General features: G+C 64.6%; 114 protein-coding genes and 14 pseudogenes (1 of these 128 only partly in view). 67 read left to right on the forward strand and 61 right to left on the reverse strand.

Annotated elements, in window-relative coordinates:
• The coding region (locus AB6806_RS19505) for an autotransporter-associated beta strand repeat-containing protein (protein ID WP_370955246.1) at nucleotides 1–1227 on the reverse strand (1227 nt) is incomplete at its 3' end.
• Nucleotides 1228–1679: 452 nt separating this feature from the next.
• Here AB6806_RS19505 and AB6806_RS19510 point away from each other — a divergent pair.
• Nucleotides 1680–1991: pseudogene (locus AB6806_RS19510) on the forward strand (transposase); the annotation flags it as partial.
• 296 nt (nucleotides 1992–2287) lie between these two features.
• On the opposite strand, the gene AB6806_RS19515 reads toward AB6806_RS19510, so the two are convergent.
• A complete protein-coding gene (locus AB6806_RS19515) occupies nucleotides 2288–2449 on the reverse strand; it encodes a hypothetical protein (protein WP_370955247.1) in 162 nt (53 codons plus the stop codon).
• A gap of 473 nt (nucleotides 2450–2922) precedes the next feature.
• Between AB6806_RS19515 and AB6806_RS19520 the strand changes: the two are divergent.
• Nucleotides 2923–3099 (forward strand): annotated as a pseudogene (locus tag AB6806_RS19520) (helix-turn-helix domain-containing protein); the annotation flags it as partial.
• Between the two features lie 48 nt (nucleotides 3100–3147).
• Complete coding sequence (locus tag AB6806_RS19525; protein ID WP_370955517.1) at nucleotides 3148–3849, forward strand: LysR substrate-binding domain-containing protein; 702 nt, start codon at nucleotides 3148–3150, stop codon at nucleotides 3847–3849.
• Between the two features lie 17 nt (nucleotides 3850–3866).
• Here AB6806_RS19525 and AB6806_RS19530 read toward each other — a convergent pair whose 3' ends face one another.
• The 8 genes from AB6806_RS19530 to AB6806_RS19565 all read right to left on the reverse strand — a co-directional run bounded on the left by AB6806_RS19530 (nucleotide 3867) and on the right by AB6806_RS19565 (nucleotide 11976).
• Nucleotides 3867–4847, reverse strand: a complete 981-nt coding sequence (locus AB6806_RS19530; RefSeq protein WP_370955248.1) for a Bug family tripartite tricarboxylate transporter substrate binding protein — start codon at nucleotides 4845–4847, stop codon at nucleotides 3867–3869.
• A gap of 71 nt (nucleotides 4848–4918) precedes the next feature.
• Complete coding sequence (locus tag AB6806_RS19535; protein ID WP_370955249.1) at nucleotides 4919–5767, reverse strand: fumarylacetoacetate hydrolase family protein; 849 nt, start codon at nucleotides 5765–5767, stop codon at nucleotides 4919–4921.
• A gap of 47 nt (nucleotides 5768–5814) precedes the next feature.
• Entirely contained in the window at nucleotides 5815–7467 is a 1653-nt protein-coding gene (locus AB6806_RS19540) for a bifunctional 3-(3-hydroxy-phenyl)propionate/3-hydroxycinnamic acid hydroxylase (RefSeq protein ID WP_370955250.1), read from the reverse strand.
• Between the two features lie 10 nt (nucleotides 7468–7477).
• The gene (locus AB6806_RS19545; protein WP_370955251.1) at nucleotides 7478–8194 is read right to left on the reverse strand and encodes a cupin domain-containing protein; all 717 of its coding nucleotides are present in this window, start codon (nucleotides 8192–8194) and stop codon (nucleotides 7478–7480) included.
• Between the two features lie 65 nt (nucleotides 8195–8259).
• Nucleotides 8260–9753 carry an MFS transporter gene (locus tag AB6806_RS19550; RefSeq protein WP_370955252.1) on the reverse strand — a complete coding sequence of 498 codons (1494 nt, stop codon included), beginning with the start codon at nucleotides 9751–9753 and terminating at the stop codon, nucleotides 8260–8262.
• Nucleotides 9663–10583 carry a VOC family protein gene (locus tag AB6806_RS19555; protein ID WP_370955253.1) on the reverse strand — a complete coding sequence of 307 codons (921 nt, stop codon included), beginning with the start codon at nucleotides 10581–10583 and terminating at the stop codon, nucleotides 9663–9665. The genes AB6806_RS19550 and AB6806_RS19555 overlap by 91 nt, the downstream gene beginning before the upstream one ends.
• Before the next feature lie 16 nt (nucleotides 10584–10599).
• Entirely contained in the window at nucleotides 10600–10986 is a 387-nt protein-coding gene (locus AB6806_RS19560; protein ID WP_370955254.1) for a cupin domain-containing protein, read from the reverse strand.
• Nucleotides 10987–11007: 21 nt separating this feature from the next.
• Nucleotides 11008–11976, reverse strand: a complete 969-nt coding sequence (locus AB6806_RS19565; protein WP_370955255.1) for a hypothetical protein — start codon at nucleotides 11974–11976, stop codon at nucleotides 11008–11010.
• A gap of 347 nt (nucleotides 11977–12323) precedes the next feature.
• Between AB6806_RS19565 and AB6806_RS19570 the strand changes: the two are divergent.
• Nucleotides 12324–13338: pseudogene (locus tag AB6806_RS19570) on the forward strand (IS110 family RNA-guided transposase).
• A 570-nt stretch (nucleotides 13339–13908) separates the two neighbouring features.
• Here the strand turns inward: AB6806_RS19570 and AB6806_RS19575 are convergent.
• Nucleotides 13909–14547: an IS110 family RNA-guided transposase gene (locus AB6806_RS19575; RefSeq protein ID WP_370955256.1), complete on the reverse strand. Its 639-nt coding sequence runs from the start codon at nucleotides 14545–14547 to the stop codon at nucleotides 13909–13911.
• On the opposite strand from AB6806_RS19575, the gene AB6806_RS19580 reads away from it, so the two are divergent.
• A complete protein-coding gene (locus AB6806_RS19580) occupies nucleotides 14528–15541 on the forward strand; it encodes an autotransporter outer membrane beta-barrel domain-containing protein (protein ID WP_370955257.1) in 1014 nt (337 codons plus the stop codon). The two genes, AB6806_RS19575 and AB6806_RS19580, sit on opposite strands and share 20 nt — an antisense overlap.
• 152 nt (nucleotides 15542–15693) lie before the next feature.
• Here AB6806_RS19580 and AB6806_RS19585 read toward each other — a convergent pair.
• The 6 genes and pseudogenes from AB6806_RS19585 to AB6806_RS19610 all read right to left on the reverse strand — a co-directional run.
• Nucleotides 15694–15863 (reverse strand): annotated as a pseudogene (locus AB6806_RS19585) (IS630 family transposase); the annotation flags it as partial.
• 15 nt (nucleotides 15864–15878) lie between these two features.
• On the reverse strand, nucleotides 15879–16589 hold the full coding sequence (locus tag AB6806_RS19590; protein WP_370955258.1) for an LON peptidase substrate-binding domain-containing protein: 711 nt from the start codon (nucleotides 16587–16589) through the stop codon (nucleotides 15879–15881).
• 59 nt (nucleotides 16590–16648) lie between these two features.
• On the reverse strand, nucleotides 16649–17299 hold the full coding sequence (locus tag AB6806_RS19595; RefSeq protein ID WP_370955259.1) for a glutathione S-transferase family protein: 651 nt from the start codon (nucleotides 17297–17299) through the stop codon (nucleotides 16649–16651).
• Between the two features lie 96 nt (nucleotides 17300–17395).
• The gene (locus tag AB6806_RS19600) at nucleotides 17396–17761 is read right to left on the reverse strand and encodes a hypothetical protein (RefSeq protein WP_370955260.1); all 366 of its coding nucleotides are present in this window, start codon (nucleotides 17759–17761) and stop codon (nucleotides 17396–17398) included.
• Nucleotides 17758–19026 carry a flavin-dependent oxidoreductase gene (locus AB6806_RS19605; protein WP_370955261.1) on the reverse strand — a complete coding sequence of 423 codons (1269 nt, stop codon included), beginning with the start codon at nucleotides 19024–19026 and terminating at the stop codon, nucleotides 17758–17760. The genes AB6806_RS19600 and AB6806_RS19605 overlap by 4 nt, the downstream gene beginning before the upstream one ends.
• Nucleotides 19023–20168: a DJ-1/PfpI family protein gene (locus AB6806_RS19610; RefSeq protein ID WP_370955262.1), complete on the reverse strand. Its 1146-nt coding sequence runs from the start codon at nucleotides 20166–20168 to the stop codon at nucleotides 19023–19025. The genes AB6806_RS19605 and AB6806_RS19610 overlap by 4 nt, the downstream gene beginning before the upstream one ends.
• Nucleotides 20169–20256: 88 nt before the next feature.
• On the opposite strand from AB6806_RS19610, the gene AB6806_RS19615 reads away from it, so the two are divergent.
• A complete protein-coding gene (locus tag AB6806_RS19615) occupies nucleotides 20257–21228 on the forward strand; it encodes a GlxA family transcriptional regulator (RefSeq protein ID WP_370955263.1) in 972 nt (323 codons plus the stop codon).
• Between the two features lie 16 nt (nucleotides 21229–21244).
• The gene (locus AB6806_RS19620; protein WP_370955264.1) at nucleotides 21245–21784 is read left to right on the forward strand and encodes an imm11 family protein; all 540 of its coding nucleotides are present in this window, start codon (nucleotides 21245–21247) and stop codon (nucleotides 21782–21784) included.
• 52 nt (nucleotides 21785–21836) lie between these two features.
• Here the strand turns inward: AB6806_RS19620 and AB6806_RS19625 are convergent, their stop codons facing one another.
• From AB6806_RS19625 to AB6806_RS19655, 7 genes are all read right to left on the reverse strand, one after another.
• Entirely contained in the window at nucleotides 21837–22169 is a 333-nt protein-coding gene (locus AB6806_RS19625) for a YciI family protein (RefSeq protein ID WP_370955265.1), read from the reverse strand.
• Between the two features lie 51 nt (nucleotides 22170–22220).
• Nucleotides 22221–22781: a dihydrofolate reductase family protein gene (locus tag AB6806_RS19630; protein ID WP_370955266.1), complete on the reverse strand. Its 561-nt coding sequence runs from the start codon at nucleotides 22779–22781 to the stop codon at nucleotides 22221–22223.
• Nucleotides 22782–22818: 37 nt separating this feature from the next.
• On the reverse strand, nucleotides 22819–23346 hold the full coding sequence (locus tag AB6806_RS19635) for a hypothetical protein (RefSeq protein WP_370955267.1): 528 nt from the start codon (nucleotides 23344–23346) through the stop codon (nucleotides 22819–22821).
• Nucleotides 23347–23377: 31 nt separating this feature from the next.
• On the reverse strand, nucleotides 23378–23770 hold the full coding sequence (locus AB6806_RS19640; RefSeq protein ID WP_370955268.1) for a hypothetical protein: 393 nt from the start codon (nucleotides 23768–23770) through the stop codon (nucleotides 23378–23380).
• Between the two features lie 205 nt (nucleotides 23771–23975).
• On the reverse strand, nucleotides 23976–24311 hold the full coding sequence (locus AB6806_RS19645) for an antibiotic biosynthesis monooxygenase family protein (protein WP_370955269.1): 336 nt from the start codon (nucleotides 24309–24311) through the stop codon (nucleotides 23976–23978).
• Nucleotides 24312–24346: 35 nt separating this feature from the next.
• Complete coding sequence (locus AB6806_RS19650; RefSeq protein ID WP_370955270.1) at nucleotides 24347–25225, reverse strand: alpha/beta fold hydrolase; 879 nt, start codon at nucleotides 25223–25225, stop codon at nucleotides 24347–24349.
• 200 nt (nucleotides 25226–25425) lie between these two features.
• Nucleotides 25426–25647: a hypothetical protein gene (locus AB6806_RS19655; RefSeq protein WP_370955271.1), complete on the reverse strand. Its 222-nt coding sequence runs from the start codon at nucleotides 25645–25647 to the stop codon at nucleotides 25426–25428.
• Between the two features lie 248 nt (nucleotides 25648–25895).
• Here AB6806_RS19655 and AB6806_RS19660 point away from each other — a divergent pair, with 248 nt between their 5' ends.
• From AB6806_RS19660 to AB6806_RS19725, 14 genes are all read left to right on the forward strand, one after another.
• Entirely contained in the window at nucleotides 25896–26948 is a 1053-nt protein-coding gene (locus AB6806_RS19660; protein WP_370955272.1) for an IS110 family RNA-guided transposase, read from the forward strand.
• 207 nt (nucleotides 26949–27155) lie between these two features.
• The gene (locus AB6806_RS19665) at nucleotides 27156–27872 is read left to right on the forward strand and encodes an IclR family transcriptional regulator (RefSeq protein WP_370955273.1); all 717 of its coding nucleotides are present in this window, start codon (nucleotides 27156–27158) and stop codon (nucleotides 27870–27872) included.
• A 1-nt stretch (nucleotide 27873) separates the two neighbouring features.
• On the forward strand, nucleotides 27874–29604 hold the full coding sequence (locus AB6806_RS19670) for a hypothetical protein (protein ID WP_370955274.1): 1731 nt from the start codon (nucleotides 27874–27876) through the stop codon (nucleotides 29602–29604).
• A complete protein-coding gene (locus AB6806_RS19675; protein ID WP_370955275.1) occupies nucleotides 29601–30296 on the forward strand; it encodes a hypothetical protein in 696 nt (231 codons plus the stop codon). Before AB6806_RS19670 ends, AB6806_RS19675 begins: the two co-directional genes overlap by 4 nt.
• Before the next feature lie 12 nt (nucleotides 30297–30308).
• Nucleotides 30309–31274 carry a dipeptidase gene (locus AB6806_RS19680; RefSeq protein ID WP_370955276.1) on the forward strand — a complete coding sequence of 322 codons (966 nt, stop codon included), beginning with the start codon at nucleotides 30309–30311 and terminating at the stop codon, nucleotides 31272–31274.
• 12 nt (nucleotides 31275–31286) lie between these two features.
• Entirely contained in the window at nucleotides 31287–32348 is a 1062-nt protein-coding gene (locus AB6806_RS19685; RefSeq protein WP_370955277.1) for an ABC transporter substrate-binding protein, read from the forward strand.
• Entirely contained in the window at nucleotides 32333–33223 is an 891-nt protein-coding gene (locus AB6806_RS19690; protein WP_370955278.1) for an ABC transporter permease, read from the forward strand. The genes AB6806_RS19685 and AB6806_RS19690 overlap by 16 nt, the downstream gene beginning before the upstream one ends.
• 1 nt (nucleotide 33224) lies before the next feature.
• The gene (locus tag AB6806_RS19695; RefSeq protein WP_370955279.1) at nucleotides 33225–34013 is read left to right on the forward strand and encodes an ABC transporter permease; all 789 of its coding nucleotides are present in this window, start codon (nucleotides 33225–33227) and stop codon (nucleotides 34011–34013) included.
• 8 nt (nucleotides 34014–34021) lie between these two features.
• Entirely contained in the window at nucleotides 34022–35083 is a 1062-nt protein-coding gene (locus tag AB6806_RS19700) for an ABC transporter ATP-binding protein (RefSeq protein ID WP_370955280.1), read from the forward strand.
• Nucleotides 35084–35155: 72 nt separating this feature from the next.
• On the forward strand, nucleotides 35156–35449 hold the full coding sequence (locus AB6806_RS19705) for a YihY/virulence factor BrkB family protein (protein WP_370955281.1): 294 nt from the start codon (nucleotides 35156–35158) through the stop codon (nucleotides 35447–35449).
• 78 nt (nucleotides 35450–35527) lie between these two features.
• Nucleotides 35528–35785, forward strand: a complete 258-nt coding sequence (locus AB6806_RS19710; protein WP_370955282.1) for a hypothetical protein — start codon at nucleotides 35528–35530, stop codon at nucleotides 35783–35785.
• A gap of 15 nt (nucleotides 35786–35800) precedes the next feature.
• Nucleotides 35801–36262 carry a hypothetical protein gene (locus tag AB6806_RS19715; RefSeq protein WP_370955283.1) on the forward strand — a complete coding sequence of 154 codons (462 nt, stop codon included), beginning with the start codon at nucleotides 35801–35803 and terminating at the stop codon, nucleotides 36260–36262.
• Between the two features lie 37 nt (nucleotides 36263–36299).
• Complete coding sequence (locus tag AB6806_RS19720; RefSeq protein ID WP_370955284.1) at nucleotides 36300–37595, forward strand: SDR family oxidoreductase; 1296 nt, start codon at nucleotides 36300–36302, stop codon at nucleotides 37593–37595.
• Nucleotides 37595–38074, forward strand: coding sequence for a DUF2269 family protein (locus AB6806_RS19725; protein WP_370955285.1), 480 nt, complete (start codon nucleotides 37595–37597; stop codon nucleotides 38072–38074). Before AB6806_RS19720 ends, AB6806_RS19725 begins: the two co-directional genes overlap by 1 nt.
• 2 nt (nucleotides 38075–38076) lie before the next feature.
• Here AB6806_RS19725 and AB6806_RS19730 read toward each other — a convergent pair whose 3' ends face one another.
• The 11 genes and pseudogenes from AB6806_RS19730 to AB6806_RS19780 all read right to left on the reverse strand — a co-directional run bounded on the left by AB6806_RS19730 (nucleotide 38077) and on the right by AB6806_RS19780 (nucleotide 47414).
• Complete coding sequence (locus tag AB6806_RS19730; RefSeq protein WP_370955286.1) at nucleotides 38077–38367, reverse strand: hypothetical protein; 291 nt, start codon at nucleotides 38365–38367, stop codon at nucleotides 38077–38079.
• The gene (locus AB6806_RS19735; RefSeq protein ID WP_370955287.1) at nucleotides 38364–38906 is read right to left on the reverse strand and encodes a hypothetical protein; all 543 of its coding nucleotides are present in this window, start codon (nucleotides 38904–38906) and stop codon (nucleotides 38364–38366) included. The genes AB6806_RS19730 and AB6806_RS19735 overlap by 4 nt, the downstream gene beginning before the upstream one ends.
• Nucleotides 38867–39319, reverse strand: a complete 453-nt coding sequence (locus tag AB6806_RS19740) for a hypothetical protein (RefSeq protein ID WP_370955288.1) — start codon at nucleotides 39317–39319, stop codon at nucleotides 38867–38869. The genes AB6806_RS19735 and AB6806_RS19740 overlap by 40 nt, the downstream gene beginning before the upstream one ends.
• A gap of 16 nt (nucleotides 39320–39335) precedes the next feature.
• A complete protein-coding gene (locus AB6806_RS19745; RefSeq protein ID WP_112764440.1) occupies nucleotides 39336–39713 on the reverse strand; it encodes a VOC family protein in 378 nt (125 codons plus the stop codon).
• Nucleotides 39710–41239 (reverse strand): FAD-dependent oxidoreductase, encoded by a 1530-nt coding sequence (locus AB6806_RS19750; RefSeq protein WP_370955289.1) that lies wholly within the window; start codon nucleotides 41237–41239, stop codon nucleotides 39710–39712. Before AB6806_RS19750 ends, AB6806_RS19745 begins: the two co-directional genes overlap by 4 nt.
• 1150 nt (nucleotides 41240–42389) lie before the next feature.
• Nucleotides 42390–42674, reverse strand: coding sequence for a hypothetical protein (locus AB6806_RS19755; RefSeq protein WP_370955290.1), 285 nt, complete (start codon nucleotides 42672–42674; stop codon nucleotides 42390–42392).
• Between the two features lie 95 nt (nucleotides 42675–42769).
• The gene (locus tag AB6806_RS19760; protein WP_370955291.1) at nucleotides 42770–43663 is read right to left on the reverse strand and encodes a DUF6328 family protein; all 894 of its coding nucleotides are present in this window, start codon (nucleotides 43661–43663) and stop codon (nucleotides 42770–42772) included.
• A gap of 5 nt (nucleotides 43664–43668) precedes the next feature.
• Nucleotides 43669–44223, reverse strand: a complete 555-nt coding sequence (locus tag AB6806_RS19765; protein WP_370955292.1) for a phosphatase PAP2 family protein — start codon at nucleotides 44221–44223, stop codon at nucleotides 43669–43671.
• Between the two features lie 181 nt (nucleotides 44224–44404).
• Nucleotides 44405–44833, reverse strand: coding sequence for a cysteine hydrolase family protein (locus AB6806_RS19770; RefSeq protein ID WP_370955293.1), 429 nt, complete (start codon nucleotides 44831–44833; stop codon nucleotides 44405–44407).
• Nucleotides 44834–45620: 787 nt separating this feature from the next.
• A pseudogene (locus AB6806_RS19775) lies at nucleotides 45621–46114 on the reverse strand (YciE/YciF ferroxidase family protein).
• Between the two features lie 433 nt (nucleotides 46115–46547).
• A complete protein-coding gene (locus tag AB6806_RS19780) occupies nucleotides 46548–47414 on the reverse strand; it encodes an aldo/keto reductase family oxidoreductase (RefSeq protein ID WP_370955294.1) in 867 nt (288 codons plus the stop codon).
• 96 nt (nucleotides 47415–47510) lie between these two features.
• Here AB6806_RS19780 and AB6806_RS19785 point away from each other — a divergent pair, with 96 nt between their 5' ends.
• Nucleotides 47511–48419: a LysR family transcriptional regulator gene (locus tag AB6806_RS19785; protein ID WP_370955295.1), complete on the forward strand. Its 909-nt coding sequence runs from the start codon at nucleotides 47511–47513 to the stop codon at nucleotides 48417–48419.
• A gap of 27 nt (nucleotides 48420–48446) precedes the next feature.
• On the opposite strand, the pseudogene AB6806_RS19790 reads toward AB6806_RS19785, so the two are convergent.
• A pseudogene (locus AB6806_RS19790) lies at nucleotides 48447–49070 on the reverse strand (transposase); the annotation flags it as partial.
• 81 nt (nucleotides 49071–49151) lie between these two features.
• On the opposite strand from AB6806_RS19790, the pseudogene AB6806_RS19795 reads away from it, so the two are divergent.
• The 3 genes and pseudogenes from AB6806_RS19795 to AB6806_RS19805 form a co-directional block, all read left to right on the forward strand.
• Nucleotides 49152–49559, forward strand: a pseudogene (locus AB6806_RS19795) (IS110 family transposase); the annotation flags it as partial.
• Between the two features lie 733 nt (nucleotides 49560–50292).
• Nucleotides 50293–50577, forward strand: a complete 285-nt coding sequence (locus AB6806_RS19800) for a peptidoglycan-binding domain-containing protein (RefSeq protein WP_370955296.1) — start codon at nucleotides 50293–50295, stop codon at nucleotides 50575–50577.
• A gap of 289 nt (nucleotides 50578–50866) precedes the next feature.
• Nucleotides 50867–51103 carry a hypothetical protein gene (locus AB6806_RS19805; RefSeq protein WP_370955297.1) on the forward strand — a complete coding sequence of 79 codons (237 nt, stop codon included), beginning with the start codon at nucleotides 50867–50869 and terminating at the stop codon, nucleotides 51101–51103.
• Nucleotides 51104–51148: 45 nt separating this feature from the next.
• On the opposite strand, the gene AB6806_RS19810 is transcribed toward AB6806_RS19805, so the two are convergent.
• Entirely contained in the window at nucleotides 51149–51505 is a 357-nt protein-coding gene (locus tag AB6806_RS19810) for a hypothetical protein (RefSeq protein WP_370955298.1), read from the reverse strand.
• Between AB6806_RS19810 and AB6806_RS19815 the strand changes: the two genes are divergently transcribed.
• The 8 genes from AB6806_RS19815 to AB6806_RS19850 all read left to right on the forward strand — a co-directional run bounded on the left by AB6806_RS19815 (nucleotide 51504) and on the right by AB6806_RS19850 (nucleotide 55274).
• The gene (locus AB6806_RS19815; RefSeq protein ID WP_370955299.1) at nucleotides 51504–51773 is read left to right on the forward strand and encodes a hypothetical protein; all 270 of its coding nucleotides are present in this window, start codon (nucleotides 51504–51506) and stop codon (nucleotides 51771–51773) included. The two genes, AB6806_RS19810 and AB6806_RS19815, sit on opposite strands and share 2 nt — an antisense overlap.
• Before the next feature lie 308 nt (nucleotides 51774–52081).
• Entirely contained in the window at nucleotides 52082–52426 is a 345-nt protein-coding gene (locus tag AB6806_RS19820; protein WP_370955300.1) for a DUF2267 domain-containing protein, read from the forward strand.
• A 17-nt stretch (nucleotides 52427–52443) separates the two neighbouring features.
• Nucleotides 52444–52881 (forward strand): CBS domain-containing protein, encoded by a 438-nt coding sequence (locus AB6806_RS19825; protein WP_370955301.1) that lies wholly within the window; start codon nucleotides 52444–52446, stop codon nucleotides 52879–52881.
• A gap of 68 nt (nucleotides 52882–52949) precedes the next feature.
• A complete protein-coding gene (locus AB6806_RS19830; RefSeq protein ID WP_370955302.1) occupies nucleotides 52950–53216 on the forward strand; it encodes a hypothetical protein in 267 nt (88 codons plus the stop codon).
• Between the two features lie 23 nt (nucleotides 53217–53239).
• Nucleotides 53240–53458 (forward strand): hypothetical protein, encoded by a 219-nt coding sequence (locus AB6806_RS19835; protein ID WP_370955303.1) that lies wholly within the window; start codon nucleotides 53240–53242, stop codon nucleotides 53456–53458.
• A 312-nt stretch (nucleotides 53459–53770) separates the two neighbouring features.
• The gene (locus tag AB6806_RS19840) at nucleotides 53771–53935 is read left to right on the forward strand and encodes a hypothetical protein (RefSeq protein WP_370955304.1); all 165 of its coding nucleotides are present in this window, start codon (nucleotides 53771–53773) and stop codon (nucleotides 53933–53935) included.
• Nucleotides 53936–53943: 8 nt separating this feature from the next.
• The gene (locus AB6806_RS19845; protein WP_370955305.1) at nucleotides 53944–54153 is read left to right on the forward strand and encodes a DUF4167 domain-containing protein; all 210 of its coding nucleotides are present in this window, start codon (nucleotides 53944–53946) and stop codon (nucleotides 54151–54153) included.
• 866 nt (nucleotides 54154–55019) lie between these two features.
• Nucleotides 55020–55274, forward strand: a complete 255-nt coding sequence (locus tag AB6806_RS19850) for a hypothetical protein (RefSeq protein ID WP_370955306.1) — start codon at nucleotides 55020–55022, stop codon at nucleotides 55272–55274.
• A 299-nt stretch (nucleotides 55275–55573) separates the two neighbouring features.
• Here AB6806_RS19850 and AB6806_RS19855 read toward each other — a convergent pair whose 3' ends face one another.
• Together AB6806_RS19855 and AB6806_RS19860 are read right to left on the reverse strand one after the other, a co-directional pair.
• Complete coding sequence (locus tag AB6806_RS19855) at nucleotides 55574–55798, reverse strand: hypothetical protein (protein WP_370955307.1); 225 nt, start codon at nucleotides 55796–55798, stop codon at nucleotides 55574–55576.
• Between the two features lie 183 nt (nucleotides 55799–55981).
• Nucleotides 55982–56533 (reverse strand): hypothetical protein, encoded by a 552-nt coding sequence (locus tag AB6806_RS19860; RefSeq protein WP_370955308.1) that lies wholly within the window; start codon nucleotides 56531–56533, stop codon nucleotides 55982–55984.
• A gap of 123 nt (nucleotides 56534–56656) precedes the next feature.
• Here AB6806_RS19860 and AB6806_RS19865 point away from each other — a divergent pair, with 123 nt between their 5' ends.
• The 12 genes and pseudogenes from AB6806_RS19865 to AB6806_RS19920 all read left to right on the forward strand — a co-directional run.
• On the forward strand, nucleotides 56657–56890 hold the full coding sequence (locus AB6806_RS19865) for a hypothetical protein (RefSeq protein WP_370955309.1): 234 nt from the start codon (nucleotides 56657–56659) through the stop codon (nucleotides 56888–56890).
• 32 nt (nucleotides 56891–56922) lie between these two features.
• Nucleotides 56923–57858, forward strand: a complete 936-nt coding sequence (locus tag AB6806_RS19870) for an NADP-dependent oxidoreductase (protein ID WP_370955310.1) — start codon at nucleotides 56923–56925, stop codon at nucleotides 57856–57858.
• 290 nt (nucleotides 57859–58148) lie between these two features.
• A complete protein-coding gene (locus AB6806_RS19875) occupies nucleotides 58149–60143 on the forward strand; it encodes an erythromycin esterase family protein (protein ID WP_370955311.1) in 1995 nt (664 codons plus the stop codon).
• Between the two features lie 27 nt (nucleotides 60144–60170).
• Entirely contained in the window at nucleotides 60171–60347 is a 177-nt protein-coding gene (locus AB6806_RS19880) for a hypothetical protein (RefSeq protein WP_370955312.1), read from the forward strand.
• A gap of 34 nt (nucleotides 60348–60381) precedes the next feature.
• Nucleotides 60382–60765, forward strand: a complete 384-nt coding sequence (locus AB6806_RS19885; RefSeq protein ID WP_370955313.1) for a Pam3-gp28 family putative phage holin — start codon at nucleotides 60382–60384, stop codon at nucleotides 60763–60765.
• Between the two features lie 26 nt (nucleotides 60766–60791).
• Nucleotides 60792–61136 carry a hypothetical protein gene (locus tag AB6806_RS19890; RefSeq protein ID WP_370955314.1) on the forward strand — a complete coding sequence of 115 codons (345 nt, stop codon included), beginning with the start codon at nucleotides 60792–60794 and terminating at the stop codon, nucleotides 61134–61136.
• Nucleotides 61137–61265: 129 nt separating this feature from the next.
• A complete protein-coding gene (locus AB6806_RS19895) occupies nucleotides 61266–61511 on the forward strand; it encodes a hypothetical protein (RefSeq protein WP_370955315.1) in 246 nt (81 codons plus the stop codon).
• 627 nt (nucleotides 61512–62138) lie between these two features.
• On the forward strand, nucleotides 62139–63206 hold the full coding sequence (gene ligD / locus AB6806_RS19900; protein ID WP_370955316.1) for a non-homologous end-joining DNA ligase: 1068 nt from the start codon (nucleotides 62139–62141) through the stop codon (nucleotides 63204–63206).
• Nucleotides 63207–63404: 198 nt separating this feature from the next.
• Nucleotides 63405–63743 (forward strand): hypothetical protein, encoded by a 339-nt coding sequence (locus AB6806_RS19905; protein WP_370955317.1) that lies wholly within the window; start codon nucleotides 63405–63407, stop codon nucleotides 63741–63743.
• Between the two features lies 1 nt (nucleotide 63744).
• Nucleotides 63745–64098 (forward strand): hypothetical protein, encoded by a 354-nt coding sequence (locus tag AB6806_RS19910; protein ID WP_370955318.1) that lies wholly within the window; start codon nucleotides 63745–63747, stop codon nucleotides 64096–64098.
• 37 nt (nucleotides 64099–64135) lie between these two features.
• On the forward strand, nucleotides 64136–64363 hold the full coding sequence (locus AB6806_RS19915; RefSeq protein ID WP_370955537.1) for a hypothetical protein: 228 nt from the start codon (nucleotides 64136–64138) through the stop codon (nucleotides 64361–64363).
• A 19-nt stretch (nucleotides 64364–64382) separates the two neighbouring features.
• Nucleotides 64383–64733, forward strand: a pseudogene (locus AB6806_RS19920) (SOS response-associated peptidase family protein); the annotation flags it as partial.
• Between the two features lie 721 nt (nucleotides 64734–65454).
• Here AB6806_RS19920 and AB6806_RS19925 read toward each other — a convergent pair.
• The 7 genes from AB6806_RS19925 to AB6806_RS19955 all read right to left on the reverse strand — a co-directional run bounded on the left by AB6806_RS19925 (nucleotide 65455) and on the right by AB6806_RS19955 (nucleotide 77635).
• On the reverse strand, nucleotides 65455–67578 hold the full coding sequence (locus AB6806_RS19925) for a tetratricopeptide repeat protein (RefSeq protein ID WP_370955319.1): 2124 nt from the start codon (nucleotides 67576–67578) through the stop codon (nucleotides 65455–65457).
• Nucleotides 67569–68588: a family 8 glycosyl hydrolase gene (locus AB6806_RS19930; RefSeq protein ID WP_370955320.1), complete on the reverse strand. Its 1020-nt coding sequence runs from the start codon at nucleotides 68586–68588 to the stop codon at nucleotides 67569–67571. The genes AB6806_RS19925 and AB6806_RS19930 overlap by 10 nt, the downstream gene beginning before the upstream one ends.
• Nucleotides 68585–71023, reverse strand: a complete 2439-nt coding sequence (locus tag AB6806_RS19935) for a cellulose biosynthesis cyclic di-GMP-binding regulatory protein BcsB (protein ID WP_370955321.1) — start codon at nucleotides 71021–71023, stop codon at nucleotides 68585–68587. Before AB6806_RS19935 ends, AB6806_RS19930 begins: the two co-directional genes overlap by 4 nt.
• Nucleotides 71020–73206, reverse strand: a complete 2187-nt coding sequence (gene bcsA / locus AB6806_RS19940) for a UDP-forming cellulose synthase catalytic subunit (protein ID WP_370955322.1) — start codon at nucleotides 73204–73206, stop codon at nucleotides 71020–71022. The genes AB6806_RS19935 and bcsA overlap by 4 nt, the downstream gene beginning before the upstream one ends.
• 28 nt (nucleotides 73207–73234) lie before the next feature.
• Entirely contained in the window at nucleotides 73235–74158 is a 924-nt protein-coding gene (gene bcsN / locus AB6806_RS19945) for a cellulose biosynthesis protein BcsN (RefSeq protein ID WP_370955323.1), read from the reverse strand.
• 325 nt (nucleotides 74159–74483) lie between these two features.
• Nucleotides 74484–76406: a diguanylate cyclase domain-containing protein gene (locus tag AB6806_RS19950; protein ID WP_370955324.1), complete on the reverse strand. Its 1923-nt coding sequence runs from the start codon at nucleotides 76404–76406 to the stop codon at nucleotides 74484–74486.
• Nucleotides 76407–77077: 671 nt separating this feature from the next.
• Complete coding sequence (locus tag AB6806_RS19955) at nucleotides 77078–77635, reverse strand: TetR/AcrR family transcriptional regulator (protein ID WP_370955325.1); 558 nt, start codon at nucleotides 77633–77635, stop codon at nucleotides 77078–77080.
• A 46-nt stretch (nucleotides 77636–77681) separates the two neighbouring features.
• On the opposite strand from AB6806_RS19955, the gene AB6806_RS19960 reads away from it, so the two are divergent.
• Nucleotides 77682–78206: a dihydrofolate reductase family protein gene (locus tag AB6806_RS19960; RefSeq protein WP_370955326.1), complete on the forward strand. Its 525-nt coding sequence runs from the start codon at nucleotides 77682–77684 to the stop codon at nucleotides 78204–78206.
• Between the two features lie 204 nt (nucleotides 78207–78410).
• Here AB6806_RS19960 and AB6806_RS19965 read toward each other — a convergent pair whose 3' ends face one another.
• Entirely contained in the window at nucleotides 78411–79112 is a 702-nt protein-coding gene (locus AB6806_RS19965) for a response regulator transcription factor (RefSeq protein ID WP_370955327.1), read from the reverse strand.
• Here AB6806_RS19965 and AB6806_RS19970 point away from each other — a divergent pair.
• The 10 genes and pseudogenes from AB6806_RS19970 to AB6806_RS20015 form a co-directional block, all read left to right on the forward strand.
• Complete coding sequence (locus AB6806_RS19970) at nucleotides 79098–81329, forward strand: sensor histidine kinase (protein ID WP_370955328.1); 2232 nt, start codon at nucleotides 79098–79100, stop codon at nucleotides 81327–81329. The two genes, AB6806_RS19965 and AB6806_RS19970, sit on opposite strands and share 15 nt — an antisense overlap.
• A 586-nt stretch (nucleotides 81330–81915) precedes the next feature.
• Nucleotides 81916–82185 (forward strand): hypothetical protein, encoded by a 270-nt coding sequence (locus tag AB6806_RS19975; RefSeq protein ID WP_370955329.1) that lies wholly within the window; start codon nucleotides 81916–81918, stop codon nucleotides 82183–82185.
• Nucleotides 82186–82235: 50 nt separating this feature from the next.
• On the forward strand, nucleotides 82236–83486 hold the full coding sequence (locus AB6806_RS19980) for an NHLP bacteriocin system secretion protein (protein WP_370955330.1): 1251 nt from the start codon (nucleotides 82236–82238) through the stop codon (nucleotides 83484–83486).
• On the forward strand, nucleotides 83483–85663 hold the full coding sequence (locus AB6806_RS19985) for an NHLP family bacteriocin export ABC transporter peptidase/permease/ATPase subunit (RefSeq protein ID WP_370955331.1): 2181 nt from the start codon (nucleotides 83483–83485) through the stop codon (nucleotides 85661–85663). Before AB6806_RS19980 ends, AB6806_RS19985 begins: the two co-directional genes overlap by 4 nt.
• The gene (locus tag AB6806_RS19990) at nucleotides 85653–88526 is read left to right on the forward strand and encodes an NHLP bacteriocin export ABC transporter permease/ATPase subunit (protein ID WP_370955332.1); all 2874 of its coding nucleotides are present in this window, start codon (nucleotides 85653–85655) and stop codon (nucleotides 88524–88526) included. Before AB6806_RS19985 ends, AB6806_RS19990 begins: the two co-directional genes overlap by 11 nt.
• Before the next feature lie 49 nt (nucleotides 88527–88575).
• The gene (locus AB6806_RS19995) at nucleotides 88576–88821 is read left to right on the forward strand and encodes a hypothetical protein (protein ID WP_370955333.1); all 246 of its coding nucleotides are present in this window, start codon (nucleotides 88576–88578) and stop codon (nucleotides 88819–88821) included.
• 33 nt (nucleotides 88822–88854) lie between these two features.
• Nucleotides 88855–89055: a hypothetical protein gene (locus AB6806_RS20000; RefSeq protein ID WP_370955334.1), complete on the forward strand. Its 201-nt coding sequence runs from the start codon at nucleotides 88855–88857 to the stop codon at nucleotides 89053–89055.
• On the forward strand, nucleotides 89048–89530 hold the full coding sequence (locus tag AB6806_RS20005; RefSeq protein WP_370955335.1) for a hypothetical protein: 483 nt from the start codon (nucleotides 89048–89050) through the stop codon (nucleotides 89528–89530). The genes AB6806_RS20000 and AB6806_RS20005 overlap by 8 nt, the downstream gene beginning before the upstream one ends.
• Before the next feature lie 160 nt (nucleotides 89531–89690).
• Complete coding sequence (locus AB6806_RS20010; RefSeq protein ID WP_370955336.1) at nucleotides 89691–90179, forward strand: hypothetical protein; 489 nt, start codon at nucleotides 89691–89693, stop codon at nucleotides 90177–90179.
• Nucleotides 90180–90386: 207 nt separating this feature from the next.
• Nucleotides 90387–90803, forward strand: a pseudogene (locus AB6806_RS20015) (transposase); the annotation flags it as partial.
• Nucleotides 90804–90893: 90 nt separating this feature from the next.
• On the opposite strand, the pseudogene AB6806_RS20020 reads toward AB6806_RS20015, so the two are convergent.
• Both AB6806_RS20020 and AB6806_RS20025 read right to left on the reverse strand, forming a co-directional pair.
• A pseudogene (locus tag AB6806_RS20020) lies at nucleotides 90894–91275 on the reverse strand (sensor histidine kinase); the annotation flags it as partial.
• Nucleotides 91276–91438: 163 nt separating this feature from the next.
• Nucleotides 91439–92806, reverse strand: a complete 1368-nt coding sequence (locus tag AB6806_RS20025; protein WP_370955337.1) for a cytochrome P450 — start codon at nucleotides 92804–92806, stop codon at nucleotides 91439–91441.
• A gap of 97 nt (nucleotides 92807–92903) precedes the next feature.
• Between AB6806_RS20025 and AB6806_RS20030 the strand changes: the two genes are divergently transcribed.
• From AB6806_RS20030 to AB6806_RS20040, 3 genes and pseudogenes are all read left to right on the forward strand, one after another.
• A complete protein-coding gene (locus tag AB6806_RS20030) occupies nucleotides 92904–93590 on the forward strand; it encodes a TetR/AcrR family transcriptional regulator (RefSeq protein WP_370955338.1) in 687 nt (228 codons plus the stop codon).
• 589 nt (nucleotides 93591–94179) lie between these two features.
• Nucleotides 94180–95133, forward strand: a complete 954-nt coding sequence (locus AB6806_RS20035; RefSeq protein WP_370955339.1) for a DUF3991 domain-containing protein — start codon at nucleotides 94180–94182, stop codon at nucleotides 95131–95133.
• A gap of 149 nt (nucleotides 95134–95282) precedes the next feature.
• Nucleotides 95283–95402, forward strand: a pseudogene (locus AB6806_RS20040) (DUF1419 domain-containing protein); the annotation flags it as partial.
• 236 nt (nucleotides 95403–95638) lie between these two features.
• On the opposite strand, the gene AB6806_RS20045 reads toward AB6806_RS20040, so the two are convergent.
• From AB6806_RS20045 to AB6806_RS20060, 4 genes and pseudogenes are all read right to left on the reverse strand, one after another.
• Nucleotides 95639–95929: a HigA family addiction module antitoxin gene (locus AB6806_RS20045; RefSeq protein ID WP_370955340.1), complete on the reverse strand. Its 291-nt coding sequence runs from the start codon at nucleotides 95927–95929 to the stop codon at nucleotides 95639–95641.
• 17 nt (nucleotides 95930–95946) lie between these two features.
• Nucleotides 95947–96144 (reverse strand): annotated as a pseudogene (locus AB6806_RS20050) (type II toxin-antitoxin system RelE/ParE family toxin); the annotation flags it as partial.
• A 166-nt stretch (nucleotides 96145–96310) separates the two neighbouring features.
• On the reverse strand, nucleotides 96311–96535 hold the full coding sequence (locus tag AB6806_RS20055) for a hypothetical protein (protein ID WP_370955341.1): 225 nt from the start codon (nucleotides 96533–96535) through the stop codon (nucleotides 96311–96313).
• A 651-nt stretch (nucleotides 96536–97186) separates the two neighbouring features.
• Nucleotides 97187–97354: pseudogene (locus tag AB6806_RS20060) on the reverse strand (transposase domain-containing protein); the annotation flags it as partial.
• Nucleotides 97355–97501: 147 nt separating this feature from the next.
• On the opposite strand from AB6806_RS20060, the gene AB6806_RS20065 reads away from it, so the two are divergent.
• Nucleotides 97502–98200 carry a DUF3053 family protein gene (locus AB6806_RS20065; protein ID WP_370955342.1) on the forward strand — a complete coding sequence of 233 codons (699 nt, stop codon included), beginning with the start codon at nucleotides 97502–97504 and terminating at the stop codon, nucleotides 98198–98200.
• A 429-nt stretch (nucleotides 98201–98629) separates the two neighbouring features.
• On the opposite strand, the pseudogene AB6806_RS20070 reads toward AB6806_RS20065, so the two are convergent.
• The 3 genes and pseudogenes from AB6806_RS20070 to AB6806_RS20080 all read right to left on the reverse strand — a co-directional run.
• Nucleotides 98630–98956, reverse strand: a pseudogene (locus AB6806_RS20070) (amylo-alpha-1,6-glucosidase); the annotation flags it as partial.
• A 209-nt stretch (nucleotides 98957–99165) separates the two neighbouring features.
• Nucleotides 99166–99669, reverse strand: coding sequence for an RES family NAD+ phosphorylase (locus tag AB6806_RS20075; RefSeq protein WP_370955343.1), 504 nt, complete (start codon nucleotides 99667–99669; stop codon nucleotides 99166–99168).
• 8 nt (nucleotides 99670–99677) lie between these two features.
• Nucleotides 99678–100028, reverse strand: a complete 351-nt coding sequence (locus tag AB6806_RS20080; protein WP_038366564.1) for an antitoxin Xre/MbcA/ParS toxin-binding domain-containing protein — start codon at nucleotides 100026–100028, stop codon at nucleotides 99678–99680.
• 338 nt (nucleotides 100029–100366) lie between these two features.
• Between AB6806_RS20080 and AB6806_RS20085 the strand changes: the two genes are divergently transcribed.
• From AB6806_RS20085 to AB6806_RS20105, 5 genes are all read left to right on the forward strand, one after another.
• Nucleotides 100367–101947 (forward strand): ParB N-terminal domain-containing protein, encoded by a 1581-nt coding sequence (locus tag AB6806_RS20085; RefSeq protein WP_370955344.1) that lies wholly within the window; start codon nucleotides 100367–100369, stop codon nucleotides 101945–101947.
• 296 nt (nucleotides 101948–102243) lie between these two features.
• Nucleotides 102244–103137 (forward strand): DNA-processing protein DprA, encoded by an 894-nt coding sequence (locus AB6806_RS20090; RefSeq protein ID WP_370955345.1) that lies wholly within the window; start codon nucleotides 102244–102246, stop codon nucleotides 103135–103137.
• Entirely contained in the window at nucleotides 103130–103525 is a 396-nt protein-coding gene (locus AB6806_RS20095) for a hypothetical protein (protein WP_370955346.1), read from the forward strand. The genes AB6806_RS20090 and AB6806_RS20095 overlap by 8 nt, the downstream gene beginning before the upstream one ends.
• A 250-nt stretch (nucleotides 103526–103775) precedes the next feature.
• A complete protein-coding gene (locus AB6806_RS20100) occupies nucleotides 103776–104357 on the forward strand; it encodes a hypothetical protein (protein ID WP_370955347.1) in 582 nt (193 codons plus the stop codon).
• Between the two features lie 327 nt (nucleotides 104358–104684).
• Nucleotides 104685–105608, forward strand: coding sequence for an ArdC family protein (locus AB6806_RS20105; RefSeq protein ID WP_370955348.1), 924 nt, complete (start codon nucleotides 104685–104687; stop codon nucleotides 105606–105608).
• 34 nt (nucleotides 105609–105642) lie between these two features.
• Here AB6806_RS20105 and AB6806_RS20110 read toward each other — a convergent pair whose 3' ends face one another.
• Entirely contained in the window at nucleotides 105643–106842 is a 1200-nt protein-coding gene (locus tag AB6806_RS20110) for a DUF1173 domain-containing protein (RefSeq protein WP_370955349.1), read from the reverse strand.
• Nucleotides 106843–107600: 758 nt separating this feature from the next.
• Here AB6806_RS20110 and AB6806_RS20115 point away from each other — a divergent pair.
• Together AB6806_RS20115 and AB6806_RS20120 are read left to right on the forward strand one after the other, a co-directional pair.
• A complete protein-coding gene (locus AB6806_RS20115) occupies nucleotides 107601–107912 on the forward strand; it encodes a DUF736 domain-containing protein (protein ID WP_112764973.1) in 312 nt (103 codons plus the stop codon).
• Nucleotides 107913–108311: 399 nt separating this feature from the next.
• A complete protein-coding gene (locus AB6806_RS20120) occupies nucleotides 108312–108476 on the forward strand; it encodes a hypothetical protein (RefSeq protein WP_370955350.1) in 165 nt (54 codons plus the stop codon).
• A gap of 33 nt (nucleotides 108477–108509) precedes the next feature.
• Here the strand turns inward: AB6806_RS20120 and AB6806_RS20125 are convergent, their stop codons facing one another.
• The 4 genes from AB6806_RS20125 to AB6806_RS20140 form a co-directional block, all read right to left on the reverse strand.
• Entirely contained in the window at nucleotides 108510–108788 is a 279-nt protein-coding gene (locus AB6806_RS20125) for an HU family DNA-binding protein (protein WP_370955351.1), read from the reverse strand.
• 440 nt (nucleotides 108789–109228) lie between these two features.
• Complete coding sequence (locus tag AB6806_RS20130) at nucleotides 109229–109597, reverse strand: helix-turn-helix domain-containing protein (RefSeq protein ID WP_038366341.1); 369 nt, start codon at nucleotides 109595–109597, stop codon at nucleotides 109229–109231.
• 177 nt (nucleotides 109598–109774) lie between these two features.
• Entirely contained in the window at nucleotides 109775–110191 is a 417-nt protein-coding gene (locus tag AB6806_RS20135; RefSeq protein ID WP_133565039.1) for a hypothetical protein, read from the reverse strand.
• Nucleotide 110192: 1 nt separating this feature from the next.
• A protein-coding gene (locus AB6806_RS20140; RefSeq protein WP_370955352.1) for a ParA family protein crosses the window boundary here: on the reverse strand, nucleotides 110193–110334 show its end. 560 nt of this gene lie beyond the right edge of the window; the window shows 142 of its 702 coding nt (coding positions 561–702); its start codon lies off the right edge, out of view — the gene reads right to left on this strand; it ends in the stop codon at nucleotides 110193–110195.

Genomic DNA, 110334 nt, shown 5'->3' on the forward strand with positions numbered 1-110334 from the left:
GAAGGTCGCGGTCGTATCCAGCACACGGATCGCGCTGGAGCCGGTCAGCGAGATGTTGTTGCCGATCGCGCGCACACCCGTGGTCGCCAGCGTGCCGCCATTCAGCATGACCAAGCCGGTGCCAAAGGCGGAATCGTTACCAGCGATGATTGAGCCGGCATTGATCGTCGTGCCGCCGGTGTAAAGATTGGCGCCCGACAGCGTGAACGTGCCCGTGCCGCTCTTGGTGACAGTCCCCGAGCCGGAGATGACGCCGACGATCTTGCCGTTTCCAGCGCCTTCGAGGCTGAGCGCATTGCCGCCCGCAGCGATCGCGCCGCTGAAGGTCGCGGTCGTATCCAGCACACGGATCGCGCTGGAGCCGGTCAGCGAGATGTTGTTGCCGATCGCGCGCACACCGGTGGTCGCCAGCGCGCCGCCATTCAGCATGACCAAGCCAATGCCAAAGGCGGAATCGTTACCAGCGATGATTGAGCCGGCATTGATCGTCGTGCCGCCGGTGTAAAGATTGGCGCCTGACAGAGTGAGCGCACCAGTGCCGAGCTTGGTGAGGGCGACTGAGTCCCGAATCTCGCCTGCATAGGTGGTGCTCGCATTCAGACCGCCAACCGACAGAGTTTGGGTCCCCCCGAGGGCTCGTATTACCCCGGTGCCTTCGATCGAACCGATCGACAGCGTGTCACCGGCGCCCATGGTCAAACTCAACAGCCCGCCCTGGCCGATAAACCGCGAGCCCGCAGCCGAGCCCCCCGTGCCGAACTGGATCGAGCCGGAGCCTGGCCCACCAATAAGCGCCATCGCTCCGGTAATCGTGCCAGAGATTGCGAACCCGCCCGTCGCCCCGGCAAACAGCGTCTGCTCGAACGCCGAATTATTGGTGATGTTGTTGATGAACAGTGCCATGCTGGGGGCGGTCGACAGCGTGTAGGCGGGCGCGTTGTTGTTATACTCCAGCAGCGTGAGCGTACCGCCGGACGTGACGACGACATTTCGCTGTGCCGTCGGGCTGTTCGTGAAGGACGCCGTGTCCGTTGGCACGGCGCCGCCAGCCCAGTTCGAACCGAGATTGAAGTCCCCGCTGCTGCCCAGCCAGTCCGCTGCATGCGCAGCGCCGCGGGCGGTCACAGACGCGGCAGCGACGGTGAGCGCCAGACCGCTCACCATGGTTGTTTCGACCAGCGCACCCCGCCACCGCGATAGCGTGTTGGCGCCGACGCCACGGCTCATCGAGCGCATCTTTTTATGCCGCAGTCCCCCTGCGACGACGCCGGTTGCGAGCACAGAAGGCGCAGTGAAGGATGTCGTCTCGCGCAGGGCACACTTTAGGCTAGAGATCATAGGCCCTCACGCTAGGCATAGCCGTCGCCGTTGGCCCGCGACGCAGCCTGCGCAGTTTAGCGAGTTAGGATCCAGACGCACGTGCTTTCTGCCTTGCGGCTTCGTCGCGCCCTGCCGCGTTTCAGCAACGAGGACGACCAAACACTCTGCCATCCCCCTTCCCAAACAGCAGCCATTTCCGAAACCACGCGTCGAGTCGTCCGCGCAGCCATACGAGTGTGTGAGCACGCTTGGAAGCAGCCACGGCCAAGTCGCCGTTGAGCTCGAGCTGACGTCCCCACCCAGAGCCGGGCGTCCGCTTCCGGGCAGCGTGGCAATGTCTGGTTATGGCGCTGGCCGGCTGCGGCGCCTGTTCCCTGAAGCCGCAGTGCTGTCCGAAAGATCCTGCTCACAAGATCCTGCGCTCCATCCACGAAGGCGCCCGCGACATGACGCGCGACATCGCCGCCACCGATGCCTACGTCACCTCGCGGCGCGAGAGGAAGAAGGTCGAGATGCTGTTTGCGCACCTGAAGCGCATCCTCAAACTCGATCGCCTGCGCCTGCGAAGACCATCCGGCGCCCGCGACGAGTTCCTCCTCGCAGCCACCGCCCAGAACCTCAGGAAAATGGCGAAGCTGATGTTGATGAGAACGCCACCTCTGGCGGCATGAGGGCGAACGCCCTCTCAGCGATCCGTTCAGTCTCGCTCGACAGCCGACCCAAAGCCGACTTCTTCAACACAATCGGCCCATTGCGGCCCTTGGGAACGTCCGCTCTCGGGCGGACTGATTGCGCCTGCACGAACTGGCGCGGCGATGTCCCATGTCCGACTTTGAAAGGGCCACTGCCGGGATTTCTGACGAGCGGGGGCTGACGGGAGCGCTATGCTTGCGGCCCCGCTTTGTCTCGGGCGACGATGATGTCAACGCATCCGGCAGTCTGCGCTGATACATATAGGGAAAGCGCTTCAGGGATAGGTCGGATGCGCGGTGTAAGCGTTGATGACGTCGCAGATGCGCTGCAGAAGCGGATCAAACCCGTCGAACGCGATAGTCGCCTTATTCGGCCGGATCACGCTTTCCGCAAAGATCGCACCGAGAACCCCCGACGAGATGCGTGCCCTGGTCAAGCTGTGAAGCCGGTGATGAACTCAAGCCCGGCCTACTACAACGCGTTGCTCGACGCCCGGCCCTTCCTGCAACTTCAAACCCTGGTGGCCATGTGTGCGATTAGCGTGCCTAATCAGGGAGGGATCGAGGAAGAGGAAGGCGGTCCCGCGATGAGCCGGCCACAGCAGCCCCTCCGACCAGCTCCGCGATCGACATAGACGATGCCGAGCGATTGCCGCGTCGTAGGGGGCACGCAAACTCGTCCTTCCTAACGACGCCATGACCGCACGCTGAGGGATAGGAGCCTTGTCCTTAGATATTGCCGATCCGAACTGCTTGCACCGTGGTCGCGCTTTCCTGGGATTGCGCCTCCCGCCGCATATGGTTTTGCTGCTCGCCCTATTGCATGCTCGCGAGGCTCGGCCACGATTAATCGGCCGGAGTTCGCTTCTTCCATCAACGACCCGTCAGCAGAAATCTGGATTTTAGCAGAATGGACATCTCGCCACGTCAGCTCGCACATCTGCTGGCGATCCATCGCTCCGGCTCACTCCTGCGTGCCTCGGAGGGTCTCGGCGTTGCACAGCCATCGCTCTCGGTCAGCGTCGCCCGGCTCGAGGATGTGACAGGCCACCGGCTCGTTGAGCGCGGGAGGCACGGTGCCAAGCTCACCGCGGCCGGGCTGGCTCTTCTGAGGCATGCGGAGAGCCTCGAAGCCGTGCTGCAGACGGCAGGCGAGGAAATGCGGAATCTCCGGGTCGGCGTTGCGGGGCCGCTAATTGTGGGCGGCACGCCGCTCTCGGCGAGCAGCATCATCCCCGACATCCTGTCGAGCCTCTACCGCGAGCAGCCCGCCATGGCCTGCAGCGTAATCGAGGGCTCGGACGACGACCTGCTCGCCGGCCTCCTGACTCACCGCATAGATGTCGTCATCAGCACGATCAGCGGCCATGGCTCGAGCGGCCGCGAACGTGAGGACATCGCGAACGAGCCCTTGTTCGGAGCCGGCGTCGCCGCGCTCGTCCGGGCCGGTCATTCTCTCGCGGGAGAAAGGGAACTGTCCCTGACCGAGCACCGGGAGGCTCTTTGGGTCATGCCGCCCGAAGGCAGCACCTTCACCACGCTAGTGGAGGCGCTGTTCACGACGGCGGGCCTGGCTTTTCCCGAGCGCATCATCCGCGCAGCGCCCTTCGGCGTGCTGAAGGAGATCGTGCGCCGCACCGACGGTATCACGATCCTATCGCACCAGATCGTCCGCAGCGAACTGGAGGATGGCTCTCTCGTCGCGCTGCCGCTAAGGCAGCAGCCTGCGAAGCGCATCTTCGGCCTGCGCACCCTCAAGCAGCATCCGATGAGCGCGCTCGCCAGGCGATTCATCGAGATCGCGCGGGAGAAGGCAGTTGATTACGACCACGCCTGAACGGCCCGGGCGGCCTATCACTGTGGCTCGATGCCCAAGGTCGGGATGAGCTTCGCGGCGCTGTCGTATTGACTTCGCAGGAAGGCCGCGGCGCTCGCCGGCGTGGTGGCGTCCGCCTCGAACTCGAAGCCCAGCTTCGCCGCTGCGCGCTGCAATTCGGGGTCGGCCGTGGCCTGCGACACGGCCTTCGCCAGCTGCTCTGCGATCGCGGCAGGCAGCCCGGCCGGCGCCATCATCATGAACCAAGCCTGAAGGTCGGCGGAGGGGAGGATTTCGGTGATCGCCGGCAGGTCCGGCATCGATGCGATGCGCCGCGTCCCCGCGGCGGCGATGGGACGCAGGGCCTTCTCCTCGATATGCGCCTCCGCGACCGAAACCGACAGGATCGCCACCTCGGTCCGGCCGGTGACGGTGTCCTGAACCGCGCTGGAGATCGTGTTGTAGGGCACGAGCACGAAGCGGGTGCCCGCCGCCTTGTTGATCGCCTGCCCCAGAATGCCGGACAGGTTGCGCGGCCCGTCGACGGCGATCGACAGCGAGCCCGGTTTCTCCTTCTCCAGCGCGATCAGCTCGGCGAGCGACGTCGCCTTCACTGACGGGTTGACCACGATGACCTGGTTGCTCCTGGCGATGAATGCGACGGCCGAGAGGTCGCGCAGCGGATCATAGGAGAGCTTCTTGAAGGTGAAGGGATTGGTGACCAGGCCGGCCGAGGTGGTGAACAGCAGCGCATAGCCGTCGGGCGCCGCCCGCACCACAGCTTGCGTCCCGACGACATTGGCGGCGCCGGGCTTGTTCTCCACCACCAATTGCTGGCCGAGGCTGCGCGCCATGCGCTCGGCGATCATACGGCAGAGAATGTCGGGGCTGCTTCCTGCCGATTGCGGAACGACCACGGTGATCGGCTTTTGCGGCCAACTCTGCGCACGGGCGGCCGTGCCGACCAGGAGGCTGCCTGCCAGGCAGGACAGCAATGCGCGTCTATCGAGGGTCTTCATGATATCCTCCCTGAATTTGGGCCGCTCCTATCGACGTGGAGCGGTCCCGATACGGCTTCGGCCGGCCGTCGTCAGATTTCGTCGCGAACGCCGTTGCTCAATGTGCCGAGGCGATCGATCTCGACCTCGACGAGATCGCCGGGCTTGAGCCAGAGCGGCGGATTACGCTTGGCGCCGACGCCGCCCGGTGTCCCTGTCGCGATCACGTCGCCGGGCTCGAGCCGCGTGAAGCGTGAGCAATAGGCGATCTGGGTGGGGATATCGAAGATCATCTGGCTGAAGCGGGCGTCCTGAACGACCTGGCCGTTGACCCTGGTCTGCAGCCTCAGCCCTGAGAGATCGCCCAGTTCGTCGGGCGTCGCCATCCAGGGGCCGAAGGCACCGGTGCCGGGAAAATTCTTGCCCGGTGTGAACTGGTGCGTATGGCGCTGGAAATCTCGCAGGCTGCCGTCATTGTAACAGGCGTAGCCGGCGATATGGTCCCCGGCGTCGGCATTCTCGATGTAGCGCCCCGCCTTGCCGATGATCACGGCGAGTTCGCCCTCGTAGTCGAGATCGGTCGAGACTTTCGGCCTGATAATATCGGCGAGATGCCCGATCTGGCTGTTGGCGTAGCGGGCGAAGACGGTCGGGTTTTCGACCTCCGAGCGTCCGGTCTCCTGGCGGTGCATCTCGTAGTTCAGGCCGATGCAGAGAATCTTGTCCGGGTTCGGGATGACTGGCAGCCACGTGATCCGCGCCAGCGGGATGCTGTCCGCCTTTGCTGCTGCGGCGGGGATGGCCGCCAGCGCATCGGCCGCGAGCACGGCTTTCAGGTCTGCGAAGCGATCGCGAAGGACCGCGCCGACATCGGCGATCGCCTCGCCCGAGACCACGCCCCAGCTCTGTCGGCCGTCGATGGTGAATGAAGCCAATTTCATGGTGTCGCTTTCTTCTGCGAGATGGCGGAGTGAGGTGCCATCGGCTCTCAGGCCGCGGCGGTGGTTCGGCCGGGGATCGACCCGGCATAGGCATGCAGCGCAAGCCGGAGCTCGGCGAGTAAGGCGAGGCAGGCGGCGGCCGCGTCCGCCGTCCCGAAGACGTAGTGATCTGGACGGATCAGCGCCGCGCCGGCGTCCTGTTCCGCCAGCCATCCGGCCAGCACGCCGTCCCGCTCGCGGAACGCCTCGACGGCAGGCGGCACGGCCACCGTGCCGTCCGACAAAGCAAGGACGGTCACGCCGAGGTCTTGGGCGGCATCGGACAGGGCCGATAGCTGCTCGGGCCGCCAGCCCGGAGCTCGCGTATCGATGACCATACGCCAGCCCGTGCCGAAGACGGCGTCGAGCAGACCCTCGCGGCCGGCAGCCATCGCGTAGGGCTGTGGGAAAAGGCGTCCGGTGCCGGGGCGACGCGATGAGGACAGTAGGCCAGCCCGAAGCGGCGGGATCACCGACTGTCGGGTGATCGTCGCTGGAACGCCGCCGCTTTCGGCCAGAAGCCGCGCGTCGCGTCGCCTCGCCGCCTCGGGATCGCGCTCGCACAGGACGGCTCCGATCCCCTTGATCTGCTCGATCAGCTCGCGCACATGCGGGCTGCGCTCCTCGCCATAGGTGTCCAGGAGCGAGGGGTCGGCCTGCCCCGCAAGGACGGCCTGCAGCTTCCAGACGATGTTCGTAACGTCGCGCATGCCCTGGCACATGCCCTGTCCCAGGATCGGCGGCTGCTGATGCGCCGCGTCGCCGGCGAAGAAAACGCGGCCGCGACGCCAGTCCCGCAGGACGAGGGCGTGAAAGCGGTAGCTGGCGGCACGCCAGAGCGTGGCGTCCTGCGGCCCGATCCAACGGTTCAGGAGGTGCCAGACGCGCTCAGGCCGCTCCATCTCGCGCGGGTCCTCGCCGTCGAGCAGCATGATCTCCCAGCGCCGGTGATTGCCGGGTCCGACGATGTAGACGGACGGGCGGTCGGGCTCGCAGTAATGCGCCGAGTTGGCGGGAAGCGTATCAAGCTTGTCGGGGTCGACCTTGAGATCGATTACCACCCAGGGCTCGTCGAATTCCAGATCGTCCAGCGTCGCGCCGACCATGCCGCGCAGGCTGCTCGAAGCGCCATCGCAGGCGATGACGTAATCGGCGGTAACGCGCCCGCTGCCTCCGGCTGCATCGCAAAGTTGCAGCATGACACCACTTTCGTGCTGCATGAGCCCGGTCACCTGCGTGCCCAGGCGCAGCTCGACACCGGACCAATGCCTGGCGTGGTCCCGCAGCGCCGCTTCCAGCGGCGGCTGCGTAAAGACCATGGTGGGCGTGTAGCCAAGCGGATAAGGCGTGCCGACCATGCCGATCCGCCGCAGCAGCTCTCCCTGGCTCCCGAAATGCTCGGACAGGTCGAACGGCGCGATATAGGGCGCCACCGCCTCGGCGACACCGAGATTGTCGAGAACGCGCAGGATCTCGTGGTCGAGAGCGATCGCGCGAGGCTTGTCGTAAACCTCGCTGGTCCGGTCGACGCACAGCGTGTGAATGCCCGCCTGGCCGAGGAGGTTCGCAGCGAGGGCTCCAGCCGGGCCGAAACCGACGACGGCGACCTGAACGTCGTTTGGTAGACCGGGTGGATGAGAGGTCGAAAGCTCGGGCTGCATCGGTTTCGTCTCAGCGCAGGGGCTCGGAAAGGGTCACGTCGAAAACACTCGGCGTGCCGGCGGATGCTTCAGGGGCATTGATGGTGATCTGGAGCGCAGGTGTCGCCGACGCGTTGCGGTTGCGATGCACCATGCCGGCCGGAAAGATCGCGAGCTGTCCGGCCGCAGCGCTCCCGCCTTCCAGCCCGATCTGCAGATCGAGCTCACCCTCCAGCATGAAATAGAACTGATCGAAGGGATGAACGTGCAGGCCCATTCCGCTGCCCGGCTGCACGGCAGCCACGAAGGCCCTGAGCCGCTCCGAGCCACGCTTGCGATCGAGCAGCGGCTGGGTCTCGAAGGCGCGCCCTTCCGCGGCGTGGCCCTGATGAGAGCTCAAGGCATCGGATGAGACGCGACCTGCCAGCTCCGCGAGCGGCGTGCCGAGGGCTGGCGCTTCCTTTGACGTCGTGGGCACCGCTGACCGGATGTCGAGGAGAACGGCCTCGCCACCTGCCACCGTGCGCAAGGCGTGGACCCTGCTCCGGGGCAGAAACAGGAAATGGCCCTTCTCCAGTGTCACGCGTTCCTCGCCGGAGGTCGCCTCGACGGCGCCCGCCAATACGTAGATCAGTCGCTCCTCCGAGGAGGTCGGTCCGGCATCGTCGCTGCAGCCTTCGCCAAGTGTCAGAAGGCCGATCTCGCAGCTCTCGATGCCCTGGGCCGCGCCGGCTAGGACATGGCGCATCGCGCTGGCGCCGGCAGAACTGAAGGCAGGAGCGGAGGTAACGTGGCGCATGGCGGGTCGACCCATCACACCGCGGCGACGGCAGCATCGGCGGCCGGCAGGCGCCTGCGGCTCATCTTTCCGATCGCGATGACGGCAAAGGCGATGACGAAAGCGGGCGCGATCGGCAGTTCCAGCACGTCCTTCGCCGTCCATCCGCCCGCAAGCAGCAGACCGATCAGCGAGGGGCTGAACGCGGAGCCCAGGCGTCCCACGCCGCTCGCCCAACCGATCCCTGTCGCGCGAACCGCCGTGGGGTAGCTTTCGGCGGCCAGCGCATTGACCAAGCCGAGACCTCCCATCACCGTCCAGCCCGCCGCGAACGCGCTCGCGAGGAGCAGCGTCGGACTCCCGGAGGAATGCGCGATCGCGAAAACGAACGGCGCGATCAGGAGGAAGTTGACCGTGGCAACGCGGTAGGTGCCCCAGCGGATGGCCATGGGGCCGAGAAGCACGGAACCCAGCATTCCGCCGAGGTTGAAGATCGTCGCGGCGAAGACCGCCTGCTGCTGTGTGAATCCGAAATCGCGGGCCAGAGTCGGCAGCCACTGGAACAGCAGATACATCACCGCCAGAATGGTCGCGTAGCTGACCCAGAGCAGCACCGTCGTGCCGGCCAGACCCTGGCCGAACAGACGGCCGAGCGAGACGCGCCCGGTCTGATCCGCCATGGTGAAGCGTGTGCCCTCGGGCAGCGCCGCCTGCGGCGCGATGCGGCGCAGAAGCGTGATGACACGAACGTCGTCGCCGCGCCGCGCGAGCAGGAAGCGCGCGGATTCCGGCAGAGCCACGCACGTCGCGATCAGTGCGAGAAGCGTCGCCCCACCCGCAACGAAGAACAGGGCTCGCCAGCCGAATGGGGGCTCCACCGCGGCGCTCAGGACGCCGCCGAGCATTGCACCGGCGGCGATGCCGCCACTGACGACGAGAACACCCGTCTGACGGTGCCGGGCCGGCGCGAATTCGGCGACGAGCGCGCAGATATTCGGCAGCAGCCCGCCAATGCCGACACCCGCGAGCGCCCGGAAGACGATGAGGTGATTGATGTCTTGCGCAAAAGGAACGGCGAGGGTGAACGCGCCGAACAATGCGACGCAGGCAATCGTGCAAGGCCGCCGGCCCCAGCGATCCCCGGCATAACCGAGCGCGAAGGCACCGATGGTCAACCCGACCAGGGTCGCGGTGAAGACCGAGGCGAGCTCGGACCGCGCGATTCCGAGTTCGGCCGAGAGTGCGGGGGCGGCGAGACCGAGCGTGACGTTGTCGATCCCGTCCAGCATCGCGAGGACGATGGCGAGACCGAAGATCCCGGCCCTGTAGCCGCCGATGGCCTTGTTATCGATCAGGGTATCGATCGATAGGCGTGGTGAAGTTTCCATGGGTTTCCTCATTTTGTTTTTGTCCGTCGGATCTAGCGCCCGACAGGTGATCAGCCGCGCAGGCGATAGTCGCCGCTGCGGAATGCGAAGAGGCTCTGAACGCGTTTCCAGCGTTTGGTGTGAGGAGGCGTCACGCCCCATTGATCGAGACGACCCGTGGGCCAGGCCCAGTACTCAGGGCCGTTATAGGGATAGCTGTCGTCGATCTGCAGGACGTCGGAGGTATACTCGAGCGGGATTTCCTCCGGCCCCGCGAAATAAGCGAAGACGTTGTCGGCGCAACCATGCCGACCCACGCCCCATTCGATGGGATAGCCCGCATCGCTCATCCGCCCGGCGCCGCGCATGACGGAGTCTAGATCGGCCATCTCGAAGGAGAGATGGTTGAGCGTGTTCGCATCGGCCTGACAGATCACGATCGAACTGTGGTCCGGCGAATCCGCGTTAAGGAACGCCTGGCGCCCCGCCCGGTCGACGAGCTTCATGCCGAGGCCATCGACATAGAATGCCGTCAGGCGAGCCGCGTCGGGGTCGTTGAAGTTGACATGCGCGATCTTGTGGGGCCGGTCCGGCTGCGGCTCGTCGTCGTCGTGGCACGCCGCGCCTGCGACGACCGCCAGACACCGTCCACTCGGATCGGCGAGTCCGAAACCGTAGCCGCCCTCGATCCTGTCGAGCGAACCGGGAGTCTCGACCGGGGTCTCGATGGCCGCCAGGCGAGCATGGATGGCATCGACGATGTCGCGCGTCCTGGCCTCATAGACCACCCGCCCGATCCGGGCTGGGCCATGGCTCGGGCGCAGAGCGAGGATATGATGAAATTCCGCCGTGCCGCGCAGGTAAATCGTATCGCCGGCGCGCGCGACTTCGCTGAGGTGCCAGACATCCGTGTAGAACCGCGCGGACCGCTCGGGGTCCGCCAATTCAAGCTCGACGCTTCTTACACCGGTGATCGTCGATCTCGTCGCCATTGTCATAGCGGCGGCTTCAGCGCGAGAACTCGTCGCCCTGATAGGCGACGATGGGCAGGTAGTCCTCGCGCACAGGGCCGAAGATATCGACATTGATCGCCGTGCCGTCTTCCGGCGCCGGCGGCTCGACATAGTGGACGTGATGCGCCGGGATGCGGATCACGGTTCCCGCCGGGCAGTCGAAGAGCTGATCCTCGACATGGAGCTTCACCCGCCCCTGGACGATCATGAAAATCTGATCGAACGGGTGGCTATGGGGCGAGCCTTGGCAGCCGGGCTCGAGGTAATTGTACGTCACCAGAACGCCATCGCTGCGAAAGCCGCGCTGGACGATGCCGGGCTTAAGCTCGCGCGAGGGAATCTCGTCCCAGTGATAGGCCTTGACGGCCTTCTTTTCTGTCATGTCGTCCTCCCGAATTCTGATCTAGGCAGCTATGTCGCGTGCGACGTGGGCATGGAGCTGCAGGAACGGCCCGATCGCTTCCGGCGGCCGGGCTGCGAAGCCGCTGCGCGCCGCGACCGCGAAATCAGGCACATGCGGCCGGGCAAGGTCGATACGGCGCAGGGCACCGTCCCGCCCATCTGAGAGATGGATCAAGCCGAGACAGAGCGTCGTCTCGGGCGGCGACTGAAGCGGTGCCAGGCCCCGAAAGAATTCATCCGTCTCGTGACGCAGCGGTATGGGAATATGAAGCAGATCGATCGGCCGGGACGCACGGGCGAGCAGATCCTGCGCGATCCCTGCCATGGCTACGGCATCGGCGGGTGTCATGGCGAAGCGCGCGCCGTCGCGGCAATCGAGATGAAGGGCGAGGCGGGCATGAGCGGGTACCTGGTCGATCACGCGCAGCGCCTCCTCCACGAAAGTTGCTCGCGCATCCTCCGCCAGGTCTTCTGTTGTTTCACGGACGGTTTCACTGAGATCGGCGTAAGGCAGCTCGAGCTGAATCGCCGCTTCATCGGCTTGCATCTCCGCAACGAGGCCGGCGACGTGGGCGCAGAGCGCATTTGCATAATCGTCCCGGTCTCGGCGGAGCCGCCCAAGCCCGTGGGCATACTGGATAGCCACCGGAAGGCTGGTCTGCAGCCTCGCATTCTTCGGAATCAGGCCTCGCCGTTTGAGATCGGCGAACGCGGCGAGCGAGGCGCAGCGCCACGGAGCATAACCCCCGTCTTCCGCCGCAGGTGATCGATCGCCGGGGACCGCGATGCCGGCGGGGTCGCGTACGCGACCATCGGAGAAGATCGTCAACAGCCCAGCAAGGTTTGCCGCCTGCATCGCCAGTGCGGTGCGGGAATCCATCCCCGGAAAGGCGCCGATGAGGTGCAGGCGCTCTCCGGCGCTAACCGTTTCGGTCAACTGAACCGATCGATGTGCCTGCCGCTCCTGCATGCCTCACTACAGCTCCGTATCTTGACCAATGCGGCGAGACGGTGCCAAGAGCGAGGATCGTTGGATAATAATGATTTATCGATTTGATATAGACTCAATCTATATAATCTCGACAGGCTGCGCCTGCGCGGCCAACCGCAGCGGCACAGAACCTCAGGAAGTTCGCCAAGCTCATGTCGAACGGGCCGCAGCTCAGGACCGCGTGGAAGGTCGAGCCTCAATGGGTCGAATTCAGCTTAGCCAAGAGGCGCTCTCAAGGCCGAATTTTTTCAACATGGGGTAACGGTCTGGTTGCTCTTCTTCGGAGGCCGATAGGATTGTCTCCGCTGCAGAAGAGGAGATCGATCATGGAGTATTTTGCGGGCCTGGACGTCTCGATGGAGGAGACGCACATCTGCGTCGTCGATCGCGACGGGGCGGTTGTGCACGAGGTCAAAGCCATCTCGTCCGCGGTGGCGATAGCGGCAACACTGGAGCAAGCACCCCGCTGCACGCGGGTGGTGTTCGAGACCGGCCGGATGGCGCCGATGCTCTACCATGGCTTAGCCGAGCTTGGCATTCTGGTCGTGTGCATCGAGAGCCGACAGGCCTATCAGGCACTCAAGACCCTGGCGACGCACAAGACCGACCGCAACGATGCGCGCGGGCTGGCGCAGCTGGCGAGGACCGGCTTCTACAAGGCCGTGCATGTGAAGTCGCTGCCGGCCCATGCGATCCGCGCGCTGATCGTCGCCCGCAAGAAGCTGGTCGGGCAACGCGTCACGCTGAAGAACCAGATCCGCGGACTGGCGGTGGTGTTCGGCGTCCGCCTGCCGCGCGGGCTCAGCCCGGCCTTCGTCGACGAGGTCGTGCGGATGAGCGACGGCATCACCGGCCTGGCCGGCGCCATGCGCGGTCTCGTCGCGGCCCGGGACGCGGTGCTTGGCGCGGTCGCTGCCATCGACGCGGATATGAAGCGCCTCGTCCGCGCCTCCGACGCCCGCCGTCGGTTGATGACCATTCCCGGCGTCGGGCAACTCACCGCACTGGCCTTCACGGCTGCCGTCGATGATCCTGCACGGCTTCCGGCGCTCGCGCGACCTTGGTGCCTATCTCGGCCTTGTGCCGCGTCGCTATCAGTCCGGCGAGATCGACTATGTCGGCAGCATCTCCAAGGTGGGCGACCAGCGCATGCGGAGCCTGCTCTATGAGGCGGCCAACGTCATGCTCTCCCGCTACAAGGGCGCGCTGAAGTTGAAGGACTGGGCGCTCGCCATCGCCAGGCGCTCGACGATGCGCAAGGCGCGGATCGCGCTCGCCCGCCGCCTCGCCATCATCATGCATGCCATGCTTCGGCACGGCACCGAGTTCCGGCTCACCTGACAATCCGAGCCAGGCAGAAGCAGACGAGACAGGAGGCTGCAACGAGCTCCCGAGCGGGAGCGACGCCCGAGGGAGGGAGCAGATGATGGCGCCGATTCCGTAGCATGCTGCCGACCAGGTCGGCCGACTGCGCTTTCAACCAAGCCACCTTGCACCCCGCTGACCCCATCAAGTGCCGACGAGCACGCAGAGAACGCAGGCACCCAACGGCATCAACCGCTCAGGAGCAAGCTGTCAGACCTTGACCCGTTAGAGAACGACATCGGCCAAAAGCAGAGCTCGCCTGGCAATGTCTGCGTCCGGGCAAGCATTGAATGGCTGCTTCTCTAATCGGGCAGTTGGGTCAAGCTCGGATTGCACCTCCGTGCCGGGGCTCGTTCACGCGGGTCACGCTTCTCTTCGCAGTCTGGTGGCTTCTATCGAGCGAAGCCGCTGCACGCATGCATCGGATTGGGTCTGGAGAGCCTCGCTAATGGACGCGCTTTGAAGCGCAGCAGACGTTTTCGGCTTCATCCATCCCGTCGTCCGCGTGGGACGATCCGGCCAGGATCGGTGAGAGCTGTGGTCAGGTCATGCCGCAGCCTCCGATCCCAGTCGGAAGTCGGTACCATCGGCCCACATACGATGGAGCACGACGGCAATCTTGCGCGCGACCGCCACGATGGCGCGTCGGCGGCCCTTCGTCTTCATCAGCCGCACACCCCATGCCTTGAGACTCGACCAGGCGATTGAGCGCATCAACATGGCGTTCGCGGCCGCGTAGAGCGCAGCGCGAACGTCGGCGTCACCGGCATGGGAGATCCGACCTGGATTGTCCGTCTCGCCGGACTGGAAGCGCCTCGGCGTCAGTCCGAAGTGGGCTCCGACTGTTCGGGAACTCTTGAAGCGGGCAGGATCGTCTACGGCAGCCTTAAAGCTGAGGGCGGTGATCTCTCCGACGCCCGGCACGGTCATGAAGCGCCGACAGATCGCATCCTCGCGCGCGGCCCGCTTCGCTCGCCGATCGAGCTCGGTGAAGGTCTCGAAGAGCATCGTCCGTGCCTCCAGCATTGGCAGGAGCGCATGGCTGAGCGCAGGATCGGTCTCGATCGTCTCGCGCACAGCGGCATCGAAAGCGCCTCGGGACAATCGGAGAGGCAGGACGACGCCGAAAATCCGCAACAGGCCGCGGATCTCGTTCTCGAGGTCGATGCACTTGCGCTGTATCACCTTGATCGACGAGAGCTGGCTTCTGCGCGCGGCCGTCAACGACCGGCTGCGCGCGGCCTTCGGAGGCGTCGGCGCGGCACCGATGGCGACGCTGAACTACGGCTTCACCGCCGATCTCGCCCCGAGCGTGAAAGGGCCGATGCCGACGCTGAACTCAGACCGCTTCGCCGTCTGGGGCCAAGGCTATGGCTCCTGGGGTCGTACCAGCAGCGACGGCAACGCCGCCAGGCTGACGCGCTCGACCGGCGGCTTCCTGCTCGGCGCCGATGCCGCCGTGTTCGACACGATGCGCTTTGGCGCGGTCGCCGGCTACAGCCGCAGCGAGTTCGACGTGAACAGCCGGTTCTCATCGGGCGAGAGCGACAACTTCCATCTCGGCCTCTATGGCGGCGGGCAATGGGGGGCGCTCAGCTTGCGCACGGGCGCGAGCTACACCTGGCACGACATCGAGACCCGCCGCACCGTCGTCTCCTCGGCCTTCGGCAGCAATCTGCGCGCCGGTTACGACGCCGGCACGGCGCAGGTCTTCGGCGAGCTCGGCTACCGGATCGAGCTCGGCCAGGATCTCGGCAAGCTGGCACTCGAGCCCTTTGCGGGCCTGGCCTATGTCAACCTGCACACGGACGGCTTCAGCGAGACCGGCGGGTCGGCGGCCCTGACCGCTCGCGGCGACGACACCAGCCTCGGCTATTCCACGCTGGGCCTGCGCGCCTCGACCAGCTTCGCCTTGCAGGGCATGGATCTGACGCTGCGGGGCGGGCTCGCCTGGCGCCATGCTTTCGGCGATGTCGATCCAACCACGACGCTCGCCTTTGCCGGCTCGGGCGCCTTCAGCATCGCCGGCATCCCGATCGCGCGGGACGCCGCCGCCGTCGAGGCCGGACTCGACCTCGCCATCGGCAAAAGCGCCACGCTGGGTGTGTCCTATACCGGCCAGCTCGCGCAGGATACGCAGGACCATGCCTTCAAGGGCGTGCTCGCGGTCAGGTTCTGAAGGCGGTATCAAACGTGGGCGGGGCCCGGACAGCCATAACCCAACTTGCCGTAAGCAGACCTTCCGAACTTCTGAGAAGGGTCGATTCTGCCCCTTCGACCTGGGTCGGGCAGCTGACGTTCGATGAGGCGGCAGCACACGATAGGCCGTACCTAGCGGATTAAGTCCTGGGCTTGGTGCCCGCGCCTGACGGTGGCGATGACCTTGTTCGGATCAGCGGTCCAGGTGAAGGGTTGGGCGCATCGTTCGTCTCGACAAGGAAGCGATTGATGGCAGCCTGCAGGTCAACGATGGAGCGGAAAACGCCCCGCTCCAACCGGCGCAGGTTCGCCCACCGTTAACTCAATTGCGCAGCATCCGCTGCTCGCCAGATGAATGGTGCCATATCGGCAGCAAGCGAGGCCGGCGGTATCGCGCTGTCCAATAGTTCGATCAAGAGCTGAAGGCGATCAGGCAAGGAAGATGTCTCAAGCAGGGCTTGTCTCTGCGCGATAGGTATCCAATGCGGGGGAGAGTCTTGACCCAGATAGGACAGCGCGACCCACGGCAGTGATCGGATTCCCTCAATGCGGTCGGCCGGGGCGCCAGCTAGGACAAGCTTGGTCGTCACCGCAGGCAGGCCAGCGCGTCGACGCAACGCCTCGAACCGGAGTAGAGCGCGCTCATGGAGCGGACGAAGCTCGGCTTCGCGTGCCGGCGGATCATCCCAAGGATCGACCGACACCCGGTAAAAACCACCCTGCTGCAACGTAAACAGTCGCAAATGCACACGCCGCACGGCTTCGACGAAAATTCGCGCGACGCCTTGTGATACGTTGGATTCAACGACGACCGCTGTCACGCCCACGCCGAAAACCGATGATGCGCCAGACATCTCGCCGTCGGGATCGTGCAACGAGGCAAAGACGAGATGACCGCTGGCTGGCGCTGCTCGTGCCGCGGCAATCGACGCGGGGCGTCCCAAGCCGAATGCCCGCGCCATCGGAGGGGCAAGCAGAACGCCACCACCAAGCGGAAGCAGGGGATGTTCCATGGTTTGCACCATCATCTCGGCCATCCTCGCCCCATGCTCGGAGCGCGATCTCGTCCGTCCGGCGGAGATTGCTGTCAGCCTACCGATGAGACTGTGAACACCGCTCGTTGGGCGGCGAAAGCCCGCTCGTAGGCTGGCCGGGCTTCGCCGCGCGCGACATAGGCGGCGAGGTTCGGAAATTCGTCCAGAAGACCCGACGGCCTGAGCCGGAGCAGCACGGACACCATCATCAGATCGCCTGCGCTGAACGCGCCATCAAGCCACTCCGCATCGCCGAGGCAGTGGGAGAGTTCGCTCAGCCGCGTGCGGACTCGATCCATGACCAGCGGCAGGCGGTCTTTGGCCCAAGGCTCGCCGCGCTCGACAATCAGGGCGATAGCGAGATCGAGGATGGGCGGCTCTACCGTGTTGAGCGCCGCAAACATCCACATGATCGCACGCGCCCGCGCATTCGCATCTTTTGGCAACAGGCCGGGATGGCGCTCGGCGATGTGGAGGATGATCGCGCCGGTCTCGAAGAGCGCCAGATCGCCTTCCTCATAAGTCGGAATCTGGCCAAATGGATGAAGCGCCAGATGCGCGGGCTCCTTCATCGCGCTGAACGAAACCAGGCGAACCTCATAGGGTTGCCCCACTTCCTCAAGCGCCCAGCGAACGCGCATATCCCGCGCCAATCCCTTGCCGCCATCGGGCGACCGCTCGAACGCGGTAATGATCGGGGACATGAGAATCCTCCCTGGAATGGAACGGCATGAACAGGACGAGCGAGAGGCATGGCCGCCGACACGTGCCAAGAGCTCCTATTTTGCAGAGGGTGTTGGTCAATGTCGCCGCCACCTCCAGGCGGTGTGAATGCCGGCCAGGAGCACGACCAGCAGTACGACGTGAAACACGGAGTCACCACGCGTCTGTGGCCCGACCCCGACCGCGATCGTGAAGGCGCCGACCAGTGTACCAAGAAGCGCAAATCCCTGCGCAGCAAGGGCTATGAAGGGGCCGCGCGCGGGGCAGGTCAGGAGCGCCAGCAGACCTAGGCCCAGCACCGCTGCGATGACCCCTTCGGCGATCATGGCGCGCCCGTGCTCGAAACCGGAAGCCAGGACGCCCGCATGCACCAGGGAAGCCAACGCGAAGAGGAGCGTCTCCACCAACAGAATGAACGCGAGTTTCGTGCGGTGGGGCATCATTCCGGCTTTCCGCTGTTCTGGCGCCGCCCTTGTCTCTCCCCGTTTGCGGCGAACCCCGCCAGGCTGGCATAGCCGCGCACGATCCGCTCGCGTTCCGCATAGGAGGCCACGGCCTCGATCTCCTCGAAGCCGTCGGGCGCCCGGGCCTCAACGAGATCGATCACGCCTTCAGGCCCGCCCTTCCGGTTGGCCTGGACGAGGTGCGCGGTGGCCGGACGGCGCTCTTCGTCATAAGCGTCGAGCGCCGCATCCACGGTTCCCTGTGTCTGCAGATGTCCGGCCAGGGAACTGGCATCGAGAATGGCCTGGCTCGCGCCGTTCGAACCGACGGGATACATGGGATGGGCGGCATCGCCCAGCAGGGTGACGCGGCCGAACGACCAGCGCGGCAGCGGGTCGCGGTCGCAGTTGGGGTATTCGTGAAACGCGCCGGTGGCGCGGATGATCTCGGCCGGATCGACGTAATCCAGCTGGAAGCGGTCGCGCACGAAGGGCAGAACCTGCTCCAGATCGCCGGGCCGGCTCCAGTCGCCAAGGGTAAGGTTCCGGGGTCCCGTTCCCCGAGGTCGGGCCATCACGGCCCAGTTGGTCAGGCGCATGCCCGAGTCGTCGGGATCGTCTCCGATCGGATAGAAGACGAACTTGGCGTGGTTGCCGCCGGCGATCGCCATGGTGCGACCGTCCTGCCATTGCGGCCAGCGCGTGGCCCCGCGCCAGAGCATGACGCCGTTCCAGATCGGCGGCCCTTCATCGGGGTAGAGCTTGGCACGCACGGCGGAATGGATCCCGTCGGCGCCGACCAGCAGGTCGCCGCTGGCCTGCAGCCCTTGTCCGGCTTCGGACAGGAAAGCGGTGACCTGGCTCCCCACCTGTTCGAATCCCGTCACGCTGCAACCGGTCCGGATGGCGTCCCGCCCCAACCGGTCGATGACAGCCCGATGGATCAGGCCCAGCAGCCTGCCGCGATGGATGCTGAATTGCGGGACTGCGTGGCCCGCGTCGATGCCGCGCAACTCCCGCCAGACGATCTGGCCGAACCTGTTCGCATAGATCAGCTCGCGTGTTCGGATTCCGTTGGCGTCGAGCGCATCCAGCAACCCGAGCTCGGCCAGCAGCCCCACGGCGTGCGGCAGCATGTTGATACCGACGCCGAGCTCGCGCACCGCATCGGCGCGCTCGAATATCTCGACCTCGACTCCGGCCCGGTGCAGGAAGAGCGCGGTCGTCAGCCCGCCGATACCGGCGCCTGCGATCAGCGCCTTCATGATCCTGTTCCTGGTTGCGGGTATTCGAGCTGCATGGCGACGATATCCGCCGTGGCTTGCCCATATCGGGCTCCGATGCCCTGCAGGGCCGCGTCGAGAGCTTCAGTCGGTCTTTTGCTTGCCCACTCATGAGGCAGTCGCTTCTCGGCCGCGCTAACGCGATCCGGAAGGAGGCGCACGCCATTGCGCGTCGTCACGGCATCCATCGAGGTTGCCAGCAGCGCGACGCTCGAACGATAGCTGCGCGACCATGCATCGGCGACGAGCGCGAGCGAGACTTCATCCAGCCCCGGTTCGAGCGCGATGCCGAACCGATCATGGTTCCAGGCCGCGAGGCGGTTGCTGAGCACGGTCGCGGCGAAGGCGCGGGTCAGCTTGAAGGCGCCGCTGTCGTGCCGGGCGTCCCAGCGCTCCAGCCCCAGATCCCTGGCGACGGCCTCCGCCTTGCCTCTTCCGGCGATTGCCTCGACCAATGTCAGCATCATCGGCATCGAAGCGGTGATGCCGGTCGTCGTCGCGACGCCCCGGTCCATCACCACGCGCCGGTCGGGGACGTAGCGGATCGATGGGCGACTCTTGAGGAGGTCCTTGAGATAGTACCAATGGCTGGTCGCCCGCCGCTCATCGAGGAGCCCGGCGGCGGCGGCCACCTTCGCGCCGGCGCAGATGGCAATGATGATAGCTCCGCCGTGTGCCTGCTTGCGCAGCCAGGCCATGACGACCGGATCATCGTCGCGGCTCATGGCCGGAACGATCACATAGTCGGGCCCTTCCGGGTGTTGCGCATCGAAGGCTTCGACCGTCGCGTCGGCTTCGACGGTGAGCGCCGGGTAGAGTTCGACAGGGCCGGGCTTGATCGACAGCGTCACCACATCGGCGATATCCGCCCGTCGCAGGATGCCTGTCGGCATCAGGTAGTCGGTCGTCTCAGTCGCGTCGTTGAGGCCGACGATGGCGATGAGGGGCCGAGCGCGCTTCGGCGGCTTTAACGCCGCCAGCACGGTGTCCGTTTCCGCCTGCGGCACGGGCGGCGGCGAGAAGGCGGCAGACGTAGCTGGCAAGCTCGCCAACCACAAACCAATCCCCGCGACAGGCAAGATGATGACGGCCAATCCGGCCCAGATGAGATAGCGCATGGGCATCCGCCACTCCGATCGGGCGTTGCTGTCATCATCAGGCTATCGAGGGTATTCTCTGGCGGGAATGACATAAATATGGCATTTTCTGCCAATGCGTCATGTCGCCTTCGTCGTTTATCCCGGCTTCGAGCTTCTCGACATGTCCGGGCCGGCTTCCGTCTTCACCAGCGCCAACCGCAGCCTGGGGCTGCGTGAGAAACCGCCCTTCTACGCCATCAACCTCGTATCAGTCGCGGGTGGGCCGGTGACGAGCAGCAGCGGTGTCACCGTCGAGACGCAAAGCCTGAAGGACCTTACCCGCAAGGCGGCCGACACGCTCCTGGTCGTCGGCGCGGAGCGCGAGCATCTGCTGCCGGTCCTTGCCGATCCGAGCTGGATGGCATGGCTTCCGAAGCTGGCGGGCAAGGCGCGCCGGTTCGGCTCCGTCTGCTCTGGCGCGATTCTCCTTGCAAGGCTCGGGCTGCTCGACGGGTGTCGCGTCGCGACCCATTGGGATGCCTGCGCGCCGCTTGCCGCCGCCTTTGCCTCCGTCACCGTCGATCCGGACTCGCTTTACGTCGTCGACGGCCGGCTCTGGACCTCGGCCGGCGTGACCACCGGCATCGACATGGCGCTCGCCATGGTCGCGCAGGATCTGTCGGCCGATATCGCTGGCGAGGTCGCCAAGCGGCTCGTGCTGTATGCGCGCCGTCCCGGCTATCAATCCCAGTTCAGCCCGCTGCTTCAGGCCCAAGTGAAGGCCGACAGCCCTTTCGCCGAGCTGATGGCCTGGATCCTGGCAAACCTCGCTTGCCCCCTGGACGTTCCTGTGCTGGCGGATCGTGCCGGCCTCAGCGAGCGGACATTTCATCGCAAATTCGTCGCGGCCACTGGCGAAACGCCAGCCCGCTTCGTCGAGACGGCGCGCCTCGATGCCGCGCGCATGCTGCTGTGCCGTGGATTGTCGCTGAAGTCGGTCGCGGCCGAGGTCGGCCTGTCCCCGGCGGCACGCTTTTCGGAAGCCTTCGAGCGCCGCTTCGGCGTCTCGCCACGGTTGTTCCGCGAGATGCACGCGGAGTTTTGACCGGGAGGACCAAGCCATGCCGATGACGATCTACAAGTTCGCCGTCTTGGAAGACCAGGAATGGATATTCCCCGTCGACGACGCGGCTTTCGAAATCTTCTTTGCGATGGATGGACGTGTCATCCAGGGTTGGGCTCCGCCTGTCATGAGGATGGTGGTGGCGGAGGGAGCCGAGGAACCGAGCTACTCCGACTTTCCCTGGCTAGGCGAGCATGCGCCGATCCTGAAAAAGCCCGCCGTCGATGCTCTGGCGCCGATGCTGACCCGATACGGCCAGCTTCTGCCGCTGAAGGGCGAAAACGTTTGGCTGTTCAACGTCACCACGGTCCTCGGCGCTCTCGACAAGGAGAAATCTGGCATCGTCTATTTCGACAACGGAGACATCCTCGACATCGAGCATCATGCCTTCAAAAGGGACGTCATCGGAACCGCCGAGATCTTCAAACTGTCGATGCGGGCCTCAGCCGTCTATGTCACCGGGAGTTTCGTTGAGCAGGTCCGCGGCTCCGGCCTTCGGGGCGTCTCGTTCGCTCCTGTGTGGACATCTGAAGAATGAGCGATCCTCGCGACGCCGCGAAACCCGGCATCAGCGATCCCCGCTGGCCGGATCAGGGCGTCTCTTTCAACGGCCAGACTTCGACGACGCCGTGCGCAACCGCGCATGGCACTTGTGAAACCTTCTCGATGGCGTCCACCAAGTCTGCGGCCTCGATGATGGCGAAGCCAGCGATCGGCAAGGCTGACGACATGAACGGCCCATCGAGAGTTTCCACACCGCGCGCCTCCGGGTTGCGGACCTGGACCGGGGCGCTGGCGATTCCCATCACAGCACCTTCGGACCGCAGTTTTGTGTCCTGAGCATGTGCGGCGTCCCCGATCGGCTGGGGTGTGCGATCGTAGCCGGCCCGATCGCCATATCCAATCGTGACGAACTTAGGCATGGCATCGTCTCCTTTTCAGAGGGCGGCCGCCGCCGTGAACTCAACGCAAGATTAGGCGTAATGCGGCGCGCCATCGGGGCGGTAGTCGAGCACAAGAACCTCGCCATCAAGGATCCGATGATCGACCAGTTTGAATTTCTGGTCCGGCATCCCCTTGAAGAAGGGCTCGACGCCGGTCTGCGGCAGGATCAGCGGGCAATAGATCAGGCGCAGCCGGTCCAGCAGGTTCACCGCAAGAAGCTGGCGGACGATGGACAGGCTGCCCATCGTCCGGATTTCAGCGCCACGGCCGGCGCGCTCTGCGCGGATCTTATCGAGAAATCCGGAACCCAGCACAGTCAGCCCCGGCCAGCCCGCGCTGCCGAGCCTGGAGGAGACGACCCAACCAGGGTTTTCGGTCATCTTGCGATAGTCGTCATCCCGATAGGCCTCGGGGACGCCGCTCAAGGCATCGAGGGTCTTGCGGCCGATCAGGGTGCGATGCGGCTGCGCGCTCTTTTGCGCCAGCCATTCCAGGAATTCCGGCCCCGTGTATCCGTAATAGGCTGGCGATTTCTCACCCCGCGCCGCACCATCGATCGATAGCATGATCTCGGAAACGATCTCGGTCATCGCTTTCTCCTCATCATCATGCGGGCGGCCAGCAGGCCTACCGAGCCGGCAATTCGATCCAAAGGTCCTTGGCGAATCCTCGCTGGTCGAGTTGCCGTGTGGTTCCCGTCACCTCAGCCTTCCCGTTACGACACCGATAGGCGTGGATGCTGTCGTGACCGATCGCATAGGCGGGAACGCTGCCTGCGTCGGGATTGTCCCGGCAGAAGAAGTCGGCGCCGGGATTTTCGCGCTTCGCGTTCATCTTGGCGCAGGGCAGGTTCGCGCCCACGAAGCAGACCATGACCTTGCCGTTCATGCAGCGGTACTGGGCCTGCGTTTGCCAGGACTCTCCATCCGGCCCAGTTTTGGCGTTGGGAAACAGCTTCCTGAATGCCGAGGCGGTGCGCCTGCGGAGCGACGGATCGTAGTCCCGAATGCTGTCGTCATTGCTCAACCGGGCACAGACGGCGACGAGGCTGGCTTCGGGCGCTGCGCGGACCTGATGTCCGAAATCCGGTAGCAGCAAAGCCGCGGCGGCCAAGCCAAGCACCCAAACCATCCCGCTGGCGAAACGCGGCATCATCTCCTCCTCCTGTTGCCGAGGGCGGCTTCGGTCAGCATCGCCGAAAACGCTGCGGCTTCGCTGCGATCCAGGAGAAGCCCTCCAGCGTGAGGTCAATCTCTTTGGCGGCATGCCGTCGCAGAACGACTTTGCCTCGCGTGGCGAGGCTACCGCCCTTGTAGCACTGCGCGTCGAACCTCAGGCTCTTTCCCGAGCGGGTCGCCTTGCCCAACTCGCAACCGACCTCATAGAATCCGAGATCGGCCGCTGTGATCGTCAGCACATCGACCTCGCCGCTGACCGGCTCGCAGCGTCCAGGATGGCTCGACCATTTGCCCTGCAGCTCCGTGGGCACCTCTGCCGAGGCTGAGGCGTGGCAGCCTAGCAACCCGAGAAGGCTGAAGAGGGCGAACTGTCGCAGTCGATAGCGATTGCGATGTTGCATGTGCTCTTGCCTCAAATAAGCTCCGCTGGGATCCGACGCCGGCACCCAAAAACGCCGCTCGCCGACGGGAAGTCTCGTTCATCCCAGCCTACTGACGAGAGCGGTCGGCAGGTATGACAAAGACATGGACATTTCTGCCATTATGCTGCGTCACTGCGGTATCTCCGATCAGCGGATCCCGCCGATGAGGGCGCGATCGCACACGCTACTCACGAGCAACCGAGCTCCGATCATCGATCAGAATGCGATGGATTTCGATACGCTCAGGCAATTTGATCAGCAGCTCGGCGTCGCGATCGAGGTGGTGCACCTTGGTCGGCTCGCCCTTGGTGAACGCGGTCATCGACTCGATGTCCGGCCAATAGGAGATCGTGGTGAACCACGTCTCGTGCTCGCGGTCTTCACGAAAGAGCTGGACGCCGAGCGCGGTTTTCTGAAGCGGCGGAATACCATGGGCCCGCACATAGCGTTCGTAGGTGTCTGCGCCATCTTTACGGGTGCGGCCGCGCCAGATTCGCGCGATGGTCGGCTTCGTCGCCATGGTGACCTCCTTGCAGTCAATCTTGGCATTGGCGATCAGCGAAGCGTCCGCGCCAGAAAATCGCGGACGAGCGGCAGGGCTTGCTCGAAATGCGTTTCCAGCAGCCAGTGACCGGCGTGCTCGATGAGGTGCAGTTCCGCCTCTGGCAGATCGCGATGATAAGCGCGGGCCGCCTCGGCCGGCATGTAGCCGTCCTCTGGCCCCCACACGATCAGCGTCGCCGGCTGATGCTCGCGCAGATAGGATTGGTAACGCGGAAACCATTCAAGGTTCTGTTCGAGCTTTTCCATCAGCCCGATCGACACGGCCTTTCGCACGGGGGTGTCCATCAGCGGCCAATGAAGCTTCCAGAGGTCTGGCGGAACCCGACCCGCAATCTCTCTCGATACTTCGCCGACAAACTCCTCGCGGAACCCGTCCTCGCTGACGGCCTGTTCGAGCGGGCGATGCTTTTTGTCAGATTTGTCCGCCCACCAGGCCTTGATAGTCTCGTATTTCGGGCCAAGAACGTCTTCATAGATATCGCCGTTCTGGATGACGAGCGCCGCAATCCTCTTGGGATGCGCGGCGGCGTGCCGGAGACCGATCTGCGATCCGTAGTCGTGAAGCCAGACTGCGTAACGCTCCAGGTCGAGCGTATCCGTCACATCTGCGAGCACTTCGGCATAGGCGTCGAAATCATATCCAAACCCAGCCGGATCCGGAGTGTCGCTGTAGCCGAAGCCTGGCCAATCGAAGGCAATGGTGCGCCAGCGATCGGCCAAAGCTGGCATCAGCCGCCGAAACTGAAAGGAGGAGCACGGATAACCGTGCAGCAGAAGCAAAGCCGGAGCATTCTCAGGACCGGCTTCGCGAATAAAGAGGTTATGACCGCCGATCTCCGCGTATCGATGAACGATCGAGTGCTGTTTCACGACAACGACCTCTCGAACTGTCTCGGCCTAAACCGACACAGCGCGCGCCTGTTCCGAAAATCCGCCCCCAGCTGCCCGATTGCTCACGTCAGCGCACAGCCGCGGAGCGGACCTTCCCAATTGGATGACAAGGTCGCTCTCGACCGGTCTCAGATCCGGCGGAGAAACAGGCTCTGGTTCGCGAGGGGGCCGCGACGTCTTCAAGCAACAGCAGATCGTCGATATCGTTCGATGACTCGTTGGGTAAGGTCGTCCTCATCTTCCGCGACCGCCACCAGGGCAGCCACGATGTAGGCCAACTTGGTTCGCTCTCGCTCATCGAACGCGTCAGGAATGGTCGATCTGACTTCGTTCCACGCAGCCTCCAATGCCGCCTGCGCCCGTGCGAGGTCAACTGGATCACTCAACGACGAGAACGGCATGCTCCTTCCTCCAAGAGGTTTGTCGCATCCAGAATTTTACGAAGGCGGAGCTCACCGGCAATATCAAAAATAAGGCGGACCTGTTGCAGGGAACGGTCGGGCGTTTCCGCTTCAATCCCAAACCCGTTCGGAGCCGCGGCGACATGCCTTGCGATCGCGTTGCGCCACAAGCATGCGTAATCGGGCGGACCCTTGAGGGTGCAAGCTTCCGTTAGGATCTCGGCGGTTCCGAGACGAAGGGAGACGAGATGTTCTACGCTGCGCTGGATGTGTCGCTGCGCTCGGTGGCGATCTGCATCATCGACCATGAGGGGAAGATTTGCTTGGAGCGCTCGGTGCGCTCCGACGTGCCTGATGTGCTTCGATGCCTCGCGGCGTTCGGGCAGCCGATCCACCAGGTCGGGTTTGAGGCCGGCGCGCTGACGCAGCCCATCACCTACGGGCTAGCCGAGGCTGGCTACGATGTCGTCTGCATGGAGGCGCGTCAGGTCGCGGCCGCACTCTCGGCCATGCGCAACAAGACAGACAAGCATGACGCCCGCGGCATCGCCCAGATTCTCCGGTCGGGGTGGTATAGCCGAGTGCATGTGAAGAGCGTCGAGAGCCACCACATGCGAGCGCTGCTGACGAGCCGCAAGGTGATGCAGCGAAAGTGCATCGACCTTGAGAACGAGATCCGCGGCCTGTTGCGCATCTTCGGCGTCGTGCTGCCTCTCCGATTGTCCCGGGGCGCTTTTGATGCCGCTGTACGTGAGACGATCGAGACCGATCCTGCACTTAGCCATGCGCTTCTGCCGATGCTGGAGGCGCGGGCGATGCTCTTCGAGACCTTCACCGAGCTTGATCGGCGGGTGAAGCGAGCCGCCCGCGAAGATACGATCTGTCGGCGCTTCATGACCGTGCCGGGCGTTGGCGAGATCACCGCCCTCAGCTTCAAGGCTGCCGTGGACGATCCTGCTCGCTTCAAGAGCTCGCGGACGGTCGGGGCTCACTTTGGGCTGACACCTCGACGCTTCCAGTCCGGCGAGACGGACAATCCAGGTCGGATCTCCCATGCCGGTGACGCCGACGTTCGCGCTGCGCTCTACGCGGCCGCAAACGCTATGCTGATGCGCTCGATCACCTGGTCGAGTCTCAAGGCCTGGGGTGTGCGGCTGATGAAGACGAAGGGTCGCCGGCGCGCCATTGTCGCGGTGGCGCGCAAGATTGCCGTCGTGCTCCATCGTATGTGGGCCGATGGTACCGACTTCCGACTGGGATCGGAGGCGCGCCTTAACGATGTCCCCTTGCCCCGCGGTTAGATGCCGATCGTCGGCTGGCTTGCCGCCTGCGGCAGGCCATCATCGGCACGCCTCAAATGGAACAGCGCCGGCAGAGACTTAGCGCGCCCAGGTGGTGCCTCACACAACGTTGGCGCCGGTCCCGAAGCGAACTCGCAATTTCCAGCTTGACATCGAGTTCGTGCAGAATGATTTTTATATTATACATCGTCTATTATAAGAATACAGATGGCTGTTCGCTCCCTCTCCTCCACGCTCAAGACGCTCGCGGTCTGCGATATCATCGCCGCTTCGCCGAAGCCGTTGCGGCTGGCCGATGTCGTGCGGGCAAGCGGCGATGCACGCGCGGTCGTCTATCAGCGGCTGCGGACGCTGGTGGAGGCCGGCCTGCTCGACCAGACCGACGACGGCGCATTCCGACTGGCGCTGCGCTTCCAGTTCTATGCGGTGCGCGCGCTGGAGCAGGCCAATCTCGGCGAGCGCAGCAGCGAGTTGCTCCAGCAGATCGTCGATGAGAGCGGCGAAACCGCAACGATCTCCGTCGCCGACGGCTACCATGCCGTCATCATCAATCGCGTCGAATCCCGGCAGGTCCTGCGGGCGGACCTGCGCGTCGGCGCCAAGATGGCGCTCGGCGGCAGCGCTTCCGGCGCCGTGCTGGTCGCTTTCGGATCGGAGGAGATGCGCGACAGCCTGCGCGGGCAGGGTGTCGCTCTGCCGCCGGAAGCGGAATTGCAGGTGGTGCGCGAGCGCGGCTACGCCGTTTTCGCGCCCACGGACCCGCATCTCGTCGCCGCCGTCGCTGCTCCCGTCTTCGATGCCGCGCGCCAATGCGTGGCGGTCCTGGCCATCTCGGGCCCGATCTTCCGCTTCGATCACGACCGCTGCGGCCCCATCGTCGTTGCCGGCGCACGACGTCTCAGCGCGCAGTTTGGACATTCCTGACATGACGGTTTCCGCCCTTCTCGCCCCGGAAGGCCCGCTGCTGCCGCGTGCATTGATGCGCAGTCCGGATGAACTGATGCGGCCGGAGCGGCTCGCCGCCATCCAGCCCTCGCGCATCAGCGCCTCGCGCAACCTGATCGCTCGGGCCTCACGCCAGCGCTGGACGATCACGCAGAAGGCCTTCGACATCGACGAGAAGGGCCGCGGCCACGCCCGTTATGCCATTGAGGCGGGTAGCTGGCGCTTCTCCTTCCCGATCTTCTCCTTCGAGCCCTCCGCGCGTGAACGCACAGGCCGCATTATCGGCCGCGCCTGGGACATGATGGGCGCGCTGGTCGAAGGCGACATGTCGCCCGCAGCGGTCGCGGCGCTCCAGAGCGAATTGCCGAAGCTCTACGAAGGGCGCGCCACGCCCAATACTCTGACCTGGGCGCGCTCGAACCGCTCCGGCCGCCTGTTCGACCTTGCCGTCAACGCTCTGGCCAAAGGCGAGCAGCCGCCGGTCGAAGCGCTCGGCGGCACCTGTTACCTGATGCGCAACACCGGCATCGACGGCAACGGCACCTTCGGCACAAAGTCCTTCCTCGCCTTCGAGAAGGACCATCCGCTGCGCGCCTCGCTGCAGGCGCAGATGCTGACCGCCTATATGATGCGGGTCTTCGCGCTCGATCTCGTCCAGCATTTTGCGCGGCTGCAGGGGGGCACGAAGGCGGCGGGCTTCGCGCCGGATCTCGCCCGCTTCCTCGGCGTCGGCAACGGCTCGGCGCTCGGGCTGATGTTCTTCGTCAATAACCATCCGCGCCTGATCAACCAGTGGCTGACGATCCGCGAGACCGCCATCGCCCATGGCAAGCTGGTGCCGGTGGGGCGGGACGCGGCGCCACTGCGAACGCTGGCGAGCCTGCTCGAAAAGGCGATCGTCGCACGCCAGCAGGATCGCTCGGAATACGAGTCCTTCACACCGAGCCTGCGCATCGCCGAGGATCTGGTCGTCATCCGCCGCGAGCTCGACGCGCTGATCGCCTTGGCTCAGGCGGGCGAGACGGGCGCGACCCCGCTGCTCGACTTCACGGCCTCGCTCGACGGCCGCGTTCATGCCGAGGCCTTCGAGACCTTGCTCTCGCTGCTGATCGAGCTGGTTCCCGACGTCGCCGACAGCCTCTCGGACACGCTGGTCATCGACGAGGAACTGACCGGCCGGCCGGAAATGCCGCTCGGGCGGCTGCGTGAGATCGTCCGCAGCGATTATCGCTGGGCCTTCGATCTCGATCTCACCTCCGAGCGCTCGCAGCGCTATATCTGGTACAAGTCGCGCACCGCCGAGGAGCCGCGCCGGGGGCCGCGGGAGGAAATCGGCGAAGCCCATAATCTCGGCCTCGACCTGCCCCGACTGATCGTCGCGCTCGACCGCGACCTCAGCCAAGCAGACCCAAAGACCTGCGTCGCCCGCTTCCTGCTCCAGCATCCAGAGCACCGGCTGATCGCAACGCGCGTCCAAGCGCTGGCCGGGCTGCCCTACCATTCGCCGCATGCCGACATCATGAGCGAGGACTTCGTCCCGGCGCAGATCACGCGCCTGCTCAATGTCGGCATCCACGGCATCGACAAGGCGCGCGACTTCCTCAACCGCAACCTGCGCGGCGTGATCTTCCATGGCGCGCCGACGCCCGCCGATCTCGCGGCGGGAACGGCCGATCCCCACTGGTTCTATCCTCCGGAGCCCCGCTCATGACGGAGCTGCGCCTCACCCTGCGCGAGATACGCCTGATCATCGAACGCTTGGTCCAGGCGAACGGTGTCGCTCCGGGGCTTCTCTTCGCCGTCCGCGATGCGGCGGTGGTGTCCGCGATCCTGCCCGTCGCAGGCTTTGAGAAGCTCTCGGCCGAAATCGCTGCGCTGGCCGCTTCGCCTGTCAAGCCCGCCACATTGAGAGAAGGCGAGGACGGCGTTCTGCAAGTCGATGTTGCCGGCCAGCATCCCTGGCTCGTCGCCGAAGCCTTACTCGATCTCGCCGTCGAGCGGTTCCGCCTCACGGGGCGCGGCGAGGTTCTGGTGTGCGGCGCGGTGAGCCCGTGCGAGTTCGGTGTGGTCGCCGGGCTCGCCGAAAAGCATGGCCTCACGGCGATCTGCTCCGAGGTAGCGGGCGGCGTACTCCTGGAAGTCCGACCCCGCCTGGCGCGAACCGAAGGCCTGCTCAACCACGTCCGGCGCGAAGGCTGCACGGTCGCGGCAGGCTTGTGGTGGCCGCTCTACCACGCCTCGCATGCGGCGCTTGCTCCCGACTCTTTCGAGAGCCGCCGCCATGCCGGCACCATCCGTGTCGAGGCCGATGGCCGCATCGTCGGTCGCAACGACGAGGACGAAACCGACCTCTCCATGCTCGCCGCCGATCCCATACGGCTGCGCCCCACCTCCATCCTGTAAAGGTTCAAACCGATGCTGGTCGACGGCTTGCAATGCGGCTTCTACGGCCGCGACGTGTTCGAGGAGCTCAAGGCCGGCGGCTTCACCTGCGTCACGCCGACGCTCGGATTCTGGGAGGGCGCAATCGAATCCTTCGACGCGATCGGCAAATGGCGCGACATGGCGCGCGCCAATAGCGACCTCGTCACCATCGCGCTGAAGACCGACGATATCCTCGCCGCCGACCGGGACGGCAAGACCGCGCTGCTGCTCGGCTACCAGAACACCAACCTGCTCGACGGGCGCATCCGCTATGTCGAGCTCTTCGCCGATCTCGGCGTCCGCGTCCTGCAGCTCACCTACAACAACCAGAACGATGTCGGCTCGAGCTGCTACGAAGCTGTCGACCCCGGCCTGTCCCGCTTCGGGCGGGAGGTCGTGCGCGAGATGGACCGATGCGGCATGCTGGTCGATTGCTCGCATGTCGGTGACAGAACGACGCTCGACGCGATCGAATGGTCGCAAAAGCCGATCGCGATCACCCATGCCAACCCGTCCTCCGTGTTCCCGCACAAGCGCAACAAGAGCGACGAGGTCATCAAGGCACTGGCTGCCAAGGGCGGCATCATCGGCTGCGCCGCCTATCGCAACATCACCCCGGTCGAGGCCTGCGACCGCGTCGATGCCTGGGCCGAGATGGTGGCGCGCACCGTCGACATCGCCGGCATCGACCATGTCGGCCTCGGCACTGATTTCAGCCATCACACCAGCCAGACCTATCTCGACTGGATGCGCCAGGGGCGCTGGACGCGGACGGCCCAGTATGGCGCGGGCTCGGCTACCAATACGGCCCCGAGCGAGAAGCCGGCCTGGCTCAAGAAGATCAGTGGCCTGGCTGCGGTCGCGCCGGCGCTGGCGAAACAGGGGTTCAACCCGGAAGAAGTGGAGAAGATCACCTCCGGGAATTGGCTGCGCGTCTATCGCGCTGTGTTCGGCTGAGAGGAGAGAACCATGACCGGCGACGACGCTTCGAGCTTGCGGCTCTCACGACGGAAACTGCTCGTCGCCGCCGGCGCGGGCAGCCTGTCGATGCCCTTCATCCGTCGCGCCCGCGCGGCCGATGCGATCTACGTCAACACCTGGGGCGGCCCCTGGGAAGAGGCGGCGCGCGCCGTGCTCTTCGATCCCTTCACCCAGGCGACGGGGATCGAGATCAAGACGATCGCGCCGGTCTCCTTCGCCAAGCTCGCGGCGCAGGTCCGCACCGGCGTCTACGAATTCGACGTCACGACGCTCGGCGTCTCCGAGCTTGCCCGCGCCAACCACGCCAATCTGCTCGACAAATATGACGAGAGCAAAATCCCGGCCGCCTCGCTCTGGCCCGGCGCCGTGACCCTCAACGGCGTCAATTCCCACGCCTTCGCCAATGTCATCGCCTACCGGAAGGACAAGTTTCCCGCGGGCGGCCCGAAGAACTGGGCCGAGTTCTGGGATACGGCGAAGTTCCCGGGCTCGCGCTGCCTGCAGAACTATTCCGCCCGCGTGCTCGCCTTCGCGCTGATGGCGGATGGCGTCGCACCGACCGGTCTCTTCCCCTACGACCTCGACCGCGCCTTCAAATCCCTCGACCGGATCAAGAAGGATGTCCGCGTCTGGTGGAGCCAGAGCCCGCAATCCCAGCAATTGCTGCGCGATGGCGAGATCGAATTGATCGGCATGTGGAACACCAGCGCCCAGCAGCTGATCGATCAGAAGGTGCCGATCGCGCTGAGCTACGATCAGGCGGTGATCGATGTCGCGGCCTGGGTCGTGGCGCGCGGCACGCCACGGACGCGCAATGCCTGGCGCTTCATCGAGTTCGCCGTGCAGCCGGAGCGGCTGGCGCAGTTCGCCCAACGCAACAATTACGGCCCGATGAACCCGGCCTCGTTCAAGAGCCTGCCGCCGGAGGTGGTCGCGCGGATGCCGACCTCGCCGGAGAACCTGGCCAAGGCCGTCGTGCTGAACGCGGAGAAGCTCGGCCCCCAATTCGACGTCATGGCGAAGCGTTTCGAACAATGGCTGTCGAGCTGACGCGCCCCGCGCTCGCGGCCGAGGCGCCCGCGCTTCCTGCGCGGGCGCGTCTGGTGACCCTCTTGCGCCCGCCCTTCATCCTCTATGTGCCGGCGGCGCTATTTCTCACCGCCTTCTTCCTCATCCCGCTCGGCCTCGTCGTCTGGATGAGCGTCAGCGACCCGGAATTCGGCTTCGGCAACTACGCGACCTTCTTCGGTTCGCGCTACGACCTCGCCGTGCTGGCGCGGACCTTCCAGACCGCCTTCGTCGTCACGCTTGCGAGCCTCGTCTTCGCCTATCCGATCGCCTATGTCGCGGCCCGGCGCGGCGGCGCCGTCGGCGGCTTACTGCTCGGCGTGGTCGCGCTGAGCTTCTGGACCAGCTTCCTGGTCAGGACCTATGCCTGGATGGTGATCCTGGGGGCGAAGGGGCCGGTCGTCGGGCTGCTGACTGCGCTCGGCGTCAGCCCGCCCCCGCGCCTGCTCTTCACCACCTTCGCTGCAACTTTCGCGATGGCGCACATGCTCGTGCCCTTCATGGTGCTCGCGCTCTATGCCGTGATGAAGCGGATCGACGAGAGCTATATGCGCGCCGCCGCGAGCCTTGGCGCCCGGCCCCTGCGGGCCTTCCTCACGGTCTATTTCCCGCAGAGCCTGCCGGGCGTGGTCAACGGCGCGACGCTCGTCTTCATCACCTGCCTCGGCTTCTACGTGACGCCGACCCTGATCGGCAGCCCGCAGGACAAGATGATCGCCGGGCGAATCGGCCAAGAGATCGAGCAGTTGCTCGATTTCGGCGCGGCCTCCGCGACCTCGATGATCCTACTCGCCGCCGCGCTCGCGCTGTTTGCAATCTATGACCGCTTTTTCGGTCTCGACAGGATGTGGAGGTAGCATGTCCCGCTCCACGATCACCCTGGCGGTTCTTGTCGCGATCCTCCTCGCGGGGCCGATGTTCATCGTCGTGCCGATGTCGTTCAGCACGGCGCCTTCGCTCGAATTCCCGCCGCCGGGCTTCTGGCTCGGCTATTACCGGCGCTTCTTCTCCGACCCGAACTGGACCGGGCCGCTGTTCAACAGCTTCGCGATCGGCTTCGGGACGATGGCGCTGGCCATGCTCTTCGGGGCGCCCGCATCCTTCGCCCTGATGCGGCATCGCTTCCGGTTCCGCTCCGCCTTCCGCATGTTGGTGCTGTCGCCGCTGATCGTGCCGCATATTGTGATGGCGCTGGGCTACTATAGCTATTTCGGCTCGCTCGGGCTGGTGCAGAGCATGACCGGCGTCATCCTTGCCCATACCTGCTTGACCATCCCCGTGGTGGTGCTGACCCTGACCTCGGCGCTCGCCAATTTCGACCGTCGGGTCGAGAATGCCGCGGCCGGCCTCGGCGCACGCCCTCTCACCACCTTCCGGCTGGTGACCTTCCCGATCCTGCGCCCGGCCTTCATGGTCGCGGCCTTGTTCGCCTTCATCCACTCCTTCGACGAGACCGTAATCGCGATCTTCATCTCGGGCCGCGACAGCGCGACCTTGCCGCGGCAGATGTTCAACAGCTTCCAGATGGAGGCGGACCCAGCCATCTCCGCCGCCTCCTCGCTGCTGCTTGCCGCCGTTCTCGTCGTCATCGGCGCGCGCTGGGCCGCGCGCCTCGTCAAGCCGCAGCCTGCCCGCGCGAAAGCCTAGGACAGACCATGAAGAACGCCCGAGCCCTTTCCTTGCGTGGCCTGTCGAAGAGCTACCTGGCTGGCCAGAACGCCGTCGACAGCATCGATCTCGAGATCGAGCCCGGCGAGTTTGTCTCCTTCCTCGGTCCGTCCGGCTCCGGCAAGACGACAACGCTGATGATGATCGCCGGCTTTTCCAAGCCGAGCAGCGGCGAGATCGCGATCGGCGGGCGCAAGATCGACAGCGTCGAGCCCTATGACCGCAACATCGGCATGGTCTTCCAGAACTACGCACTGTTTCCGCATATGAGCGTCGCCGACAATGTCGGCTTCCCCCTGCGGATGCGGCAGGTGCCGAAGGCGCAGGCCGCCAAGCGCATCGCCGATGCGCTCGCCATGGTCGGTCTCGCCGATTTCTCCGGCCGCAAGCCGGCCGAGCTCTCCGGCGGGCAGCAGCAGCGCGTCGCGCTGGCGCGCGCACTCGTCTTCGAGCCCGATGTCGTGCTGCTCGACGAGCCGCTCGGCGCGCTCGACAAGGCGCTGCGCGAGCAGATGCAGATCGAACTCAAGCGGATCCACCGCGAGCTGGGCGTGACCATGGTTTATGTCACGCACGACCAGGGCGAGGCGATGGCGATGTCGGACCGCATCGCGGTGTTCAATCGCGGGCGGATCGAGCAGATCGGCAGCCCGGCGGAGGTCTACGCCAGGCCGCAGACGCGCTTCGTCGCCTCCTTCATCGGCGACAGCAACCTGATCGAGGGCGTCATCGGCCGTGGCGGGAGTGTCGATCTACCGGGTTTCGGCTCGATCGCGGTCGGACGTGGCGATCTTACCCCGGGGACTCCAGTCGACGTGCTCCTGCGGCCGGAGACCATTCGCCTTTCCAAGGAAGAGCGGTCTCCCGAAGACATCTGCTTCACCGTCGACGAGATCGTCAATTACGGCGACAGCTTCCTAGTCATCGGCAAGAGCGCCGGTCAGGAACTGCGCGCCCGCGTGCCGGGTCTCGACATGCCAGCGCTCGCCCGGGGGGAGCGCTGTGTCATGCGGTGGTCCAAAGAGCGCGTCCATATCGTTCCAAAATGATTTTGGCCCGGGAGGATTGGAGACCAATCCTTGAGGTCATTCTCAAGCTAGCCCAATACGCGGGTTGCCTGGTTGCTGGGCTCGGTACTGTTCTCCTGGTACGTCGCCAGTTTCGAGGACTATAACAAAACCTACGGCGCGCTCGGCGCCGTCATTGCGCTGCTGATGTGGATGTGGCTGTCCGCGACGATCATTCTCGTTGGGGCGGAGCTGAATTCCGGGGCCGAGCGCCAGACGCTGCGCGATACCACGAAGCGGCCGCCTCAACCCATCGGCCTGCGCGGGGCTGACGCCGCCGACAATAAGTTCGGGCCCAGGGGCGAGGGTTCCGCTCGCGACGATGGGAGCCGTTCCGATCATCAATAGCCAGCAGATGAAAGGCGCGGAACTCTTCCGCGTCAGCGACCGTTGGAACCTGCGATATTCCTTTGACAGGAGGGTACTATGGCAGGTGAGGACGATGGTGATCGCGCCACGAAGCGGGCCGCTGAAATGGTTTCCGAGGGCCGGGAAGCCGGAAGCGAAATTGCATCCAATCTGAAGTCCGTGGGCATCGACACCGATCGAATGACCGAGGTAGCGGGCGAGGGGGTCAGCAAGTTGCAGAGACTGGTCATCGAAGAGGTGAGGGCACAGCCGATGCGAGCCTTGGCCTGGGCTGCCGCCATCGGCGTGGTCGTCGGATTCTGGGCAGCGAGATAGGTGGTGGGAAGGCTGGTGGCCCATCTCGTCGAGACGGCCAAGGCGGCGCTTCGTCGCCGTCTCGTCATCTATGGCCTGTGGTCCGCCGGCGGCCTTCTCGTGCTATTCGCGGCGGGGTACGCGCTGGACGCGCTCTACACCTTCCTGATGTTCCGATGGGGCGGAGTCGCAGCTAGCCTGACTGTCGCCGCGGGCCTCTTTCTGGGAGCCGTCGCGCCAGTCCTGGCGGGCTATCTCATCTCGAGAACGCCGTCCGAGCCGATCATCGGTCGCCTGCAAGATTCGCTGGATCGGTCGCCGACCACGAAGCGCCTCGTTCGGTCGAAGAGGTTGATGGCCACCGCCATCGGCGGCGCATTGGCCGGTGCGGTTGCCGCCATGGCAACGCTTGTCATGCTGCGCCGCGCTCCTCCCGTTCGCAGCAAATTTTCAGAGGCAGGCAGGAAGCCCGGGGCCTATTCGGTCCGGCGTCGATAGGCCGATCACCCGTTTTCCCCGTGCAGCGGAGAGCACCTTGGAGCGCATTGCGATCATTGGGGCGACCGGGCTGATCGGAACGAGCATCGCCGCTTCGTTGGCGTCGCGCGGTTTCCATCTGGTCAAGGTAGCGCGGCATGTCGAGGGAAACGCGCTGAGCCAATCCGGTGTCGTTTGGAAGGCGGCCGAAGTCGGGCGCACCAGTCGGGTCGAATGGGCGGTTCTGCTCGAAGACGTTACAGCCGTCGTGAATTGTGCGGGGGCGCTTCAGGACGGTCCATCCGACGACCTCGACGGGACCCATCGGTCCGGGTTGAGCGAACTGATCGCCGGGTGCCAGGCCGCAGGAGTGAGGCGCTTCATCCATTTTTCGGCGATGGGCATCGACCGGGCGACGCCGACGAAGTTCTCAACCACGAAATACGCAGGCGATGAGATCCTTTCCGGCAGCTCTCTCGATTGGGTGATCCTTCGTCCCTCGGTCGTATTGGGCGCACCGGTGTACGGAGCAAGTGCACTCATCAGGGGGCTTTCGAGCCTGCCAGTTCTGCCGGTCATGCCAGGTACGGGACCGCTGCGCCCGGTGGCGCTCGAGGATGTCGTCGCGACCGTCGAACACTTCCTCCACCAGGAAGCCCGGACGCGTGTCGCGGTCGAGCTGGCCGGACCGGAATACTTCGAATTCTCTGATTTGGTCGGGCTCTATCGCAGATGGCTCGGATTGGCTCCGGCTGTTGAGTTCGCCCTGCCACGTTGGTTGGCCAGCATCGCCTATGGCTTGGGGGACATGACCGGAAGGCTTGGATGGCGTCCACCGGTTCGCAGTACGGCGAGGGCGGAGATCGCTCGGGGAGCCGTCGGCGACGATACCGAGTGGAAGCTCGTCACCGGCATCGAGCCCAGGCGGATTTCGCAGATCCTCGAGGCCCGACCTGCCTCCGTGCAGGACCGGTGGTTCGCGACCCTATATCTCCTGAAACCGGTCGTGATCAGCAGCCTCGTCCTATTCTGGATCGGATCCGGGCTGGCCTCGGTCGGTCCCGGCTTTTCCGCGGGTCTGGGCTTGATGAAGCAGGGCGGAGTTACCGACCCGTGGGCGAACTTCGTCATCATGGCGGGTGGGGCGGCAGACCTGGCGGTCGGCGTTGGAATGGCCATCCGCAGGACGACCCACCTGGCGCTGCTCGCCGGAATTGCCGTTTCGGCGGCCTATGCGCTCGCCGGGTCGATCGTGACGCCATGGCTATGGTTCGATCCGCTCGCCTCACTGCTCAAGATCGCGCCGGTCATCGCGCTCATGCTGGTCGGCCTGGCAACGTTGAGGGACCGCTGATGATGTATCTGGTCCTCAAATACCTGCATCTCCTGGGTGCGATCGTGCTGATCGGAACCGGCGCCGGGATCGCCTTCTTCATGGTGATGGCGCACTCCACCGGCCATGTCAGCAAGATCGCGGGCGTCGCACGGATTGTCGTAATCGCGGATTTCGTCTTTACGGCCAGCGCGGTCATCGCCCAACCCGTCACGGGCGTGCTCCTGGCCCGGGAGGCGGGCTATGACCTGACCGAGGGATGGATCGTGCTGTCGATCATCCTCTACATCGTCATCGGCATTTTCTGGCTGCCGGTCGTCGTCATGCAGATGAAGATGCGCGATCTCGCGGAGGCTGCCGAGCGCGCGAATGCACCCCTGCCGCCTCAGTATCGCGTGCTCTTCTGGACTTGGTTCGTCTTCGGCTTTCCGGCCTTCGGCGCGATCCTCGCCATCCTATGGCTCATGATAGCCCGACCGCAGATCGCTCTCCTCGGCTGACCCTACCGTGCGGGGCCCGCGTCCCGGGCTCGGCCGACCGCCGAGGCGAGACTTCTATAGTCCAGCCTTCCTTCCGTTTGTCGAAAAGCCTCTCTCAGAAAGCGAATGGGAAAGCGGACCGCTTCAGCATTGGCCTCCGAGAGTTCCGTCGTGCAATCCGACGCGCCCTGAGCTGCCCGATCGAGGGCTGCCTCGATCTCATTGGCGTCGAGCGCTCCTTTTTGCTTCAGCTCGGCGAATAGGGCCGCAACCGCCAGGAGCAAACCTTCGAGCTGGAGGTTGGCGGTGTTCATGGGGATCTCCCGGGACGATCTTTCAGGCGCGGCTCGGAACTGGTCGACAAGGAAAAGCTTGCGGTGCGTGAACGGTCCAGCTCCCGAAGACCGATCGCCAAGGCACCGCCCCAGACCAGATGTGCCGCCAACATCAGGCTGTTGCGCTGCGCAGGGTGCCGCGTCGCGGGCTTAAGGCGCCGCGATGCGGGGATCCAGCCGAGATAGCTCGCGGCCCAAACAACAACCCCATAGGCCGATCCGGACGCCAAGCCCCTTCCCGGGCTGAATGCACCGAAGAGGGTCCCGGCTGCCGCGCCATAGAGGAAATGGTGGACCAGCGATGCGGTGCCGGTGTCCACGCCGAGCGATGGCAAATCCTCGGAGAGCTCCCCGGGGGGTAACGGATATCGCTCGGAGCGCCGCAATCTCCGATGCAGTCGCGACATCGTCGCGGTCATCGGGAAGGTGGCGACGAAACCCGACAGCGCCCCCAAAACGGCATCCGAAAGGGCGGGCCTCATCGCTCGAGTTTCCCCGATGGCGATGACGTAGCCCAAAGTGCGAGCGCCATGACGCCATACGCGAGGCCGATGGATGGCGGGGTGACCACCTTCTCCCAACCCGGGGTCAGTCTCTTCGGGACGACGAGATAATCGACGAAGGCCGCCAAGGCCGACACCCCGATGGCATCCACCGATGCCGGGCGGTTCGGGCCGAGCTTGCGAAGCGCCTGGAAGATTGCCGCCCAGAAAATCGAGGCGCCCTCATGGGTCGCGAAACCTAACAAGGTGTGCTTCGCATCAAAGGCTCGCGATGCTGCCGCCTCGTCGCCTCGGACCCAGTGTCCCGTCGCATTGGTCGGGCGTACCGGATGTCGTCCCTCGGCCTTTGCGGCAAGGGCGAGGGCGATTGTCGAGGCAAGGCTCACGGCCGTGCCGGACAGAGCGGCCCTGGCGAGGGTCTCAAGCATCCGCGCTTTCCCTTTCTCATTTCCCGTGATGCGTGACCGCCTCGATCTTGTTCCCGTCCGGGTCGAGGACGAAGGCGCCGTAATAGTTGGGGTCGTATTCCGGCCGCAGGCCCGGCGCGCCCGCGTCCGACCCGCCGTGCAACAGAGCGACGCGATGAAACTCGTCGACCTTGCTTCGGCCGCCGGCTTCGAAAGCGATATGGACTCCGTTCCCCGCGGAAGCGGGCTTGCCGTTGACGGGCGTCTCCAAGCTGAAGAGGACGGTGGACACGCCATAATCCGCGGAGTCCTGCGACGCCTTGAGTAGGCCCAGTCCGAGTACCCCGAGCACGGCGTCATAAAACTTCCTGCTCCGGGCGACGTCATTGGTGCCGAGCGAGACATGATGGATCATGACGATGCCTCGACGTCCGCGAGAGGTCCGATCGCCGGGGCGTTCAGGACGCTGCCGTCCGGCGCGAAATGCGATCCGTGACAGGGGCAGTCCCAGCATTCCTCGAACGAGTTCCAGTGAAGGTGGCAGCCGAGATGCGTGCATGCCGCCGACTTCTCGATGACCTCGCCCTTCTCGGTCCGGTAGGCCGCGATCTTGCTGATTCCGCGCCTGACGATCGCGCCTTGTCCGGGCTTAAGCTCATCGATGGAGGACAACTCTCCCGGGGCGAGATATTCGGCGAAGTTCTTCACCGCTGTGATGTTCTCGCTCACATAGGTCGACGCGGCCTTGATGGGTTTGCGGTCGGGATCGTAGACCGCGGCGAACTCATTCTCCCGACCCAGGATCAGGTCCGGGATAAGGAGACTGGCAACGACGCCGTGAGTGATGCCTTGCCCGGAATCGCCCGTGGAAACGAGCACGCGTTTGCTTCCCGCCTCCCGTCCGATGAAGCCGCAATAATCGAGCGTGTCCATGACCTGGCCAGACCAGCGATAGCGCTCGGGACCGAGATCCGGGATGAGGGTCTTGGCCCAGGAGGTGAGAGCGGCGAAACGTGCATCGGCGTCATCCGCCTCGCCCGTCTTGTGATCCTCGCCACCAACGATCACGATGTCCTTGCCATCCTCGCCGGACGTGAGGCGGACGTAGTGATAGGGATCCTGGGTGTCCCAGTAGAGGGCGTCGTCGAGCTTTCCGGTCTCGATCTCGAATCCCATGGCATAGGTCCGGTAGGGCGCCTGCTTCGTGTGCAGGGCGACGAGGTCATGGATCGGTGAGTTGGTCGCGATCACGGCATGGCCGGCCGTGACGGTGTGGCCCGACTCCAGCTTCAGCTCGACCCGGCCGTCCTTCTCGTTTACCCCGACGACCGGAGTGTCGGGATGGAGACGCGCGCCCTTCGCGCTCAGCGCCTTGGCCACGCCCCGTAGATACTTCAAGGGGTGGAAGGTCGCCTGATCCGGATACCGCAGGAATGGACGGTCCTCCAGCGTGCGCAGGGGCAAGCCCTTTCCGCGCTCGACGGTGACGCCGATTTCTTCTGCCGCTGAAACCTCGTCGTCGAGGACGCTCTCCTCGCTTTCGGGATCGAGAAAAAGGATCCCGTCGAGTCGCCTGAACTCGCAGTCGATTCCGAGTTCTTCCTGGATGGCCTCGATGCGATCGACGGCCGCGCTCTGGCTGGCCTGGAAGCCCCGCGCCAGCTCCTGGCCGCGCATCGATAGCAATTCGGCGAGGGAGTCGTCGCAGATGGGAGCCAGGTGAGCCGTGGTGCGCGCCGTCATGCCGCCGGCGATTTCGCCTCGATCGAGAACGACGACGGACAGGCCGCGCTCCGCCAGCTCGTAGGCAATGGACAGGCCCGCGATTCCGGAGCCGACAATGGCGACATCGGCGGAATGGTCCGATCGAAGAGGCTCAGCCTTGGGCGCTACCTCGACATCCATCCAGACCGAACGGCTTCGTTCGCGCTTCGCATTCATGACAGACCTCCGCAGTGGTCTGCGTGCAACGTCTTCGGATCGAATATGTTCGAACCGTTCTGAATTGTACGCCTGCACAAGTGCTTAGCGCCTTAAGCCCGCTTGGAATGCCGGCCGCGCTTATCGTACTGGCATTCCTGATGTGCGCTAACGCACAGAACGGTTCCTGTGCCGAACCTCCCAGGCACTACCTTGTTTTGTGGGGGGCGCCTCGTCAGCCAAGCGTCGGCGGAAGGTGCGGCAGTGCAAAGGTGTCTCTTTAGGCGGGCAGGCGCGAGACCTCGCGGAGAAGCATACCTCCGCAGAACTTCGCGAAATGTCGACCTCGGAGGCAGCGGCTGAAGAAAAAGACAAGAAGCACAGCGGCAGGCCGAAATGAGCAATGCCTTGCACTCACGGGAACCGATCCTTCGATCGATCGTTCCGGGATCCGTTCGCGGCGGTTGCGGGGGCTGGAGAGAACTCGGGAGTTGGAAGATGCGTCTGGAAGGATTCGAGTGCGAGGTGTGCGGGTCGGCAAGCGTGCGCATTCCCCTTGACCTCATGCCCAACAGTGAGGTGCGCTGTAGCGGGTGCATGCGGCCGCTGGCGACCTGGTCGGAATACCGGGCCACGATCGCGGCGTTGGTGGCCGATTGTGGCGAACGCCCCATCGCGGATCCACTTCCGCGCTGATCGAGCGGAGCTGAACCTGCATCAGGAGACAGGGGCAAAGCCGCTATTGTCTGGCACCGCCACCATGCGTGGTTTCGCGGCATCAGGATTCGGTGCCGTCGCTCGAGTCGGAGGGATCTGCGACGAGCCTGTCCTTCGATGTCGAAACCGCTCCCGGATCAGCGGCGAGGCCCAAGCCCCCGGTCTCGCTTCCGGCGTCCCGAGCCTTCGTCTCCACGTATCTCAGCCGCGTCGCCGCCGTGTTGGGGGACTCCTTCGGCCTGCAACCACGCAAGAAACTCATCCGGCGTGATCGTCACGATTTGCAGTGCCCGTCCGCGCGCCAGCCAGGCATTGATGACGCCGAGCGCAGCCGCGTGCTACACCTCCTAGTCGGCGGGCATTTCGCTTCTATCGTGGGCGAGATCCCAGAGGCATCGATAATCCTCCCGCTCGTACCACGGCAACGCGACGGTATAGGCTTCAACGGTCGGTTTCATTTTCTCCGGCGCCTTGCCCGCAGACGCGCGAATGCCGCGCGAAAACCGTGCCGGGATTCAGGAGGTGGTGAAGCTTCGTTGTCAACCGACAGGCTCGCCATAGCCGCCCTGTAGTGGATTTCAGCCTCGGTCGACAATTCAACGAGCGCTCCGGTCCGTCGCGCCATGCGCTGGGCGGCATCGTACGTGTCACGAATATCGGCGGAACGCCCATAAATTTCACCGGTCACGTCGCGAAACACCCAATCAGATCCGAACCGGCACAGCGTCAGAACTTGCATGCGGGACTCTTCCAGTTAAACGTCGCGAAACCGAACAATCACTCGCCGTCGATCCGCCCTTCAGCAATTCGTCTGCCACAGCCCCGGGACGCGACTCAGGCCACTGCGCGACGCCACCAAGGCCAGATGTGCCAGAGACCGAGTAGGACCAGGGCCACCGCCACTGCGCTCCAGAGAGCCAGCCGCGCATCGTCGACGATCTTGGAAACGACGAGATAGGTGTCGGTGGCGAGGCCCAGCGCAAGAAAGACGGTTGCGATCAGGAGCAGGCGGCTCGCCAGACGATGAAATTCCGGCTCGTTGCGACCGGCATATACGAGGCGGTGATATGCGGCGGGCGCTATGAGGAGAGCCGTAGAGAGCGCAATCAAGGCCAGGGCGGCACCGTGCGTCATCTTCAGGTTTGACGACAACTGCTGGAATCCGTTGGTAAGAACGATCGCGAGCTGAAATCCCAGGAGCGCCTGCGCTCCCGGGAGGACGACGCGAGCTTCCGTCAAGACATAGTCGATCTTGGCGTCGAGAGGGGTTTTCTTGTCGGAGGTCGACATGTCTTCATCCTCGTGCGGACGGTGAAACAGCAGGGGCCCGAACCAGATTGCCAGTGGCAGCACGGCGCCCAGGAAAGCGCCGGCGACCCCGACGACAAGGCCGCCGATCCGCATTCCCGCGATGCCCAAATCGAAACCGATCGCGATGGCAAAGATCGGCAGCGTGGATAGGGACACACGGGTGAGAAAACGGATGAAGTGGTGACTGGCTCCGCCGTCTTCGGCAATTCGATGATGGGCGCTTGGAGCGATGAGCAACCCGACCACGAGTATGATCAAGCCGAGAACGGCGAGCTCGGTCGTCTTCTCGGCGCTCGAAATGGTCGCGAAGCCGTCCTGGAAGGGCGCCTGGAACTGGAAGCCCAAGAGGATCTGCGCGCCCAGCATCAGCATGCGGGATTCATCGAGGGCCGTCTTCGTGCGATCTGCGAGCGCCATGCGGCCTAAGCCTCCGGCGATCGATCGATGGCGTGCAGCAGGTTCTCGATCGCGATTCCGAGGGTTTCACCAACCACGACGTCACTGAGCCAATGAGCAAGCAGGACGACCCGGGTCATCGCGAGGGACGTCGTCAAGCCCCAGATCAGAACCCCGTGACGCGGGGCCAGCCGGGAGAGGGCGGAAGCGAGGGCTCCCATGTGGACCGCATGTCCCGACGGAAACGCGTCGAATGCTTGTCCGGAGCGCGGAATGCCGTGGCGATTCCCATGGATTTCGCAGCGATCCGGTCGCTCCTGATCGACGACCCCCTTCAGGAGATGAGGCAGGATCGCCGTCGTCACCATTGTCAGGAAAATGTGGTTGGCTTGGCTGGTCCGGAGTTTTCCGCCGCCGCGCGAGAGCAGCCAACAGAGCGATACGGCCGGAAGAAGCAGGCGCTCATCGGCTCCGAGGGTCAGCCATTGCAACGGTCTTTCGAACCGTCGGGATCTGTTGCGCGCGATGAGCCTGGCTACCCGGCGATCGAGATCGAGAGCTGAAAGTCGCAAATGCTTCATGTCATTCACCTGGATGGAGCGTGAACGAAGCTGAGGGGAGTTTGTTCGACCCGTCGTGAAGTTGGGCCGCCGGCGGACAACGGCGATCCGACGTCTGCCGCTGGAACAGGAACTGCGGCCGCTACGGCAGTTCCGTTTGGGGACCTCGTGATAGGAGGAGGGCCCGCCCAAGCTTCGCCCGTTATCGCCAATGAGCCAGGACCTCCTCCGTGGTCGCGGCCTCGATCTGCTGGCTGAAGCGGGAAAGGTAAAGCTCCATCAATCCATCGTGCGTGGCGTCGGATGAACTGCACAGGGCATCCGTCACGAGCACCACCCGCAAGCCGCGATCCACGGCTCTGAGCACCGTTGCGAGAACGCAGACATCGGTCCCGCCGCCGGTAACGATGACCGTATCGATTTCGCGGGCCGCGACGAAGCGATCCATGTCGCCTTCGGTCCAGGGGGAGTAGACCCGCTTGTCGAGCACCTGGGCGGGCGGCACGAACCTCTCAAGCGAAGGCATGAGGCGGACGGCATCCGCGCCCGCCCTCTCCAGGGTGACCTCCGGCCATCTTCTGTAATAACGCTGCCAGGTGCCGCGTCCATCGCCCTCGCGCTCGACTGGCACGATGCGCGTGAAAAGGACCCGTTCCGGATGCGATCCGCACAGTTCCTCCGGCCGGCAGAACTTTCTCGAGCCAGGGAAAGGCCCAGGGGGTAACCGAGGCCGAAGAGCCGCTGCATGTCGACGCATAGGTGAATGCAGTTGGGGCCGAGCTCGCCATGTACCAGCCCGTGGGCAGCCATTGCGTTCCTCTGAAGGTCCAGACCCGATAGGATCAGTTGCCGCCAACCATTCTGACCGTTCCGCTGGGTCTGTCGGCCGGCGGGGCATCTTGGGACGTTTCTGCTGGCCTCTCCGTATCGCTCTCTTCGGAAGGGGATGCGGTCCCGTCGGGTTGGCAGACCTTGGATTGGGCCCCGCCCTATGCTCGTCCTCGGCACCGGCCTGGCCCGCGCGTTGCGCCGTATGGGTGTTCCCGGGGCGCCGATGCATCGCCAACGCCCAAGGAAGACTTGCGCAGCTTTCCAATGCCGTACCGCCGCAACCAGTTCCGCGAGCTCAACAGCTTGCTCGCTGCCCTCGGGTGCGTCGGATAGGCTTTGGATCCGCGCGGTCGCTTCGGCATAGGCTTCGGTTGTCGTTATGCGCATGGGTTCTCCTTCGGACATCTGCCACTGCTCGACAGCGTCCTCGATCAGCCCCTCCGCCGGTCCGCGGAGGTGGGTTCCGGACGTGCCGCCCATCAGCGTCCAATCGCTGCTGCGGCCGTGAATTTCGAACGTCTCTCTCATCTTGATCTCGTAACCCCGGAGCTCACGCGCTTGGGGCGGTCCGCCTCAAGCTGGCGGCATCACGCGGCCTTCCTGTTCGCCGAAGAGATGGCGACCTTGGAGAGAAGCTGATCAGTCTTGGTTTCCTCACTCAGCGTCTGATCGAGCAGCGTTACCGCATCTTTCAGGCCCAGTTGCGCGGCCCAGGTCTTGAGGCGCCGTAGCGGGCGATCTCGTAATGCTCGACGGCCTGGGCGGCGGCGACCAGGCCCGCATCGATCGCAGGACTGCCCTCGAATTCCTCGATGATGCTCTTGCCCTCGTCGATGATGCCGAGAATGGCGTCGCAGGTTTTGCCTCGAGGTGCCTTGCCGAGGATCTCGAAGACCTCGGCGAGCCGCTCGACATGGGTCTCGGTTTCATCGCGATGGGTTTCGAACGCCTTCTTCACCTCGGGGGATGTGGCGGCACGTGCCATCTTCGGCAGGGCCTTCAGGATTTGCTTTTCAGCGTAGTAGATGTCCTTCAGGGTATCGAGGAACAGATCGCCGAGTTTCTTGGGTTCGGTCGCCATCTTCACCGTCAGGATCGACACATCATGACGATGGCGACGGGGCGAGACGATGATGAAGCGCTGCCGATCTCAGCCAGAGAGCGGGCAATCCTGTTCGACCCGATGGCGGAAATGCACCCTGCGGCGATCCCGGATCCCTCCCAGGTGCAGCAAACCCGGGGCTTCCGGGCATCTCGGTCGGAGCATCGCGCCGCCGTCGCGCGCCTCGCACGATCCCGCCCACCAGACCGCGCCGCGAAATCCCCATAGCGCACGGCCCGGGCCGCGGCTTCCTCCCCTGGAGGCTTTCGGACGCCGGCCCTCAGCCCAGTCCAAACCCGCTCGCAGGGCCAGCATCCGAAACCCTTCACACTGGACGTTAGCGATGCACCCGAAAGCGGACTTTTAGGCCGAGCGCCCTTCTACCCGCCGCGCGATGCGGCGCGAGTCTGCTTCAGGAGGCCCGCCCAATCGAATCCAGGCGAGCCAGCGTCGCATCGTCGAGAACGACTTGGGCCGCAGCGAGGTTTTCGCGCAGGTGGGTGCGCGACGAGGTGCCGGGGATCAGTAGGATGTTGGGCGAACGGCGCATCAGCCAGGCCAAGGCGGTCTGCAGCGGAGACACGCCCAGAGTGGCGGCTACATCCGACAAGGTGGTCGACTGCAGCGGCGAAAAGCCACCGAGCGGGAAAAACGGCACATAGGCGATGCCCGCGCCCGCCAGTTCGTCGATCAGGGCGTCGTCATGCCGATGGGCGAGATTGTACTGGTTCTGGACGCAGGCGACCTCGACCACCGCGCGGGCCTCGGCCACCTGTTTCGGTGTCACATTGCTGATGCCGACATGGCGCAGCAGCCCTTGCTGCTTGAGCTTGGCGAGCGCCTCGACCTGCGGCGCGATGCTTCCTTCCGCGGGTCCGTGCACATCGAACATCGCGCGGAAATTCACGGCATGCAGCTGGTCCACGCCCAGATTGCGCAGGTTGTCGTGGACGGCGGCGACCAGGTCCGTCGGCGAACTCGCCGTGATCCAGGCCCCGTCGCTGCCCCGGCGGGCGCCGACCTTGGTGACCAGGGCCAGCTCGTCCGGGTAAGGGTGCAGAGCGTCACGTATGATCTGGTTGGTGACATGGGGCCCGTAGAAATCGCTGGTATCGATATGGTCGACTCCGCTGGCGATGGCCTCACGCAGGACGGCGATGGCTTCGTCTCGATCACGCGGCGGGCCGAAGACGCCCTTTCCAGCGAGTTGCATGGCGCCATAGCCCATCCGCTTCACCGTGCGGCTGCCAAAGACGAAGGTTTGATTGTCGGCGGTCATGACGATCTCCTCGATTGCGTACGGTCTCGAGATAGGGCGCTTGTGGCGTGATGATAATCCTGCACAATCCGAACAGTCTGTGCGGATCAACGAACAATGCGACCCAGCCTGACCGACCTCGATGTGTTCGTCGCCATCGCGCGCGCCGGCGGATTTCGCGGGGCTTCGCGCGCAACCGGGGAAAGTCCGTCCGGGCTCAGCGAGAGGATGCGCCGGCTTGAAGATAGGCTCGGCGTCCGCTTGTTCAATCGTACCACCCGCAGTGTTGCGCTGACCGATGCGGGGCGAGACCTGCTCGGCAAGCTGGAGCCGGCCCTGCGCGAAGTCGAGGCGGCGCTTGACGTCGTCAACGGCTACAAGGAGCGGCCTGCCGGCACGTTACGGCTCAATGTTCCCGTCAGCGCCGCACGCTTGGTCCTGCCGACGATCGTCCCGCCCTTCCTGGCGGCCTATCCCGATATCCGCCTCGAGGTCATTGCCGAGGATGATTTCGTCGACCTGCTGGCTGCGGGTTGCGACGCCGGCATCCGCTACGACGAGCGCCTCGAGCCCGACATGATCGCGCTTCCGATCGGCCCTCGGGTCCAGCGCTTCGCTACGGTGGCCTCAAAGGCTTACCTCGATCGCCGGGGCACCCCCGTCGAGCCGCGCGACCTGCTGCAGCATAGCTGCATCCGCGTCCGCTTTCCCCAGCGTGCCCTCGCGCCATGGGAGTTCGAGCGCAACGGCCAGACGCTGCTCGTTGACCCGCCGGCCGTGCTGATCGTCCAGCCAGGCGGCGTCGCCGATCTCGCGATCGAAGCTGCGATCGCCGGCATTGGCATCGTCACCATTTTCGAGGATTGGGTCCGGCCGCATTTGGAGACAGGGGCCCTCGTGCCGCTTCTTCCGGAATGGTGGCTGAGCTTCTCCGGACCGTTCCTGTATTACCCGGGGCGGCGCCTCGTGCCCACACCGCTGCGCGCCTTTATCGACTACATCAAAAAACTGCCTTCGCCGATCTAGCGCTCCGCCGGATTAGCGAACGCGACACACCGGGATGTGTGGCTCGATCCCGCGCTCGTGCACCAGCCAGGCGAGGTTCTCGGCAGAGCCATAAGCGCCGTCGGCGGCGAGCTTGGCCGGCCACAGGCCGAAGCGCTCTTGCGTCCGGTCGAGCATGGTGCGGGCCGATCCGACCTCCGCCTGCCGGATGGCACGGCTGGCCTCGACATCGACGATGACGGCGTGCTCGAGGTCGATCAGATCGTTGGTGGCATAGGCGAAGAAGGCCTGGCCCTTCAGGGCACCCGTCCATTGCGCCGCCCGATCGGAGCAGGAGACGAACTTCGGCTTGGCCTCGCTGGCCGCGCCCCAGGCGGCCTCGTCGAGCGTGTCGAGATACTCGCGCACCGAGCGGCGGGTCCGGGCGAGATCGTCCCAGTCGACCGGCTCGGAGGCTTCGGCCGAACGCTGCTAACGCTGCTTGTTGGCATCGGCCTTGATCAGGCTGGCATCGACCGCAAAGCCTTCGCCGCCGACCAGCCCCTCCGCGATGCAGCGCTGCGCGGTCGTCTCGAACAGCTCGCGCAACAGATCGCTCTCGCGGAAGCGGCCCTGCCGGTTCTTCGAGAAGGTCGAGTGATCGGGCACATCGCCGTCGAGCCCGAGCCGACAGAGATGGAGTAGGCGGGCGGTCGCGCCAGGACGAGAGTGCGTCGCGCAGCCTTATTCGCAACATCTGCCATGGAGAGGGTGATGGACTATTTCGCCGGCCTGGATGTGTCCCTGGATAACGTGAACGTCTGCATCGTCAACGACGCGGGCGACGTCCTACTCGAACGGAAGATCGAAGCCGAGCCAGCGGTCATCGCTGATTTGCTGGCTAGGTTCGGCCATCCCTTCAAGCGGGTCGGTCTGGAAGCGGGCTCAACATCATCATGGCTTCACAGCGCGCTGCGCGAGGCCGGGTATCCCGCGATCTGCCTCGAATGCCGCCATGTGAAGGCCGGCCTGAGTGCGATGAGGAACAAGACCGACCGCAACGACGCGCGCGGGATCGCCCATCTTCTCCGCCTGGGATGGTTCAGGCAGGTCCACATCAAAAGCGACGAGGCACAGCAAGTGCGTATGGCGCTCGTCAGCCGTCAGCAGCTTTTGAGTAAATCGCACCTGCGGACAACCGTAGCGCCGCTCAATCAGACGAGGCTCGGAATCCTTTGCGCTCGACTAACGCGGCCAGCGCTTCCGAGAACCAGATGAGGTTGCAGCTACCACAAATCCAATCGTCCCTGCGATCAGCAGCACGGCAATGATCGTCACCTGAGCAAGCATAGCGCCCTCCATTAAGGCGTAGCGCTCCAACAACCCCGCGCCGGTGAAGGCTGTTCCGCTGCTACCGCTGATCCGACCAGTCTCTAAGGGTGCCAGAGAGTCACCAGCGCGATAGCTGCCATGGCGGCGAGATTGATCGCCGTCATTAGCCAGTGCGGAACCGTCACCGCCGTGCATCGAGCCACCGGCTCTTCCCAACCCGTCTGATCTGTCCCTGAGATCAGCATCGCAAGCCGATGCGGGCCATGGCTATCCGAACAGGAAGTGCCACGCGCCATAACTGATCAGTCCGAGCCACATTGTCATGGCGATTGCTGCGGTCGAAACGAACGCTAAGGCGGTCAGGATTTCCTTGTTCTTCTGCACAGCTTAGGTCTCCACACAACGCTGTTTTTATCTGCGACCTCTGTGAACTGAGCCAGCGCTGCCGAGACGCAACAAGACAGCGCCGGCTCATGCCCAATCCAGGCACGGCGAAGTGGCTCGGGCGATCCATCTGGCGCCTTATATTACCTTAGGTCAAGTCTCTCCTTATCCGCATTCTTAACCGCCGGAGTACTGCTTTATGGACACGACCGCAGTACAGCGGGCGCTGGTCGCGCTCGGCTATTCGCTTGTGGTGGATGGCAAGCCGGGGCCGGCGACCAGGGCCGCTATCCAGGCGTTTCAGCGCGGGCGCGGGCTTGCGGCGGATGGCGTCGTCGGGCCGCTGACCATCGCTGCCGCAGAAGGCGACGAAGCAGGGCGAAGAACCTGCTGCTTCGACTTCGGTCGTTCCTGCCGACTGGATGCCGGCGGCTCAAATGGACAGGATCATCGTTCACTGGACGCCGGCGCCCATCGCGCCTGAGGTATCGACCGCAGCCATTATCATGTTCTGATCGAGGGAGACGGCAAGCTGGTGCGTGGAATTCCGCCGATCAGCCTGAACAATTCCCGTGGGGCCAAGTCGGGCTATGCCGCGCACACGCCGAACTGCAATACGGGCTCGGTCGGCGTATCGCTGTGCTGTATGGCCGGAGCGATCGAGAGCCCTTTCAACGCGGGTTCGGCCCGATGACGAGGACGCAGTGGGAGGCGCTACCGGCTGTACTCGCCGACCTTTGCCGCCGATACGCCATCCCGGCGAGCCCAAGACGGTGCTCTCGCGTGCCGAGGTGCAAGGCACGCTGAAGATTGTTCAACGCGGCAAGTGGGATATCGCTCGGCTTGCTTTCGATCCGTTCGTCGGCGGCGCCAAGGCCTGCGGCGACATGTTCCGCGCTGATCGGATCCGAGGACCAGACAAGCCTCGGCTTCGGGAATTGCTCTTCGCGCGCCAGTCTCAGTTTCCCAAGCGCACGCTTCATCGACGCCCGGCGCGCCGAGAAAAATAGACCCAGCCCGTTTTTGCCAACCCTAACGCCGCGAGAAAATTGTTCTCAGGGCGCGGGCGGCCGGCATCCGTCATTTGATGGATGTTTCCTGAAACCCCGCTGCGGCCGGGCCAGCCGCTTCCTTACCCCGGAGCAGCACATGAACCGTATCGTCTGGCGCTCGTCGCCTTGGAATCGCTGGCGCTTGCCGACTGCCAAACGCTGGACGGCCAGATCGCGCAGGTCAGCGACCGCTTGTCCTCCCGCTGCGCCGATCTGCAGACGGCGGCGCTGGCCGTCGACCTGTTCGCGCCGGACAAGGTGCGCGCCGCTGCGCAGCAGGGGCAGGTCGTGCTCGCGCAGTTCTGCGCCAAGCCGCCGCGCTCCGCTGCCGATCTCGCCATCGCCATCGGCGAAAACCATGAAGGCGCTGCAGGCGATCGAAGCCGCGAAGAACATCGTCATCCAGGCCTACAGCCCGCTGACTCGAACCAAACGGTTCGACGACGGTAAGCTCGTGGCGATCGCCGCGACATACCAAAAATCGCCGGCTCAAGTACTGATCCGCTGGAACCTTCAGCGCGGCATCGTGCCCCTGCCCAAGGCCAATCGGCCCGGCATCTGGAGGAGAATATCGATGTCTTCGATTTTGAGATCGACGAAGACGATATGGCGGCACTGGACCAGTTGAACGAGCGCTATTCGGCGCTTGGAGCCTTGCCTTATTCTTAAGCCCTCTTTGGAGGCGACCGCAATCCGCGGCCCGGGCGCCAGCTGGCACGACAACCACACAGCAAGAGCCGCTGAAGGGTAGTGCGGGCTGGAGCCCGCGCCTCCACGTATGGCGATGGCGTCTCGGCGGCCGGCGGCGAGTGTGCGACCGGACAGCGTATCCCGGCTCGTCGATGACGTCAGTCAGCGCCTCTCGCGTGTCATTCGGTGGAACCGATCCCGTCGTGCTCTGTTCCACTGGAAACCCCACCGCATCGGAGAGAGACGATGAGCACGATGGGCTTGGATGTTTTCGATCGCTCGGCGCAGACCACCCGTATCTGGCTGAACGAAATTACCGACAAGATCGGGCCGGACCGGAAACTGGCCTGGCATGTCCTCAGCACTGCTCAGCAGCCGCTGGCGCTGCGCTCGCAGGACGAGTTCGTGCAACGCATTCAGGACTCGCCCGGTGATGTCAGGCCGGTCGATCCGGCAGTTGCGGCTCGGGCCGTGTTTGCCGTGCTGCAGCACCATGTCGATCCGGGCGAGATCGCTCAGGTGCGCCACGCATTGCCGGAAGGCATTCGCGCACTCTGGCCGCCGCAGAAGGTGGCCGACGATAGTTTCTGAAGAGAGGAAATCGAGATATGAGAGTATCCGACGTGATGACCCACGGCGCTCGCATCGCGCGCCCGAATGAGACGGTGCAGGAGGTGGCGCAGCGCATGCTGGCCGACGATATCGGCTTCCTGCCGGTCGGCGACGACGACCGTCTGGTCGGGACGATCACCGATCGCGACATCGTCGTCCGGGCCGTCGCCCAAGGGCAGGATGGCACGACCCTCGTGCGTGACGTCATGACGAGGGACGTCAGATATTGCTTCGAGGAGGAGGACATCGATCATGTCGTCCAGAACATGGGCGATATCCAGGTGCGGCGTCTTCCCGTCGTCAATCGCGACAAGCGCCTCGTCGGGATCGTGTCGCTTGCTGATGGAGCCCTGAAGGACAATCCGGAAGCGGTCGGCATCGCGTTCACCGGGGTCGTGATGTCCGGCGGCGCGCATGTCAGCGCGAACTCCTGAGCGGAAGTGACCGCGATATCGAGCGGGGCACATTGGTCCACGCGCATATCTCAAGAGGGAGGCAGACGATGCCGGGCAGGAAAACCCATGAGCAGCACATCCGCACGCTTGAACGAAAGTCCGATGTTCCAGATCGTCGGCAGGTGGAAGCTGCCCTGAAGGAAAGCGGAGGCCATAGTCGCCCTCGCATGCCCCGTCAGGATATTCGTCCGACGGAGTTCCCGGTCAGCCGTGCGGGGCTGAACCAGGAGAGCCGCAATCACAACAAGCATAATCGTGCCGGACAGGACGGCCACAAGTCGCAACGGCACGGTCCCGCGGAGGAAAAGACCTAGAAAAGCTGAAAGAGGAGCCGGCAATGGCGAAGGCAAGCAAGAAGCACATCGGCGCTGGTGCGAGCGGCAAAGGTGCCGGTGTCGGAGCCCGCACAGATGTGCCGACAGAAGAACTCGAGGAGCATATGGTGTTGTCGAACCGCGACAAGGCGCAGCATTCCAGCGAACGCGGCCTGGACAGCAAAGGCGTGCAAAGCGAGCAGCTTCAGGACCATGCCGACAACCGGCAGCGCAATGAATAGAGAAGCCGCGGGGAACTGATTGAGTAAAGGTCAATCGGTTTCTTCGCGTGCTTCCCAAAAGAGGCGCATTCAAGTCAGCGCGCTGGCCGGCTCGCATAACGCGAAATAGCCACATTGATCCGTTATCTGCCCAACGTCGATCGAGATTGGTTTGGCCATAGCCCGCATTGCTCGTCATCGAGCGCGGAGCGACCTCAACTCCATTTCGCATAGTTCGATCGCCGCGCATCTGTCGCGACGCGCTCGCTATCTCCGGTTCGACATCTTCCGAAAACAAGCACCGCTCGGCTTCGCCCAGCGGACAAGGACGCAATGCACAACACCACTGAACTCAAGACCACGACGGCGCAGCCGCGCCGCGACGTCAGAACTACGAATAATACGGCGCAGCGCCAATCCGACCCGAACTGGAAGCCGCAGCCCTGCGGCCTGACCCGTGAGGAATTGCGCGAGATCGTCGCGGAGATCCTCGGGTGAGGACCATCATGAACGGACATCACGCTCGATCGGTGACGAGACCGGCTCGCCCGACGTCCCGCAACGGCCGCACAGCCGCGCGAGATCATCAGAATGCCAGAGGACGCTACGAGCGTTACCTCGCATTGGCCCAGGCTGAAGCCCTCGCCGGCGATCCCGTCACCGCCGAGGACTATTATCAACATGCCGAGCATTACCTGCGCGCGATCAAAGCGTAAGGGGCAGCGGCGCCAAGCTGGTGTCGTTCGCGACGTCGCCCCCGGTGTTGCTGTCCTTGGAGGCTGCAATCGCGCGCCGATGCATCGGCCGCGTCGCGCCCTTGCCCCGCCGTCATCGTTCGTCTGAGCAAACGCCGAAGTTAACCTGGAGAATTCTGCCTTTGCACAGGAGGGGGAGCCATGCGTCGGTGCTGAATCGCCACAGCCTGAGCGCCCGGCTGGCCCTTGAGGGGACGTCGCCTTAGCGATACTGGTGGCATGGTCCGATGGGGAACCGAAGGGCCGCTCCACGGTTACTTGTGCTGCACCAGCGGAACTGCGCGCGGGTTACCATGAAAACAGATGCAAGGGCAGGAGCGCCACTCAAGGTTCCGATCGTTGAGGACGAGATGTTTCTCGCGATAGATCTTGAGCCGCACCTGATGGCGCCTAGCCAAGAGGTGGTCGAAACCGCCGCGGACGCCAAGCAGGCGTTGGATTTCGCTAACACAAAAGTCCCGATCTCGCGCTTGTCGACCTCAATCTGCCCGACGGCCTCACAGGTCCGCAGACCGCCTCCAACCTCGCACATGACCATGCCGCTCTCGTGGTCTTCGTTACCGGCAGCCCGGAGCAAATCCCCGCAGACTATGCCGGCGCGTTGGGAGCCATTACCAAACCGTGGGACCCAAAAGACCCCCGAGCAGCTCATCAGCTTTGTGCGCGGCTATCGGAGCTCCCTGCGAGAGTTGGCAGGTGCACCGGTGAAGATGATCATCGCCCGTCACTGCGCAATAACGATGATGTAGCGTTGGGAGCCTCGTTCTGATGGTCATGGTGCGCTCAAAACGACGGCGTCCGCTATTGAGCCGGATGGGTGCCGATCGATGACCAGCAGAGCCGCGACAGAAGAAGAGATCGCACTCTACGATGCCATTGAACGCGCGATCGCCAATGTTCGCGCGGCTCTGGCAGAAATCGACTATGCTTGGGTTCGCATCACCGCCGAACGCCCTAATCCCACTGCGGTCGCGTTCGCCGCGCTCGACACTGCCGACGAGATGCTGACCGTCGCCCGGGAAGATCTCGCGCGGGCCCGAACCGCACTCGCAGTCCATACGCAGCGCAGATCGACGCAGTAAAGCCCGGTGCGGCCGACTGCTGTCCGCGCACCTCATGATGTTTCGCCGACGTCGGCTTTTAGTTCGCTTTTACCTCGATCTTCTTTACCCGCGACGGTGGGGCGGAAGGACACAAATACGGCGCTGGCCTGTGTCCGTGTCGATGCCCGACGGCGGGATCGAGAACCCGATCCTGACGATTTTCCGGAGGTCTGTTCTGCGAAATCCTACTGTCTGCGGCAGCTCCGCGGCTGAACGCACGGGCTCCAAGCGCGTGCTGCTGACGACGTGATTGTGGGCACGCGCCCCATTGATCGTTCTCACGGTTCCGGGTCGTCGATATCTGCTGAGAGAAGATCCACGAGTTCCGCGACCTTGCCGGACGGCAGCGGCCGCCCTTCGTTGATCAGGACCTCATCGCCATTCAGCCAGATCCAGGCTTGGGCGAGGTCTTCCGGCGTCGCGCCAGTCGACATGATTTCGGCTATCAACACCTCATCAATCGGCCCGAGTATTGTCGTCACGTCGGCGGCTGTCAAAGTCATTGCCGCTCTCCCTGGCTTGCGTGATAGATCAGCGGGCAATTCGCCAAATCGACTTAGCGGGAAAACCCCCACAAATGTAATTTCCCGTAAATAATCGTTTTATAAAACCCCACACGAGCATTTCGCAGCAAGCGAATTCAAAGCATTATTTACGGGTGCTTCATGGTTAGCACATGGCCCGACTCAGGACAGTTCCGACCAGGACGCCTGGGCATAAGGACCGGCTTGCTCATCGAAGCCGGTCCAGCCCTCGCGCCTATATTCGGCCCGGCGTGACTCGGCGTTGATCGGCCCGGCTCCGTCCATGATCTTCTCGACAGCGGCAACGTGGCTATCGCTGGCGCGGACCGAGACGGCCGCTCCGCCACGGCGGATGGTTTCCGCCAGATAGTTGGCCTCCTCGTCGCTGAAACCGGCGCCTGCCATAGCACCGATCAGGCTGCCGGCAGCGGCACCTGCCGTCGCACCGACCGCAAGGGTGCCGAATATCCGACCGGCAGCCAGAACCGGCCCGACTCCCGGAATCGGCAAGGCGGCCAGTCCCGCTAAAAGACCGGCGCTGCCTCCGACCACGCCGCCGGCTTCGGCTCCGACCGCCGTGTCGTCCGCGACGTCCGCCGTGTTGTAACCGATGATGCTGATATCGTCCGAAGAAACTCCTGCCGCTTCGAGCCGGGTCACAGCCGTCTCAGCGTCCGAGTAGTTCTCGTAAGAACGTGTGAGTGTCCGGGTCATGAACACCCTCCTTCAATCGGATGCCCTTGGGAACGAACCGGCTCCGACCAACCTTGTTCCCCGCCGCGGGTCAATTGGAACTTCGCGTCACGTCAGCGGTTCGGCCTCCAGGAGGACGAGACCATGGGCCGGTGCGATCAATGCGGAAACAACTACGACAAGGCCTTCCAGGTCGTCTCGGATGGACAGACCTACACGTTCGACAGCTTCGAATGCGCCGTCCAGAAGCTCGCCCCGACCTGCCCACATTGCGGCTGCCGTGTCATCGGCCACGGGGTCGAGCAGGGCGACGTCATCTATTGCTGCGCCCATTGCGCCAAGCAGGAAGGCGCAGGCGCCCTCAGGGACCGAGCCTAGCGGTCGCGAGTGGTCATTAAAGGAGGACGACGATGGCGAGCATGAAGGCCGTTCGCATCCACGATTTTGGCGGACCCGAGGTTCTCTCGGTCGAGGATGCTCCTTTTCCGCAGGCATTTGACGACGAGGTCGTGCTGAAGGTGCATGCCAGCAGCATCAACCCGATCGATTACAAGATCAGGTCCGGCCAACATGGCGGCGGGAAGGACCAGTTGCCGATCACGCTCGGGCGCGACGTTTCCGGCACCGTCGAGCTCTGCGGCACGCGCGCGCATACGCTCGCCAAGGGCGACCCGATTTACGCCATGCTCGGGCGCGATCGCGGCGGCCATTCCGAATATGTCGTGGTGAAGGCAGTCGAAATGGCCGCCAAGCCGCGAGAGGTCGACCACCTCCATGCCGCGGCGGTGCCGCTTGCCGGCCTCACGGCCTGGCAGGGGCTCTTCGACCATGGCGGTCTTGCCGCCGGCCAGCGCGTCCTCATTCATGGCGGTGCCGGCGGGGTCGGCCATTTCGCCATCCAGTTCGCCAAGGCCAAGGGCGCCTTCGTCGCGACGACCGTTTCCGGAGAGGATATCGACTTCGCGCGCACGCTGGGCGCGGACCAGGTGGTGGACTACAAGAAGCAGCGCTTCGAGGACGAGGTCGCGGAGGTCGACCTCGTCCTCGACCTGATCGCAGGCGAGACGCAGGACCGTTCCTGGGCCGTCGTGAAGCCAGGCGGGATCATCGTCTCGACCTTGGCGGAGTCGTCACCCGAAAAGGCCCGGCAGCGCGGTGCGCGCGGAACGCGTTACATGGCCCGGCCAAATGCGGCTCAGCTCGCCGAGATTGGCCGCCTGATCGATAACGGCAAAGTGAGACCATATGTCGACGCGGTCTTCCCGTTGAAGGATGTCGCGGCCGCCGAAGCTCGGCTGGAGAACGAGCATGTCCGCGGCAAGATCGTTCTGGAGGTCGTGGCCTGATTTGCTTTTGGTGCGATTACCAAGCTCAGCAGCGGAGTTACTGCAATTAGCGGAAGGAGCAGCGCATGCGTCATCCCCAACGACATTCGATCCGCGCCGGACCGACTTCGCGATCGAACTGATTTCGGAACGTCGGCGCGGCGAACGAGTTCCGGAGAGAAGGATGGCGACAGGTAAACTCGCGGATGGCCGTCATCGCCGCTCAACCGCACTGATGAAGGCGTCCGACCCCATGCCGTCGGGCCTGAGCGCTCCAGTGACGGAGGACTCGTGCAGCCGGACAGAGGATCATGGCCATTGTCTTTTCAGATCGCCGCGAGGCGGGACGGCGGCTCGCCAGCAAGCTCGCTCGCTATGCCGGGCGCGATGACGTGACCGTGTTGGCGCTGCCGCGCGGCGGTGTGCCGGTCGGCTTCGAGGTCGCGCGAGGCCTGAGAGCACCGCTGGACGTCTTCATCGTACGCAAGCTCGGCGTTCCTGGCTACGAAGAGATGGCCATGGGGGCGATCGCGACCGGTGGTGTGCGCGTCCTGAACGACGAGATCGTCGATGGCCTCGCGCTTCCGCCTCATGTCATCGACGCGGTCACCACGAAGGAGGAAAAGGAGCTTTTGCGCCGCGAACGCCTTTACCGCGGCGGACGTCCACCGCTCCAGGTGAAGGCGCGAACCATTATTCTCGTGGACGACGGACTCGCGACCGGGTCGACCATGCTGGCCGCGATCAGGGCGCTTCGGGACGGTAGCCCGGCCCGCATCGTCGCCGCGGTTCCGGTCGGCAGCCCCGACATTTGCAGGGCGATGCGGGCCGATGCCGACGAGGTCGTCTGCGCGACGACGCCGCAGCCGTTGATCGGGGTCGGCCGCTGGTACGAGGATTTCTCCCAGACGAGCGATGATGAGGTCCGCGCGCTCCTCGCGAGGTCCGGCCTCGGATCCGCATCGTCGGACGAGGACTTCGCCGACGACGCGGCTGCCGGGATGCTGCGCAAGCGCATCGCTCGGCTTTCCGGCGGCGCGAAGGATTATGACGGGCTTCTGGAGGCGATCGGCGAAGCGCGCTTCGTGCTGCTCGGCGAAGCTTCGCACGGCACGCACGAGTTCTACGAAGAGCGAGCCCGGATCACCCGGCGGCTGATCGAGGAGAAGGGCTTCACCGCCGTTACCATCGAGGCCGACTGGCCCGATACATACCGCGTCAATCGCTACGTCCAGGGAGCGAGCGGGGATCTTGATGCCGAGGAGGCGCTCTCGGATTTCCGGCGCTTCCCGACATGGATGTGGCGAAACAGGGTCGTCGTTGAATTCGTCGAATGGCTGCGCGGGCACAACGAAGCGGTCGATGGGAGCGGGCCGAAAGCCGGGTTCTACGGGCTCGACCTTTATGCCCTGCACGGCGCGATGAAGGCCGTGCTGCGATATCTCGAAAAGATCGATCCGGCGGCAGCGGAGATCGCGCGCCGGCGCTATGCCTGCTTCGACCATTTCGGCCCGGACCCGCAGGCCTATGGCTTCATCGCCGGCAACGAGGTCGATAAATCCTGCCAGAACGCCGTGGTCGCGCAACTTGTCGAGATGCTGAAGCGCCGCGCTGGCGCGGCGCGGCGGGGAGATGGTGCGGTTGAGGACGAGCTCTTCGACGCACAGCAGAATGCCCGCCTCGTAAGGAATGCCGAGGCCTATTATCGCGCCATGTTCCTGGCCCCGGAATCGACCTGGAATCTGCGCGACCGGCACATGGCCGAGACGTTCGAGGCACTCGCCAGCCATCTCGGCCAACGCTTGCCGTTCCCAAAAATCGTCGTCTGGGCGCATAACTCCCATCTCGGTGACGCCAGGGCGACGGATAGGAGCCGGTTCGGCGAGGTCAATCTGGGACAGCTCATTCGTGAGGCGCACGAGCGCGAGACCTTCCTCATCGGCTTCACGACCTATCACGGGACAGTGACGGCTGCCTCGAGCTGGGGCGGCCCGGCGGAACGCAAGGCCGTCCGGCCTGCGCTGGCGCGCAGCTACGAGACCTTGCTGCATGCCGTCTCTGCCGATCGCTTCCAGCTCGATCTACGCAATGATGGCGAAGCCTTGCCTCGACGGCTTCTGGAGCGCGCGATCGGCGTGATCTACCGGCCGGAAACCGAGCGGGCCAGCCACTACTTCCACGCCGATCTCGCCGCGCAGTTCGACGCGCTACTGCATTTCGACGAGACCCGCGCGGTCGAGCCGCTGGAGCGCAGTTCGGAATGGGATGCCGGCGAACTCGCCGAGACCTATCCATTCGGCGTGTAGAGAACCGTTCCAGCCGAAACGAAGATCATGACAGTCAGGATCGTTCAGTTTCTCGCCATCGTCAGCTGCGCCCTCGCGCTCATCCCGGCGGGGGCGCATCTTGCCGCGCTGCCCAACAAGATCGCCTTGCCGCAGGCCGACTATTTCACCGTCCAAGGCATCTACCGGGGATGGGCAACCCTTGGATTGCTCTGCTCGTGTTGAACGCTTGGTTGGCGATCCTCGTCCGCTCCCAACCTTGGCCGTTCTGGTCTGCAGTCCTCGCGGCATTCTGCTTCGCGCTCATGCTCGTTATTTTCGTGCTCTGGACGCTCCCGGCCAACCGGGCGACGCAGAACTGGACGACAGGAGCCTGAGCCATGAACGAACAGATCCTCAGCCTTATCCGCACGCCGTCCAATCGGCTGCGGCCGCGCTCGGCACCTACGGCGTCCTCGATGCGCAGGGACAAGCCGTCGTCGTCGCCTTCGTCATGTGGCTGATCCCCACGGTCTGGGGGCTCTATGTCCGCCGCAAGGCCGGTCTGGTCGCATCGGCCGCGGCGCTCCCGGAAGTGCGCGAGATCCGCACCACGCCGGAAATGGCTCGCAAGGTCGAAGACCCGAGCGTGACCGCCCGCTGATACCGCACTCGCCGGAGCCTGCGCCTATGCCTCATCGCGACCCGCAGGATGTCCTGCCGCCTTACGCCATGGTCAACCTGTCCGATCTCGACCGCATGGCCACCGCTGCGGCCGAGCGCGCTGCCGCGCTGTTCCAGAAGGACGCGCTCAAGCCTGACGACGTCGAAGGCATGGTCGAGGAGGGCATTCAGCGCTTCCTCGACAAGGTCGGAATCGACGACATCCCGGCTTTCCGGAAAGACCTTTCCGCGATGCGCGCGGCGCGTGAGACGCGGGAGGCTCTGATCAGCCACGGCCTCAAAGCTGTCGTGACCGTCCTGCTCGGCGGCATCTGCACTGCGATCTGGCTGGCCATCAAGGGAGCGAAGTGATGCTGAGCACGCGCGCCGTGGCCGCCGTTGGCGTTTGGGCAACGGCGGGCCTCTTCGGCACAGGCCTTTTCCTTTACGCGACGCCCATGTTTGAAGCCCGGTTCGCACCGGTTCTCACCGATCAAACGGGTGGAGTTCGAGGACGATGACCGCACGCCGGGCCGCATGTGCTGGACGTGGCATTGGAACAAGGTGCGGTATGCCCAACCGATCGTGGTTGCCTGGTCGATCACGGTGGAAGGAACCGCGGTGGAGTTCCCGGCGATCACAGAACGGCAGCGGGATGGAGAGGTGTTGCGCAATCCGCAGGTCAGCTCGCTCGGCCCTGGACGAAACGACCTCCGTGTCGCGATCCCGACCGCGTGCATGGGTTGATGATCCGGGGGCAAATCAATTACCGCATGCCGCATGGTCTCTGGACGATCTGGCAGGAGTTGCCGGTCGTAAGAGTGCCGCCATTGCCGGGTTGACCCTCGGCCGATCGCCTCGCCCCCGTAAGGGGCGGCCCTCCTTGGGCGTTTCCTCCCTAAAACTTGGCCCGGTTCCGAAGGGATCGGGCCATTTTTGTTTTGGAACCGGAGCGGCGCTGTTTGCGTATCCGCTACAGCAGATGAAACCGACTTGGCCCCGTCAGCTCCGGCTGGCGGGGCCTTTTTCGTTGCCCGGACCAACGCGGGCGTTTAATTCGGAGGTCATGCCGTTCTCATCGCTAAAGGACCCGGTCGATCTCGCGCGGGCTCATGGAGCGCTCGAAGCCGCATGGCAGGAACTGAAGCGAGAGATTCCGCCAGAGGACCATGAGCGAGAACGGGTGCGTCTAGCGTATATCGTGGCCGCCTTCGTTCTTGTCGCCCAAAGCGAGAAGGAGCTCGTCAGGCGCTCGGTCGAGCGATTCCGCGAGAAGTCGCCGTAGCTCACCCCGGCCTGACCGCCTGCGCTTCCGCTAGGGAACGATTCGCCCTGCCGTCAGTTGGCGACTCGTTTCGTTGCGGAGTTGCATGGATGGGTACGCGTCGCATTCTCAGAGCCGGGCCGGGTGTCGATACCGTGAAGGGGCCGCTCACCCGGCGCCGGAAGCCCGAACGCGATCTGTTTTCCGATCCGATGCCCGAGCGCGTCGAGCCCTGTTTGGCGCTGCTGAAGGACGAGGTGCCGGCCGGTCCGGATTGGGCCTTCGAGGTGAAATGGGACGGCTATCGCCTGGCGATCCACATCGTCGGCAAGCGGGTCCGGATCATCACGCGCGGCGGCCATGACTGGACGCCGCGCTTTCCGACGATCGCGCGTGATGCGCTGAGCCTTGGCGTGGACAGCGCCATCCTCGACGGTGAGGCCGTGGTGCTCGACAAGCACGGTACTTCCGATTTCGGCGCTCTGCAAAAGGCTCTCGGTGGCCGCGGCGGCAAGCGGTTGGCCTCGGAGGCCGTCCTTTATGCCTTCGACCTGCTTTATCTGAACGGCCATGACCTGCGCCCGATGCCGCTGAGCGATCGGCGCGAGATGCTGGAGGATCTCCTCCTGGCCGAGCCTCATGGCTCGATCCGGTTGAGCGAAGAGATCGACGCCGATGGCGGTCCATTCATGAGGCTCGCCTGCGAGACGAAGCTTGAAGGCATCATCGCCAAGCGCCGCGATGCGCCCTATCGATCGGGACGCGGCGGCGATTGGCTGAAGATCAAATGCAGCCAGTCGGAGAGCTTTGTCATCGTCGGCTATGAACCGTCGACGATCGCCCTGGGCGGGATCGGCCAGCTGCTGCTCGCCGCGAGGCAGGGCGACCACCTGGTCTATGTCGGTGGCGTCGGCACCGGCTTCACCGTTGAAACTGGCGCAGCGCTGCGCAAGGCGATGGACAGGCTCATTATAGGGAAGCCGGTGATCGACATGACCGGCCGCAGGCGCTCCTATCGCTGGCTCACGCCCGCGCTTGTCGCCGAGATCCAGTTTCGGGGCTGGACCGATGACGGCAAGCTGCGTCACGCCTCCTACAAGGGCCTGCGCGAAGAGGCCGACGAGGCGACGGTCTACGAGATGAAGCCGCAGCGACCGCCGGTAGATTTAGACCGATAAGGTCTGTCGACCGCCGAGAATGATCTGACCGCTTCGGAACCCGGCATCCTCATGCCAGTTCATAGTCTGCGGCCGTCGCAGCACCCCTTCGACGATCGCGGTGCAACCCTTGCCAGGGTGACCACCAGAAGCGAGCCGGCGTCATCCCCCTCAGCCGGCCGGCTCGCTTCTTTAGCCTTCGATCGGAGCGAGCCGCGGATGTACCGGCAGCTCGCGATCGGGGCCTTGGCCTCTCACTTGAAGGAGGGCGACATGTGCTTTCGCGCCGGCGTCTTGATCCTTGCGCTTTGCTGTTCGGCACAGGCGCAGATTTCGCCGACCGGACCACCACAGAATGCGCCGCCCGCAGAGACCATGCAGCCCGCGCCTGCTCAATCTGAGGATGAGGCGAGGCAAAAGCTGGCAGCCAGCGGGTATTCCGATGTTCGCGAGCTCGCACGTACCTCAGATGGTGGATGGACCGCCAAGGCGCTCGTGAATGGCCGCACCTCTACGGTTGATCTGAATCCCAAGGGAGAGGTTAGGAGCCGGGATTGATGTGCTCCGCAAAGCTGACGCTGCTGACGGCGAGCCTCGACTGGCGCCTAACCCGATCGTTCCCTTCGGCTCTATCGATCTGCTCATAGAACTCGTGCGTATCGCCCCGGCTTATGAGGTTCTTCGAGCCGCAGCGGTAGCAGATATAGCGGAGGTAAATATCCGGGATCGGTGTTTCCGGCGGCAAGCCGCTCACGTCGATGCCGTTCTTGTGGTGCTTGCACTCGTTACAGAAAATCTCGACACAGCGCAGGCCCAAAGCGAGGCGGCTACCAACGGTGGCCGGCGGAATTTCCCGGCCATCCTTGTCATGCGCGCCGCCGGTTTCGCTTCATGGCTTGACTCTCCGGCCTGATGTTCTGATTCTGTTCTCCTATTCGGGAACAAGAACGATGTCAGCCCAGCCAGCCGATCAGCACGTCGAAGACACCACGCTGGACGCGGAAATCACGGGCATTGTTTCCATGCTGATGGAGGAGCACGGCACCGAGGCCGCTGCTCTGCGCGCGTTGGCTCATGACTTCATCGTCCTGCTGGCCGATGCCGACCGCTCGACATCGCGAGGCTATCTGCGGGGGCTGTTTTCGCAGGGAGCGCGGCCTATCCGCGATCCAGACTGAGCCATGGAGCACTAAGCAGGACATTTGGTTCGCTTTCGGCGAAGAGCGGCCAACGGCGTTCTTCGCCGGCATCTGGGCGCCGCAATGGGCCAGCGTGCGCAAGATCAAGACAGGCGAGGAGACGATCGACCTCTACGCCTTTCTCACGACCGATCCGAATGCGGAGGTCGGTGCCGTCCACCCAAAGGCAATGCCGGTGATCCTGACGACGCCGGAAGAATGCGAGACTTGGATGACGGCACCGTGGGAGCAGGCGAGGGCGCTGCAAAGGCCCCTACCGGATGGCTCCCTCGATATCGTTGCGCGCGGCGTGAAGAAGGATGGCGACAGCAGCGAAGAGGACCGGCCGGCGCAAGCTTCGCTCCTGTAGATCAACCCGCGAACCGACCAAAGACGCACTAGCGACCCGCTGGCTTGGCCAACCCGCACTTGATATCAGCGACGTGACACGCCTTGGGGGATTCGCCGAATGTTCTGATTTGCCACCGCCGCGGTGCTTATGCTCAGCGTCTCTGGTTGCGTGAGCACTCCGCAGGACCGCATCCCCGACACAGCCGATACGCCAAAATCCGCAAGGCGATCGCCATCAACTTCATGAACTCGATCGGCCACAACTGGGCCATCGGCACTCTGCCGCTCAGGGCCCCCAGCATCGCCGGTCCATTTCAGAAAAGTGGGTCAAATCAGCAGCACTTCTGCATAACAGCAATCTGGCTGCAGGGGCCGTTCCGGAAGACAGTCGAAGCTGAAGCTTATGTCGAACAGGTCGGGACAAAGGTCAGTGTGAGCGTTTACCCGACAAGACTCCCGCTGTGCCAGTCAGGCTACCAGCCGTTCAGGGGCGGAGATCGTCGCGGAAAAGACTGGTGTGTCGGTCGAGGAAGCTCTTGGCTCCCCGCCTCCATCATTCTAATCGGCACCCTAGCGCCAAGCCCCTGTCATCCATGAAGGCCCCTGAGCCGCTGGAGCGCACGCGAGATTTCGCGGAGCGCGGTCTGTTCGTAGGGAAAATCGGCCTCGGCTTTGAAACCCAGGACTCTCCCTCAGACCGGTGGCGAAGAGGGTCTCAGGCTAAACCACTTGTCCAACGATCAATAGCGATTGCGCTGCGTGATGTCGCGTATTGCGGTCAGACCAGACATCGCCTGCGCCGAGCCGTTGGCACGATAGATCGCGGTGAAGACCTTGCTCGCATCGTCGTAACGGCCGAGGTTGAAGTAGGACCAGCCGCGCATCAGCATCAGATCGGTCGTTTCGGGGGCATGGCGGCTGCGCTCGGACAACGTTACGAGCGCGCCCGCGAAATCGCGCGCATCGTATTGCGCGTAGAAGCGCTCGCCGAGCAGCACCGCCGACAATTCGGCGCGTCGTGCGGGCGAGACATTTGCCTGCGCCGCGGCGGCGCTGGCCTCCGAGGTCAGGCCCTGCTGCATTTTTGCATAAGCCTTGCCGGCGGCAGCGTCGGCAGTGACCTTGGCGTTCCCACTCCGCATCGCTGCCTCGAACGCTTCGACCGCAGCGGCCGGACGCTTGAGATTGAGCAGGCACCAGCCCTGCTGCAAGGCAGCTGCACCCGTCGTGCCAGAGCCGCATCCGCCGGCGGGCCGTGACGTCGCACTGCGCCGCTCGACTGGTTGCGGCTCGCCCTCGATGCGTGCGCTCTGCCGGGCAGACTCAGTGTGAACGGTGCGCGCGGGCGCAGGCTCGACGAGCTCGGCCTGCTGGCGGATCGCCGGGCGCGTGGCGGCTCGTTCGGCCGGCTCCAGGCGGGGCCGATCGAGCAGGGCCGCGGTCCGCTCGGAGCGCTTGCCCCATTCCGTCATCACCTGCCGCAAGCCTGCCCGATCGCGCACGCGCTGCCGCGAGAGCGCCAAGCCATAGGCCGCGGGTTCGTAGCTGCGATCCCATGACAAAGCCGTATCGAACCAGCGTTCGGCCGGCGCGGTTTGGCCGGAATTATAGGCGTACCAGCCGAGGCTCGCCGCACCAGGGGCATAGCGGTCGGTATCGACCGCCTTCGCGATCCGCTCCACGACGGCGCGCTCGAGCTTCGGCGGCGGCTCCTGCGTGAGCAGGCTCGCCGCGACGTCGAGATAGGCCTTGCGGTTGGCTGCGCCGGCCTCCAGCCATTGCGCGCCTAGCGCTTCCGCCTCGGCGTATTTCTTGTTGAGACCGAAGGCGAGCACCGCGCCCTCCGCCGCCTTGGCCCCGCCATTGCGCGAGAGCGCGGTCCGGAACCAGGTCTCGGCCTTGGCCGACATGTTTTGGTGGAGGCTGTAGAAGCCGAGCAGGATCGCGTCGTCGGGCGTGGCCGCGGCGTTGGCCAGCGTCTCGATGCGGCGCAGATCATCGGCGGAGACGGTGAGCTTGGCATCCTCCGCCGCGCGGCCGATGCGGCGGCGGGCGAGTTCATCGCGAATGCTGGAGAATTCGCTCTCGCGCTCCTGCGCGAGCAGCGCTTCGACCATCGCTTCCGGCAGGGTCGCCAAGGCCTTCTGCATCGTGCCGACGCGCTCGCCCGGCGTGTTGCAGTTCGTCAGGACGTAGGCGTAAGCGTCGCGGGCCCGCTCCTGCTTGCCGGTCTGCACGAAGGCTTCCGCGACGCGCCAGAGAGCATCGACATTGGCGCATGTCAAAAGCGCCGGCGTCTCGGTGCCGATACGGATCACCTGCTCCCATTGGCGCGCATCGGAGGCGTTGACGAGCCGCTGGCCCGCTTCGGCGGCATCGAGCTGCGCGACCAGATCTGCGGGCGCGCGCCAGTTCGGATCGCTCGTGCTGCGCTTGGCGATCGCGGCGCGGACCTCGCCGATCTTGCCCTCCGAGAAGAGCTTCCACATCCGCTCGAGCTCGGGATCGCCGACCGAGCCGGGCGAAGTCAGATCGGCCGGCGGCTGCCATTCCGGATACAGCGCGCGCAGCCGCGCGAGCTCAGCGTCCATCCGCCGCCTGTCGCCCTGCGAAGCGAAGTAGCGCAACGCACTCTCATCGATTGCCGGCGGCTTCTGCGTGGGCTGGGCCGGTGCCTGCGCAGGCGGGTTGGTGGGAGCCTGGGCGATCTGGGGCAGTGCCTGCGTCTGCTGAGTGTCGCCGAGAGCCATCGCCTGACGGATCGCGGCCGGCGGGGCCAGATCGACGTCATGTCCGTAGCGACCGACCGAGTAGAAGGCCGCGCCGGAGGCCGCCATGGCCAGCAGGACATATTTCACATGCATCGCGGATACCTTTCCGCCAGCATCGAGAGCGTGAGCAGGTGCAGCGTCGACGGGTAGTAGAGCGTCGGCTGGAAGACCTTGAGATCGGCGGGAATCGCCGCGCCGTCGATGGCGCAGGCCATGGCCGCGGCGAGGATGCGGTAGCCGGCATCCGGAAGCAGCTCGACCGGCTTGCGGTTGGCGACATCGATCACGGCCGTGCCGTTCGCCCAAGCCTGCCGGAATGGTTCGAGTCGCGCCTCGTCGCCAAGTCCGGCGCGAAGCAGGTAAAGTGGAATGCGGATCGCATTGTAGCCGAACTGTGCCGGAAAGCCCTGCGCCGGCTTCGGCGCGTCCTTGATCGAAAGCCATTCCGGCGCGAGCTGCTTCGCTTTGGCCAGCGTATCGAGAAGCTTCAACCCGCTTGCCTGAACCTGAATCCAGCTGCTATCGCCGGTGATCTGCGCGATCACCGGCAGCGCATCGAACACCCAGTAGGACGGGTTCACCACCGGCCCATCCGCGCGCTCCTTCTCCGAAAAGCCCTGGGCGCCGGGCATCAGCCAGAGATCGCCGCCGCGCTTGAGCAGAGCGACCTTCGCCAGCGAACGCGCGATCTGGCGGGCGGCTGCGGTATAGGCCGGCATGGCCCAACGCGTACCGGCGCAGGCGAGCGCCTGGGCAATCAGCAGGTCGCCGTCGCTCGCATTGTTGATGTCGGTGACGTGCGGCTTGGCATTGGGATCCCAGCGCCAGGCGGCGAGCCCATCGTCACGGATCAGGAGTTCGGTCCGCGTGAAGGCGAAGATGCTGGCGAAGCTGCTGCGATCGCCCGCCAGGCAGGCGAGCAGCATGCCGTAACCCTGGCTCTCGCTGTGGCTGATATTGCCGTTGGCATCGTCGACGACGCGCCCCTCGGCCGTGACGAATTTCTGGCGGTAGAGGTCCCAGGCGCCTTCGGGCAGTGCCGCGCCGGCAGTCGAAGCGATGAGCGTCATGGCGAGAGTCAGGATGGAGAGAACTGCCCTCATCTGCGCCGCCCCAGGCGCCCCAGCACCAGCGAGGTCCCGATACCGAGGCCAATGCAGGCGACGAGCAGGGTCAGCGCGAAAATCCCGATATTGCTCGACATCCAGTTCGCCAGGACGAGCCGCATATTGGCGGGGCTGAAGGGCCGCGTCGCGACGAATCTCGTGGTGTCGGCCGAGACGACATGCGTCTCCTGCGAACCCCGGAAGGCCGTGATCTTGCCACCCATCGCGGCCCAGTTACCCGGCGTCACGGCACGCTCGACGCTGGCTTCCAGCGCCTCCTCCCGGCGGGCGACGAAGGCGGTCCAGACCTGGCGCGTATCGGGATCGGCCGCCTGCGCGACGACGAGATCGGCCCCCTCTGCGGGCTCGTAGAGCGTGACGGTCCGCAAAGGGGCACGCAGCTGGGCGAAGGAGAGGTCGAAGGTACGCTGCAGCCAGCCGTCGAAAGCGACGAAATAGCGCGCGAAGGGGCCGCCGAGCGAGGTCCGCCAGCGATCGCGGATCTCGTTGGTGGTCGCCGGGCCTCCGCCGGAATCTTCCGGCGTGGTCTGGCGGCCCTGGAAGCGGTTGATCACCGCATCGAACACGGCCGCGCCTTCGGCGTCGGCCGTGACGACGACGGCGTCGTCGCGCTGCGGCCAGGTCGTTCGCACCGTATCGGCAATGCCCACGCGTGGCAGGAGCCCGGTCGGCATTTGGCCCGCCGCCGCCACGATCAAGGCGGGACGGTCCCCCACCGTCGAAAGATTGGCGAGAGGGTCGACCGCGAGCGGGCGGCTCGCCCGTTGCGCCAAACGCGCGAGCAGCGTCGCGGCAGCTCCGTAATTGGCGGCGTCGAGGCGACCCATCACCAGCGCGATGCGCGGCGCGATCGAATAGGGAAAGCCGGTCCCCGCGATCGCGGCCAGGTTCGGGTTGACGCCGATCTTGGCGAATTCGGGCACGGAGATGCTGCTTGTGTCGAACAGCGCGAAACGGCTCCTGCCCGGCAGCGTCGCGCCGGGAGCGCAGGCCTCGTCGGATCGCGTCAGCGTCACGGCCTCGACCCAGATCTCGTTCACCCCGGGGCGGAAGTGGCGCAGCGGCACCATGATCGGGAACTGCTGAAAGAGGCCGCCTTTCGTCGTGTTCAGGGGCACGGTGGCCGCGACATTGCCGTTGACGAAGATCTCGATATGGCTTTGGCCGGGCAGCACTTCGTCCGAATAGGCGCCGTCGAGATACAGTGTCGCCTCGCCATAGGCGTTGGCGTAAAAATCACCCGGCATCGCCATTAGCGCCCGCACCCGCAGCCGCCTGCCGGTCGCTTCCTGCGTCGGGATGCCGAGATCGGCGAAGCGCAGCACCCGCTTTTCCGCGACATAGGGCGCGTCGGGCATGTGCCAGCTCGCCGTGTCCATGCTGGAGCGGTTGATGTTCGTCGGCCGCGAGACGGGCTCGGTCAGCACCTTGGCGACGGTCGCCTCGATATCCGGCCAGCCCTGGCCGGCGACGAGCAGCGTCGCGGGGCCCAGCCTGGAATTGGCGGAGAAGCCGATGAAGGCCCGCGTCGCCGCTTCCTCCGGCAGTGTGCCGAGCAGGTCGCGCAGCTCGTTCGCGGTGCCGATGACGACGGTCAGCGCTCCCGGGCGCAGCCGCTCCGGCGGCCGTTCGGAGATCCGCACCACGACCTGTCCATAGCGGCCGCGCAGCGCGACGGCCTGGGCGACGGCGAGGATCGTATTGCCCGCAATGGCGCGCGAAGCACTGGGGGCGACGATGTTGATCACCGTCTGGCCGCCCTCGTCGCCGCCGATTGCGGGAAGATCGTCGATGCCGCGATAGCGGAACTGCTGGGCGTCACCGCTGAAGCGCAGGCGCGTGCCGGCACCGTCGATGCGCGTCCACAGCTCGTAGGTGGAGGCCAGGGTGCAATCGATGCGATGGCGCTGCACGGCTTCGAAAGTGATCGTGTTTTGCCCCGGGCGCAGCAGCCCCTTGCGCAATGCGACCGAGACACGCGCCATCCGGTCGGAGGAGGCGATCGGCTGTTCGGTGACGCGCTCGCCATTGACGCGCACGGTCAGCCGCGACGCCTCGGGCATGACGACGAGCGCGTTCTGGAACGCCACGTCGAGGCTGACCTCGGCGGTGGCCTGATCCTGCGTGAGATAGAAAGCCCAGCTGCGATTGTCGCTCTCGCCCTCGAGCGAGACGCGTTGCGCCGGCAGGAGCGGCTTGTAGATGCCCGCGGGAGCCATGCTCGCTTCCGCGCCCGATGCCTGCGGCGCGGCGGGTTCGGCTGGTGCGGGTTTGGGTTGCGGCTTCTGAGTGGGGTCGATCAGGAACGGCGGCGGCGCGGAGGCTGGAGCCTGAGGCGCCGGTTTCTGGGCGAAGCCCGTCGTCCCGAGCAGGGATAGCGCGGCCGCGGCGAGGATCGAGACGGGCTTCATTCGGCCGCCTTCGCCTGCGCGCGGGAGCTCGGCGTCAGCCGGTAGAGCTTGAAGAAATAGGAGAGGCCGCGGCTGGTCTGGAAAATCGCGACGCGCAGGAAGCGCAGCGTGCCGTAGACCACGCCCATGTTCTGGCGCCTGGACTTCTGGAAGCGGCTCCAGCGCTCGGCATCGGAGAAGACGAGATCGGCGATCATCCGGCTGTGTATCGGCTCGCTCGCCTCGTAGCGGCAGCCGAGGAGCAGGCCCTTTTCATCCGGCACGACCCGCGTCACCCGCACCGGCAGCGCGCCGCGAGGCATGTCGATGGTGGTCTCGAACGAGATGCTGGCCGTGCTGCCGAGCGGCAGCTTGTTGAATTCCGAGGAGAGCACCCGGATCGCGACGCCGCTCACCGAGGCGTTCTCGGTGACGATCGGCGCGGTTCGTCCATCGATGACGATCTCGCCGCGGCGCTTGACCGCGAAACGCCCCGCGCCGCGGATCTCGGGTCGCTCCGAGACGACGCCGAGCGCGCAGCCTGCCATCAGCAGGTTGAGGATGTTCCACATGCCGACGACGAAGGTGGTGTCGGCGTTGTAGGGCTGGGTGATGACACGCCACCAGGTGGCGACGACGCCGAGCGCCAGCACGGCGAAGATGATGAAGAACGGCTTGCCGAGCTCGGACACGTGGCGGGTCGCGAGCGATTCGTTCTTCGCCGTGACCTTGAAGGTCGGCTTGCCGGGATTGAGCAGGACGGAGATGACGGCGGGAAGCAGGTAGACCGACTGGATGAACTCGTAGAGCTCCGAGATCCATGGCCAGCGATAGCGGCCATAGAGATAGTTCTGCATCATCAGGTTCACGACCATGTAGCTGAGGATGTAGGCGAAGAACTCGGCGCCCGAGGCCGTGAAGATCTCCAGGCCGAAGAAGAGGTAGAACAGCGGCGAGATGAGGAAGACCAGGCGCGCGAAGGGAAATAGCCAGAACAGCGCGGAGGAGCAGTAGCAGAGCCGCTGCGGCAGAGAGAGGCCGGTTTTGAACAGCGGGCGATGATAGATCAGGATCTGCATCATCCCCTGCGCCCAGCGCGAGCGCTGGCCGATGAAGGAGGCGAAGGTTGCCGGCTGCAGCCCGGCGATCAGGGGCCTGTCGACGTAGACGCTGTGCCAGCCGGTAGCGTGGAGGGTGAGCGCGGTTTCCGCATCCTCCGTGATGCTGCGGCCGGCGAATCCCCCCGTCGTCTCCAGCGCCGTGCGGCGCAACACGGCGGCCGAACCGCAGAAGAAGGAAGCGTCCCATTTGTCGAGGCCGCGCTGGATGATGCCGTAGAACATCTCGTTCTCGGACGGCATGTATTTGAAGGTCTGGAGGTTGCGCTCGAGCGGGTCGGGATTGATGAAGAAATGCGGCGTCTGGACCAGGAAGAGCTTCGGATCCTGCCCGAAATAGCCGATCGTCTCGGTGAGGAACGATCGGGCGGGCGCATGGTCGGCATCGAAAACCACGATGAGGTCGCCCGTCGAATGGGCGATGCCGTTGTTGAGATTGCCGGCCTTGGCGCTGAGGTTGCGCTCGCGGGTGAGATAGGTGCAGCCTAGCCCGGCGCAGAGCTGCTGCAATTCGAGCCGCCTGTATTTCGCCGCGCTGGCCACGACGAAATTGTCGGAATTGCACTTCTCGTCCGTGCCGCCGTCGTCGAGCAGATAGACGTTCAGCTTGCCAGCCGGGTAGTCCATCGCAAGCGCCGCCGACAGCGTCATCGCGAGCAGATCGGCGTCTTCATTGTAGGACGGGACGAAGACGTCGACGCTTGGCGCGTGCTCCGGATCGATCGGCGGCGTCTTGCGCGGCGGCAGCGGCATCGCCACCACGAACAGGCTGAGGAACAGCATGCCGATATTGTAGAGCTCGGCCAGATACAGGATCATCGCGGGGATGAAGTCCTCGATCTGGTTGACCGGCGGCAGTGTGCTCGTGGTGCGCCAATAGATGTAGCGCAACACGATCGCGGTCCCGAGCCCCAGCGCGATCAGTCGCCAGACGCCATCAGGCCGCAGGAACTTCAGCACGATCATCGACGCGACCACGATCGTGCCGGCGATCAGATGCGCCTGCAGGCTGATCGGCAACGTGATCAGAACCACCACGATGGCGGCGATCACGGCCCAGACGATGACATAGCTCGTTGTACGCATCGGAACTCGCGAGGTGTTCTGTTCGGCTTCAGTTCGCCGGCGGCGGCGGCACGGTCGGGTAGCCCTCCAAAGGCCGGTCGGGGATGGGATCTGCTGGCTCGGCGCGGGCAGGCCGCGGGCGAACGGCGCGCACGGGCCGCGCCCGTGTTGCCGGACGCTCGGAGGCCTCCGGGAACGTGCCCGGCGAGGCCTGCGGCATCGGATAGATCGGAGCGCCCGCCTCGCCAAGGCCGGTGGGAGGAGGCGGCGCTTCGCCGACCGGATTCCAGCTGGAGCGCCTCAGCTGCGCATTGACCGAATAGCCATAAGCCAGCCGCAACAGAGCGCTTTCAGACACCCCCGGCTCGCAGACGCGAATGCGCACGGAAATCACGCCGGATCTCGGCCGGAAGATGCTGTCACCGCTGGCGATGCGTTGCCAGGCGTAGAGGCAGGCCTCGCCCGCCGCGCTGCGCCCGAAGGCGTAGCCGAAAGGCCCGTAGCGGTTCTGCACATAGACAGCCGAAGGCGACATCGCGATGCCTGGCAGCCGCTCCTCCATCTCGCGGGCGATTGCGAAATCCTCGATACTAGGTTCCTTGAACAACGGCCCCTCGACACCGGTCGCGTCCGGCGCGTCGGCGGCCGTCAGAAAAGCGACATGAATGGCGTTTTCACCAGCAGCGCGTCCGCGCGTCGACAATGCGATCGTCTGGGTTACGGCGTTTTCGTAGGGGCGCTGTGTGACGCTGACCATGGGAGGCCCTCCGGGAGGAAGCGTTACCAGCGCCCGGCCGGGGTCGACCGTTATCGCGCGCGTCGCAAAGGAGAGCTCGGCCTCACCCAGCCGCTGCTCGCCGCAGCCGGTCGCGACAGCGGCGACCCAAACAAGCGCCGCCACGGTCGACAGGCGCAGCCCTTTCGATCGGAGGCCCAACTCGGACGCCGAAAACGATAGCGAATCCCTCATCATTGAGCCGATTCGTGGCTGGAAGGCATCGTCATGTCTTGACCGTTGGTTAAGGAAGGTAAACGCCTCCTTACTCGCGCATCATGCGCCCAGTAGAAGTTCGCCGAACGAATCGCCTCTGCCAGTACAATCGAAGACGGCCGGTTTTCCAACCGCGAAGCCGCCCGGAACAGCAATGAGTTGTCCATAACAGGGCAACGCGAAATCGAGGTCCCCATCCGGCTGGACTGCCGTCGTTAGCGGATATCGAATTGGCCCGGTCTCGCTTCGGCGGAGCCGGGCGTTTTTTCCGTCGGGCCCCCAGTTAATTTTCAGAGGCCGCTCGGTTTCATGCTCGCTTTGCATGTGGCCACAGCATCACCCGTCCCGACATGATCAGGCGATCGCGGCCGGCCTCCTTGGCGAAGTAGAGTGCCCGATCGGCCGCTTCGATCAATGAGAGACAGTTCCTTGGAACGGTAGGATCAGGCCATGAGGTAGCGCCGCCCAGGCTCGCGGTCACGAGTTCCGAGGGCGGGTTCGGGGCGTGCGGAATCTTGGCGTTCCGAAGCGCATCGAGAAATCGCATGCCAACCTGCTCGCAGCCTTCGTCATCTGTGTTCGGCAATAGGAGGGCGAGTTCCTCTCCGCCATATCTTGCTGCCAGATCGGCTGGTCGGCGCGCATGGGCCGCAAGGACGCTCGCGACGGTACGCAAGCAGCTATCTCCAGCGGGGTGGCCGTAGCGATCGTTGAACTTCTTGAAATGGTCAAGATCGATCAGCAACAGGGAAAGCGACGTGCTCTCTCTCGCGGCCCTCGCCCATTCCTGCTCTAGCCGCTCATCGAAGCAGCGGCGGTTGGCCAATCCTGTCAGGCCGTCCGAAGCGGCCAGCGCCGCAAGTTTGTCTTCCAGGTCCTTGTGTTCCGTCATGTCGCGCGAAATCGCCACAGCGCCGTCGATCGCGCCGGTGTCCTGATGTCTTGTCGCGCGCAGGGCCGACTCGACCCAGATCTCGGGCTTCTCCCGGCGCTGGGTGCGGTAAATGATTCTGGCTTCTTCGATGTCGCCACGCTTCAGTGCGGCGACCGTCAGTTCGACGCGGGGCAGATCCTCCGGATTGATGCCTGCCAGCGCGTGCGTTCCCACGAGTTGCGCGGGATCCCACCCCAAAACACGGGCGGTCGAGGGCGAGGCATAGAGAATGCGTTCCTCGAAACTGATCCGCGTGACCATATCGCTGGATTCTTCGGCTAGCAGGCGGAAACCGGCCTCCTTTGCAGCCAAGGCCGCCGCCATGCGCTGTCGCGCGACGAGCTGGCGCACGAGATACATCCCTATGGCGCCAATGGCTGAGGTCAGCGCCAGCACGATGAGCATTCGTATGGTGGCACCCTCGCGCCATTGTGCCAGTACATCGTCCTCAGCTTCGGTCGCGAGCAGAAGCAATGGATATCGCTCGCTGAATCGGTAGGCGCTCAAGCGCCGAACCCCATCCAGCGGCGATTTGAAATGGTAGGCACTGGTTGACGGGCGGGACATCCGATCCTTGAGGAGAGGTGTCGCCGACATATCCCGCCCGACATAGGTGCCATCATCGGGACTGCGCGCGAGGAGGATGCCCTCGGCGCTGAGCAGCGTGACGGCGCCGTTAGGTCCAAGGTCGAACCGGCTATAGAATTGTGTGAAATAGGCTGCGTCGATCGTTGCAAGAACGATGCCGGCAAAACTGCCGTCGGGATGGTTGAAGCGGCGGGATATCGTGACGATCCATTGTCCACCAGCCCGGCTCTTGACGGGTTGGCCCAGATAGACACGCCGGTCATCCGACGCCCGGTGACGCTGGAAATAGGCCCGATCGCTATTGTCGAGGCCGGCGAAACTCACGTTTTCTGTGGTCGCCAACCAACGCCCCATTTCGTCGTAAACGAATAGGCCCCGGATGCGCCCCAGTGTCGGCTTGCGCAGCTCAAGAAAACTCTGGACTCGCGCGATTGCAACGGGATCCGTCCCATTCGTCTCAAGCCTGCTAGCCAAGCCCATCAGTGTCGCGTCGGCAACCTCGAGCGTGTCCTCCGCATGTTGCGTGAGCGAGCGCGCAAGATTGGTCATATCGACTTCGGCATTCTTCAATTCGGCGCCTCTGGAGGCCCATTCCCGCCATCCGCTCAAGGCGAGTATCGCGACGCAGGACAGCGTCACGAAAATAGCGGCCCAGAGCGGAAGGCGGGGCGAGGCCTCGGCATGATTGTCGACGCGAACTGCCGCCATGGCTGGCTCCCTCGGTCGGAGAGTCACATCGCCACCGGCCCCGGCAGGTTAATCGTGCGAGACGGCACGGACCCTCCTTACCGTCTATTGCTTCGCCCAGAACGAGTCCAGCCCGGTGTGTCAGGGTAGGCTCATCGGAGATATCCGTTCAGTCGATCCGGGAAACTTAGGCAACAGCTTCAGTCTCGTGCTCTCCGGTGGGGAAGAACTCGTTGCCGCCATCGGCCGGCGTTCAGCCTGCCAATCGAACAGGTCGCGCATTTCCGGCCGAACAAGCCGCTCTCGGCCTGCGCCGCCGCAGCACGCGCCAAAGCCAGGATCATCGCGTGACCATCCTGGCGCGCAAGGACGATGGCTGGCTCAAGCGGGTTCGTGGCGGCGACTTCGCCGCGATCCCCGCAAGGGCCTATCCGGGACGCTGATCCGGCCGCAAGCTTCCGAGCGCCCAATCCACGCTTCTCATTCGACCGCTGCACGTGGCCTGCTGATTTCACAGACGGTCAGCGAATGCCGCGCTGTTCAAAAAACCGGGGCGACTTTGGGCAGGTGCGAAGCGTCCTCGCACTGGAGCAACCCTCCTGACCGTCCGGGAAGGGCTGCCCTTGACTGCTAGCTCCAGCAGGCTTCCCGCAACCGGACGTTCCGGACGTCAGCTAGGGGCCAGACAGTGGTCATTCCACCCCTCTAATCCAGTCCTCCAACACCCGTCTAATCGCCTGGTCCGCCGGCACGTCGCGTGTGAAGGCCCACCACGTATGTGCGCCCTGCCAGAGGCTCGCCATCTGCCATCCGAGGCGTTCGCCTCGCGTCCGGTCCTTAGAGAGCCGGCGGCCGAGAGCTTCGGCCAAGCGATGGCCCCAGGCAGCGCCGCGGGTGCGGAGGGCGGGATTGCGGATGTCCTCCCTCAACAGCCGCAGGCCGTTGGTGGCATCGCGTTCTGCGGTTTCGGACGGCATCAGACGAATCAGAAGGTTTATCGCGCCTTCGGGCGTCGGTGGTTCCTCCGCGTCCGCGGCCTCCGTCTCCGCATCCAGCCGGTCCCAGGCCCGCAGGAAAATGGCCTGAACCATGGCCTCACGGTTGCCATAGCGCTGGACCAGTGTCGCCGGCGAGAGCCCACAGGCCGTCGCGGCGCGCGTGAAGGTGAGGCTGTCGGGCCCGCTCTCCATAAGCGCTTCAAAGAGGTTGCCGAGTACTTGCTCGTCAGGGATCGTCTTGTGCCTCGCCATGGATATATATAAACATATATTCATTTATAAATCAAAAGAGACCACCATGGCTCGGATTCTGGGATATATCGCCACCAGCCTCGACGGGTTGATCACGGCCGAGGACGACAGCCTCGACTGGCTGTTCAAGTATGACGACATGAACCTCGGCGAGCATGACTACCGCGCCTTCCTCAAACGAACTCGCACCGTAGTGATGGGGCGCGGCACATATGAGTTCATAGCAGGGGACTCCTCTCACTGGTCATACGGGGACAAGCGCGTGATCGTCGTCACGTCGCGGCCGATCGACAATCCGAAGGGGCCGCTGGAGGTTCGCAACGACGTCGATGCGGTGATCCGCGAGCTGCGCGGACTGGAGGATGGCGATGTCTGGATGCTGGGTGGCGGGCAGTTGCAGATGGCCTTCCTTGAGCGCGGGGCCCTGGACGAGATCGAAATCTACGTCATTCCGGAAATGCTAGGCGGCGGTCGGCCGCTCTTTCCATTGACCGGGTTTCGCGCGAGCCCGACACTGATCAGCGCTCAGGCGATCGATAAGGGCTGCGTGCGGCTGCACTACCGATTTTAGCGTAATCCGGCCGGCGCGACACGCAGGTCCCACGGTCCGCACACGATGTCCTGCTTGAGGAACGCAGCGTGACACGCGCTGCGCTTAGAGCTCGCGCGTCGACTGCGGCCGAGCGATCTTGGCGGCATCCGGGGAACGCCCATGACGGAAGCCGCCACCTTCGACCAAGCGCAGGAGAGAGGAGCGCGAGGTTGTCTGGGCACGTCAGACAATGTCTATCCGCTTGACCAGCCTCACGCCCGCGCTGTGGACCACCTGTAAGGGGGATTCCATCCCCACCGCTTTCAGCTTGGAGCGCAGGCGCGCCAGAAGCGCGTCGAAACGCCGGCTTTCGGGGTCGATCCGGGCGTGACCGAACAGACCCGTGATCAGATCGCGCGAAACCGTCTCGCCCGGCCGCGCCGCCAGATGCTCGAGCAGGATCACCTCCCGAACTGAAAGCTTCACCGATCTGGTGTCCGGAGAACGCAGCATTTGCGTCTGCCGATTGAGGCGCCAAGCTGTGCCTTCAGGCGCCGCGACGGCAGCACGCCCTCGTGCGTTTGCGGTTTCGTCCGATCGGCGGCGCATACGTCGTCCGAGATTGAGAATCGCCAAAGCGAGCTCCTCGGTATCAACCGGCTTGGTGAGATAGAGATCGGCTCCTTCAGCATAGCCGTGCACGCGATCGTCGCGACCGGTCCGCGCCGTCAGCAGAATGATTCCCATCTCCCGCTGTGCGGCCAGATCCCTGGCCAGTTCGAAGCCGCTGACATCCGGCAGGTTGACGTCCAGGACCGCGATGTCATAGCGCTCATTCCGCAACGCCTTGTAGAACGCGATGCCGGACGGCGCCTCCGTTACGCGCAGGTTTCGCAGTCGTAGGTAGTCGGCGAGGCTCTGACGGAGATCGTGATCATCCTCCACGAGAATGATTTTGAAATCTTGCGAGATCTCCTGCGTAGCACCTTTCGGGCCGGTCGCTTCCGCCATCATATTGTGCATTCACTCCATTGCGACGAGATTCGGTTGACGCCCCCGCCCCAATCTGCGGCCAGCGCAGCAGCGGCGAAGGGTTTCGGCCGCGAACCGGCCGCGACGCTCCAGGCGCAGCGCGGCCAGCTCCGGCTTTGCTTCGCCATGCTGGCGGCACTATTCGTCTTCGGCATCGTGCATCTTGCGTCGGCGGCGGAAACTCGCCCCGCATCCGAGTCGCTACCCGCGCTAAACGGCACGATTGCCATCCTGTCCGACCTCGCCTCGAAATTGTCGCTGGCGGAGATACTCGATTCGGCTAAGCAGGCCGAATTTCGAACGATCCGGGGGGCGAGTGTCAACTTCGGCTTCATCCGGACCCCCGTCTGGATCCGGCTGGAATTGCCGGGCCGGATGTCCACACAGGCGATCCTCTCGCTCTCGCCGAACTTTCTCGACTATGTCGATATCTACACGGCCGCGCCGGACGCGCCCTTTTCGGCAGAGCGCTTTACCCGGCACGAGATGGGAGACCGTCGCCCGCTACCGCAGGACGGGATTTCGGCGCTCGACTATGCCGTTCGTCTCGATTTCACCGAGAGCGCGACGACGCGCGTCTTCATTCGCATCCTGAACACCAATACGGCCACCTATCTGCACCTGCAGCTGGGTTCGGTCGAAGACTATACCACCCGGGTCGTCACGGGTGCGAGCCTGTATGGCGCGTGGCTCGGCGGCATGGGCGTGCTGCTGGTGACACAGCTCGTCTTCTACTATTTCGATAGGAAAGCCCAATATCCGTTACTAGCGGCCAGCACGCTCGGCATCATGCTGATCTATATGGGCAATCTAGGCTATAGCCGGCTTTATCTCTTTCCCGACAACGGCGCCGCCAATGACGCCTTTCTCGGCTTCAACGCCTGGGCCGGCCTTACGGCCAGCGCGATCGCCTACATGCACATCCTCGATTTGCGCAATCGGGCGCCGATGGTGCATCGCCTCTATCAGGCCGCTGCCGTGGCCGGGCTTGTGGGTGTGGGCTTCGCCTTTGCCGGCGAGAACATGATCTTCGGACCGATCGGTTCGGTGCTGACGATTGTCATGGCCTGCGTGAACATGGTGCAGGGCCTAAGGCAATGGAGCGAGGAAGGGGCTGCGAGCCGTCTAAGGGGCGCGGCATTCGCAGCGCTTTGTCTCGGAGCCTTCCTGACGATGGCGCAACGTCTCGGAGTTGCCTGGCTGCCGCATTGGGCTGTCCACAGCTACGGGATCGCCGGCCTCTTTCTCACGGTCCTGCTGACAGGGGCTCTAGCGGTGAGGCTGCGGGATGCGGAAGCGCTGACCCAGCAGATGAAGGATGAGGCGCTGCGGCATGCGCAGTTCGCAGAGAACATAGCCGCTGGCCTCGTCGAGGAGAGGACGCGTGAGCTGGTCGATGCCAGGCGCATCGCCGAGGAAGCTTTGCGTCTCGAAAAGCAGTCCCAGCTCCAGCAGGTCCGCTTTCTCGAAGCCGTGTCACATCAGTACCGGACGCCGCTCGCGGCCATTCGCTCGAGTATCGACAGCATCGGGCTTGCCTTGCAGCCCGACGACAGTGCCAACCAGGGACGGATCGAGCGCATCCGCAGAGCGATCGCGCGGCTCGTTGAAATGCTGGAGATCAACCTGGCCCGCAGCCGGGTACAGGGGCCATCCTTCCGGCCGCGGCTCGCCCCCACCAACGCCGGCGCCCTCGTCGCCGCCGCGCATCAGCGCGCATGTGATCTTCTCAGCGGCCCCGCGATCAAGCTGTGCCTCGAAACGCGGGCCGCGCGGGCGATGATCGCAGCCGATGAGGGCATGATGGAACTCGTGATCGTCAATCTGCTCGAAAATGCCGTCAAGTTCACCGCGCCGAAAGGCAGCGAGCCGATCGAGCTCGCCCTGGGCATGGCGGGGGACGAGGTCATCATCACCGTCATGGATCGGGGCTGCGGCATCCCGGCCTCCGAGCTTCCCGGGATTTTCGTCCTCGGCGCGCGCGGGCGGCATTCGGAAGCCGTCGAAGGATCAGGCCTCGGCCTGTTCCTCGTGAAGAAGATCGTCACCGCCCATAACGGCCGTGTTTCGATTGAAAGCAGTGAAGGCGTGGGAACTACCGTGCGGGTCGTCCTGCCGGCAGGCCTCTGAACGGGCCTTCGGTCAGGAATGGCTCGGGGGCTGCGGTGTCCAAAATGGTTTGACGGCGCGCCACCCCCCTTCCAGCCGGGCTCCAGTTAACGCTTTTTTTGCCGTCTCACAAGGAAGCGACTCCGGGACGGGGCGAATCGTTACATCGCGTTACAACCCGGAAAATGCGTTACATTTTCGGATATTGATTGCGGTCGAGGTCTGTACGAACGTCATCTTCACAGAAGCACGCTTGGAGCTGATGTAGTACCGCCGCCTGAAGGAACGCGCCAATTCCGACACGAGATGAAGTCTCGCGCGCCGACATGCGTGCTGCATATTCTCTTCTGTCGTGCTGTTTTGGAATCGGATTTCCTGCCATCGAGGTGGTTCTGGCATCGGAATATGAGGATCTACTAAGATAACAACCAATATAATCAGATATATAATCTATAAATATTTGGCTCTTTGCCAGTGGAATTTGACTAGATTGAGAATTTTTAACATTAAATAAAATGTTATACCTCAAAATAGCCCCACTATAAGCAGCAGATCGCAGTATACAATATCGCTTTCAACACGCACTGATCAGCAGGAGTCTCGATCGATGAACAATAACGACATCCGTGACAACCCTTCCGTTCAGCAGCCGCCATGCTCCGACGTGAAGCTCAGCGAGCAGGAGCTGGAGGCGATGAACGGCGCTGGTATCGACAATGCCTTCAAGGGTGCCGTCACGGGCGGCATCGGCCTTGCGGGCGTCGGTGCCATGTGCGGCCCCGTCGGGGCCGGGGTGCTGGGCGCCGTTGGCGTGATCGGCGGGGCGATCATGGGGGCATTCGCGCCGGACTCCGACGGTCCGGTCAGCGGTCTCTAGCCGGCATTTAGGTCACCTCGTTCGACCCTTTTATTCCGAGACAACGCGACATGACGGCGGCTCTCTACCGCAAGGAAGCTCTCGACAATCTTGCGGGCCCTGACCGGCTCGACGAGATGGTGCGCGTCACCTCTCCGCATGGCTGGGCCGCGCTGGGCACGGCGCTGCTGATCGTGACCGGCTGTCTCGGCTGGTCGCTCTTCGGCAGCTATCGCACGACCGTCACCGGCCAGGGCCTGCTGGTCCCGGCCGATGGCGCCTTCGTCAGCGTCTATGCTCCGAAGGCCGGATGGCTCGACAGCTATCGGCAGCGTGGTGACAAGGTGAAGAAGGGCGATTTGATCGCCCGCCTCAGCGCGCCCGAGGATGCCGCCCGTCTCGCCGACGTCGACAGCCGCGTGACTCAGCTCACGGCCCAGCGCGATGCGCTTGCCACGCAAATCGAGGATCGGATTCGCAAGGAGACGATCGCGTCGCAGCGCAAGCGCGAGGCGCTGCAGGAGACCATCGACCTTGGCGAATCCAGGGTCACCGCGCTCGAAACCCTGCTCGGTCAGCGCGAGTCGCTTTTTTCCAAGGGCTTGATCCCGTCAGACCGTCTGATCGAGACGCGCGAGCGGTTGTTCGCCGCGCGTGAATCGATCTCGCGAGCGCGCACGGACCTGTTGTCGCTCGACGCTGCCCTGCAGACCTTGCGCCATCAGACCGACCAGGAGCGCGCGGCGCTTGACCGCCAGCTGCGCGATGCGGAAGGGCAGCGGGCCCAAAGCCATCTCAGCCAGAATCTGGCGACGACCATCTTCGCCCGTTCCGACGGCACCATCACCACCAATGAGGCCGGCGACCACGCACTGGTCAGCAGCGGCCAGAAGCTGATGGTGATCGAGCAGGGCGGCCCGCGGCTCGACGCTCTGCTCTATGTCCCGGCCGACAGCGGCAAGGAGATCAAGCTGGGCATGGAAGTGCGCCTGTCTCCCTCCACCGCCAAGAAGGAGGAATACGGCTCGCTGATCGGCACGGTCATTCAGGTCGACGATAGTCCAGAGAACGAGGCGGCGCTGGCCCATCGTCTCGGCAACCCCGATCTGGCCCGTGTCTTCACCAAGGGTGGTCCGCCGCTCCAGCTGGTGGTGCGCATCAACCCCGGGCCCCGTGGTGCCGAGAGCTATGCCTGGACCTCCAAGCGAGGCGAGGAGATCGAGCTCGCCTCGACCACGCTCGTCGAAGGCCAGGTAACGGTCAAGTCGGGACGGCCGATCGGTCTGTTCATCCCGGCCCTGCGCAGGTTCGTCGGCCTATGAGCATCGAATCGTCCAAGCGCTTTCCGTCGACCAGCCGCAAGCGGGTCCCCACCATCCTGCAGATGGAAGCCGTCGAATGCGGTGCCGCCTGCCTCGCCATGGTTCTGGCCCATCACGGCAAATGGGTGCCGCTCGAGGACCTGCGCGTCGCTTGCGGGGTCTCGCGGGACGGCAGCAAGGCGAAGAACGTGGTGCGGGCGGCGCGCCGCTACGGCCTGGTGGCGGAGGGCTGGCGCACCGAGCCGGAGAAGCTCGCCGGTAAGCAGCTGCCCGCCATTCTGTTCTGGGAGTTCAACCATTTCGTGGTGCTGGAAGGGGTCGGCCGGAAGGTCGTCTATCTTAACGACCCCGCCAGCGGCCCCCGCACCGTCACCCATGATGAATTCGGCCGGGCCTTCACCGGGGTGATGCTGACCATGGCGCCGGGGCCGGACTTCGAGCCCTCCGGGGCCCGTTCCAATGTCTGGGGCGCCGTCCGCGACCAGCTCGCGCCCTCGCGCGGTGCGGTCCTGTTCCTGGTTCTCGCCGGTGTCGCCGCCCTCGCTCCGAGCGTGTTCGTGCCGGCGGCAACGAAGGTCTTCGTCGACGACATTCTCGTGCGCCATCTGACCGATTGGATGAGGCCGTTATTGTTCGGCCTCGCCTGCGCGGCGCTGCTGGGCGGATTGCTGAACTGGCTGCAGGGCTATTTCCTGGCACGCCTGCAATGGAAGCTCGGCGTGTCGCTGGGCCTGAAATTGACGTGGCATCTGCTGCGGTTGTCGCCCAGCTTCTTCGCCCAGCGCTACGCCGGCGATATCGCGAGCCGGCTCGCGACGACGGAACGGGCCTGTGATCTCATCGGCAGCCAGGTTTCCGCCTTGCTGGTCACAGGACTCGCGGCGTTGTTCTACGGCGCGTTGATGGCGGTCTACGATCCGGTGCTGGCGGGCATCGGCCTGGCACTCGCCCTCTTCAATGCCGTGTTCGCCCGCCTCATGGCGCGGCGGCAGGAGAATGCCGCCCGCACCGTCATGCGGGAGCAGATGGCGCTCGGCAGCCTCTCCATCAGCGGCATCCAGTCGATCGAGACCTTGAAGGCGACGGCCTCGGAAGACGATTTCCTCAACCGCTGGGCCAATGCGCAGGCGCGCACCATGAACGCGGTGCATCGCTCGCAACTGCCGCTCCAGTTCCTCGATCTCATTCCCCGTGCGCTCGGCGCGTTGACGATGGCTGCGATCCTCGGCGTCGGCGGCTGGCGCGTCATGGAGGGAGTGATCACCGTCGGCACGCTGGCCGCCTTCCAGACCGTGCTGTCGAGCTTCCTGTCGCAGGTCGGCGGTCTCGTCGGCGTCGCGTCGGGCATGCGCGAACTGCGGGTGGCGATGGAGCGGGTCGATGACGTGCTGCGCTATCCGCTGGACCACCGTCTGAACCCGAAATTCGCGCCCGAGGCCGGCGGGCCGCCACGCCGCGTCTCCGGCGCCGTCGACATCGCCGATCTGAGCTACGGCTACAACCCGCTCGATCCGCCGATGGTCGATGGCTTTTCGCTGAACGTGGCCCCAGGCTCCCGCATTGCGCTGGTCGGCCCTTCGGGCAGCGGCAAATCGACGATCGCGCGGCTGCTCGTCGGGCTGGCCGAGCCCTGGGCCGGCAGGATTGCGTTCGACGGTCTGCCGGGAGACCGGATCCTGCCAGGCGTCCGCGCCGCCTCCATCGCCTATGTCGAGCAGTCGGTCGTCCTGATGGAAGGCACCGTCCGAGAGAATCTGACCCTGTGGGATCCGCGGGTGAGCGAGCACAGGATCGTCGAAGCGGCCCGCGACGCCGGCCTGCACGAAACCATCGCGGCACGCCCCGGCGGCTACGATGCCCCGGTCAGCGAAGGCGGCAGCAACTGGTCGGGCGGCCAGGCCCAGCGGCTGGAGATCGCCCGGGCGCTGGTGGGCGAACCGAGCATCCTCGTGCTCGATGAGGCGACCTCCGCTCTCGACGCCACGACCGAAGCGACGATCCTCGAAAACCTCCGGCGCCGGGGCTGCACCATCATCCTGGTCACCCATCGCCTCAGCGCCATCCGCGACTGCGACGAGATCCTCGTGCTGGACCGCGGCCGCATCGTCCAGCGCGGATCGCATGAGGCGCTCTACGCCCAGCCGGGCACCTATGGAGACCTCATCCGTGCTGCATGAAGCCCCTCAGCGGATGGCCGGCAGCGGCACGACGCCGATCGACTGGCGCGGAGCCGTTCCGGTCTCTGTCGCGGGACTGCGCGTGGATGTCGGCTCGGTCGATCTGTATCTCGACTGGCCGGGCCGGGCTGGGCGGCGGCGGCGCATTGTCTCCCTGGGCGCCCATGACGTCGCCCTGCCGCTTTCGCTCACGCAGCCAATCGCAGGACTGCCGGTGGAAGTGCGGTTGCTCGCCTTTCCGGCGCCGGGCTCGCGCCTATCCTCCTTCGCGATCGAGCCGTTTCTGAAAAGCCTCGATGCCGGCGAGCCCGCCGCGATGGAAGCGGCAGAGCGCTGGATCGAGCGCACAGCTCAGGCCCTCGGCCGGCCACTGGCGGGGACCGCGCTCCTCCTCGAGGCTGGAAAGACGACGCTGGAACCTGGTCGCGTGGCGCGGCCCTCCCAAGGGCTTCTGTGGGCCTCGGCCGCCGATGTGGCGCTGCTGACTGAACTGCCGGGAGCCTCGCCGGCTCTTCCGACCATGCCCGCCGTCCCTGTGACGACGGCCGGCGTGGCCGTCGATCGCGCGGCAGCGCTCAACTGCCGCAAGAGTGCCACGCTGGCCTTGGAAGGCGGGCTCTCGCGGGCCGTCCTCGCCCATCACGTGCGGGTGAAGCAGGCTCTCGCCTTTGCGGAAGCCGGCCGAGACGACGAGGAGACCGCGCGCATCGCCGGCAAGGCCGATCGCGATCGCGCCGTGCTGGCTGCGACTGTCGCACCGCTGCTGGCTCCCGCCGCTGCGGAGGCATTGCAGGAGGCTTCGCTGGCGTCGGTGTTCGGCGCCGTCGCCCGGGCCTCCGCGGTCGACCTGCCCAAGACGCCCTGGTCAGCATCCGACGAATACGCGCACCTGCCGATCGAGCGGCAGATCGACGATCTCTTGGATTGGGCCGGCGCGCGGGCCCGGCGCATCCGGCTGGAGCCGGGCTGGTGGCGCCGTGGCGGTCAATCGGTCATCGGTTTCCGGCGGGACGACGGCGGTCCGGTGGCGCTCATCGCAGGCACCGGCTGGCGAGGCGGATATCGCATACGCGAGGCCGGCCGCGATCGGCCTGTCGATGCGCGTGTAGCGGCGTCCCTGGCTCAGGATGGCTTCATCATTCAGCGCCGCTTGCCCGATGCGACGACGGATGGCCGCGGCTTGCTACGTTTCGCCGCCCCGCTGGCCTGGCCTGCCCTGATCGCGATCGTCGCCATCGGCCTGGCCGGAAGCCTGCTGGGGCTCGTGACGCCGATGGCGACGGAAATCCTGTTCGAGACGGTCATTCCGGCGGCCTCGCATTCCGAACTGCTGCAGCTCACGGCCGGCATCGCGGCGCTGGGACTGGGGGGCATCGTCTTCGAACTCGTCCGCGGCTTTCTGGTCTTGCGGCTCTCCACGCTTCTGAACACCGACCTCGAAGGCGCCGTCTGGGACCGCCTTGTGCGCCTGCCGGCCGCGTTTTTCCGGAACTACACCGCCGGCGATCTCGCCTTGCGGGCAGCCGCGATCAACCAGATGCGCGACGCGGTAAGCGGTACGGCGGTCAGTTCGCTGCTGTCCGCGGTGTTCTCGATCTCCAGCCTCGCCCTGATCCTCTATTACGAATGGCGCCTTGCTCTCGTCGTGATCGGTCTCGTCATCGTCCAGCTGGTCGTGATGATTGCGGTCAACCTGCAGATGCTGGGCTGGAGGCGGCAGGCGCTCGAGATCGATGGCCGGCTCCAGGCTCTTGCACTTCAGCTGATCCAGGGCATTGCGAAGCTGAAAGTTGCCGGTGCCGAGGCGCGGGCCTTCGCAAGGTGGTCGCCGCTGTTCATTGCACGGCGAGCGTTCGGCTTCCGCCAGGGCGCCTTGTCGTCGGGCTTCTCGGCGTTCGGGACCGCGTTCGGGATCGCCTCGACCGCGCTGCTCATCGGGATCGTCGGCCTCGGCGGGATCGAGATCGGGATCGGCCGCTTCGTCGCGTTCAACGCAGCCTACGGCCAGTTCGTCTCGGCGACCCTGTCCCTCGGGAGCGTCCTACCGGCCCTGATGTCGCTGAAGCCGCTTTACGACCGGGCCGCGCCACTGCTCGCCGCCTTGCCGGAGAATCTTGGCCGACAGGGCGCAAGGCACGATCTGCGCGGCGGCATCGAGGTCCGCGACGTGGTGTTCCGCTATCGCGGCGAAGGCCCTGCCGTTCTCGACGGCGTGTCGATCAAGGCCAGGCCGGGCGAGTTTGTCGGCATCGTCGGTGCCTCCGGCTCCGGCAAATCCACCTTGATGCGCGTCCTGCTCGGCTTCGAGACGCAGGAAAGCGGATCGGTGTTCTTCGACGACCAGGAACTAAGCAGCCTCGACCCAAGGGCGTTGCGCCGCCAGATGGGCGTCGTCCTGCAATCGAGCCGCGCAACGAGCGGCACCATCCTCGACAACATTCTCAACGGCGCCGCGCTGACCGAGGCCGACGCCTGGGAGGCGGCGCGTCTCGCCGGGCTGGAGGCCGACATCCGCTCCATGCCGATGCGTATGTACACCTTCGTCGGCGAGGACGGGACGCTTCTCTCGGGCGGGCAACGCCAGCGCCTGCTGATTGCCCGCGCGGTCGTGCGCCGGCCGCGGATCCTGCTCTTCGACGAAGCGACCAGCGCCCTCGACAACCGCACCCAGCAGATCGTCTCCGAAGGGCTGGAATGGCTCGACGCCACCCGCGTCGTCATCGCGCACCGCCTGTCCACCATCCAGCACGCCGACCGCATCTATGTGCTGCAGGCAGGGCGGGTCACCGAGGAGGGAAGCTATCGCGAGTTGCTCGAGCGCGGCGGATTGTTCGCCCAACTGGCGCTCAGGCAGGTCGCGTGAACCAGGCATCCGCCGGACGCAGACACAGTAACCGCAGAAAGAAACCGGAATGACAGACCACAGCAACCGCAAGCTCGACGAGAACGAGCTCGACCACATGCATGGCGCAGGGGCCGCTGGGCACTGGGACCATACCGGAAAGTCTTCGATGTGGGTGACCACCGTTCCCGGCGACGCCCATGGCTTCTTCGGGCCGAGCGAGAACCGCAGCTCGGTGCGGCCGGACGGCAATGGCGGCTATATCCGCTGGGACCGGGCCAACAATTGCGAAGCTCCGGCCATCCGCAGGAGCTGATGCGGTGGCGCCAATCGCTTGCTGGAGAAGGCCATGGATAACGAACACACCAGGATCGACGAACAGCCCACGGATATGAAGCTGCCCGACGACGATCTGGAGGCGGCGGTGGGCGGCGTCGCCCAACCGCGCGGCTCCGTCAACATCGAGGCCCTGGCGCGCAAATACGCCGGAAGAGATCCGCTCTATCGCCCCGCCAATGTCAAACTTGCAACCGAGGTAGATCATGACTGACGCTGTCGAGAAGTTCCAGAACCACATCCGCTCCATCGCCGACGACCAGCAACAGCTGGAGCGCTTTTTGACGCAGGTGAAAACACCGGATGATCTTGTCGTCTATGCTGCGAACGCTGGCTGTCCGCTCACGAAAGCAGAGGCCGACGATCTTTTCGAGAAAGGGCAGGCCGCCTTTGATCAGATGCAAAGCCAGCTGAGCGACGATGATCTGGACAACGTGGTCGGCGGCATCAGCTTCGCTGCCATCGGCCTCGGTGCTGGGGCGGCTCTCGGCATCGCCGCTGTCACGATTCTGACGGCAGGCGTGGGGACCGGGTTCTTGGCAGCGACGGTGGCCGCCGGTGCCACGACGTGGGGTGGCATCGCTGCCGGCGTGGCAACAACAGGCGGTGCAATGGCATTTGCCGGCGGTGTGGTAGGCGGTGGCGCCGGCCTCGTCGTCGATAAGGTGGTAGACGCCGTCAAATCGTGAGTGTTCGTTCTATCGTCATGGAACAGGCGATATCGTCGCTTCCTCCATGATTTCGACAACAACAGTGGACGTCTATCGATGATAGTCCAGGTGAAGAAAGCGGCCACGCAGCTATATTTCTTCGCCTAGACATTATCTTCTCCTGTAGGATCAATTGGACATGACAGCACAAGCCGTGACTTCCGATAGCCCTCGCTACATCCAGTTCCAGGGTATTCTCTCCAAGCTTGCATCCGATCCCGATGAGGCAAGGCAATTCGCTTCGACGGTCAATAGCCCGGAAACGTTCGCTTCCTATCTTTCCAAGAAGGGAATCGCTGTCAGTGCCAGTGAAGCGGATGCAGTGTACGGAGCCCTGCGCGAACTCGCCACGACGCTGCCAAATCAGGGGCCAGCAGCAGAGCGGCCGCTCGGGGACAATGAACTGAACGAAGTGGTCGGTGGGGGATGGGGCTGGGTCGCGATCGGCGCGGTCGCCGGGCTTGCCCTTGGCGCGGTGACGGGCGGCGTTGGTCTCGCACTTGCGGGCGCAGCCTTCGAAGTGGTTGGCACTGCCACGCTCGGTGCCGTCGGAGGCGGACTTGTCGGTGCCGGCAGCGGCGCTGCGGTTGGCGGCATCGCCCAGACTATCAAAAGCGCTCTTTCGTAAAAGGCGTATATGAAACAGACGAGAGCGGCAATGCTGCTCTCGTTACTTCTGGCTCCGCCGAGATCGCTGAAGTCGCCCAAAGTTCAAATAAGCTGAGCCAGCTCTCTTATTACTCGGCGCCAGTTTCAGCGAGCTGCCAGGATTGGTCTGCCCCCCGAAAAGTGGTCCTCCGTGAAGTAGGCTTTCGAGCCTTTGGAGGATGCCGCTATGGCGCAGAAGAAGCATAAGCCCGAAGAGATCGTCGCGAAGCTGCGTCAGGTCGACGTGTTGTTGTCGCAGGGTCGGCCGGTTGCCGAGGTGATCCGCACGATCGGGGTGACGGCCTTCACCTTTTATCGTTGGCGCAAGGAGTTCGGCGGGCTGAAGAGCGACCAGGTAAAGCGATTGAAGGACCTCGAGAAGGAAAACGAGCGGCTGCGCAAGGCCGTCTCGGACCTGACGCTTAAGAAGCTGATCCTGGCGGAGGCTGCTCGGGACATTTCTGAGCCCCGCCCGCCGTCGCCGCAGCATCGACCACGCCATGACTAAGTTTGGCGTGTCGCAGAGGCTGGTGTGCCGGGTCTTGGGCAGCATCGTTCGACGCAGCGAAAGCAGCCGATGGGTCGAGCCGACAAAGCGGCCTTGAAAACCGCTTTGGATGTCGATCGCGGCAGGAACATCCGAAACACTCGGCGACAATGCACCCCGAGCCAGAAATTCGCACGTCGAGAGGGCTCAAGGAATGATCACTTCCGCCGCCAAACCGCCACCGACGCGATTGGAGAGCCTGACCGACCCGCCGATGGATGCGGCCAGTTGCTGGGCGATGGCGAGCCCGAGCCCGGCTCCGCCGGTCTCGCGGTTGCGCGATGGCTCCAGACGAAAGAAGGGCTGCATGGCGGCGGCCAGCATCTCCTTGGGGAATGCCAGGGCCGCGGTCCAGCACCGTAATCGCGATGGCGCCGCCGCCCCTGCGCTCCATCGCGATCTCCGCGGCGCCTGCGAATTTCAAGGCATTGTCGATGAAGTTCGACAGGATGCGCCGCAGTGCGTGCGGCTTGGTAGAGGTGATCCCGTCGATCCGGCTGGCCACCGTCACCGCCTTGCCGGTGTCGCGCGGGCCTGCTGCGCGCGGATATCTCTCTCGCTTCGGCCTCGTTGGCGCCGAAGCCGCCCAAGGATCGTTTCCAGTTCTAAGTGCAGATCGTGATCCGGCAGCGGTCCACAGCCGCCGTTTGGCTTCGGCAGGGTGAAGCAAGCCAGGCTTCCTGAGATATTCCTCAGCGCAGTATCAGGTTCATGCGCTGCGGCCGGTTCGACCGAAGCGTCACCTTCATGACGGGCTTGGGTGGCTCGGGCTCGATCGTCGTGAGCCGGACCTTCTGAAGCAGCACAGCCAAGATGGCGACCGCCTCCATGACGGCGAAGGCATTGCCGATGCAGACACGTGGACCCGCACCAAAGGGCATGTAGGCATAGCGGTGCCGTGCCTTGGCCGCCTCCGGGCTGAAGCGATCCGGGTCGAACGCCTCGGGATCCGACCAGAGGGAAGCGTGGTGATGCACCGCGTAGATCGGTACGATCATCACCGTTCCGGCCGGAATGAGATACCCCCCAAGCTCGAAGTCCTCCAAAGCGGTCCGCGTGATGATCGGCGCGGGGGGGTAAAGGCGCATGGCTTCCGAGAAGGCCTGCCGCGTATAGACCAGTTTCGAAACATGCTCCGCGTCCACCGGCTCGCCCATCGTGACCACATCGATCTCGGCGAGAACTTTTCCTTCGATCTGCGGATGCCGCGCCAGCAAACCGAATGTCCATGCCAGCCCGAGCGCCGTCGTTTCGTGTCCGGCCGTGATGAAGGTCATGAGATTGTCGACGACTTCCCGGTCGCTCATCCTGCGCCCGCTTTCCGGGTCAGAGGCCGACAGAAGCATGTTCACAAGATCATGGCGGCCATCCGGGTGCTTGCGCCTCTCCTCGATCACGCTCAGAAGACTGGACCGCAGGAATGCAACGGCGGCTTCGGCCTTGCCGCGGCCGGGATAGGGTATCCACTCCGGGGCGTGCAAAAGTCCGAGCGCGAACGTCCAGCCGGTCGGCTTGAGGAAATCCGAAATACCTTTCTCGACCCGCCCGACATCGATGCCATGTCCGCCGGACATCATCGTCTCGACAATGATGTCGAAGGTAGTGCGCATCATCTCGTGGCTGACGTCGACTGTTCCGTTGCCCACCCCGATCCACCTGTCGCGCGTGCGCCGAGCCGCTGCGATCATTGTCGGCTGGAGTTCGAGAAGCTTGTCGTGCCGGAACGCGCCGGCAACCGACTGCCGTTGCCATTTCCAATGTGCCCCGTCCGCCGTCAGCAAGCCCTGGCCGAGCGCCGGTCCAAGGGCTCGCCTGACTTGATCCCCTTTGCCCAAAGCTTCTGCATTTTTGACCAGGGCCTCGTGGATCAGCGCAGGATCGGCCAGGTAGACCTTCAATTCTCCGGCGGATTTCGAAAAAACCAGTGGTTCCGTGAAGACCGATGGGGGAAGCGCGTCGAGCGGGTTGCGCACGATCGCCAGCAGGGTCGCGAGCGTTGACTGCGGCGTCAGCGGAAACGTGGTCTTCAGCGTGCGGTCATTTTGAGCCGAGCTGTCCATGATGCGCATCCTTGCTCGCTAACCGTCCACCCCGTAGATGTAAGGTGCGTACCTTAGATGATCTAAGGTGCACACCTTAGATATGCAAGGGAGGCATATGAAAAGGGCAGGGAACCCCGATGCGAAAAAGGCCGATCGCGTTGGCACCCGGGCCCGGATCCTGGATGCCACTCTGGTGCTGTTCAACGATCGGGGCCCCGATCGGGTCACGACCGCCGAGATCGCCCGAACGGTCGGCATCAACGAAGGCAACCTTTATTATCACTTCAAAACGAAGGAAGCGCTTCTCCAGGCGTTGTTCAAAAGACTGGAGGCCGACGCGACGGTTTTCATGGGGGACGCAGGCTCGAACACTGCCACAGATCCTGACGTTTTCTCAGGTTTCTTGCGGCGCTGGTTCTCGATCGTCTGGGACCATCGCTACATTTTCCGGGATCTGCCGGGCATCATCGTCATTGCTCCCACCCTGCGTGAGCCAATCCGTGTGCTGAGTGCGGCAATGCGCCTCGTCGTAGACGGGGCACTTCGCCAGATGACAGATGCGAAGCTGATCGACGTTCCAGACCAAGACGCACCACTATTGCTCGCCAATGTCTGGATCGTATCGACCTACTGGGCGGTTTATCTCAGCCTGCAGGAAGGTATCGAGGACCTCGGACAGCAGCATCTCGATTGGGGGCTGAAACAGGTCGCGAGCCTATTTCGACCGTACCTGTCGGATGCGGCAAAGAGCGAGTTGAACGCCATGCTCCTCGGTCGCCCGGGCATGCAAAAGGCGGTTTGACAGCGCCCGGTTCGCGCGAAAGAGGCGTTCCGCGAAGCGCACAAGATCGGGCGTCAACGCCTGGGCTGTGGTGCGAATGCGTTCGACATCGGCGGGCGAGGCCTGGTTACCGGCGACGGCATTTACTGGACCAGATCACCGCCGCGCGGTCGGGCATGGTGATCGCGGCCGGGTCCGGACACCGTCGGAGCCATCGAGCGGGAATGGGCCCGCTCCCGGATGGAGCCTTCACGATTTCACACGATCCGTCGGTAGCCCGGAGCCACGCCTTCCAGCTCGCACAGACCCTCATGGTTCCGGTCACGGTCTTCCGGTCGAACGGGCCCTCGGCGTTCTGCCCTTCGCCGAGCTCGACGATGGCGAGGTCGAGCTCATCGCTGAGTTCGATCCGTTCGAAACCCGGCCGGCTCGCTGAGTCGGCCCTTTTTTCCCTGCGGGTGCCGCTTGCGAGCTGCGGCGGCAAGGGAAGCTGACGCCGCTGGCGCGCCCTTGCCGCCATGGCTCTTCGCGGCCTGCGGAGGTTGCTCCGCGAGATGCGGGGACAAGGAAACAGGCAAGGAAAGGCGGACGCGAATGCGCCGGCACGACTATGAAACGGACCGAATTGGAGGCGTTACGGGAGCGTGTGCCCTGCGCGGCGGTGCTGGAGAAGGCCGGCTTCGCGATCGATCTGCCGGAAACCACGCGCAAGGCGGTTAAATATCGCCGCGGTGACGCGATCGTCATCGTGATCCATGCCGGACAGGGTTGGTTTGATCCGTTGTCCGAGGCCAAGGGCGATGTCTTCAGCCTGGTCGAACATCTCGATGGCGTTACCTTTGCCGAAGGTCTCGATCGCGTCGCCGCACTGGTCGGCTACAAGCCGAAAGATCCGATCTTTTCCCGGCCGCCGGGCGCTTCGAGGCAGATCCTGCCCGTGCTCGCGCGATGGGCGAGGCGGCGCAGACCCTGGCCAGGCTCGGCGACCTGGCGCTATCTGCGCGACGAGCGCCGCCTGCCGGAGGCTCTGATCCGCGCCGCTGTCGGAAACGATATCCTGCGCGAGGGGCCGCAGGGAAGCATGTGGGCCGCCCACCGCGACGAGGTCGCGGCAGTCACGGGCTGGGAGGAGCGCGGTCCGCAGTGGCGAGGCTTCTCGACCGGCGGCACCAAGCGTCTGTTCCAGTTTGGATCGGCGGGGGCAAAACGCCTCTGTGTCACCGAGGCCGCCATCGACGCGATGAGCCTCGCTGACCTCGAGCACGGAGGGGCCGACAGTCTCTATCTCAGCACCGGGGGCGGGTGGTCGCCGGCAACCGACGCGGCGATCCGTGCGCTCGCGGCGCGCGCCAATGCGCTGCTGGTCGCCGCGACCGACAACAACCGACAGGGCGAAGCCTATGCAGAGCGGTTGCAGGCGATGGCGATCACGATCGGATGCGGCTTTGAGCGCTTGCGGCCCGCCCAGACGGACTGGAATGCCACGCTGCAGGCGAAAGCGGCAATGGAGAAGGGGGAAGGAAGGAGGGGGCAATCGGCTGCCGCATGCCCGCCGGCGGCGTAAAGGGAAGCTTCGCCCGCGTTTCGCGACCCCGACCCTTGACGCCGCCGGACGGAGAGGCGGCTGCGGGGAGGGCTCAGAGGGCAGAAGATGATGGTGAAGCCGAGGAGGTGAGCCGCGCTTCAGCCCGACGGCGGACAAGGAGCCTGCCCATGACCTCGACTGCCATCCGCAAAGTCTTCGAGGGCGTCGCCGAGCGGCGCCAGATGTTCCGGATGTTCGACCGGCATGCACAGCGACCGAACCGTTTCAAGGATGATGCCGGCGCCGTGAGGAGCACGCCGAGGCGCTTCAGGCTAAGCGTCCATGGCACGCCCGGTGGATTGCGGCGCGCGGCAATCTCATCATGGTCGGCACTATGGCCACGCACGCCTTCACATCGTGCGGCAAGGCTGTCGTGCGGATTTGGAAGCTGACGCTCTAAGCAAAAAGCCCCCGGCGCGGGGGGCATCCGGGAGCTTCTCTGTGGGTCCTTGACCGACCCGACTCGCAGTCTAGCAGATATCCGTTATGCCGCGACGAGCCGATCTAGCTTGGCGTAGATTTCTGCCTTCGCGTCCCGCTCGTGCGATAGATCGAAGCTGCTTTGCAGGTTGAGCCAGAAGTCAGCCGACATCCCCAGCACCTTCTCAAGCCGAAGTGCCGTATCAGCGGTCATTCCGGTCTGCGCCTTCAGCAGCTTGGTCACACGGGTCACCGGCACCTTCATGGCGCGCGACAAAGCGCGGGCCGAGATGCCCATGGGCTCCATGAATTCGAAATAGAGCATTTCGCCGGGGTGGGTGGTGATGCGAGCCATGTCGTATCTCCTATCATTCATTCAAGCAGGCAGTCAGTTATCTGGATCCTCATCGCTTTGGTTCCATCCCAAGTGAAGCAGCCCCGATATTGGTCGTTTATGCGGATGCTGTATTGCCCTTCGCGATCCCGTTCGAGCTTCTCGAACTTGTTTTTTGGCGGGATGCGAAAGTCGTCTAGCCGCGCAGCATTCAGCACCATGTCCAGCTTCCGGGCAGCGACATGCTCGAAAGCCTTCCATTCAGCGGGTCATTTCCGCGTCTGATGAAAAGTCCGAGTCGCTCTGTCAAAGAACCTAGCCATCGTGGGGTGTTGCATAACAAGCACTCCACCGCGCAACTTCGGCAGGGCTGGCCGAGGATCGGCGTCGGGGGCTCTGCGGCTAGAATGCCTCGGCCGGCGCGGCGAGAGGCAGGCTGTCCAATGGCGTGTCAATCGCAAGCTTCCTTGCGGCAATCCTCGCAGCAACTTGATCCTCAAAGGACCTGAGGCTGATCGAAATCTCACGGAACTCGATTGCTTCGGCAGTGCCCACGGGCGCACCGAAGAGTTCTTCGAAGCGCTTCAGCGCTCGAGCGAGGTCGTCGTAGGTCCTGATCTTAGACATCGAAGGGCAATCGGGCTAAGCCCGTCCTCTCTCGCGCGCGTGCTCGGCTTCTGCGAGAAGTTTCTCGGCTGCCGTGAAAATCGCTTTGGGAGGAATCATTTCCTCCTGGAGATGCCATTCGACGTAGTCCCGCGGACAACCGGACCAGTCCATCAGCATCGCTACCCAATCGCGACCGGGGAAAGCCGCGTTCATGCGATGGGCAAGCTCGGTGCCGTGGCTCGAAGGAATTCATTCAGTGCTCCTTGCGTCGGCGCTCGAAAGCTCGAGTCACTGAGGAACTCCACCGGAGCGCAACCGTTCCGGAGATGCGTGGTCGCTTCAGTTGTCGCCTGAAACCGCGCGAGAGGGGACTGGCAGCAGCCTGTTTCTTGTCGTCGTCGGACCAATCCCGCCGGCGTCCCGCTCCGGTAAAAACCTCAAACGGCCGAACCGGCTCATCCGCGCTGATTTTAAGCGTATGCTCTGAAATCGTCATGTGTCGGAGCCCTCAGGCCTCCAAGATTGACCCTGAGCTCGCCCGCTGAAGGGTGCTCTTGGAGCACCGCTTACACGGAACGAAGCCGCGCGTGGCCTGATTGATCCAGGCCAGGAAGGCACGCCGCCAGATCAACAGAAGTGACCGCGAGATGTTGTGTAAGACCGTCGTCGTCAGGCCACGTCTCTGAGAGCGGCCTGAGCCGGATAGGCCCATGGCAGCAGTTCATCGATGCGGCTGTTGGGATGGCCGCTGACGATCCTGGCGATGACGTCGGGGAGATAGGCGTGCGGCTCGACGCTGTCGAGCTTCGCGGTTTCGACGAGCGAGGCGACGGTGGCTGCGTCGCGTACCTTCGACGCGAAGCATACCGTCCTTGGTTTCATGCTTTCTTCAACGAAGCTACAGCGTTAAATCAGGCCGCCGGTCGTGTCCAGTTGCCGCTCGCGCACTTGGGGCCGAGGACGGCCTCTGCAAAGGATAACGAGATGTGGCGGTTCGAATCTCTCTTTGCCCTCCTGACGGTCGGCCTCGCGCTCGCAGGCTGCAGCCCGAACGAGGCCGATCAGAGGAAGGCCTTCGTCACCTATCTGCAAAACGAGGTGCTGAGCCAGAAGGGCACACGGGTGCCGCAGCCCGATGCCGAGAAGCAGAAGAGCTTCGGTGATTACGCCAAGGCCTATGCCATCATCACCGACTTCCACGGCCGAATGAACGAATCTGTCGCCAAGCCGATGCAGGAGGCGCTCGCAAAGGCGATGCCACGCTCGATTGCCGAGGTGACAGAGCGCAAGGCCGACATCGCCACGCTGCGGGTTGGCTTCGCCAGGATGAAGGAGGCGCTCGACCAGTCGGCCGCCAAGGCGGAGCAGGAAAAGGCGGCGCTGAAGCTGGCGGACGATCTCGCGCCCGTCTATGGCGCGGCCTACGACAAGCTGGTGACCAAGCCGGTCGCGGTGTTCCGCGAAATTTTCCCGACCACGGATGATGCCTTCGCCGCGATCCTCAATGTCGCGGACCTAATCGATGCGAACCGCGCCAAGATCGAGCTCAACGGCTCGCAGATCCAGGTGAAAGACCCGGCGCTGCTGGCCAAGGTGCAGCAGGCGCTGAACGCCATGAACGCGAAGCAGAGCGCCATGATCGCCGCCCAGCAGAAGATGCGGCAGCTAGCCTATGGAGGTTGACGCGACCGGTTTTACCTGCGCAGCCGTGGCCTCGCCGGCATTCAATCGACCCGCCACGTCAATCCTCGCGCCGGCTGATAAGCTTTCGGACGGAATCCCGGTGCCCTAGGAAGACGCACTCATCTTCGTAGTGCACCGAGTAATCAAAGTCCGATATGATGATCCAGATGGCAAAGTGTTTGCCGCGATCAATCTCACGCGCCAACCTGAGATAGAGCGGCTGTGACGGGGTGGCCCGCGATATGCTGGGCCGAACACGGCGCGGAGCTGTAGAAGGTGCGTTAGAGCTATCAATGATGGGCTGGCATCGCGGCCCTTTTTGCTGTCGGTGTTAGCTCGCGCCGCCGATCCGAAACAGGACGACATCCACCACGCGCACGCACCGTGTGTTCATTGCGCTGCCGGGACGCCCGCCGGGACCTTCGCGGGGTTATCCCAGAGCCGCTGGACCGTCGCGAGATCACCGGTATGGTCGAAATACTGGCCCGCCAGCATGACGAAGAGCGGCGTGGCGTCCACCGAACCGTAGTGGAACCCGACGGCACCTCGCCGAGGTTGGCCGTCTTCCCGCTTCGCCGTTTGTGCAGGAACTTGCCAGGCTGCGCATCGGCGACGGGATCACCGGTTACGGCCTGGCGCCAGATGCAGCAGAACCCCGCGCGCCACCGCCGGATCGGCCCATAACAGCATCATCGCGGTGATGATTCCGTCGCGTCCAAACATGGTCGAGAACCATGGAATGCCGGCATATGGGTAAGCCAAGCAGCGCCTGTTCGGTGATGTCTGCGCCGGGGGAGTTCGCTTTCGCCTCGGAGCTGGCGGAGAAGCACCGCCCGCCTTCTCGCGGACGTCGATGCGGCGCTCGCGAGGGACATCGACGGCATCGGTGCGATCGACGCGACCCTAGCCTGATCGGCTTGGTGGCCGGCGAGCCTCGGGCGAGGCCGCCATCCTCATGTCGTTCGTCAGGGCTGTTGCGAAAGTCGATGCTCGTCGTCGATCACAGTCAGGCGGCATGGCGTCGTGTCGCTCCACCTCCAGAAAACGAGGTTGAGGTCGTCGCGGGTGGCCCCGGGCGCGAAGCTCCTGACCAACAAGCCGTGATAGCCAGAAGCAATGAGCCTGCGGGCGAAGGTCTGGGTTTTCGCCTCTCCTGAGGTTCTCATCTGATCGCGCCAGGCCGGATTATCGAGCACTCCGACATCCACCCCCTCAGCCCGAAGGGCCTCGTCGTCCCGTGTATCGAAGATGCGTTCGATCTGTGCGTCGTAGGAGACCAGGGTCGTCGGCTGCAGGCTGCCGACCTGGTTGGCTTCCCGCAAAGCCGTCATGATCGACAGCGACGTGTACAGCGCCACTGTGCCCTTGCGGTTGAAGCGGCCTCCGTACAGCGCAGCGCCTCGGCCTGATAACGGCTCGCGTGCATAAACCGGGTTCAGCGCCCGATAGAGGACACCCTGGAAACGCATCAGCCGGGTTATGCGTGAATGCCGGCGTCGACCGCGTCGATATAGTCGAGCACTTCGTCGGCGCGCCCGTCACGGACGAGCTGCATCGCCGTCAGGCCGGAAAAGCCGGACAGGGGCTCGGAGCGATACCAAGCATAGGCCATCAGCGCCGAGCCGAAGCGTGGTTCGACCTTATTGATGATTTCCGTCACTTCGCGCAGCCGGCGTTGCGTCTTGTCGGAGCGGATGCGCTCCTTGCGCTGGATCGCATCCTTGCCGAGGCCAGCCGTGCGGGCGATTTCCTCGCTCGTCGTGCGCAGGGTTTCCGCGATCTTGCGTGGCGAGAACAGCCCGCCATCAGCATATTGGGCAAGCCCCATGGCGTTCACCTTCATTGAAAAGTGCCAATCATTCTGACGCAATATAGCGTCGAAACAAGCGTGGTTCAATCCAGTCGGCAGAAGAGAAGAGAAGAGGAAAGCGAAAAGGCGGCTCGCAGACCGGGCGGGCCGCTGCCGCTGCCGCTCAACCGCGCCGCTCGCGATCGCGGCCCGGCGCCCCGCGCAGGGCTTCACGCGCCCCGCTTGGCCGCCCGGCCGGGCTGCTCGGCCGCAATTGCTTCGGCCCACCCGCTCCGCGGTTGCGAGGGGGTCTTCGGACAGAAGACGGAGAAGGGCCGGTGCCAGACCGCGCCCACACCCCTGAACAGGAGCTCGCCATGCAACTCAAGAAGGTCCATCCGCGCGCGTTGAAGGACAATCCCGATCGCTCTCGCCGGACGAAGTCCACGCCTCAGGCCGATGCCCTGCTGCTCGCCACCATCAAGCTCATCGGCATCTTGCAGCCACCGGTTGTCGTCCCAAAGCAGGGCGGCGGTAACGGCCATGTCATCGAGTTCGGCCACCGTCGCGTGAAGCAGGCGATTGCCGCCGGTCTCGACGAGATCGAGGTTCTGGAGGTCGAAGCTTCGGACGATCACGGCGCGATGCGCTCGATGATCGAGAATCTGGCTCAGGAGCCGATCAACCCTGTCGATCAGTGGCGCGATATGGAGCGGCTGGCCGTGCTCGGCTGGACCGAGGAAGCGATCGCTGCAGCGCTGGGGCTGGCGCTTCGCCGCGTTCGGCAGCTCAGGCTTTTGGGCAGCGTCCTTCTCGCCATACTCGATCACGTGGCCAAGGGCGACATGCCCAACGAGCAACAGCTCCGCATCATCGCGGCGGCCCCGGTCGGCGACCAGAAGGAAGTCTGGAAGAAGTACAAGCCCTCCAAGAACGATCCGAAGGTCACCTGGTGGAACGTCTCGAATGCGCTGACCAAGACCCGGATGTACGCCAAGCATGCCAGCTTCGACGACGAGCTCGCGCGCGCCTACGGCATCGAATGGGTCAACGACCTGTTCGGACCCGCCGACGAGGACGGCCGCTACACCATCGATGTCGAAGCCTATCTCGGCGCTCAGCAGGAGTGGATGACCAATCATCTCTCCAAGCGCGGCATCATCGCCGAGATCAATAGCTGGGGTGAGCCGGTTCTCCCGCCGAAGGCGGCGTGCGTCTACGGCAAGGTGGGCAAGAGCGATCGCGTCGCCATGTATCTCGATCGCGATGGCACGGTTCAGAGCGTGGCCTATCGGATGCCGGCTCCGAAGACGGCGCAAGGCAACGGCGCTTCTCCTTGCGACGGCGCGGCGGAAACTCAGGGCCGTCCCGATGTCACGCGCCGGGGGATCGGGATGATCGGCGACTTCCGCACCGATGCGCTCCACGAGGCCTTGAGGCGAGCGCCAATCACCGACGACACCCTGCTGACGCTCCTCGTGCTGGCGCTCGCCGGGCGCAACATCTCCATCGCATCGGAGACCAGCGACGATGTCTATGGCTTTGCCCGGATGGATCGCCACGCCGTGCGGCTGATCGGCCAGGACGGCAAGCTCGGCTTCGATGAGAAAACGCTGCAGCAGGCTGCGCGCGGCGCATTGATCGAGGTGCTCTCGTGCCGGCAGAACCGCTCCGATTCCGGGCTCGTCGCGCGGATCGCCGGCGGAGCAGTCGGTGCGGACGTGTTCCTGCCGAACATGGGTACCGTGGAGTTCCTCTCCTGCCTGTCGCGCCCGGTGCTCGATGGCTCGTGCAAGGATACCTCGGTCCTGCCGCGCCTGCGCGTCAAGGAAACCCGGGCCGCGCTCGTGGCGCATTTTGCCGGGGGCCGCTTCGTCCATCCGTCGGCACTGTTCGCGCCGGACGCGGCCGCGCTGGCGAATTGGCTCGCGAAGCACGAGGCGATTCCCGAAAACTAGAAGGATGAACCCTCCGCCGAGCAGGACAACGCTGGCGCCGCCCCCCAGGGCAATAAGGCGGGGCCGTTCCGCGAGGCTGCCTGGTGGCCATCCGCATCATGCGTCGAACCGAGTCCCCGCCGGCGGCTCGTCCGGTGGCGGTTTCGTTTCCGCCAGGACAGCAATCGTCGCGTTCAGCGCAACGTCAAGCACGCGGTGCGGCGATCCTGTCGCACTTTTGCAATCCTGCGGCGTTGTGTAAGCGGGGTTCAACAATGCGGCTCGCAAGGGCCGCAGAATGATGGCAGCTTGTTCGAATGAGTCTTATCGCACGGAAGGTCGACGGGCCGGCGGTTGCTCCGATATCTCCAGGGCGAGAGATCGGCGCGTATGAAGCCATGTGGCTTGAGCCGGGCGCGACATTCAAAACCATCGCGGATCGTTTTGCGGTCGATCCTACAGCCATGCCGTCCGATTTCGTCAGCCCCGGTCAGGCAACGGATTGCCTTCGACAGGTTCGCGAGCGCTTTGCCGCGGCCGGCATCAAGCAATACGGCATTCGCATCAACCACGCGGGCGAGTACCCGCGAAAGCTCCGGGATGCCAGACACCCTGTCGAGTTACTGTATTATCGAGGCAATTGGGAGCTCACGGAGACCCGTTGCGTCGCCGTCGTAGGAAGCCGCGAGCCAAGCGAAGACGGAGCCGATCTCGCTCGGCAGATCGCCCATGGCCTGGTGAAGCACGACATTACAGTCGTTTCCGGCCTAGCGAAGGGGATCGACACAGCAGCCCATTTGGGTGCGATGGAAGCTGGTGGCCGCACGATTGCAGTCGTGGGGACCCCTCTTGGTGCCGTTTATCCGCGCGAGAACGAACTTCTGCAGGAGCGCATCGCCCGCGACTTCCTTCTGATCACACAGGTTCCGGCGCTGCGCTACGCGAAGCAAAACCCGAACCAGAACCGGCTGTTCTTCCCCGAACGCAACGTGACGATGAGCGCATTGACCGAAGCGACTATCATCGTTGAGGCCGGGGAGACATCGGGCACCCTCATCCAAGCGCGGGCGGCGCTCCACCAGAAGCGCAAGCTCTTCATTCTCGACTCGGCTTTCCGCCGCCCCGATCTGACTTGGCCCACTCGCTTTGAGAAGCAGGGCGCCATCCGGGTCCGGTCGTTCAAGGAGCTGATGACTCACCTCGATGGCTGAGATGCGCTTTCAGCTCATCGATGAGACGAACCGGAGCGACCACTTCCATCTCATGCCGGAAGACGAATGCGCCTATCTCCGCGAATACACGTCCGGAACCGGCTGGCGGGGTGGGGAAACCAATCAGCAGATCAGCAACCTCAAGAAGAAGCGCGGACAGGGTGGCTATCAGTATAAGGGTGAGGCGATTGCGCTCTGCGCCCGCGAGATGTTCGCGAATCTAAGCGTCGACTGGCTACGCATTGGCACCCTGGTCCCCATCCCTCCTTCGAAGGTGCGGAACGTCGCCGATGGTCGTGGAACGATCGCTGGTGCTGCTCCTTCTTCCGGTAGCCTCTTTTGGGGAAGTCCCCGCCGGCCTTCCCTTCGGCCGGGTTTGCGCTCTTAAACCGGCGGCCGGACGCTTCAAGGTCGCGTTCCGCGCCGCTTCGCGGCCGGTTCGACCGCTCTCGGCAGGCCATGCATGCGGGTCGCGCAGGGCCGTTGGCCCGGCTTTGCCCGCAGACCTGCCCCGCTCGTTTTGGTCGCCCCGGACCCTGAAGCACCCGTCTCTGCGCCGGTTTCATTCGAGCGCGCCCGAAGGGAGGGCCGGCAGGGGCCGGTCCGGTTCTTCGGCACAACCGAAGAAAGGAATTCGCATGCCTAGGACCGCTCCCCGCCCGACCGCCCGCGTCGTCCAGCTCCGCAAGGGCACGACCCTCGACATGGTCCGGCTCGCCTGCCCCGATGTGGCGCAGGCCATCCTCATTGCCGAGAGCTTTGGCCTGCCCGTGCTTGACAGCGAAGCCATCCGCGACCTGCACGAACGAATGATCGTCGAGACCGCCGATGTGCTGCGAGAAGGCCTCGCCGAACGCGCGATGCAGATCCATCTGCAGCGGATCGTCGGCTCCTATGTCGGCTCCGCCCATGGCGCCGGCCAATTCTACAGCCGGGCCGTCAGCGAAGCGCGCGACCTGACGAGCAAGCTTGCCAACGAGGCCCGCGACGAAGATCTCGACGGTCCGGTCGGCTTCGAAAGCGCCGCGCAGCGCAAGCGCGAGTTCGCCGCTGACATGGGCGTCCAGGCCCATGCGCTTCGCATGGCGGCCGAGGGCGCCGTCGCGGCCTATGAGCAGGTCATCGGCGAGCGCTGGAAGCCCTTCGAGCGTGCCGCCGAGAATCCCGGCCACGCCGTCGACCGCAAGGCGGCCGAGATGCAAATGGCGGCTTTCGGCTGAGCCTCCGCCGGCGGGACCTCGGCCTCGCCCTTCGATCACGACCAACCAGGCCGGTCCCGTTCGGGGCCGGCCATTTCCGGTTCGCCGTCTGCCGCATCCAGGCGAGGGAAGGAAGGGGCAGGACCCTCCATCCGGTCCCGGACGGGGGCCTGCCGGGGCCGGCCGTCCGCGCAACGGCTTTGCCGTCCTGCACTGCGTTTCGGCCCGGAACCACCCGCCGCGCCAGCGCGGGCTGGGTGGCCGGGTGCGCGACCCTCCTGATTGCCCCGGTGCTCGACCTCCGTGACCGGCCGCGATGGGCGCGGCCCCGAAACGGAGGACAAGGTCATGACAGGCAAGGACAAGGGAGCCCGCGCCGATATCTACGCGCGCATCACCGAACGCATCGTGGCGGATCTCGAGAAGGGCACCCGTCCCTGGGTGCAGCCCTGGAACGCCGGTACGGCGGCTGGCGGGATGACCCGGCCGCTGCGCCACAACGGCCAACCCTATACAGGGCTCAATGTCCTGCTGCTCTGGGCGGAGGCGATGGCGCGTGGGTTCTCTTCGGCGATCTGGATGACGTTTCGCCAGGCGAGGGAGCTTGGCGCCCATGTGCGCAAGGGCGAAGGCGGCTCGACCGTCGTCTATGCCAGCCGCTTCACCAAGACCGAGGTCGACGCGGCCGGCGGCGAGATCGAGCGCGATATCCCCTTTCTCAAGGCTTACACCGTCTTCAATTGCGAGCAGATCGAAGGCCTGCCCGATCACTATTGTCAGCGCCCGGAACCGCCAGTCGATCCGCTGGTTCGGATCGAGCATGCCGACCGCTTCTTCGCCAATACCGGTGCCATGATCCGGCATGGCGGCTCGAAGGCGTTCTATGCCGCAGGGAGCGACAGCATCCAGATGCCGGATCTGCGGTGTTTCCGTGATGCCGAATCCTATGTCGCCGTGCTCGGCCATGAGTGCATCCACTGGGCCGGAGCGCCGCATCGGCTCAACCGGGATCTCAGCCGCTATCACACAGACCAGACCGAGCGGGCCCGGGAGGAGCTGATCGCGGATATCGGCGCGAGCTTCCTCTGCGCCGATCTCGGCATCGTGCCGGAGCTGGAGCCTCGGCCCGACCACGCCAGCTATGTCGCCTCATGGCTCAAGCTGCTCGATGGCGACCGCCGGGCGATCTTCCAGGCGGCCGCTCATGCCCAGCGCGCCGTCACTTACCTTCATGACCTGCAGCCACAGAAGGACCGACAGGCGGCGGCGTGAGCATCCTCGGGCCGGCTTTCGTCTTGCCTTGCGTCTACCGGACCGGGAGGGCCGGCATCTCTCCCTGGCCGGCATGCCAGATCCAGCTATCCATCTCGGGCCGAGAAGCGATCATCTCCTCGAGCGCGGCTTCATAGGCGTCATCGGCGCTCGCGGGCACGACGAAGAGGGCAAGCGGGCGTGGCCGGTGCTGCATCAGCAGTGCCGCTGCGATCGGCTGATCGGCGGGCGAGGCATAACGCAGGCCCTTGATGCTCTGCTCGCGGAGCTTGGCCAATGTCTCGACGAGGCGCAGCTCCTGGGCGGATTCATAAGGGATCCAGTTCTCCGCGACGACCATCAGCGCGATCTCCTCGATGATCGCGAGGCCGGTAGCGTTCAACCCGAAGGTCGCGACCGTAATCAGATGCGAGGTATCGTTCGCCGCCCACAGTGCGAGCTCGGCCTCGAACCGCGCCTGCACGCGCGTCCAGGCGCGCTCGTCGAGCAGGATCGGAAAACCGGGCCAATGCTTGACCACCAGCCGGTGGCCGCCGCGCGCCGCCTGGAATTCCTTGACCTCCCCGACCAGCACCATGAGCTTCCGCGGGCCAGCCTTCTGAGGCTGAATCCCGCTCAGCGCGATGGCGCGCCGTTGCTCGATCGCGTCCTTGTTCTCCGCGCGGAAGGGTTCCGGGACCAACAGAACTTCGCTCAGCGGTGCACCCCTTACCAGCATGGTCTTCGCCGCCTCGATCAGATGCCAGCGGATATTCCACCAGTGGCGCTTGCCGGCCCAGGCCGAGGTCCACTTGGTCAGGCCAGCCTCGTTCCAGAGCAGATGCAGCAACCCGCGCAGCGATAGCCGGCGCCCCTCGCTCTTCACCGACGTCGATTCCGACGCACCAGGCGTCGGCGCGGCCCGGCTGCCGGTTCGCGTCAGGCTGAACTCAAGCCGCAACGCTGCCATCCCGCTCGCGGGATCGAGCCGGATCGCGCTGCCCATCAGCGGGCCGAGGCCCGAGAGATCGAGCGGCGGCTCATAGGAATCGCAGGCCGGGTCGTGCTGGCCGCCCGAGAGTGGCATGCGCTTGACGACGAATTGCTCGCCCATCGCCGCGACATACATCGGGATGCCGGGCTCGCGGCACAGACACAGCGGGCGCATCCGATCGCGATAGGCCGCCGCGATCGCCGTTGGCAGCGCCGGATCGTTCTCGTTTAGAACGGCGCCTGCGATCTCGAACCGGCGCATCCATCTCCTCCTCGCTTGCCGTCGAAGTTTCGCCCGACCCGACCGGCGCCGCAACCCGTGCGGGTAGCGCGCGCCGCCAGGCGAGCTCGCCATGACGCGCTCCGTCCCCCACGTGGCAGCGGGTTGGCCTGTGGAGCGGCCTGCGATGGTTGGCTGCCGATCTCGAGAGCCAGCCGACCCCGTCGGGGCGCGGGCACCACCGATGCGGCGGCTTAAAGCTGCTTGGGTGGCGCTGGCGGAGATGCCGGCTCTGCCGATGTCGGAGATCATTCGTGGCGCAGCCATCCCCGACCCTCGCGATCCGGGGCGGTGCGGCATGGCGTGGCTGGAGACGTTGGCGGAACGGACCAAGCAAGATCGGCGCGAACAGTGCCGAACGGGCCGACGATGTTGTCGAGGTCGGCGCACCCCTTGAACTCCGGCGATGAAGGGGCAGTTCGGGCTCCTTCCTGTTTGCGTCACGGTTGCGCCCCATGCGGTCTCGATGGATTGGGTGTGACCGGGGGACGACCTCGTCTCGATCGCCCATCCGCAACGGCCGGTCCCGGCTTTTTTCCGCCGGCGGCTGCGCCGCCTTTGCAGCGCGAAGCAAAAAAGCCGGGATCGGCCGCCCTCCACTGCGTTGCGGCCCCAAGAACCACCCCATTGCGCGAGCGCAACAGGGACCCCGGTGGGTGCGGGTTCGATTGCCCCCGGTCCTGACACCGCCATCGAGGCCGCGACGGGCGCGGCCCGAGCAAACCGGAAAGGATCCCACCATGGCTGTCATCGGCGAATTCAAGAGCAACGGCAACGGCATCGTCGGCAATGTGCGCACCCTCAGCGTCCGCTTCCAGGCTCGCCTGCAACCGATCGAGCGTGTCTCGCGCGACGCCCCGGACTTCCGCGTCACCGGCAACGGCGCCGAAGTCGGCGCGGGCTGGAACGCGGTCTCCGGCGACGGCGAGCCCTATATCTCGCTCAAGCTCGACGATCCGAGCTTCAACGCCCCGATCACCGCGGCACTCTGGCCGGGCGAGACCGAAGGGGACTACACCCTGATCTGGAACCGCCCGAAGCGGGAGGCCTGATCCCCACCGCGAACGAGCCCCGCCGCCCAGGCGGGGCTTCCTCATCTCAGATGGCGCCAGACGACGCCGGCGCCACGGCACCATTCCGCACAGCAGGTCTCGCATCGCCGATGGACCGCCATATCACGTGTCGAAGCTGAAGGCCGGCATCGAGCCGGCCTTCAGCTTTCTGGCGCCGACCCGAGCTGAAAAAGCCTGCTCAGATCGTCCGAGCGTGTCATGGCGGCCCGAAGGCCTCAAGGACGAGCGGTGCCCCCCATTTTCAGCCGCCGCCCGGGGGCGCCGCCAGAAAATCGGCTCCCCCGCTCGCCGCCTGCGGCGGTCGCTGCGCGATCCCTGACCCCTGCGGCCCGCCATGACCGCTGGCGTCGTCTTTCACACTCAATCGAGGAGGCGACGATGCCGAACGAACAGCACATCGAGGAACTGCGCGCCGAGCTGCGGGATGCAACCGACCGCGCCGAGCGCCATCAGATCGAGGCGGAGCTGGAGCTCGCGCTGGCCGAGCGCGAGGTCATGCTGGCCGAAGCCGAGGGGCGTTACAGCAGCGAGCCGCCCTTCTAGGGAGGCGTCGCGCTCCACACGCGCTTGGCGGCCTCAGCCGTTGAGCGCGTCCTTCACGGCCTTCGCCGGCGTGAAGCTCAGCTTCTTCGATGCGGCGATCTTGATCGTCGCACCGGTCGCCGGATTGCGGCCCTCGCGCTCCGGTGTCTCCTTCACCTTGAACTTGCCGAAGCCCGGGATGTTCGTCTCGGCCCCACCCTTTGCCGCGGCGGCAATCTGGCGAAACACGCTCTCGACGATGGCCTTCGCCTGCGCCTTCGTCAGCTTCTGCTCGCCGGCGATCGTCTCGGCAATCTCGGTCGCTGTCGTCATGGAAAAGATATCCTGTGAGGTTGATGACCTCGACCAGTATCGCAGTGGGTGCGCGGCGACGGTAACGCGAAGGAAGCCGCATCTCCCGCTATCCACCGAAATTTCTCGATGTCGCCTCGTCTCGACCTCGCCAGCCGGGCCGAGTTCTCCGCATCCGCCTTCATTCTCGGCGCAAAACACGACGCCATCGTCGTTGAACCCGGGAAAATCCGCGTTATCGGCAGAAATGACAATTTCGGGGGCGACTTGCGAAGTCACGCCGCTGGCCGCGGTCAGGTTTTGCAGTTCCGATCGACATAGTGGGGGACCGGCCCGGGCGAGCCCCTCCAGGACCGGCTCTACGCTCGCCCAAGAGGCGCCCCCGCAGCCCGCAAGCGGTCGCCGCGCAGCCGCGTGACGATCCTTTCGCGGCGCCCGGCGCCAGCGCGGAATTTCTAAAGCTATGACGGAAGCTTGCGCGACCGTCCTTCACGCGCGAGCGCGCGCTGAGCCCGGTTCCTCTTGGCGATCGCCGAGCTCAGATCGTCATAGTCGACCCCACCCTTCTGCAAGGCCCGGCGGGCGTCGTCGACTTCGAAGCCGAGAAGCTCGAACACCGTCATGTTCAGGCTGGAGGCGACGCGTTCGATCGTCTTCAGCGTCGGATTCCCGATGCCACGGAGCAGCTGGTAATAGGTCTGACGCGCGAGACCCGTCTTCGGCAGGAGCGCTTCCATGCCGCCGTTCTCGATTTCGAGCTGCTGCAGCCGGATCGCGATCATTTCGTTGAGGATCGAGTGATCGATCGGCTGGGGTTTGCGAACGGGCATCGGAGATCGGGGGGAGGTTGGCAGTCGCGATTATGGGGACGCTATATCAGGTCCCAACCTCCGGGATAATAGATATTCGAGGCATTCAGAGAGATGCCGTTGATGGGGCGCGCTCGCTTGTGCCGGCGTTCGACCGGTTCAGTCCTCGGCGATGCCGAGTATCCTCCTCCGGCCGGTCTATGTCGGAGGCAGGCGTCCGATCCGGCGGAGATGGTCGTACAGGATCCGATCGATCACGCGCAGCGGATGCGTCCGCTCCTCGGCGGCGATCTGGCGAAGGACGAGATCGATCGCGTCCGGCAACCGCAACGCGTAAGGTCTGGACGATGAGCGTTCGCCATAGGCCTCGAACGGATTCCGCTCGGGTCTTGCTCGCATCTGTCGACGCGCGGGCGCCGCGGGATTGTCGTGCCGAGGCGGCGAGACGCCGTGAGGGCGAGGATCGCCGGCGCCGGTGTCGTCATAGGCGGGCGTCACGACCACGGGCCTTGGTCCAGGGGCTTCAGCGCTGGACGCGTTGACACGCTGCGATCGGAACATGTCGCGGGGCAGGGCAGGCCGCTCCGGCCTGTTGTTGGAATCGGAGCCGCTCATCTCAGGCGGTCGCCTCGTCTGGTGTCGTGCCCTGGCTTGCAGAGAGCAGTTCCCGCACGACCTGGTCGGCATTGTAGCGCGCCTTGCGGACGGACTCGTCGCCATCGCTCATCTGGTAGAGCGTGCCGTGACCGCTGGTCATT

This window comes from Allobosea sp. RCC_152_1 (assembly GCF_041360765.1).
In the GTDB taxonomy this organism is placed as follows: Bacteria; Pseudomonadota; Alphaproteobacteria; order Rhizobiales; family Beijerinckiaceae; genus Allobosea; species Allobosea spartocytisi.

Coding starts and splice junctions, on each gene's coding strand:
- AB6806_RS19580 (WP_370955257.1), top strand. CDS start 14,528: ATGCACTTGCGCTGTATCACCTTGATCGACGAGAGCTGGCTTCTGCGC.
- AB6806_RS20095 (WP_370955346.1), top strand. CDS start 103,130: ATGGCTGAGATGCGCTTTCAGCTCATCGATGAGACGAACCGGAGCGAC.
- AB6806_RS19855 (WP_370955307.1), bottom strand. CDS start 55,798: ATGACTTTGACAGCCGCCGACGTGACGACAATACTCGGGCCGATTGAT.
- AB6806_RS20010 (WP_370955336.1), top strand. CDS start 89,691: ATGACAGCACAAGCCGTGACTTCCGATAGCCCTCGCTACATCCAGTTC.
- AB6806_RS19615 (WP_370955263.1), top strand. CDS start 20,257: ATGCGTCATGTCGCCTTCGTCGTTTATCCCGGCTTCGAGCTTCTCGAC.
- AB6806_RS19565 (WP_370955255.1), bottom strand. CDS start 11,976: ATGCAGGAGCGGCAGGCACATCGATCGGTTCAGTTGACCGAAACGGTT.
- AB6806_RS20130 (WP_038366341.1), bottom strand. CDS start 109,597: ATGCCCGTTCGCAAACCCCAGCCGATCGATCACTCGATCCTCAACGAA.
- AB6806_RS19640 (WP_370955268.1), bottom strand. CDS start 23,770: ATGCAACATCGCAATCGCTATCGACTGCGACAGTTCGCCCTCTTCAGC.
- AB6806_RS19930 (WP_370955320.1), bottom strand. CDS start 68,588: ATGAGGGCAGTTCTCTCCATCCTGACTCTCGCCATGACGCTCATCGCT.
- AB6806_RS19690 (WP_370955278.1), top strand. CDS start 32,333: ATGGCTGTCGAGCTGACGCGCCCCGCGCTCGCGGCCGAGGCGCCCGCG.
- AB6806_RS19620 (WP_370955264.1), top strand. CDS start 21,245: ATGCCGATGACGATCTACAAGTTCGCCGTCTTGGAAGACCAGGAATGG.
- AB6806_RS19950 (WP_370955324.1), bottom strand. CDS start 76,406: ATGGCGGCAGTTCGCGTCGACAATCATGCCGAGGCCTCGCCCCGCCTT.
- AB6806_RS19760 (WP_370955291.1), bottom strand. CDS start 43,663: ATGGCGCTCGCAGATCGCACGAAGACGGCCCTCGATGAATCCCGCATG.
- AB6806_RS19710 (WP_370955282.1), top strand. CDS start 35,528: ATGGCAGGTGAGGACGATGGTGATCGCGCCACGAAGCGGGCCGCTGAA.
- AB6806_RS19780 (WP_370955294.1), bottom strand. CDS start 47,414: ATGACCGCCGACAATCAAACCTTCGTCTTTGGCAGCCGCACGGTGAAG.
- AB6806_RS20025 (WP_370955337.1), bottom strand. CDS start 92,806: ATGGACAGCTCGGCTCAAAATGACCGCACGCTGAAGACCACGTTTCCG.
- AB6806_RS19610 (WP_370955262.1), bottom strand. CDS start 20,168: ATGCCCATGCGCTATCTCATCTGGGCCGGATTGGCCGTCATCATCTTG.
- AB6806_RS19635 (WP_370955267.1), bottom strand. CDS start 23,346: ATGATGCCGCGTTTCGCCAGCGGGATGGTTTGGGTGCTTGGCTTGGCC.
- AB6806_RS20135 (WP_133565039.1), bottom strand. CDS start 110,191: ATGAGCGGCTCCGATTCCAACAACAGGCCGGAGCGGCCTGCCCTGCCC.
- AB6806_RS19865 (WP_370955309.1), top strand. CDS start 56,657: ATGGGCCGGTGCGATCAATGCGGAAACAACTACGACAAGGCCTTCCAG.
- AB6806_RS19905 (WP_370955317.1), top strand. CDS start 63,405: ATGTACCGGCAGCTCGCGATCGGGGCCTTGGCCTCTCACTTGAAGGAG.
- AB6806_RS19595 (WP_370955259.1), bottom strand. CDS start 17,299: ATGTCCCCGATCATTACCGCGTTCGAGCGGTCGCCCGATGGCGGCAAG.
- AB6806_RS19880 (WP_370955312.1), top strand. CDS start 60,171: ATGACAGTCAGGATCGTTCAGTTTCTCGCCATCGTCAGCTGCGCCCTC.
- AB6806_RS19800 (WP_370955296.1), top strand. CDS start 50,293: ATGGACACGACCGCAGTACAGCGGGCGCTGGTCGCGCTCGGCTATTCG.
- AB6806_RS19830 (WP_370955302.1), top strand. CDS start 52,950: ATGCCGGGCAGGAAAACCCATGAGCAGCACATCCGCACGCTTGAACGA.
- AB6806_RS19740 (WP_370955288.1), bottom strand. CDS start 39,319: ATGCTTGAGACCCTCGCCAGGGCCGCTCTGTCCGGCACGGCCGTGAGC.
- AB6806_RS20120 (WP_370955350.1), top strand. CDS start 108,312: ATGCCGAACGAACAGCACATCGAGGAACTGCGCGCCGAGCTGCGGGAT.
- AB6806_RS19825 (WP_370955301.1), top strand. CDS start 52,444: ATGAGAGTATCCGACGTGATGACCCACGGCGCTCGCATCGCGCGCCCG.
- AB6806_RS19695 (WP_370955279.1), top strand. CDS start 33,225: ATGTCCCGCTCCACGATCACCCTGGCGGTTCTTGTCGCGATCCTCCTC.
- AB6806_RS19860 (WP_370955308.1), bottom strand. CDS start 56,533: ATGACCCGGACACTCACACGTTCTTACGAGAACTACTCGGACGCTGAG.
- AB6806_RS20115 (WP_112764973.1), top strand. CDS start 107,601: ATGGCTGTCATCGGCGAATTCAAGAGCAACGGCAACGGCATCGTCGGC.
- AB6806_RS19955 (WP_370955325.1), bottom strand. CDS start 77,635: ATGGCGAGGCACAAGACGATCCCTGACGAGCAAGTACTCGGCAACCTC.
- AB6806_RS20090 (WP_370955345.1), top strand. CDS start 102,244: ATGAGTCTTATCGCACGGAAGGTCGACGGGCCGGCGGTTGCTCCGATA.
- AB6806_RS19605 (WP_370955261.1), bottom strand. CDS start 19,026: ATGAAGGCGCTGATCGCAGGCGCCGGTATCGGCGGGCTGACGACCGCG.
- AB6806_RS19590 (WP_370955258.1), bottom strand. CDS start 16,589: ATGATGGTGCAAACCATGGAACATCCCCTGCTTCCGCTTGGTGGTGGC.
- AB6806_RS20030 (WP_370955338.1), top strand. CDS start 92,904: ATGAAAAGGGCAGGGAACCCCGATGCGAAAAAGGCCGATCGCGTTGGC.
- AB6806_RS20100 (WP_370955347.1), top strand. CDS start 103,776: ATGCCTAGGACCGCTCCCCGCCCGACCGCCCGCGTCGTCCAGCTCCGC.
- ligD (WP_370955316.1), top strand. CDS start 62,139: ATGGGTACGCGTCGCATTCTCAGAGCCGGGCCGGGTGTCGATACCGTG.
- AB6806_RS20125 (WP_370955351.1), bottom strand. CDS start 108,788: ATGACGACAGCGACCGAGATTGCCGAGACGATCGCCGGCGAGCAGAAG.
- AB6806_RS19835 (WP_370955303.1), top strand. CDS start 53,240: ATGGCGAAGGCAAGCAAGAAGCACATCGGCGCTGGTGCGAGCGGCAAA.
- AB6806_RS19655 (WP_370955271.1), bottom strand. CDS start 25,647: ATGCCGTTCTCGTCGTTGAGTGATCCAGTTGACCTCGCACGGGCGCAG.
- AB6806_RS19980 (WP_370955330.1), top strand. CDS start 82,236: ATGACGGCGGCTCTCTACCGCAAGGAAGCTCTCGACAATCTTGCGGGC.
- AB6806_RS19820 (WP_370955300.1), top strand. CDS start 52,082: ATGAGCACGATGGGCTTGGATGTTTTCGATCGCTCGGCGCAGACCACC.
- AB6806_RS20075 (WP_370955343.1), bottom strand. CDS start 99,669: ATGCGTTTCCAGGGTGTCCTCTATCGGGCGCTGAACCCGGTTTATGCA.
- AB6806_RS19550 (WP_370955252.1), bottom strand. CDS start 9,753: ATGGGGCGTGACGCCTCCTCACACCAAACGCTGGAAACGCGTTCAGAG.
- AB6806_RS20080 (WP_038366564.1), bottom strand. CDS start 100,028: ATGGGGCTTGCCCAATATGCTGATGGCGGGCTGTTCTCGCCACGCAAG.
- AB6806_RS20000 (WP_370955334.1), top strand. CDS start 88,855: ATGGATAACGAACACACCAGGATCGACGAACAGCCCACGGATATGAAG.
- AB6806_RS20045 (WP_370955340.1), bottom strand. CDS start 95,929: ATGGCTCGCATCACCACCCACCCCGGCGAAATGCTCTATTTCGAATTC.
- AB6806_RS19555 (WP_370955253.1), bottom strand. CDS start 10,583: ATGGCGACGAGATCGACGATCACCGGTGTAAGAAGCGTCGAGCTTGAA.
- AB6806_RS20085 (WP_370955344.1), top strand. CDS start 100,367: ATGCAACTCAAGAAGGTCCATCCGCGCGCGTTGAAGGACAATCCCGAT.
- AB6806_RS19985 (WP_370955331.1), top strand. CDS start 83,483: ATGAGCATCGAATCGTCCAAGCGCTTTCCGTCGACCAGCCGCAAGCGG.
- AB6806_RS19680 (WP_370955276.1), top strand. CDS start 30,309: ATGCTGGTCGACGGCTTGCAATGCGGCTTCTACGGCCGCGACGTGTTC.
- AB6806_RS19625 (WP_370955265.1), bottom strand. CDS start 22,169: ATGCCTAAGTTCGTCACGATTGGATATGGCGATCGGGCCGGCTACGAT.
- AB6806_RS20035 (WP_370955339.1), top strand. CDS start 94,180: ATGAAACGGACCGAATTGGAGGCGTTACGGGAGCGTGTGCCCTGCGCG.
- AB6806_RS19530 (WP_370955248.1), bottom strand. CDS start 4,847: ATGAAGACCCTCGATAGACGCGCATTGCTGTCCTGCCTGGCAGGCAGC.
- AB6806_RS19960 (WP_370955326.1), top strand. CDS start 77,682: ATGGCTCGGATTCTGGGATATATCGCCACCAGCCTCGACGGGTTGATC.
- AB6806_RS19645 (WP_370955269.1), bottom strand. CDS start 24,311: ATGGCGACGAAGCCGACCATCGCGCGAATCTGGCGCGGCCGCACCCGT.
- AB6806_RS19815 (WP_370955299.1), top strand. CDS start 51,504: ATGAAGGCGCTGCAGGCGATCGAAGCCGCGAAGAACATCGTCATCCAG.
- AB6806_RS19840 (WP_370955304.1), top strand. CDS start 53,771: ATGCACAACACCACTGAACTCAAGACCACGACGGCGCAGCCGCGCCGC.
- AB6806_RS19750 (WP_370955289.1), bottom strand. CDS start 41,239: ATGAATGCGAAGCGCGAACGAAGCCGTTCGGTCTGGATGGATGTCGAG.
- bcsN (WP_370955323.1), bottom strand. CDS start 74,158: ATGATGAGGGATTCGCTATCGTTTTCGGCGTCCGAGTTGGGCCTCCGA.
- AB6806_RS19725 (WP_370955285.1), top strand. CDS start 37,595: ATGATGTATCTGGTCCTCAAATACCTGCATCTCCTGGGTGCGATCGTG.
- AB6806_RS19810 (WP_370955298.1), bottom strand. CDS start 51,505: ATGGTTTTCGCCGATGGCGATGGCGAGATCGGCAGCGGAGCGCGGCGG.
- AB6806_RS19785 (WP_370955295.1), top strand. CDS start 47,511: ATGCGACCCAGCCTGACCGACCTCGATGTGTTCGTCGCCATCGCGCGC.
- AB6806_RS19545 (WP_370955251.1), bottom strand. CDS start 8,194: ATGCGCCATGTCCTAGCCGGCGCGGCCCAGGGCATCGAGAGCTGCGAG.
- AB6806_RS19665 (WP_370955273.1), top strand. CDS start 27,156: ATGGCTGTTCGCTCCCTCTCCTCCACGCTCAAGACGCTCGCGGTCTGC.
- AB6806_RS20055 (WP_370955341.1), bottom strand. CDS start 96,535: ATGTCTAAGATCAGGACCTACGACGACCTCGCTCGAGCGCTGAAGCGC.
- AB6806_RS19925 (WP_370955319.1), bottom strand. CDS start 67,578: ATGCATGTGAAATATGTCCTGCTGGCCATGGCGGCCTCCGGCGCGGCC.
- AB6806_RS19975 (WP_370955329.1), top strand. CDS start 81,916: ATGAACAATAACGACATCCGTGACAACCCTTCCGTTCAGCAGCCGCCA.
- AB6806_RS19995 (WP_370955333.1), top strand. CDS start 88,576: ATGACAGACCACAGCAACCGCAAGCTCGACGAGAACGAGCTCGACCAC.
- AB6806_RS19540 (WP_370955250.1), bottom strand. CDS start 7,467: ATGCAGCCCGAGCTTTCGACCTCTCATCCACCCGGTCTACCAAACGAC.
- AB6806_RS19730 (WP_370955286.1), bottom strand. CDS start 38,367: ATGAACACCGCCAACCTCCAGCTCGAAGGTTTGCTCCTGGCGGTTGCG.
- AB6806_RS19935 (WP_370955321.1), bottom strand. CDS start 71,023: ATGAAGCCCGTCTCGATCCTCGCCGCGGCCGCGCTATCCCTGCTCGGG.
- AB6806_RS19890 (WP_370955314.1), top strand. CDS start 60,792: ATGCCTCATCGCGACCCGCAGGATGTCCTGCCGCCTTACGCCATGGTC.
- AB6806_RS19765 (WP_370955292.1), bottom strand. CDS start 44,223: ATGAAGCATTTGCGACTTTCAGCTCTCGATCTCGATCGCCGGGTAGCC.
- AB6806_RS19915 (WP_370955537.1), top strand. CDS start 64,136: ATGTCAGCCCAGCCAGCCGATCAGCACGTCGAAGACACCACGCTGGAC.
- AB6806_RS19755 (WP_370955290.1), bottom strand. CDS start 42,674: ATGCAAGTTCTGACGCTGTGCCGGTTCGGATCTGATTGGGTGTTTCGC.
- AB6806_RS19875 (WP_370955311.1), top strand. CDS start 58,149: ATGGCCATTGTCTTTTCAGATCGCCGCGAGGCGGGACGGCGGCTCGCC.
- AB6806_RS19670 (WP_370955274.1), top strand. CDS start 27,874: ATGACGGTTTCCGCCCTTCTCGCCCCGGAAGGCCCGCTGCTGCCGCGT.
- AB6806_RS19745 (WP_112764440.1), bottom strand. CDS start 39,713: ATGATCCATCATGTCTCGCTCGGCACCAATGACGTCGCCCGGAGCAGG.
- AB6806_RS19685 (WP_370955277.1), top strand. CDS start 31,287: ATGACCGGCGACGACGCTTCGAGCTTGCGGCTCTCACGACGGAAACTG.
- AB6806_RS20065 (WP_370955342.1), top strand. CDS start 97,502: ATGTGGCGGTTCGAATCTCTCTTTGCCCTCCTGACGGTCGGCCTCGCG.
- AB6806_RS19845 (WP_370955305.1), top strand. CDS start 53,944: ATGAACGGACATCACGCTCGATCGGTGACGAGACCGGCTCGCCCGACG.
- AB6806_RS19850 (WP_370955306.1), top strand. CDS start 55,020: ATGACCAGCAGAGCCGCGACAGAAGAAGAGATCGCACTCTACGATGCC.
- AB6806_RS19675 (WP_370955275.1), top strand. CDS start 29,601: ATGACGGAGCTGCGCCTCACCCTGCGCGAGATACGCCTGATCATCGAA.
- AB6806_RS19600 (WP_370955260.1), bottom strand. CDS start 17,761: ATGATGCCCCACCGCACGAAACTCGCGTTCATTCTGTTGGTGGAGACG.
- AB6806_RS19560 (WP_370955254.1), bottom strand. CDS start 10,986: ATGACAGAAAAGAAGGCCGTCAAGGCCTATCACTGGGACGAGATTCCC.
- AB6806_RS20110 (WP_370955349.1), bottom strand. CDS start 106,842: ATGCGCCGGTTCGAGATCGCAGGCGCCGTTCTAAACGAGAACGATCCG.
- AB6806_RS20105 (WP_370955348.1), top strand. CDS start 104,685: ATGACAGGCAAGGACAAGGGAGCCCGCGCCGATATCTACGCGCGCATC.
- AB6806_RS20005 (WP_370955335.1), top strand. CDS start 89,048: ATGACTGACGCTGTCGAGAAGTTCCAGAACCACATCCGCTCCATCGCC.
- bcsA (WP_370955322.1), bottom strand. CDS start 73,206: ATGCGTACAACGAGCTATGTCATCGTCTGGGCCGTGATCGCCGCCATC.
- AB6806_RS19535 (WP_370955249.1), bottom strand. CDS start 5,767: ATGAAATTGGCTTCATTCACCATCGACGGCCGACAGAGCTGGGGCGTG.
- AB6806_RS19660 (WP_370955272.1), top strand. CDS start 25,896: ATGTTCTACGCTGCGCTGGATGTGTCGCTGCGCTCGGTGGCGATCTGC.
- AB6806_RS19700 (WP_370955280.1), top strand. CDS start 34,022: ATGAAGAACGCCCGAGCCCTTTCCTTGCGTGGCCTGTCGAAGAGCTAC.
- AB6806_RS19630 (WP_370955266.1), bottom strand. CDS start 22,781: ATGACCGAGATCGTTTCCGAGATCATGCTATCGATCGATGGTGCGGCG.
- AB6806_RS19870 (WP_370955310.1), top strand. CDS start 56,923: ATGGCGAGCATGAAGGCCGTTCGCATCCACGATTTTGGCGGACCCGAG.